This is a genomic window from Paenibacillus sp. sgz302148, assembly GCF_056120465.1.
Window position 1 is genome coordinate 57,672 of sequence record NZ_JBVYOJ010000016.1, and the last position, 115,343, is coordinate 173,014.

At 53.3% G+C, this 115,343-nt stretch carries 104 protein-coding genes, 1 other RNA gene, 2 pseudogenes and 2 riboswitches (1 of these 109 only partly in view); of the genes and pseudogenes, 54 read left to right on the forward strand and 53 right to left on the reverse strand.

Annotated elements, in window-relative coordinates; genetic code table 11:
• Window positions 1-104 precede the first annotated feature (104 nt).
• Complete coding sequence (locus AC0LWM_RS22465; protein WP_474677236.1) at window positions 105-737, reverse strand: DUF2306 domain-containing protein; 633 nt, start codon at window positions 735-737, stop codon at window positions 105-107.
• A gap of 361 nt (window positions 738-1,098) precedes the next feature.
• On the opposite strand from AC0LWM_RS22465, the gene AC0LWM_RS22470 reads away from it, so the two are divergent.
• On the forward strand, window positions 1,099-1,890 hold the full coding sequence (locus AC0LWM_RS22470; RefSeq protein WP_474677342.1) for a VOC family protein: 792 nt from the start codon (window positions 1,099-1,101) through the stop codon (window positions 1,888-1,890).
• Window positions 1,891-1,933: 43 nt separating this feature from the next.
• Window positions 1,934-2,698, forward strand: a complete 765-nt coding sequence (locus AC0LWM_RS22475) for a MerR family transcriptional regulator (RefSeq protein WP_474677343.1) — start codon at window positions 1,934-1,936, stop codon at window positions 2,696-2,698.
• A 4-nt stretch (window positions 2,699-2,702) separates the two neighbouring features.
• On the opposite strand, the gene AC0LWM_RS22480 is transcribed toward AC0LWM_RS22475, so the two are convergent.
• Both AC0LWM_RS22480 and AC0LWM_RS22485 read right to left on the reverse strand, forming a co-directional pair.
• Window positions 2,703-3,335 carry a GNAT family N-acetyltransferase gene (locus tag AC0LWM_RS22480; RefSeq protein WP_474677237.1) on the reverse strand — a complete coding sequence of 211 codons (633 nt, stop codon included), beginning with the start codon at window positions 3,333-3,335 and terminating at the stop codon, window positions 2,703-2,705.
• 5 nt (window positions 3,336-3,340) lie between these two features.
• Window positions 3,341-3,901, reverse strand: a complete 561-nt coding sequence (locus AC0LWM_RS22485) for a hypothetical protein (protein ID WP_474677238.1) — start codon at window positions 3,899-3,901, stop codon at window positions 3,341-3,343.
• Window positions 3,902-4,074: 173 nt separating this feature from the next.
• On the opposite strand from AC0LWM_RS22485, the gene AC0LWM_RS22490 reads away from it, so the two are divergent.
• Together AC0LWM_RS22490 and AC0LWM_RS22495 are read left to right on the forward strand one after the other, a co-directional pair.
• A complete protein-coding gene (locus tag AC0LWM_RS22490; RefSeq protein ID WP_474677344.1) occupies window positions 4,075-4,683 on the forward strand; it encodes a TetR/AcrR family transcriptional regulator in 609 nt (202 codons plus the stop codon).
• Window positions 4,684-4,840: 157 nt separating this feature from the next.
• Window positions 4,841-6,097 (forward strand): LamG-like jellyroll fold domain-containing protein, encoded by a 1,257-nt coding sequence (locus AC0LWM_RS22495; RefSeq protein ID WP_474677239.1) that lies wholly within the window; start codon window positions 4,841-4,843, stop codon window positions 6,095-6,097.
• A 72-nt stretch (window positions 6,098-6,169) separates the two neighbouring features.
• Here the strand turns inward: AC0LWM_RS22495 and AC0LWM_RS22500 are convergent, their stop codons facing one another.
• Window positions 6,170-6,637 carry an SRPBCC family protein gene (locus AC0LWM_RS22500; RefSeq protein ID WP_474677240.1) on the reverse strand — a complete coding sequence of 156 codons (468 nt, stop codon included), beginning with the start codon at window positions 6,635-6,637 and terminating at the stop codon, window positions 6,170-6,172.
• 242 nt (window positions 6,638-6,879) lie between these two features.
• Here AC0LWM_RS22500 and AC0LWM_RS22505 point away from each other — a divergent pair, with 242 nt between their 5' ends.
• The 3 genes from AC0LWM_RS22505 to AC0LWM_RS22515 all read left to right on the forward strand — a co-directional run bounded on the left by AC0LWM_RS22505 (window position 6,880) and on the right by AC0LWM_RS22515 (window position 9,586).
• Window positions 6,880-7,428 carry a VOC family protein gene (locus AC0LWM_RS22505; protein WP_474677241.1) on the forward strand — a complete coding sequence of 183 codons (549 nt, stop codon included), beginning with the start codon at window positions 6,880-6,882 and terminating at the stop codon, window positions 7,426-7,428.
• Between the two features lie 37 nt (window positions 7,429-7,465).
• Entirely contained in the window at window positions 7,466-8,407 is a 942-nt protein-coding gene (locus AC0LWM_RS22510; RefSeq protein ID WP_474677242.1) for a phosphotransferase, read from the forward strand.
• A 210-nt stretch (window positions 8,408-8,617) separates the two neighbouring features.
• The gene (locus tag AC0LWM_RS22515; protein WP_474677345.1) at window positions 8,618-9,586 is read left to right on the forward strand and encodes an MraY family glycosyltransferase; all 969 of its coding nucleotides are present in this window, start codon (window positions 8,618-8,620) and stop codon (window positions 9,584-9,586) included.
• Window positions 9,587-9,636: 50 nt separating this feature from the next.
• Here AC0LWM_RS22515 and AC0LWM_RS22520 read toward each other — a convergent pair whose 3' ends face one another.
• The 3 genes from AC0LWM_RS22520 to AC0LWM_RS22530 all read right to left on the reverse strand — a co-directional run bounded on the left by AC0LWM_RS22520 (window position 9,637) and on the right by AC0LWM_RS22530 (window position 12,597).
• The gene (locus AC0LWM_RS22520) at window positions 9,637-11,427 is read right to left on the reverse strand and encodes an NPCBM/NEW2 domain-containing protein (protein ID WP_474677243.1); all 1,791 of its coding nucleotides are present in this window, start codon (window positions 11,425-11,427) and stop codon (window positions 9,637-9,639) included.
• The gene (locus tag AC0LWM_RS22525; protein WP_474677244.1) at window positions 11,417-11,992 is read right to left on the reverse strand and encodes a hypothetical protein; all 576 of its coding nucleotides are present in this window, start codon (window positions 11,990-11,992) and stop codon (window positions 11,417-11,419) included. Before AC0LWM_RS22525 ends, AC0LWM_RS22520 begins: the two co-directional genes overlap by 11 nt.
• Before the next feature lie 128 nt (window positions 11,993-12,120).
• Window positions 12,121-12,597: a DUF3574 domain-containing protein gene (locus AC0LWM_RS22530; RefSeq protein WP_474677245.1), complete on the reverse strand. Its 477-nt coding sequence runs from the start codon at window positions 12,595-12,597 to the stop codon at window positions 12,121-12,123.
• Between the two features lie 102 nt (window positions 12,598-12,699).
• Here AC0LWM_RS22530 and AC0LWM_RS22535 point away from each other — a divergent pair, with 102 nt between their 5' ends.
• From AC0LWM_RS22535 to AC0LWM_RS22555, 5 genes are all read left to right on the forward strand, one after another.
• A complete protein-coding gene (locus AC0LWM_RS22535) occupies window positions 12,700-13,329 on the forward strand; it encodes a TetR/AcrR family transcriptional regulator (RefSeq protein WP_474677246.1) in 630 nt (209 codons plus the stop codon).
• Between the two features lie 34 nt (window positions 13,330-13,363).
• The gene (locus tag AC0LWM_RS22540; RefSeq protein ID WP_474677247.1) at window positions 13,364-14,038 is read left to right on the forward strand and encodes a TetR/AcrR family transcriptional regulator; all 675 of its coding nucleotides are present in this window, start codon (window positions 13,364-13,366) and stop codon (window positions 14,036-14,038) included.
• Window positions 14,039-14,274: 236 nt separating this feature from the next.
• Window positions 14,275-15,024: a class I SAM-dependent methyltransferase gene (locus AC0LWM_RS22545; RefSeq protein ID WP_474677248.1), complete on the forward strand. Its 750-nt coding sequence runs from the start codon at window positions 14,275-14,277 to the stop codon at window positions 15,022-15,024.
• A gap of 45 nt (window positions 15,025-15,069) precedes the next feature.
• The gene (locus tag AC0LWM_RS22550) at window positions 15,070-15,579 is read left to right on the forward strand and encodes a DUF402 domain-containing protein (RefSeq protein WP_474677249.1); all 510 of its coding nucleotides are present in this window, start codon (window positions 15,070-15,072) and stop codon (window positions 15,577-15,579) included.
• Between the two features lie 87 nt (window positions 15,580-15,666).
• Window positions 15,667-16,005, forward strand: coding sequence for an ArsR/SmtB family transcription factor (locus tag AC0LWM_RS22555; protein WP_474677346.1), 339 nt, complete (start codon window positions 15,667-15,669; stop codon window positions 16,003-16,005).
• A 366-nt stretch (window positions 16,006-16,371) separates the two neighbouring features.
• Here the strand turns inward: AC0LWM_RS22555 and AC0LWM_RS22560 are convergent, their stop codons facing one another.
• Both AC0LWM_RS22560 and AC0LWM_RS22565 read right to left on the reverse strand, forming a co-directional pair.
• Window positions 16,372-17,154 carry a 3'-5' exonuclease gene (locus tag AC0LWM_RS22560; RefSeq protein ID WP_474677250.1) on the reverse strand — a complete coding sequence of 261 codons (783 nt, stop codon included), beginning with the start codon at window positions 17,152-17,154 and terminating at the stop codon, window positions 16,372-16,374.
• Window positions 17,155-17,297: 143 nt separating this feature from the next.
• Window positions 17,298-18,239 carry a DUF5050 domain-containing protein gene (locus AC0LWM_RS22565; RefSeq protein ID WP_474677251.1) on the reverse strand — a complete coding sequence of 314 codons (942 nt, stop codon included), beginning with the start codon at window positions 18,237-18,239 and terminating at the stop codon, window positions 17,298-17,300.
• Window positions 18,240-18,423: 184 nt separating this feature from the next.
• Here AC0LWM_RS22565 and AC0LWM_RS22570 point away from each other — a divergent pair, with 184 nt between their 5' ends.
• Window positions 18,424-19,653 carry a multidrug effflux MFS transporter gene (locus AC0LWM_RS22570; RefSeq protein ID WP_474677252.1) on the forward strand — a complete coding sequence of 410 codons (1,230 nt, stop codon included), beginning with the start codon at window positions 18,424-18,426 and terminating at the stop codon, window positions 19,651-19,653.
• 262 nt (window positions 19,654-19,915) lie between these two features.
• Here the strand turns inward: AC0LWM_RS22570 and AC0LWM_RS22575 are convergent, their stop codons facing one another.
• Complete coding sequence (locus AC0LWM_RS22575) at window positions 19,916-20,683, reverse strand: exodeoxyribonuclease III (RefSeq protein ID WP_474677253.1); 768 nt, start codon at window positions 20,681-20,683, stop codon at window positions 19,916-19,918.
• A gap of 255 nt (window positions 20,684-20,938) precedes the next feature.
• On the opposite strand from AC0LWM_RS22575, the gene AC0LWM_RS22580 reads away from it, so the two are divergent.
• Window positions 20,939-21,388, forward strand: coding sequence for a MarR family winged helix-turn-helix transcriptional regulator (locus AC0LWM_RS22580; protein ID WP_474677254.1), 450 nt, complete (start codon window positions 20,939-20,941; stop codon window positions 21,386-21,388).
• Between the two features lie 327 nt (window positions 21,389-21,715).
• Window positions 21,716-22,525: an NAD(P)H-binding protein gene (locus tag AC0LWM_RS22585; protein WP_474677255.1), complete on the forward strand. Its 810-nt coding sequence runs from the start codon at window positions 21,716-21,718 to the stop codon at window positions 22,523-22,525.
• Between the two features lie 131 nt (window positions 22,526-22,656).
• On the opposite strand, the gene AC0LWM_RS22590 is transcribed toward AC0LWM_RS22585, so the two are convergent.
• The 4 genes from AC0LWM_RS22590 to AC0LWM_RS22605 all read right to left on the reverse strand — a co-directional run bounded on the left by AC0LWM_RS22590 (window position 22,657) and on the right by AC0LWM_RS22605 (window position 25,405).
• Complete coding sequence (locus AC0LWM_RS22590; protein WP_474677256.1) at window positions 22,657-22,980, reverse strand: 2Fe-2S iron-sulfur cluster-binding protein; 324 nt, start codon at window positions 22,978-22,980, stop codon at window positions 22,657-22,659.
• A gap of 286 nt (window positions 22,981-23,266) precedes the next feature.
• Window positions 23,267-23,791 (reverse strand): DUF420 domain-containing protein, encoded by a 525-nt coding sequence (locus AC0LWM_RS22595; RefSeq protein ID WP_474677257.1) that lies wholly within the window; start codon window positions 23,789-23,791, stop codon window positions 23,267-23,269.
• 496 nt (window positions 23,792-24,287) lie between these two features.
• A complete protein-coding gene (locus AC0LWM_RS22600) occupies window positions 24,288-24,953 on the reverse strand; it encodes a Fic family protein (RefSeq protein WP_474677258.1) in 666 nt (221 codons plus the stop codon).
• A 134-nt stretch (window positions 24,954-25,087) separates the two neighbouring features.
• Complete coding sequence (locus AC0LWM_RS22605; protein ID WP_474677259.1) at window positions 25,088-25,405, reverse strand: MFS transporter; 318 nt, start codon at window positions 25,403-25,405, stop codon at window positions 25,088-25,090.
• 173 nt (window positions 25,406-25,578) lie between these two features.
• On the opposite strand from AC0LWM_RS22605, the gene AC0LWM_RS22610 reads away from it, so the two are divergent.
• Complete coding sequence (locus AC0LWM_RS22610) at window positions 25,579-26,337, forward strand: alpha/beta fold hydrolase (RefSeq protein WP_474677260.1); 759 nt, start codon at window positions 25,579-25,581, stop codon at window positions 26,335-26,337.
• Window position 26,338: 1 nt separating this feature from the next.
• On the opposite strand, the gene AC0LWM_RS22615 is transcribed toward AC0LWM_RS22610, so the two are convergent.
• Window positions 26,339-27,118 carry an SDR family oxidoreductase gene (locus AC0LWM_RS22615; RefSeq protein WP_474677261.1) on the reverse strand — a complete coding sequence of 260 codons (780 nt, stop codon included), beginning with the start codon at window positions 27,116-27,118 and terminating at the stop codon, window positions 26,339-26,341.
• 156 nt (window positions 27,119-27,274) lie between these two features.
• Window positions 27,275-27,355: riboswitch (ZMP/ZTP riboswitch) on the forward strand.
• Window positions 27,356-27,423: 68 nt separating this feature from the next.
• Between AC0LWM_RS22615 and AC0LWM_RS22620 the strand changes: the two genes are divergently transcribed.
• Complete coding sequence (locus tag AC0LWM_RS22620) at window positions 27,424-28,284, forward strand: bifunctional 5,10-methylenetetrahydrofolate dehydrogenase/5,10-methenyltetrahydrofolate cyclohydrolase (RefSeq protein ID WP_474677262.1); 861 nt, start codon at window positions 27,424-27,426, stop codon at window positions 28,282-28,284.
• A gap of 132 nt (window positions 28,285-28,416) precedes the next feature.
• On the opposite strand, the gene AC0LWM_RS22625 is transcribed toward AC0LWM_RS22620, so the two are convergent.
• The 3 genes from AC0LWM_RS22625 to AC0LWM_RS22635 form a co-directional block, all read right to left on the reverse strand.
• The gene (locus AC0LWM_RS22625) at window positions 28,417-29,379 is read right to left on the reverse strand and encodes an RNA polymerase sigma factor (RefSeq protein WP_474677263.1); all 963 of its coding nucleotides are present in this window, start codon (window positions 29,377-29,379) and stop codon (window positions 28,417-28,419) included.
• Window positions 29,380-29,481: 102 nt separating this feature from the next.
• Entirely contained in the window at window positions 29,482-30,282 is an 801-nt protein-coding gene (locus AC0LWM_RS22630) for a class I SAM-dependent methyltransferase (RefSeq protein ID WP_474677264.1), read from the reverse strand.
• A 107-nt stretch (window positions 30,283-30,389) separates the two neighbouring features.
• Complete coding sequence (locus AC0LWM_RS22635) at window positions 30,390-31,211, reverse strand: MBL fold metallo-hydrolase (protein WP_474677265.1); 822 nt, start codon at window positions 31,209-31,211, stop codon at window positions 30,390-30,392.
• Window positions 31,212-31,363: 152 nt separating this feature from the next.
• Here AC0LWM_RS22635 and AC0LWM_RS22640 point away from each other — a divergent pair, with 152 nt between their 5' ends.
• Window positions 31,364-33,190 carry an ABC transporter ATP-binding protein gene (locus tag AC0LWM_RS22640; RefSeq protein ID WP_474677266.1) on the forward strand — a complete coding sequence of 609 codons (1,827 nt, stop codon included), beginning with the start codon at window positions 31,364-31,366 and terminating at the stop codon, window positions 33,188-33,190.
• Window positions 33,165-34,916: an ABC transporter ATP-binding protein gene (locus tag AC0LWM_RS22645; protein WP_474677267.1), complete on the forward strand. Its 1,752-nt coding sequence runs from the start codon at window positions 33,165-33,167 to the stop codon at window positions 34,914-34,916. The genes AC0LWM_RS22640 and AC0LWM_RS22645 overlap by 26 nt, the downstream gene beginning before the upstream one ends.
• Before the next feature lie 172 nt (window positions 34,917-35,088).
• Here the strand turns inward: AC0LWM_RS22645 and AC0LWM_RS22650 are convergent, their stop codons facing one another.
• Complete coding sequence (locus AC0LWM_RS22650) at window positions 35,089-35,814, reverse strand: nucleotidyltransferase domain-containing protein (protein WP_474677268.1); 726 nt, start codon at window positions 35,812-35,814, stop codon at window positions 35,089-35,091.
• A gap of 182 nt (window positions 35,815-35,996) precedes the next feature.
• Here AC0LWM_RS22650 and AC0LWM_RS22655 point away from each other — a divergent pair, with 182 nt between their 5' ends.
• The 3 genes from AC0LWM_RS22655 (at window position 35,997) to AC0LWM_RS22665 (ending at window position 37,651) form a co-directional block, all read left to right on the forward strand.
• A complete protein-coding gene (locus AC0LWM_RS22655; protein ID WP_474677269.1) occupies window positions 35,997-36,422 on the forward strand; it encodes a MarR family winged helix-turn-helix transcriptional regulator in 426 nt (141 codons plus the stop codon).
• Between the two features lie 61 nt (window positions 36,423-36,483).
• A complete protein-coding gene (locus tag AC0LWM_RS22660; protein ID WP_474677270.1) occupies window positions 36,484-37,167 on the forward strand; it encodes an NmrA family NAD(P)-binding protein in 684 nt (227 codons plus the stop codon).
• 1 nt (window position 37,168) lies between these two features.
• Entirely contained in the window at window positions 37,169-37,651 is a 483-nt protein-coding gene (locus AC0LWM_RS22665) for an anthrone oxygenase family protein (RefSeq protein ID WP_474677271.1), read from the forward strand.
• Window positions 37,652-37,775: 124 nt separating this feature from the next.
• On the opposite strand, the gene AC0LWM_RS22670 is transcribed toward AC0LWM_RS22665, so the two are convergent.
• The 6 genes from AC0LWM_RS22670 to AC0LWM_RS22695 form a co-directional block, all read right to left on the reverse strand.
• Window positions 37,776-38,534 (reverse strand): hypothetical protein, encoded by a 759-nt coding sequence (locus AC0LWM_RS22670; protein ID WP_474677272.1) that lies wholly within the window; start codon window positions 38,532-38,534, stop codon window positions 37,776-37,778.
• Window positions 38,535-38,601: 67 nt separating this feature from the next.
• Window positions 38,602-40,179 (reverse strand): RNA polymerase sigma factor, encoded by a 1,578-nt coding sequence (locus AC0LWM_RS22675; RefSeq protein ID WP_474677273.1) that lies wholly within the window; start codon window positions 40,177-40,179, stop codon window positions 38,602-38,604.
• Window positions 40,180-40,362: 183 nt separating this feature from the next.
• Window positions 40,363-41,193: a carbohydrate ABC transporter permease gene (locus AC0LWM_RS22680; RefSeq protein ID WP_474677274.1), complete on the reverse strand. Its 831-nt coding sequence runs from the start codon at window positions 41,191-41,193 to the stop codon at window positions 40,363-40,365.
• 13 nt (window positions 41,194-41,206) lie between these two features.
• The gene (locus tag AC0LWM_RS22685) at window positions 41,207-42,106 is read right to left on the reverse strand and encodes a carbohydrate ABC transporter permease (RefSeq protein ID WP_474677275.1); all 900 of its coding nucleotides are present in this window, start codon (window positions 42,104-42,106) and stop codon (window positions 41,207-41,209) included.
• Window positions 42,107-42,165: 59 nt separating this feature from the next.
• Window positions 42,166-43,479 (reverse strand): ABC transporter substrate-binding protein, encoded by a 1,314-nt coding sequence (locus tag AC0LWM_RS22690; protein ID WP_474677276.1) that lies wholly within the window; start codon window positions 43,477-43,479, stop codon window positions 42,166-42,168.
• A 44-nt stretch (window positions 43,480-43,523) separates the two neighbouring features.
• A complete protein-coding gene (locus AC0LWM_RS22695) occupies window positions 43,524-45,629 on the reverse strand; it encodes an amylo-alpha-1,6-glucosidase (protein ID WP_474677277.1) in 2,106 nt (701 codons plus the stop codon).
• A 244-nt stretch (window positions 45,630-45,873) separates the two neighbouring features.
• Between AC0LWM_RS22695 and AC0LWM_RS22700 the strand changes: the two genes are divergently transcribed.
• Entirely contained in the window at window positions 45,874-46,890 is a 1,017-nt protein-coding gene (locus AC0LWM_RS22700) for a LacI family DNA-binding transcriptional regulator (protein WP_474677347.1), read from the forward strand.
• Window positions 46,891-46,987: 97 nt separating this feature from the next.
• On the opposite strand, the gene AC0LWM_RS22705 is transcribed toward AC0LWM_RS22700, so the two are convergent.
• From AC0LWM_RS22705 to AC0LWM_RS22715, 3 genes are all read right to left on the reverse strand, one after another.
• Complete coding sequence (locus tag AC0LWM_RS22705) at window positions 46,988-47,827, reverse strand: SDR family oxidoreductase (protein WP_474677278.1); 840 nt, start codon at window positions 47,825-47,827, stop codon at window positions 46,988-46,990.
• Between the two features lie 180 nt (window positions 47,828-48,007).
• Entirely contained in the window at window positions 48,008-49,495 is a 1,488-nt protein-coding gene (locus AC0LWM_RS22710; RefSeq protein WP_474677279.1) for a DHA2 family efflux MFS transporter permease subunit, read from the reverse strand.
• The gene (locus tag AC0LWM_RS22715; protein ID WP_474677280.1) at window positions 49,492-49,941 is read right to left on the reverse strand and encodes a MarR family winged helix-turn-helix transcriptional regulator; all 450 of its coding nucleotides are present in this window, start codon (window positions 49,939-49,941) and stop codon (window positions 49,492-49,494) included. The genes AC0LWM_RS22710 and AC0LWM_RS22715 overlap by 4 nt, the downstream gene beginning before the upstream one ends.
• Window positions 49,942-50,178: 237 nt before the next feature.
• Here AC0LWM_RS22715 and AC0LWM_RS22720 point away from each other — a divergent pair, with 237 nt between their 5' ends.
• Both AC0LWM_RS22720 and AC0LWM_RS22725 read left to right on the forward strand, forming a co-directional pair.
• A complete protein-coding gene (locus AC0LWM_RS22720; RefSeq protein WP_474677281.1) occupies window positions 50,179-50,787 on the forward strand; it encodes an RNA polymerase sigma factor in 609 nt (202 codons plus the stop codon).
• Window positions 50,732-51,622 carry a hypothetical protein gene (locus AC0LWM_RS22725; protein ID WP_474677282.1) on the forward strand — a complete coding sequence of 297 codons (891 nt, stop codon included), beginning with the start codon at window positions 50,732-50,734 and terminating at the stop codon, window positions 51,620-51,622. The genes AC0LWM_RS22720 and AC0LWM_RS22725 overlap by 56 nt, the downstream gene beginning before the upstream one ends.
• A gap of 80 nt (window positions 51,623-51,702) precedes the next feature.
• On the opposite strand, the gene AC0LWM_RS22730 is transcribed toward AC0LWM_RS22725, so the two are convergent.
• Window positions 51,703-52,722, reverse strand: coding sequence for an AAA family ATPase (locus AC0LWM_RS22730; RefSeq protein ID WP_474677283.1), 1,020 nt, complete (start codon window positions 52,720-52,722; stop codon window positions 51,703-51,705).
• 213 nt (window positions 52,723-52,935) lie between these two features.
• Here AC0LWM_RS22730 and AC0LWM_RS22735 point away from each other — a divergent pair, with 213 nt between their 5' ends.
• The gene (locus AC0LWM_RS22735) at window positions 52,936-54,705 is read left to right on the forward strand and encodes an extracellular solute-binding protein (protein ID WP_474677348.1); all 1,770 of its coding nucleotides are present in this window, start codon (window positions 52,936-52,938) and stop codon (window positions 54,703-54,705) included.
• Between the two features lie 74 nt (window positions 54,706-54,779).
• On the opposite strand, the gene AC0LWM_RS22740 is transcribed toward AC0LWM_RS22735, so the two are convergent.
• From AC0LWM_RS22740 to AC0LWM_RS22750, 3 genes are read right to left on the reverse strand one after another with little or no spacing between them, the layout of a single operon-like run.
• Window positions 54,780-55,412, reverse strand: coding sequence for a GyrI-like domain-containing protein (locus tag AC0LWM_RS22740; protein ID WP_474677284.1), 633 nt, complete (start codon window positions 55,410-55,412; stop codon window positions 54,780-54,782).
• Window positions 55,413-55,463: 51 nt separating this feature from the next.
• Entirely contained in the window at window positions 55,464-56,006 is a 543-nt protein-coding gene (locus AC0LWM_RS22745; protein ID WP_474677285.1) for a VOC family protein, read from the reverse strand.
• 39 nt (window positions 56,007-56,045) lie between these two features.
• Window positions 56,046-57,605 (reverse strand): helix-turn-helix domain-containing protein, encoded by a 1,560-nt coding sequence (locus AC0LWM_RS22750; protein WP_474677286.1) that lies wholly within the window; start codon window positions 57,603-57,605, stop codon window positions 56,046-56,048.
• Window positions 57,606-57,820: 215 nt separating this feature from the next.
• Between AC0LWM_RS22750 and AC0LWM_RS22755 the strand changes: the two genes are divergently transcribed.
• From AC0LWM_RS22755 to mscL, 4 genes are all read left to right on the forward strand, one after another.
• Entirely contained in the window at window positions 57,821-59,869 is a 2,049-nt protein-coding gene (locus tag AC0LWM_RS22755) for an AAA family ATPase (RefSeq protein WP_474677287.1), read from the forward strand.
• 37 nt (window positions 59,870-59,906) lie between these two features.
• Complete coding sequence (locus AC0LWM_RS22760) at window positions 59,907-61,046, forward strand: stalk domain-containing protein (protein ID WP_474677288.1); 1,140 nt, start codon at window positions 59,907-59,909, stop codon at window positions 61,044-61,046.
• A gap of 10 nt (window positions 61,047-61,056) precedes the next feature.
• The gene (locus AC0LWM_RS22765) at window positions 61,057-63,603 is read left to right on the forward strand and encodes a hypothetical protein (protein ID WP_474677289.1); all 2,547 of its coding nucleotides are present in this window, start codon (window positions 61,057-61,059) and stop codon (window positions 63,601-63,603) included.
• Window positions 63,604-63,989: 386 nt separating this feature from the next.
• Window positions 63,990-64,448 carry a large conductance mechanosensitive channel protein MscL gene (gene mscL / locus AC0LWM_RS22770; RefSeq protein ID WP_474677291.1) on the forward strand — a complete coding sequence of 153 codons (459 nt, stop codon included), beginning with the start codon at window positions 63,990-63,992 and terminating at the stop codon, window positions 64,446-64,448.
• Window positions 64,449-64,520: 72 nt separating this feature from the next.
• On the opposite strand, the gene AC0LWM_RS22775 is transcribed toward mscL, so the two are convergent.
• The 7 genes and pseudogenes from AC0LWM_RS22775 to AC0LWM_RS22805 form a co-directional block, all read right to left on the reverse strand.
• Window positions 64,521-65,345, reverse strand: coding sequence for an aldo/keto reductase (locus AC0LWM_RS22775; protein ID WP_474677292.1), 825 nt, complete (start codon window positions 65,343-65,345; stop codon window positions 64,521-64,523).
• 204 nt (window positions 65,346-65,549) lie between these two features.
• Window positions 65,550-66,319, reverse strand: a pseudogene (locus AC0LWM_RS22780) (zinc-binding dehydrogenase); the annotation flags it as partial.
• 63 nt (window positions 66,320-66,382) lie between these two features.
• A pseudogene (locus tag AC0LWM_RS22785) lies at window positions 66,383-66,670 on the reverse strand (alcohol dehydrogenase catalytic domain-containing protein); the annotation flags it as partial.
• Between the two features lie 247 nt (window positions 66,671-66,917).
• Window positions 66,918-67,445 carry a C40 family peptidase gene (locus tag AC0LWM_RS22790; RefSeq protein WP_474677293.1) on the reverse strand — a complete coding sequence of 176 codons (528 nt, stop codon included), beginning with the start codon at window positions 67,443-67,445 and terminating at the stop codon, window positions 66,918-66,920.
• Between the two features lie 3 nt (window positions 67,446-67,448).
• A riboswitch (cyclic di-AMP (ydaO/yuaA leader) is annotated at window positions 67,449-67,590 on the reverse strand.
• 401 nt (window positions 67,591-67,991) lie between these two features.
• Complete coding sequence (locus AC0LWM_RS22795) at window positions 67,992-68,465, reverse strand: MarR family winged helix-turn-helix transcriptional regulator (protein ID WP_474677294.1); 474 nt, start codon at window positions 68,463-68,465, stop codon at window positions 67,992-67,994.
• A 357-nt stretch (window positions 68,466-68,822) separates the two neighbouring features.
• Window positions 68,823-69,662: a hypothetical protein gene (locus AC0LWM_RS22800; RefSeq protein WP_474677295.1), complete on the reverse strand. Its 840-nt coding sequence runs from the start codon at window positions 69,660-69,662 to the stop codon at window positions 68,823-68,825.
• 12 nt (window positions 69,663-69,674) lie between these two features.
• Window positions 69,675-71,663 (reverse strand): M1 family metallopeptidase, encoded by a 1,989-nt coding sequence (locus AC0LWM_RS22805; protein WP_474677296.1) that lies wholly within the window; start codon window positions 71,661-71,663, stop codon window positions 69,675-69,677.
• 174 nt (window positions 71,664-71,837) lie between these two features.
• Here AC0LWM_RS22805 and AC0LWM_RS22810 point away from each other — a divergent pair, with 174 nt between their 5' ends.
• The 4 genes from AC0LWM_RS22810 (at window position 71,838) to AC0LWM_RS22825 (ending at window position 74,109) form a co-directional block, all read left to right on the forward strand.
• The gene (locus tag AC0LWM_RS22810) at window positions 71,838-72,347 is read left to right on the forward strand and encodes a YwhD family protein (RefSeq protein WP_474677297.1); all 510 of its coding nucleotides are present in this window, start codon (window positions 71,838-71,840) and stop codon (window positions 72,345-72,347) included.
• A gap of 740 nt (window positions 72,348-73,087) precedes the next feature.
• A complete protein-coding gene (locus AC0LWM_RS22815) occupies window positions 73,088-73,588 on the forward strand; it encodes a ribonuclease domain-containing protein (protein ID WP_474677298.1) in 501 nt (166 codons plus the stop codon).
• 14 nt (window positions 73,589-73,602) lie between these two features.
• A complete protein-coding gene (locus AC0LWM_RS22820) occupies window positions 73,603-73,881 on the forward strand; it encodes a barstar family protein (RefSeq protein WP_474677300.1) in 279 nt (92 codons plus the stop codon).
• A gap of 114 nt (window positions 73,882-73,995) precedes the next feature.
• Entirely contained in the window at window positions 73,996-74,109 is a 114-nt protein-coding gene (locus AC0LWM_RS22825; RefSeq protein WP_474677301.1) for a putative holin-like toxin, read from the forward strand.
• 175 nt (window positions 74,110-74,284) lie between these two features.
• Here the strand turns inward: AC0LWM_RS22825 and AC0LWM_RS22830 are convergent, their stop codons facing one another.
• The gene (locus tag AC0LWM_RS22830) at window positions 74,285-76,354 is read right to left on the reverse strand and encodes a transglycosylase domain-containing protein (RefSeq protein WP_474677302.1); all 2,070 of its coding nucleotides are present in this window, start codon (window positions 76,352-76,354) and stop codon (window positions 74,285-74,287) included.
• A 313-nt stretch (window positions 76,355-76,667) separates the two neighbouring features.
• Between AC0LWM_RS22830 and speE the strand changes: the two genes are divergently transcribed.
• Together speE and speB are read left to right on the forward strand one after the other, a co-directional pair.
• Window positions 76,668-77,495 (forward strand): polyamine aminopropyltransferase, encoded by an 828-nt coding sequence (speE, locus tag AC0LWM_RS22835; RefSeq protein ID WP_474677303.1) that lies wholly within the window; start codon window positions 76,668-76,670, stop codon window positions 77,493-77,495.
• Window positions 77,496-77,863: 368 nt separating this feature from the next.
• Entirely contained in the window at window positions 77,864-78,733 is an 870-nt protein-coding gene (gene speB / locus AC0LWM_RS22840; RefSeq protein ID WP_474677304.1) for an agmatinase, read from the forward strand.
• A 100-nt stretch (window positions 78,734-78,833) separates the two neighbouring features.
• On the opposite strand, the gene AC0LWM_RS22845 is transcribed toward speB, so the two are convergent.
• The 3 genes from AC0LWM_RS22845 to AC0LWM_RS22855 all read right to left on the reverse strand — a co-directional run bounded on the left by AC0LWM_RS22845 (window position 78,834) and on the right by AC0LWM_RS22855 (window position 81,978).
• Window positions 78,834-80,390, reverse strand: a complete 1,557-nt coding sequence (locus tag AC0LWM_RS22845; protein WP_474677305.1) for an S-layer homology domain-containing protein — start codon at window positions 80,388-80,390, stop codon at window positions 78,834-78,836.
• A gap of 360 nt (window positions 80,391-80,750) precedes the next feature.
• Window positions 80,751-80,960 carry a hypothetical protein gene (locus tag AC0LWM_RS22850; RefSeq protein ID WP_474677306.1) on the reverse strand — a complete coding sequence of 70 codons (210 nt, stop codon included), beginning with the start codon at window positions 80,958-80,960 and terminating at the stop codon, window positions 80,751-80,753.
• Entirely contained in the window at window positions 80,938-81,978 is a 1,041-nt protein-coding gene (locus tag AC0LWM_RS22855) for a DUF4062 domain-containing protein (protein ID WP_474677307.1), read from the reverse strand. Before AC0LWM_RS22855 ends, AC0LWM_RS22850 begins: the two co-directional genes overlap by 23 nt.
• A 164-nt stretch (window positions 81,979-82,142) precedes the next feature.
• Between AC0LWM_RS22855 and AC0LWM_RS22860 the strand changes: the two genes are divergently transcribed.
• On the forward strand, window positions 82,143-84,866 hold the full coding sequence (locus tag AC0LWM_RS22860) for an Ig-like domain-containing protein (RefSeq protein ID WP_474677308.1): 2,724 nt from the start codon (window positions 82,143-82,145) through the stop codon (window positions 84,864-84,866).
• Between the two features lie 106 nt (window positions 84,867-84,972).
• Here the strand turns inward: AC0LWM_RS22860 and AC0LWM_RS22865 are convergent, their stop codons facing one another.
• From AC0LWM_RS22865 to AC0LWM_RS22905, 9 genes are all read right to left on the reverse strand, one after another.
• A complete protein-coding gene (locus AC0LWM_RS22865; RefSeq protein WP_474677309.1) occupies window positions 84,973-85,587 on the reverse strand; it encodes a DedA family protein in 615 nt (204 codons plus the stop codon).
• Between the two features lie 65 nt (window positions 85,588-85,652).
• Complete coding sequence (locus AC0LWM_RS22870) at window positions 85,653-86,729, reverse strand: undecaprenyldiphospho-muramoylpentapeptide beta-N-acetylglucosaminyltransferase (protein ID WP_474677310.1); 1,077 nt, start codon at window positions 86,727-86,729, stop codon at window positions 85,653-85,655.
• A 16-nt stretch (window positions 86,730-86,745) separates the two neighbouring features.
• Window positions 86,746-87,885 (reverse strand): PDZ domain-containing protein, encoded by a 1,140-nt coding sequence (locus AC0LWM_RS22875; RefSeq protein WP_474677311.1) that lies wholly within the window; start codon window positions 87,883-87,885, stop codon window positions 86,746-86,748.
• A 27-nt stretch (window positions 87,886-87,912) separates the two neighbouring features.
• Window positions 87,913-88,920, reverse strand: a complete 1,008-nt coding sequence (locus tag AC0LWM_RS22880) for a GNAT family N-acetyltransferase (RefSeq protein WP_474677312.1) — start codon at window positions 88,918-88,920, stop codon at window positions 87,913-87,915.
• A gap of 44 nt (window positions 88,921-88,964) precedes the next feature.
• The gene (locus tag AC0LWM_RS22885) at window positions 88,965-89,510 is read right to left on the reverse strand and encodes a GrpB family protein (protein ID WP_474677313.1); all 546 of its coding nucleotides are present in this window, start codon (window positions 89,508-89,510) and stop codon (window positions 88,965-88,967) included.
• A 14-nt stretch (window positions 89,511-89,524) separates the two neighbouring features.
• Window positions 89,525-90,211, reverse strand: coding sequence for an HAD family hydrolase (locus AC0LWM_RS22890; RefSeq protein WP_474677314.1), 687 nt, complete (start codon window positions 90,209-90,211; stop codon window positions 89,525-89,527).
• Window positions 90,212-90,318: 107 nt separating this feature from the next.
• The gene (locus tag AC0LWM_RS22895) at window positions 90,319-90,840 is read right to left on the reverse strand and encodes a hypothetical protein (protein WP_474677315.1); all 522 of its coding nucleotides are present in this window, start codon (window positions 90,838-90,840) and stop codon (window positions 90,319-90,321) included.
• Between the two features lie 15 nt (window positions 90,841-90,855).
• Window positions 90,856-91,587, reverse strand: coding sequence for an alpha/beta fold hydrolase (locus AC0LWM_RS22900; RefSeq protein ID WP_474677316.1), 732 nt, complete (start codon window positions 91,585-91,587; stop codon window positions 90,856-90,858).
• 71 nt (window positions 91,588-91,658) lie between these two features.
• Entirely contained in the window at window positions 91,659-92,480 is an 822-nt protein-coding gene (locus AC0LWM_RS22905) for a helix-turn-helix domain-containing protein (RefSeq protein WP_474677317.1), read from the reverse strand.
• Between the two features lie 123 nt (window positions 92,481-92,603).
• On the opposite strand from AC0LWM_RS22905, the gene lacZ reads away from it, so the two are divergent.
• The 4 genes from lacZ (at window position 92,604) to argS (ending at window position 99,366) form a co-directional block, all read left to right on the forward strand.
• On the forward strand, window positions 92,604-95,744 hold the full coding sequence (gene lacZ / locus AC0LWM_RS22910) for a beta-galactosidase, LacZ type (protein WP_474677318.1): 3,141 nt from the start codon (window positions 92,604-92,606) through the stop codon (window positions 95,742-95,744).
• A 327-nt stretch (window positions 95,745-96,071) separates the two neighbouring features.
• Window positions 96,072-97,025 (forward strand): phospho-N-acetylmuramoyl-pentapeptide-transferase, encoded by a 954-nt coding sequence (mraY, locus tag AC0LWM_RS22915; RefSeq protein ID WP_474677319.1) that lies wholly within the window; start codon window positions 96,072-96,074, stop codon window positions 97,023-97,025.
• Between the two features lie 216 nt (window positions 97,026-97,241).
• The gene (locus AC0LWM_RS22920; protein WP_474677320.1) at window positions 97,242-97,697 is read left to right on the forward strand and encodes a YwiB family protein; all 456 of its coding nucleotides are present in this window, start codon (window positions 97,242-97,244) and stop codon (window positions 97,695-97,697) included.
• A complete protein-coding gene (argS, locus tag AC0LWM_RS22925) occupies window positions 97,690-99,366 on the forward strand; it encodes an arginine--tRNA ligase (protein WP_474677321.1) in 1,677 nt (558 codons plus the stop codon). Before AC0LWM_RS22920 ends, argS begins: the two co-directional genes overlap by 8 nt.
• 959 nt (window positions 99,367-100,325) lie before the next feature.
• Here argS and AC0LWM_RS22930 read toward each other — a convergent pair.
• Window positions 100,326-101,495 carry a S8 family peptidase gene (locus tag AC0LWM_RS22930; protein ID WP_474677322.1) on the reverse strand — a complete coding sequence of 390 codons (1,170 nt, stop codon included), beginning with the start codon at window positions 101,493-101,495 and terminating at the stop codon, window positions 100,326-100,328.
• Between the two features lie 420 nt (window positions 101,496-101,915).
• Here AC0LWM_RS22930 and rpoE point away from each other — a divergent pair, with 420 nt between their 5' ends.
• The 13 genes from rpoE to dnaX form a co-directional block, all read left to right on the forward strand.
• A complete protein-coding gene (rpoE, locus tag AC0LWM_RS22935; protein ID WP_474677323.1) occupies window positions 101,916-102,506 on the forward strand; it encodes a DNA-directed RNA polymerase subunit delta in 591 nt (196 codons plus the stop codon).
• Between the two features lie 382 nt (window positions 102,507-102,888).
• Window positions 102,889-104,490, forward strand: coding sequence for a CTP synthase (gene pyrG, locus AC0LWM_RS22940; protein ID WP_474677324.1), 1,602 nt, complete (start codon window positions 102,889-102,891; stop codon window positions 104,488-104,490).
• Between the two features lie 183 nt (window positions 104,491-104,673).
• On the forward strand, window positions 104,674-105,060 hold the full coding sequence (locus AC0LWM_RS22945; RefSeq protein WP_474677325.1) for a response regulator: 387 nt from the start codon (window positions 104,674-104,676) through the stop codon (window positions 105,058-105,060).
• Between the two features lie 141 nt (window positions 105,061-105,201).
• A complete protein-coding gene (gene fba, locus AC0LWM_RS22950; RefSeq protein ID WP_474677326.1) occupies window positions 105,202-106,056 on the forward strand; it encodes a class II fructose-1,6-bisphosphate aldolase in 855 nt (284 codons plus the stop codon).
• Window positions 106,057-106,138: 82 nt separating this feature from the next.
• The gene (gene murA / locus AC0LWM_RS22955; protein ID WP_474677327.1) at window positions 106,139-107,410 is read left to right on the forward strand and encodes a UDP-N-acetylglucosamine 1-carboxyvinyltransferase; all 1,272 of its coding nucleotides are present in this window, start codon (window positions 106,139-106,141) and stop codon (window positions 107,408-107,410) included.
• Between the two features lie 93 nt (window positions 107,411-107,503).
• Window positions 107,504-108,808 carry a transcription termination factor Rho gene (gene rho / locus AC0LWM_RS22960; RefSeq protein ID WP_474677328.1) on the forward strand — a complete coding sequence of 435 codons (1,305 nt, stop codon included), beginning with the start codon at window positions 107,504-107,506 and terminating at the stop codon, window positions 108,806-108,808.
• 27 nt (window positions 108,809-108,835) lie between these two features.
• Complete coding sequence (locus AC0LWM_RS22965; protein ID WP_474677329.1) at window positions 108,836-110,092, forward strand: radical SAM protein; 1,257 nt, start codon at window positions 108,836-108,838, stop codon at window positions 110,090-110,092.
• 216 nt (window positions 110,093-110,308) lie between these two features.
• Window positions 110,309-111,253, forward strand: a complete 945-nt coding sequence (gene glsA, locus AC0LWM_RS22970; protein ID WP_474677330.1) for a glutaminase A — start codon at window positions 110,309-110,311, stop codon at window positions 111,251-111,253.
• A 123-nt stretch (window positions 111,254-111,376) separates the two neighbouring features.
• Window positions 111,377-111,574: a 50S ribosomal protein L31 gene (gene rpmE, locus AC0LWM_RS22975; protein ID WP_474677331.1), complete on the forward strand. Its 198-nt coding sequence runs from the start codon at window positions 111,377-111,379 to the stop codon at window positions 111,572-111,574.
• Window positions 111,575-111,650: 76 nt separating this feature from the next.
• Entirely contained in the window at window positions 111,651-112,076 is a 426-nt protein-coding gene (locus AC0LWM_RS22980) for a hypothetical protein (protein WP_474677332.1), read from the forward strand.
• 62 nt (window positions 112,077-112,138) lie between these two features.
• Window positions 112,139-112,404: signal recognition particle sRNA large type (gene ffs / locus AC0LWM_RS22985), an RNA gene on the forward strand.
• A 203-nt stretch (window positions 112,405-112,607) separates the two neighbouring features.
• Window positions 112,608-114,053, forward strand: a complete 1,446-nt coding sequence (locus AC0LWM_RS22990; RefSeq protein ID WP_474677333.1) for an ATP-binding protein — start codon at window positions 112,608-112,610, stop codon at window positions 114,051-114,053.
• Between the two features lie 229 nt (window positions 114,054-114,282).
• On the forward strand, window positions 114,283-115,343 hold the 5' portion of the coding sequence (dnaX, locus tag AC0LWM_RS22995; protein WP_474677334.1) for a DNA polymerase III subunit gamma/tau. It continues 736 nt past the right edge of the window; only the first 1,061 of its 1,797 coding nucleotides appear in the window; the start codon lies at window positions 114,283-114,285; the stop codon falls past the right edge of the window.

Below are 115,343 nucleotides of genomic sequence, written 5' to 3' on the forward strand. Positions count from 1 at the left end.
GGAAGACAGCGCATGACAGGCTTTTTGGAGCCTGCATGCTTTTTTTTCTTATGGCATGCCTCGATAAATTGATTGGAGTGCGGCATCCTCCGGCACCGCTGAGGTTAACGTACCCGCGGTTTGCTCCTCACTGCAGCTCTGCGGTGGATAAGCATCTCCGCGAACAATAGGTTAGGCAGCCACGCAATCCACGCAATGACCGGAAACGTATCGTTCGTGTCGGAAAGCCCGAAGAGCACCGCAGCCAGCGGAATATACAGCCGCAGCGAAATGGCCGCGCATGAAAGCGCATAGTTCCGTATCATCCATCGGCCGTGCTCGCTCGGATCGCGGTCGACGGCGATGCTTTTGATGCCGAGACACAGCGTGTATAGCCACATCACCGACAAGGCGCCGAAGCCGATTCGCGCAACCCAGCCGCCATTCGCGTAGAAGGCCAAAAACAAGCCGGTGATGCCGCCGATGGCGATCATCGCCGCATAAATGTAGCCGATCAAGCGATGAATGTTCGGCATGCGCTGCCGGAGCCGTTTGACGAACTGCAGCCAGCCGATCGCGAGCCCCAATCCGGAGGATACGGCGTGCGCCCATAGGATGCCGTACCACATGTTCGGCAAGCTGCCCTTGCCCGTGACGAGCGGCTGCTGCCGAATTCCGTCAGGCGCCCCGTACATCGCCCAAGCATACGCTCCGACCGCGATGGCGAGAACAGCCATGATGCCAAAGGTCCAATTCATAGCTTTTCCTCGTTGCACTTTCATTTTCATGTTCACATCCTCATCATTTTCCATTTTGATCCTATTGTAGCAACGAAGGAATGAAGCCATAAGCGACCCGCGACTGAACTTCGGCCCCATCGGAGGTCGGGGTTGCATCATGAGAATGCGCTTGACCTTGAGCTGGAACTTGATGAATATTCGCCAAAGAGGCTTCCTGAAGCATAGGAGGCCTTTTGAAGTGATGTGGATGCGGAATCGTAGGGTACAGAAGGTGATGGGCACTTTATGGGCAATTCGTGATTGACATTACACTAAGTGAAACCTTTATACTGAGCTCGTTGGTAGATTTTGAGCGATAGGGGCTGGAAAAGTGGAACAGATGAAATTTGAGTTCGACGGTGGAGACATGATGCTGCACTGGGAGGAATACGAGGAAGCGATCGCATGGTTCAAACAGCATATGGGATGGCGGTTTCTGCATGAAAACTTGAACGATCGTGCCAAACGGGCTGCTTTTGTCATGCCGGGAGGCGGGCATGCCAACTTTACGACCTGGGAGCAAGAGGACGATGCCGTGCGCCGCTACGACGGGCATTGCAGGGTATGCTTCCGCATCGCGGACTTGGAAAAAAATCTTGAATACTTCGACAAGCATGGGATCGTTTACGGAGACCGCAAGACGCTTCCGGACGGCCGCGAAACATTCGATATCCAGGCTGGTGGCAATCTAAGATTGACGGTAATTGTACATCCGGAATGGGACGGGAAATTTCCGGACTCCAGAATCCTTTCGTTCGATTCGACGGCGATTCGCTTAGGCGTCCGGGAAATCGGCCGTTCGGTGCAATGGTATGGCAAGCATATGGGGATGAGCCTTTCGGAGCTTGAAACCCCTGACGAATATGCGTTGCTGCAAGCCGATCATTCATACGATGGTCGCGTGAATCTGGTGTGGCTCGAGAAAATTTCCGAGAATGAGCCTTACCGGGAAACGAATCCGGCGGCACGTCTATATTTCCTTGTACGCGGGTCGGACAATTTCGTACGGTCGCACGAACATTTTGTGGCCTCTGGAGTCAAGACCTCGGAGATTCATGGCGACCCGTCGAGCTGGGCGTCGTATTACGTCATTGACCCGGACGGGAACCGTATCAATATGTGGGTTTTCTAATGATGACGAACTGAGCTAAGGGGAGAAAAATCAAGCCGTGGATATGACCGTTCAACAATTTTCCGTGCGTACGGGGCTGCCTCCAACGACTTTGCGTTTCTACGATCGGAAAAAATTGCTTAACCCGCGCTGCCGGCTCGACAATGGCTATCGCATGTACGGGGAAGATCAAATTGCTCCTGCCCTGATGATCCATTCCCTTCGGCAGACCGGGGTAAATCTGAAAGAAATCCGTCGGTTTATGGATGCGGATCGGGCGGAACAGTCGGCGCTTCTGGAAGGGTGGCACCGGGAGCTGGAGAACCGGCTTGCTCTTATGCGCTCGGCCTCTCAATACTTGGGAGGGCTTAGGTCCGCAGGGCCGACAGTTTATTTGACCAATTGGGACGAGCCTTCGGTCATGGTCTGGTTCGAGCACACCGTCGAAAGGCGCAACGATCCGTTTGCCGAAAGCATGCTTCAAGATGCGGCTATTGTCGAAGGTTGGGGATGCGGTCCCATGGCGGAGTGTTACGTTCGCGTGAAAGAGGCTCGAGGGACCCGGATGGTCGGCGAGGTGGGCTTCCGAATGACCCGGGCTGCGGCTGCCCGTTTCCCCGCCGGAACCGTTATGGAACAAGCGGGGCCGACCCTGTTCGCCTCCATGGAGTGTACATCCGATGACACGACCGAATGCTTCCGGCTATTGCGCATGCTGGAACGTTACGGGTTTATCCCGCTTGGCCGCGCAATCAACCGATATGTTCCCGGCAATCGGCTTTCCTATCGGCTCATGATTCCGATCGGACCGGGCGGCGTAACAATATAAGCTGCTACTGCTTGGAATACGCCATGCAGTACACGGGTAAATCGCCGATATGCTCTATTTGGCTCAAATGGAATTCGAACTTCCGATACATCGGCAGATTATGAAGATTTTCGGTATCCAACGCAACTCCCCGGGAGAACGGATCCGTGTCGGCCTTATTCAGTAGATGCCCAAGCAGGGCAGCCCCTAATCCTCTGCCCTGAGCCTCGGGGGCGACGCCGATCATGATCAGGTAATAATGCTTCCATGGGGGAGCTGCGGATCGGGTTACCCGCATATAGTTGTTAAGAAAATTCAGCGATCTCCCTGAAATCCTCCACATCAACGGGAGCAGTTTTCCGGCAAGCCGCCATCCTCTCCCGAATCCCAACCTGCCTGAGTGCGGAGTCTCGACGATGTAGGCGCCCGCCAGGCTCCCATTGTCGAATACACCCCATACTTCTTCACCGAGCATTTGGCTCTTATCGAACATAAAGGAGACAAATGCAACCGCACGCCTCCTTGCTTTCTCATCCGCCTCCGAATTCCCGAATGCATGCAAGAACAAAGGATCCCGAGCAAACGCCCGGCTCATGACATTTACGAAGGCAGATTTGTCCGAAGGGACCAGCTTATTGACGCTATACGCTGCGCTCATACGGCTCACCTGTTCCCGTTTTTCGCTTGACCATAATGGTCGACGGCGAAGCTGAACAATACTTTCAGCATGAACAATAAGCTGACCGTCAGCATATAAGGCTGCATATCCGGCAGTAGAGGCATACATCCAAGACCCGCGGATAATAACAAGCCTGCAACAAAACGTTGCGCAGGTTTGCCGATCATTGCGTTCACGATCGATGCGCCGGCAATCGTATAGGCCCATACGACAAGGGAGTGCATGAGGTTCGTATCGAGCAAAAGCGCAACAAGCACGATATGGACGTGAATGGCGATGAATACGATTCGATTAATCCGGCGAGCCGCGTAAAAGTTGCTGGTCGAAGCCGTAAAATTGGCGATGCAGCCGGAAAAAATATCAAAAATCAACAGCAAAGCCAAAGCGCTGCGCCATAGGGGCAACCGGTCGGTTAGTTCAGGGAAGATCAAGCATAATGCGGCGGTTAGCAGCCCGCCAAACAGCAGGATGGCGACAATCGCCCCGATTGATTGTCTTTCTCCGAACACGTCGTGCAAAAATGATGGAATCCGTAATGTTTTCATCGTTGTTCCTCTCCTGTTCATATTATATAGTTATGTAGTAAATTTAGATAATCACTACATAAATAATTATAACGATAACGAAGCCGGTATTTCAATAGTTTTATACTCGAATCGTTGATTCACTCTAAAACATAGGCTAGACTATAGAGGAGGTGGTTACGATGAGTGAGAACGTGAACGGCTTTGAACGACGAAAACAGCAAAAAATCGAGCAAATCTTTCATGCGTCCTTCCAGCTTTTCGCCAAATTCGGCTTCCATAAAGTTAGTGTTCAAGAAATTGCGGAGCAAGCAAAAGTTTCTCCGGCTACGATCTATAATTACTTCGGAACGAAGGAACAGCTGTATGCCGAAACGCTGACCCATTGGATGGACGAGCAGTTGGAGCAATACGAGGCGCTGCTGGAATCGCAGCTGTCCTTTCCCGACAAAACGAAGGAAATCATGCTGCTGGAGGTCCGGAACGTCCAAACTTTGGCGAATGAGTTTTCGGGTGCCCCGTCATCCGAGATTGCACCCTTGTCGCAAATGATGGAAAGCTACGGCGAGCGGAAGATCATGCCTTTCTTCAAGAAGTATGTCGCGCTTGGCAAGCAGGTGGGGTATATAAGCGCGGACCGGACGGAGGAAGAGGCAATGCTGTACTTCACCATGTACAAAAACGAGCTGGCTCGTCTATGGGAGCCTTCGAACCAGGAGCATTTCGCCAAATACATCGATTCGCTTATGAAGATGTTTTTTTACGGGTTGATTGGACAGGGGCCAAGCAAGGATGATTTATGATATGCCCGTAAGCTAAGGGCAGGCGAGCAGGCGCCCTCGCCAAGTCAACCGTTGGTTGGAATACGCCCGCCCGCGGCTCCACCAATGCGTGATACCTTTTGCCGTCGGCTCGTTCTACAATGAAGTCATCCTAAGAAGGCAGGAGGCCTGGATGAACATGAACTATAGCAAGGGGCTGTGCGACCGAATCGGTCAGCTTCGCAAACAAAAAGGATTGACGCAAGAGCAGTTGGCAAGCCGTCTTGGCGTGACGTCGCAGGCGGTGAGCAAGTGGGAGAATGAGCTGTCTTGTCCGGACGTGGCGCTGCTGCCGGTTATATCCGACGTGTTCGGCATTTCGGTGGATGAGTTGTTTGGAAGAACGCCCAAAACGATCGATGTGCGAAGCGGACTGATCGCCGAATACTTGTTTCACGGCAATGCCCGGGACAGCAGCGGAAACGGGCATCACGGCACGGTTGTCGGCGCGGTGCTATGCGAGGACCGCTTTGGACGGTCGGAACGGGCGTATTATTTTGACGGGAAAGACGATTATATCGTGGTGGAACGGGCTCCGGAATTAAATCCGGATGCATTCACGCTGTCGGTCTGGTGTTATTACGATGCGGCAGCGAGGCTGGAGGGCTGGCACGGCGCCATCGTCTCCCAGGACGGGCAGCTTTGGCGGCGCGTGTTCCAACTGTGCACCTGGGACGATACGATCGCTTTTCATCGCTTCCTGGCGGAACCGGATCTTAGCCCAGGCAACCCTTTGCAAAAAGGATACTGGTACCACATCGCCGTTACTTACGAGGAGCATTCGTTCAAGCTTTACCGCAATGGGGTTCTTGTCGACGAGAAGCAAGGAACATTGCGTCCGGATGCGGGAGAGCCTCTTTATATCGGCAGTAGATCGACGGACGAGCCGCGCTTTTATTTTCACGGAAAAATCGACGATCTGAGGATGTATTCCCGCGCCTTGTCCGCGGATGAGGTGTCGGCATTGTTTCTCGAACAGGGCTGGGTGCCGGTGAAGGAACTTGAGGCTTCCGCGGAAGCGAAGGACCTTCCGGTTCTGGAGTGCATCGAGGACGTTCAGATGGTTGTTGCTCGGGAAAACCTTCAGGCCGCGGCGGAATGGTACATTCGTTGCCTTGGCTTTAAACTTGTCATGGAATATAACGGGGAAATAGTTATGCTGAGCTTGTACAACGGCCCGAATTTGATCGTCCACGGCGGGGCGGCGGGGGACGGCGGCGTGAATGGCATGGCTCCGTTTATATTCAAAACAAAACGGAACGTCGAGGCGCTTCGGGATGAACTCGCATCCGCCGGGGCCGACGTACGGGACATTGAGGATAAAGGTTTCGCCTTCTTCTTGCATTTCCACGATCCGTTCGGCCACCCCTGGACGGTTATTCGCGAGAAGAGGTAGCAGTGGCTTCGCTTAGCGATATAAATAAATGAGGTCTTCCGGATGCTCCGGCGACCTCTTGGGATGAAAATTCTACATCTGGTCCAGATGCTCGGCGAGGCGTTCCAGCGTCGATTTCCCGCCTTCGATGGCCCCGAATTCCTTGACGACATAGTCCCTTTCCGCTTCCGATCGGAACAGCGTCCGCATCGTAAGCGCCGTCTTATCGCCTTGCTCTTCGAACGTCACCGTAACCTGGAATTGCCCCTCCTCATCATCGCCGCCATGGGAATAAGTAATACGCTCCGGCTTAACGACCTCATTGTAGACAATTTTGTTCGGAAAGTTGGTGCTGTCGGGGCCGTGCATGTCGAACTGCCATACCCCACCCGGCTTTACGTCGATACTGTGGGTGGTGTTCGTAAATCCGCGAGGCCCCCACCATTTCGCCAAATGCTCGGGCTCGGTCCATGCCTTAAACACAAGCTCCCGCGGCGCATTGAATACGCGGGTGATGACGATTTCCCGGCTTCCGACTAGTGCTGCGTTCGTTTCTGTCATCACGATTCCTCCTTACTATGTTCTTATCAACTGAGTAATATGATCTCGAATTAGGATTTCGATAAAGCTGTCCATTCGCGTTTTGAATATACCCTAAATGGAATATTGGTGTCAATGATTGGCTTGGACGGAGAAAATTTTGAACAAACTCGTTTTTGGAAAAGGGATGAGCTTTCCTTCGAAGAATACAGATATGGTAAACATTTCTTTAAACCATTCCATCAACAAAGCGAGGTATGAACATGAAACCAGTGAAACCGTTGCTACAGCTCGAATTTGTTCAGTTCCCGGTGCCGAATGTAATTGAAGCCGCGAAGTGGTACATCGAACATCTTGGATTTTTGTGCGACCGGCTGCCTGATCCGGGCGTGGACATGTGTTTTATGAATTTGCCGGAGGGCGGACTCATTATTCTCAAAGAAGAACGAGATCTGGAAATTAAAGATTTCGGACGTTTCCGCAACGAATCCGGGTTCTTCTTCAAAACGCGGCAAATCGAGGCGACACGCGACTACCTGCAAAGCATCGGTGTAGAGATTCATATGTACGACGATAACGGCTTTAAGTTCCTGACGTTCAGCGATCCTTACGGCAACGTGCTCGGCCTGATCGAGGACATCAACAAATACGGCGATATGGCCGAACAGTTCAAGCTTGGACTCGGCCGGGATCTGACCGAACAAGAAGATGCGCAGCTGCGCCGTTTCGGCTTGATGAAGGAATGGGAGCTGCAGGATACGATCGTCGCGATGCTGGCGGAAATCAACAACAAAAATCAAAGCGCCGAATAAACGAGTTCGGTAACAGACAGGAATGTACAAAAATTCGATGGAGCAACATGAATTGCACACCCTCCTTAAGGAAACGGTCAAACGCTATATCTCGCCGGAAGGGCGCGTACTGCGTGTCGAGAGCAAGCCGATCGGCATGGGCATGCAGGCGGTCGAACTACTCCGGCATCACATTGTGCTGCAAGAGGAGGAGTGCGAGAGAAGCATATCGCTCGTTTCCAAGCAAGCAACCTTGACGGAAAGGCGCGTCTTGTCGCGCCTATGGACCCAGTCGGCGAACGTCCCTTACAGCGTGACGGACGATTTAAAATCCGAATCCCGCGGTTATCTTTGTATCCAAGACGTAGATGATAAGACCGATTATCATAATCTCGACTTTGACAGTCTGCGGCAAAAAGAGATGCGAGCCCTGGCTTATTTGCACAGCGCCAACCGGGGGCAGGCGGAACAGCTCGCATGGCTGCCGAGGGCGGACATTCGGCACGTTGAAAGGATGCTCAATGAACGCTGGAAGCCGGCTTGGGAAACGGCCAAAGCAAATGAACGGTTCATGGACGAGTTCGGGGAGCATGTCCCAAGGATCGAAGCGGTGTCTAGCCGCATCGTGAAGGAGATGGAGACCGTCATCGCGGATGAAGCCTCGCGTACCTTGATCCATAACGATCTGAATCCGGGCAACGTCCTTGTTCATGATAATCGCGACGTCATGTTCATCGACTGGGAGGAAGCGCGATACGGATCGCTTTATCTGGATGCCCCTCTCCGTTGCGGCAGCTGTACGGAGGCCGAACCCTACCGCGACATGCTGGCTTCTTTCGGCCTTGAAATTCCGAAACCGCGGTTTCAAGAGCTGTATAGCGTAGCTTCGCGTTATCTAGGGCTTCGTTTCATGGCTTGGAATCTGGGGGCTTGGAGCGGCGATGCACGGGCGAAGGAAGGACTGCATCACTATATCGGCATGACGATGCGGGGTTTATAATTGCCTGTAATGATTTTCGACATAGTCGTGCCTAGGCAATACAGTAGGTGGAAAGGAAGTCTATCATTCGTTCTAGTCTCGCGGACGGCCTACGGCCGTCTTTTTTACGTTTCACGTTTCACTGCTGGCTTGATCGCAACCGCACGATTCTCCCGGAATCGACATAATTCCGATGGGCATGTATAATATTGTGGGAGAAAAGAAACGGTGGTGAAGGTTATTCTTTACGGAATTGCATTTGTCGTGTCGTTTTTGATCGTTTATCTATTGATTCCTCCATTCGGAAGACTTGCCTTCCGGCTCGATTTTGTGGACAAGCCCAGACAAGATGTCGAGCGCAAATTACATCGGGAACCGATACCGCTTACAGCGAGCTACGCGATTTTTATCGGTTTTTTCGTTACCTACTTATTGGTCACAAGAGATTTCTCGCTGCAAACCGGTGCTTTATTCGCCGGCGGCGTGTTATTGCTCACGATCGGTACTTTAGATGATTGGTATAAAACCAAAGGCAAAGATTTCCCTGCTCTGCCGAAGCTTATCGTTCAAGTGTCAGCGGCGGTACTGGTCTATGCGTCGGGGATTGCGTTTACCGGATTTTACAATCCGTTCTCCGGTGAATATGTGTATCTGCCGGTTGTGCTGCAGTTCATTCTGACGATCCTCTGGATCTTCGGCGTGACGACCGTCATTAATTTCACGGACGGCTTGGACGGGCTGGCGGGCGGATTAACCGCGATTTCTGCCGTTACGCTTTTCGTTGTGGCATTAGCTAAAGGGCAGTCCGCTTCTGCGATCATGGCGATTATCTTGGTTGGCGTTACGGTGGCGTACTTGCGCTTCAACAAACCTCCGGCCAAAATATTTATGGGAGACGCGGGAGCAACCTTCCTGGGCTTTATTCTAGCCGTCATCGCTTTGGACGGGGCTTTCAAGCAGGCTACCGTATTGTCGCTGTTTATCCCGATTTTGGCGCTTGGCGTCCCGATCTTCGACAACCTGTTCGTCGTGTTCAAGCGATTTCTGCAAGGCAAATCGATTTATCAGGCGGATGCCAGTCAAGCGCATTATAGGCTGCTTCGCGCAGGACTTAACCATAAGCAAACGCTCTTGTTTCTTTGCTTGGTCAGCACTTGTTTCTGTTTATCGTCGATTATTCTGTTATTGGTTCAGATTTGAAAAAGACCGCTCCCCGGCAGATTGCCGGGGAGCGGTTGCTGTTTGGCAGCCTATTGCGCAAGAACTCCGTCGCCAATAATAATCCTCTGCGGATCATGGAAGCGATCTGGAGTTTGGGTCATGACAAACTGCAATGTACGGACGCCGCTTATATCCAAATCCAGATCAATCGTAGCAGGCGCCATTGGACCATAAGCAAAGCTTTTCAGCATTTGCCCGTCACCCATGATTTTGACTGTACTGCTCCCGAATTCATTTCCGACGGTCGTCTTGTCGACTCCGACTTTTGCAGTGAACCGCTTATATATTTGATTCAAGTTTACGGAGAAGGAGGGGGGCTCACTGTTTTCACCCTCAAAGCTGACTCCATTGGCAAAAATATGACCTGAAGCATCCGCAAGCAACTGATTGTCCCATGTATTGTACCTTTCAAATACAACCGTATCTTCTCCCGGAATAACGACTTGCTGAATCAACAACTCTTGGCCCGGTTTATATTCCTCCCCGGAAGCCAAATCGATATTGAACGGGATTCCCGCGATGTGGAACTTCAAATATTTGGCGTCATTCGCAATTCTGCCGCCGCCCAAATCGAATCTTGCCGTAAATTCCTTGGCAATCCCGGCAAACAGATCTTCCCTCATGAAATCTTGCTCAGCTAAATCGTTGGCCGGCACATAGAGAGATGCGTAAGTCTCCAGATTCATATCTTCGCTTGCCGTCAGTTTCCCTTGGATAACAACGGAATTTTGCTGCACGTTTACGCTGCTGATCGCCACGGTCATCTTGCCGTTCGCAGCTTTGAGAGAAGTTTGGAGCTCTTTATCCGGTAAAGCCAATATCTCTTTAAGCGTCTTCGTTTCTGCTGCCGGACCTATGTCAGCTTTCCTATAAGCTTCATCCCGCTGCAGTCCAAAACGGTAATCGAGACGGACGAGAGTCTTACTCGGATCGTCCGATACGTACTGATACCCAATGGCATAATCGGGAAAATGGCGAAACGTGATATGATCACCGGTATTGGAGTTTCCATCGCTGAATACGGCTTGAATCTTGGGAAGGACTTCCTTGGCTGCAAAGCGCAGATCCCCGTCATATTTATAGAAAAGTGCCAGCTGCTTATGATGGACCCCTTCGCCGAGGAACGTAATTTTGCCCGCGGCATTTTGCAGGAGAACGACGTCCCTTTGGTTGTAACTCATCGGAAGTTCGATATATTTGGCTTTCTCCGCATCGATTTTCTTCGTATATTCTTCTGCGGCATTCCCAACAAGCTCGGAGAAGCCGTTTCCGAACTGCTGAAGCGTCGTTACATTGCTTTCGGCCTTGTCGAATTCAAGCTTGCCGATGTTGTCTTCGATATCTTCGATGAGCGGATCGATTTTTCGGGATTTGACGTTAGTTGCGAATTTGCTTCGCAGCTCCTCGATCTCGTTGTACAATGCTGTTGCGGAGAACTCCTGAAGACTCGAATGAATGTCGTTTAATTTCCCGTGCACCTCGGCGACCAGTTCCGCCTCCGCTCTCTCCCAATCCAGATTGCCGACAGTTTGCTTAACGGCGTCCGAACGCGATTTTAAGTCATCCAAATTTTCTTTTAAATCTTCCGCATCCTTCAGGAGCTTGCCCACGATGACGATCCGTCCTTCGCCGTATTTCAGCTTTCCGGGATCCATCTCCGCGATTTGACGGTACTGGGCAATGGCGGAATCGACGTCCAAGTTTTGCATCGCCTTGTCGGCGCCGGCCATAAGCTTGTCGTAATCCTCATCGCTGCCGTTGCAACCGGATAGGAGCAAGGAACTACATAACAAAGCGATCCACACGCCCTTATTGCGCATTGTGTACACGGCCTCCTTTCCCGCCGGACAGCAATCTCTTGAACAATCCAGTCCGATACATGAAATATAGAACGGCTGCGACAACCAACAGTGCGACAATCCAAACTGCGAACGACATATTCGAAGATGGTTCGAAAACGACGACGACCGAATCATCGTTAAGCTTGAGCTTTCGCGAATTGTCCTCGGCAACGGCTCCGCCGGCGGCGTACAATATGTTACCCGGTACCGTAACCGTTATTTCCATCTCGTCGTCTAAATTTAAATAGAGGGCTGGTTTATCCCCGATCTTCTTCATGTCTTCCGGTAAAATCGCGGTCTTCTTTTTGACGTCGGTCAAATTTTGCAACAGTTCGGGGTCGAGCCGCTTCAAATCGTTAACCGTCACGAGCAGCGAGTCGTCCCCGCCGCTCAATGCGGAAATACTGTCGAATGTGACGGTCGCATTTGCTTTTCCGTCTTTCTCCTCGAATGTATCGAGTCGGATGACTTCTTTGCCGGCCTTTTCGTTCGTCTTGGCGATCCCTTTCTCAATCTCCTCTTTTACTTCCTGGGCTGAAAACATGCCCGTAATCTCGACCGCGTACTTTCCTTCTCCCGAACCGTCTTCACCGATGACTAGGTCTAACCGACCGCATCCCGTGAGGACGATGAGAAGGATTGCCGTTAGGAATATAGCGTATTTTTTCATGATTATTCGATAAAGTACATGCTTCCGTCGACTTCAAGCGATATCGCGGATTGCGCAAGATCCTCTTTCATTTGTTTTGCATAAGCGACAACTTGATCGATGGATTCTTTATCCAATTTTTCCGCAAAAGCGTACACGATCGTCACGTTTTCTTTGATCAGTTTTTTCTGGCCATCGACCCAAGCTCCCGTTCCATCGACGACGGTAGCCCCGCCGAACCAGCTTGAAAATTTCGTTAACGCTTCGTCGACGAATTTGTCATGCGCTTCGTCGGTGATCGGAATGCTGCCTTTCACTGTGGAAGGGACATAGATTTTGACAATATGGCTAAGATGAAACTGCCCGTTCAGTTTGCTTCCGGCCAGGCCGTTTACATTCGAGGTTCCTTCGGCTGCGCCGAAAGACTGTTGCACCGGAATAATCATAAAGGTTAATACAAGTACAAAAGACAAAACGATGATCCAACTCTTTTTCTTCATTTTTCAAGCCTCCTGTTTTTTGTCGAATAATTTAAATACCAACTGGTCGGTATTTTACGGGAACAGTATATAATGCAAAATATGTTATAATCAATAGGAAATATGGATTATTTAAAGGGGAAATTGGGTATGGGAAGTCATCAGGAGATGTCGAAACAAACGATCGAAAAGTTGATTCAATCCGGCGTCGAGCTATTCTCTCGCCGCGGTTATTCCAATACAAGCATTGACCAAATCGTCAAACACGCCGGTTATTCGAAAGGAGGATTTTATGCTCATTTCGCCAGCAAAGAAGAGTTCTTGTTAACGATCATCAAAGAAGGCATCGATTTTTACTTTGAAGATTTGCAGAAAGCTCTTGAGCGGAGAGACCGTGACTTATTGAGCGTTTTTCAACAATACTCTTTGCGCCTGCTCGACGAGGCTTACGAAAAAGGATCCTCTTCCATGCTCATTCAAGGATGTATGGCTTCGAGCGAACTGCCACAGGTCAAGGAAAAGCTTATCTCGCAGATGGAAGAGTGGCGGCAATTCCTTGAGCATTATTTTCAAGTCATGAAGGACGAAGGCATTATAGGGAGTCCATTGGATGCAAGAACGTTGGCAACGGCATCAATGGCCCTCTTCAACGGCATTAATTTACAGCATTTTGTCGATGACAGAGTTCGGTTAGAGGAAATGATGGTTGTGCTTAATGAGCTTCTCCAAATCCAAAACGTGAATAAGGATTGAGACTAGATTGCGAAAATCATACTAACCGGTTAGTATGATTTTAAACTGGATATTTTATCGTGTCAATCATGAAAAACTTATCGATAGAAAGAAAGGGGGAATTTCCATGAAGTACACTACAGGTGAAGAAACAAAAAGGAAGATTGTCGATGCCGGATTTCAGCTCCTCGCGGATAAAGGTTTCGATGCGATGAGTATAGATGACATGATGAAAATGGCCGGAAAAACAAAAGGTTCGTTTTATGTTCATTTTAAAAACAAAGAAGAACTGCTGTATGAGGTCGTACGGACTCGATTGAACCGTGATTACGATCATATTGTCGAAGATACGTTAAAAGAGTTGGCGGATGAAGCATGCAATGTTCAATCGGTATTGAAACAATTGATGCACAAAGTGAACATAGGCACGGGAGGAGCGGACAGGGCGACATGGGCATCCGCCTATTATCAAACCGTGGTTTTGTCTCAGAAACATCCAACCATTCGGGAATGGTTGACGGGACAGTACCATGCTTGGGTAGACTTTATGTTGAAAATTATTAGCAGAGGCCAGGAGCTGGGACAAATCCGTACGGATATCGATGGACGGATCGTGGTCAATTTGCTTATTAGTTTATTGGAAGGTTATGAGCTTCGATTGATGGTCGATAAGGAAATCGACGTTTACGAACAAGTAAAACTTGTGGAATTGCTTTGCATCAATCAATAGTTGATTTGGCGGATTCGCCAGATTTTTGGGTTTACTTACCACCCGGATTCGCTTACGATGAAAGCATCTTTCAAGGTGGGGTGAAATGGATGTTGTTCCGATTCGTTCGAGGTAGCTAGCATTCGGGCCGGATAAAAAACGCGTACCGGCTATCAAGGGGGAAGTCTGCCCTTCGATCGACAGCATACCACGAAATCGAACAATCCAAACTCATTGTTGAAAGGTGATATGAAGCGATGAACGAACAACAATATAAAGATTTCTACGACAGGGTCGGGAGGCTGAACGGCTGGGATTTCAGCAAATTGCAATGCCGGGTGGAAGGAACAGCCGCGAATCTATACGGGGAAGTTGCGAAAATATGCAAACGTTCCGATTTGCTGCTGGACATCGGCACGGGCGGCGGCGAAGCGATTCTCGCCATCCATGAAGCCGCTTTGCTACTGGTGGGTATTGACCAGTCTTCGGGAATGATGGAGACGGCTGAGGCAAACTTACAGCGATCCGGGGCGCAAAACGTACGATTTGTGCAAATGAAAGCGGAGCAGCTCGATTTTCCGGCGCGCTTTTTCGATATCGTCTCTTGCCGTCACTCGGAGTTCAACGCAAGGGAAGTGGCCCGTGTATTGGCGGATGGTGGGTCGTTTCTGACCCAGCAGGTGGCTGAACGGGATAAGGAAAATTTGAAGCAAGCGTTCGGAAGAGGGCAAGGCTATGGCCATGACGACGGTGAGCTGATGAGGAAATACGTCCGGGATTTAACCGATGCAGGCTTCAGCAACATTCTCACGGAAGAATTTGACGTTACCGAATATTATGGGTCTGCGGAGGACCTGATCTTCCTGCTGAAGCACACGCCGATCATTCCGGAATTCGGGCAGCATGCGCAAGATTTTGAGATTTTGCGTCGGTTCGTTGCGGAAAATCGATGTGAGCGGGGGATTCGTACCAACGCAAGACGATTTATCATTCGGGCGCGGAAATAAGGCTTGCGAAGAGGGAGCATTAGAAACAGCAGGAGGTTTGCGCTAATGGATACGGTCATAACCGTAAAGGCACTGAAGTACGGCGATCGCCCACATTATGAATGGACCACAAACGTATTGGAGCTTACGGACTCGTACGTGTTCGTATTAAGCGAAAAAGGCAGGAAGCTGCTTCACCATACAAAGCAAAGCGTGTTCACGGTGGACAACTGGACGATCGAGTTTTTTTCGTTCGACTCCTGGTTTACCGTGAGCGCGGATGTTATCGGCGGGGAAATTCGGCAATATTATTGCAATATTAACGAGCCTGCGCGAAAGAGCGGCAATGTGGTGACGTTTGTTGATTTGGATCTGGACCTCGTGTACCGGGATGGTGAATGGAAGGTGGTCGACGAGGATGAATTCGCTAGCAATGCGATCAAGTATGGCTATCCCGAAGAAACGATACGGAGAGCAAGGCAGGAGCTGAAGAATCTACAGGACCGCATCGCGAATAAGCAGTTCCCTTTTGACGGGAAATTGGAAAAGTTCGTTACGCGGGTTCCCGCAAATTAGCCTTGCATACGAGTAGGCCAAGCTGACGCTTTAGGTTTCGAGGCGTGTTCCTTGACAACAATATTCCTTGTTAGATATATTCAAGTTATGAATGCGACAACTTTTAGCGCTCTTGCTGAGCCGAACCGATTGAACATTGTCGAGCTGCTGCGCGACGGCCCATTGCCGGTAGGGGAAATCGCCGATCGGCTGGAGCTTCACCAGCCGCAAGCTTCCAAGCATCTGCGCGTATTAAGCGATGCCGGGCTGGTACAGGTGCAGCCGGTTGCCAACCGGAGGATCTATAAGCTGCAGGCTGAGCCGCTTCAGGAGCTGGATGTGTGGCTGGATTCCTTCCGCCGCTTATGGAACGACCGATTCGACCGTCTGGATGAGTACCTTCTTGAACTGCAAGGGAAAGACAAGAGTTCGGACGACAATAAATAGTCTTCAACGTAGCTGCCTACGGGTCAAACGAGATGAGTAACGGAGGGGTGTTCGGGTTCATCAGACCGTTGACGGGGAGCAGCGTATACGCTGCATCCAACCGTTCGTATAAGCCTTGAAAGCATTCCGTTAGTTTACTAACGAAGCCTTCAAGCTGCGTTGCTCTCTGACCCTTGGCCGCGTCGCGGCACTACGTAAGAAAAGAGAACTTTTATGAGCCTTGCATCGCTTAGAATAGCGGTATAGGGCTCTTTTCGCAGCTTGCCGCGTGGATGGGGAATACTCGCTCCGCCGCTTATGAGCCGGAACGGCAAATAAACGCGTCAGGCGAACCTGCGCGTTTGGAATGCCGAACTTCGGCGGATGCTATACGGTCTTCCCGTCGCCCGGGGCAGTCTGGCGCGGCTTCGAGCGCTCGGTCTGGAAAATTTCCCGCAATTCAGCCGCTTTGCGGGCATCGGTTAAATCGATTTTTCCGGCTAGAAACTGCTCGGCGAACGGCTCCCATTCCAAGCTGAGCTTCTGGCTCGACATCGCACGCACCGCATTTTTGACGAGCCTGCGCTCTCTGCTGTTGGAATACGTATCTTTGAACTGCTGCCGGAACCCCAAATCCAGCTCGGGATAAATCGCCCGGAAAATTTCCGAAGTCAATCGGGCGTCACCCAATGCGCGGTGAGCCGAAATGTCGGTTGCAATCTGCAGATCGAGCAGCGCGCTTTCGACGCTGACGTCGTTCGTTAAATTTTTGAAGCGCAAAAAGCCTTTCAGCAAATCGAAATATTCGAGGCTCATCCAGAACGTATCGTCGAGCTTATGCATGCGGGCATCAAAAATGATCCGCTTTAAATCCTCGCCGCCCCATGTAACAAGCAGGAAAGCTTCACTGTGCTTCAGCCAATCGATGAATTCCGCGATGACCTTCGGATAGCCGTGCGCCTGGTCGATGTCTTCCTGGGGGATGCCTGTTTTTTTCTTGATAAAGCTGTTGAGCTTCGAAAAATATACCGGTTTGATGAGTGACGAAAACTCGTCGACAGGCTGCAAGGACGAGTTCAGCCTAACCGCTCCGATCTCGATCACTTCCATCGGCAGTTCGCTTGCAAATTTGCGGCCGTTAAATTCAATATCCAGAATAATAAAATCCAAATTGTAAACCTCCAAGTAACACCGTTTCTCATTGTATTCTATAGCTGTTCTCCAAACAACGTCAATCCATGCAAGAAGACCGTTCCTTCGCGAAGAGAATGCTTGGGAACGGTCTTTCCTACGTTAACGATCAAACCCGTGAATTATTTAGCGGGTTTAGCGATTTTGCCTTCTGCCGTAACGGTATATATTCTGCTCGCTGCATCCCGGTATACGAAAGAAGAATCGAGCAGACCGATGAACCGGTCCGACTCGCCCAGCGTGGCAAGGGCTTTTCTCGTTTTGCCGTCGCGCTTGATTTTCATAAGCGTCAGCATGGCGGGCTTGCCGTCTTTAGCGAAGGTTTGCTCCTCGTAATAAAACCAGGAATTGATGTAGGCAACCGGGCGGATGGCCGCTTTGGTTGGGATCGCTACTTTGTTTTTGCCGGTCACATCAACAAGATAACCCGTGGAGGTATTTCCGGAAAACTCGGAGTAGTACAGCACGTCGCCGAACAGCTTGTAGCCTTCATAGGGATCAACATCGCCTTTGGAAATGACGGTTTTGCCTGTTCCGTCGAGCTTGGAACGATACAAGGCGCCGTTCTCTACGAAAAACATCGTGCCTTTGGAAATCGTATAAGACCAGTTTTTCATTTGCTTCAAGACGCGCTTGGCTCCTGTGCCGTCCAGCTTCATCGTCCATAGCTCATTTTCATAATTATCGTTATAAGCGCCGTAATAAAGCGTTTGCCCGTCGTAAACGATACGCGAAGCTTTGTTTCCTTTCGTCAGCTCTTGCTTGCCGGAGCCGTCCTTCTTCATGCGAACGATATTGCCCGCGACAACATCGCTGTCCGGATCCTGGGTCAAAAAATAAATCCAATCGCCGATAACGGTCATATTGCTGGCGTCACTTGGATACAATCGTTTCGTCGGGTTCGTTTTGCCGTCGATGGCCGTGACGTTAACCCCTATCCAATCTTTGTCTTCGTAGCTGCCTGACCAGACGACGGACTTGCTCGCCGGGGCGGCCGCCATGGCCGGAATGCTGCCGGCGAGAAGCGCAATCGCCATGACAAACGTAAACATCTTTTTTTTCATCCTAGTTCTCCTTCTGTCGTTAATAGAGTCCATACTATATTAATTAATATAATTTGGTAAATCAATACAATCGGGGAAAATGATTTATTCCGAAATGCAACGGGATCCGGCTTGCCGATGATAGAGTCGTTTGGTAGAATGTACAGCATTGCAAACCAAATAAACGGAAGGATTAACGAAACTTATGCATGAATCACATTCGATTGCCCAGCCGGCTCCTCGAACGAGCCGGTTGTGGATGGTTATCATCTTGGGTTCGCTCGCGGCATTTGGGCCGCTATCCATGGATATGTATTTACCGGCGCTGCCTGCGCTAGCCGACGAACTGCATGCCACGACATCGGTGACGCAGTTGAGTCTCACCGCGTGTTTGCTCGGGTTGGCATTAGGCCAATTGCTTGCCGGGCCGATTAGCGACGTGCGCGGGCGGCGGGTGCCGCTAATCGTTGGTGTCGCTTTATACGCCGTCGTCTCGTTATTATGCGTATTTTCCCCGAGTATCTGGGTATTTATCGTCTTGCGGTTTGTTCAAGGGCTGGCCGGCGCGGCCGGTATCGTCATTTCGCGGGCGAGCGTGCGCGATATGTATTCGGGTGTCGAGCTGACGAAATTTTTTGCGCTGCTTATGCTGGTGAACGGAGCGGCTCCGATCCTGGCGCCGATTGTCGGTGCCGAGGTGCTGGAATTTACGTCTTGGCGGGGCGTGTTCACCTTACTGAGCGTAATTGGGGCGATCATGCTGATTGGCGTCGTATTCGGAATGAAAGAAACGCTGCCCGTACAGCGCCGTTCCCGCGGCGGCATTCGCAACACGGTCGCGACGTTCGGAAGGCTCGTCAAGGATTCGATGTTCATGGGCTACGCGCTAACTCAAGGCTTCATCATGGCGGCCATGTTCGCCTACATCTCCGGCTCGCCGTTCGTACTGCAGGGGTTGTTCGGCGTTTCGCCGCGCATGTACAGCTTGATCTTCGGCCTCAACGGCGCGGGCATTATTATTGCCGGACAGATTGCCGGACGGCTGGCTGGACGGGTCAACGACCGCAAGCTGCTGGGTTCGGGCCTTGCGATGTCCTGCAGCGGGGGAGCGCTGCTGCTGCTCGCCGGCTTGTTCCAGTGGGGGCTGGTCGCGGTCATTCCAGCGTTCTTCCTCGTCGTTTCGAGTGTAGGGATCATCTCCACGACAACAACGTCGCTGGCGCTGCAAAGCCAAGGGCAAAACGCAGGCACCGCCTCGGCCATGCTCGGCATGCTGTCGTTTGTCATTGGCAGCGCGGCTGCTCCCCTCGTCGGCATCGGCGGCGAGCAAACGATGATCCCGCTTGCGATCGTGATGGCGGCGTTAGTGCTCGTGGCTGTGGCGTGTTTTGTCGTCATCGCCAGGCCGAAGGCGGCATCGAAGGCTTCGTCATGAAACAGCGGATCGAACGTATCACATGGAAATAAAAAAGGACAGCCGCGAAGCTGTCCTTTTTTCGTTATAGGGCTGATAGATCCGTACACAGTACGGTGACATCTATGTTGATAAACCGGATAGATCCGTGCAAGTACGACGGTATATATGTCGGTAAACCGGATAGATCCGTATACGGCACGATGCTTATTTGTTGAAAAGCTCGCTTCACAGTAGAAGTTAAAACAACTGCAGTTTCATAAGCTCAAAAATGGACTCGCAGCTATTCCGACTTTTCGTCCGCAAGGGTTAACACGACAGGGCAATGGTCGCTCCCCAAGATATGACTGTCGATTTCGGCGCCGGCCAACCGGTCGCTTAGTCTGGAAGAGGCGAGGAAATAGTCGATACGCCAGCCGACGTTCCGCTCCCGCACCTTCGGCATGTTCGACCACCAGCTGAACGCATCGGTGCGATCCGGGTAGAAATGGCGGAACGTATCGATAAAGCCGGATTCCAGCAGCACCGTCATTTTCTCGCGTTCCTCGTCCGTAAACCCGGAGTTGCCGCGGTTGGACTTCGCGTTCTTGATATCGATCTCCTGGTGGGCGACGTTCAAGTCGCCGCAAACGACGACCGGCTTCTTCGCGTCCAGTTCCAGCAAATATTTGCGAAACCGATCCTCCCATTCCATTCTGTACTCCAGTCTCGACAAATCGCGCTTGGCGTTCGGCGTATATACCGTGACGAGGTAGAAGGAGTCGAATTCCAGCGTAATGATCCGGCCTTCGGGTTCGGAATCTTCCTCCATGCCGTAACGTACCGACAGCGGCTTTACTTTGGTGAAGACGGCGGTTCCGGAATATCCTTTTTTCTCGGCATAATTCCAGTATTGCTCGTACTCTTCGCCCAAATCGAGCTCGATTTGCCCCTCCTGCAGCTTCGTCTCTTGCAGGCAGAACATATCGGCGCCCTTTTCCTTGAAATAGTCGAGAAATCCTTTGTTGACGCATGCTCTCAGGCCGTTCACGTTCCAGGATACAAGCTTCATGTTGTAACTCTCCTCGCACTCTTTTATCGTGCCTACTATTGTATCATAGATTGCGTGCTGTTCGTTCGGGATTATGGAGGTCATGGCTCATGCTTCTTGCAGCTCATGCTAGATTGAGGGGGACGTAAGTTAAGTGGCAGAAAAAACGGCAGGGGCCTGGAGGAGAAGATGGAATAGTTCCGAGTTGACAGGAACAAGAGCGTGCGTTACATTGATAGTAGTTAAGTATTTAACTAAATGGAGCGGAAGCGGAAGATGAACGATATTCAAACGTATGTAACCCGGCAGCCGCTTGAGGTGCAGGCTTTTTTCGCCTTGGTAGACACCACCGCGGCGTTGATTGGCGTTTCGGAGAAGTATTGGCATACCCAGGGGCTGAACGGGGCGCGGATTCGGCTGCTTGTCGAAATCGCCAAAGCCGGCGGCTCGATGCTGCCATCCGCATTGGCTGGCGTGATCGGTGTGACGAAAGCCAATATTAGCGTGCTGCTAGGTCCGTTAGAGCAGCTTGGATACATTCGGACCCAAGGCGATCCCGAAGATGGGCGGAGGCGAAGGATCGTGCTGCTGCCGGAAGGGGAGAAGCTGCTGCATGACGTATTGCCGGGCAATAGGGCGGTCGTCGCCGAGCAGATGAACAAGCTGAGCGAAGAGGAAATAAAGCAGTTGATGACATTGGTCGGAAAGCTGCGTGAAGGAATTTGAGGCCGAGACGGTCCTTGTTGGGAGCTGACGAGCGATGGATGAGCTTCTAGCGTGCCATAAGCGTTCGATCAAGGCATGAGTGATGCGGAGCAGCACGGGAAGAGGGCCGTATCTTCGGCCTTGATGCAAGAAGGCTGGGGTGACCGGTTTGGCAGCGGTTGTTATTTTTGCATGCAAGTAACGCAATAGTAGATACGACATAGGTTCGGCGACGAGGCGCGAGTAAAAACTGCTAATAAATTTAGACTTAACACGGCGCAAGCCGCTATTTTTTTAACGTATATAGTTAAATATTTAACTAGTTTTCATGAGGAGAGGGAGTGTAACATGAAAATCGTCATAACGGGTGCTACAGGAAATTTGGGGAGATTGGTTATACGGCAGCTTCTGTATCGAATGCCTGCGGAGCAAATCATTTTGAGTGTTCGTAGGCCGGAGGCTGCTGAAGCATGGGAAAGAGAGGGAATGGAGGTCCGATACGGCGACTACGATGCCCCTGAATCGTTGGCGTCTGCGTTCTGCGGAGCGGCAAAGCTGCTGCTCATCTCTTCCCCGCATGCCGACGATGCCGTTCGGCTTCGGCAGCATGCCGCGGCGATAGATGCTGCGCAGCGAGTGGGAATACGACATCTCGTTTACACGAGCATTGCGTACGCGGAGAAAGGGCGGCTGCCGCTGCATCGCCTTCATCTGGAGACGGAACAATTGATTCGCGGATCGAAGCTGCAGTATACGATTTTGCGAAATGCGTATTACAACGATATCGTCAAGTTCCTCGGCGTTCGAGAGGCGGTCGCGAGCGGCGTGCTGCTTAGTCCTCCCGGAGAGTGGCTATTCAATACGGCTTCCCGGGAAGACCTGGCGGCGGCGGCAGCCGTTGTCCTGCCGGAAGAAGGGCACGCCGGTCGTGTATATGAATTGACGGCCTTAAGGGCCTGGAAGCTAGAGGAGCTTGCACGCGCACTGACGGACGTTACCGGACGGCGCGTTGTTCACCGTACCGATCCGGCGCTGGTGAGCGATATTTACCGCTTGCTGCCTTTATCGGATATGGCGAGCGTCTCGCCGGATCTGGCGCGGCTAGCCGGGAGACCGCTGCACTCGTTGCACGACGAGATACGTGGCATGTTCTTCTAAGCCGTGCTGGAATGGAATGGATCGACTGACGGCAGATGGCTCCGTGACATATGCCCATAAAAAAAGCCACGCCGTGCAGCTCTTGCGAGGTGCGACAGCGTGGCTGAGCCTGAAGGCCGGTCCGCGATTGATTAGTCCTGCGGCCGATTGCCCGGCTCCAAGCCGGATGACGATACCGTCATTACCGGTTTCACCGTAAGATCGTTATGTACTCGAATTTGGCACGATAAGCGGATGTTCGGTTCAGTTATGCCTTTGGCTTGCAGAAGAGCGGCTTCCGTTTCGCCTACAGGACCGGCGTCCCCGTCCAGCACTTCAACCCGGCATGTGGTGCATTTGGCGTTGCCGCCGCAGCGGTGCAAAATGTCCACCCCGTTGTCCTCCAAGGCGAGCACAAGTTTTTTTCCCTCTTCAACGGCATATGAGCCTTTTCCTTCAACTTGGATCGTCGGCATAATGAACATCTCCCATTCCTATTTAGTAGCTGCATGAACCAGTCGTTTGGCATGCGCAATCTCACTAATCATACTATCCAAAATCCCGATCTGTAAACCGGGCGTCATGGGCCAGCGCTAGCTTGTTCGCTAGACTCAACCGTTTGCCGGAAGGTTTTGAAGCTGAATTTCGAGTAGAATAAAAAACCACGACCGGACGGTCGTGGGCAGCATGCAAGCAAGCAAGCAACATGCATCAAGCAGGCTACAGGCACATGCAGCATGCATTAGGCATAAAGCAACAGATTCAATAATATGGCGAGATCAGCACGTACACGAGAACACCGGTGAAGCTGACGTACAGCCAAATCGGCATCGTCCAGCGGGCAATTTTGCGATGACGCTCAATCTTCATGCTAAGGCCGCGGGCCATCGTAATGAGTGCAAGCGGAACGTTCACGATCGCAAGCAGCACATGCGTGATCAGGACGAAGAAATAAATATATTTAAGCACCGTGCTGCCGCCGAATTTTGTAGGCTCGGTCAGGAAATGGTAGGTGACGTAAGAGACGAGGAACAGCGCCGTTGTCGTGAAGGCGGCATAAATCCATTTGCGGTGCAACGGGATATTTCGCTTTTTGACGGCAAACAAAGCCAGAAGCAAAAAAATAAAAGTAAAGCAATTGAAAATGGCGTTCAACAGCGGAAGAATGGTCACGTCGAAACCGACGGATCCCTCGTATTTGGGCATGAAGAATAACAGGGCGATTACCCCGATCAGAACGATCGAGAAAATCGTGATGACCGTTGTGAAGCTGCGTGGCTGGCTCATGAGTTGCCTCCTTGTCGTATCGTATGAGTAGGTGGATGACGCTACTCTTAGAATAGACACTCCGGATGTGCGAAACAACCTGTAATGCGGTCGATCTGTTACAGTTCGATGACATGTGGCCTTTGGGCAACGACTTCACAAAGAACAACGACACGAACTGGCAGTAAAAGTTCGAGTGACTGGGACGTGCAAAAGGCATCGGACTGTACTGGTCGTCGATGCCTGCCCAGCGACGATAGCCTACATGTTCTCATGTTGCTGGGTTCGTAAACGGACAAAATTGCACCCAGTACAACAATTCGCAATTTTAGCAGTCGGTTTCGCCGTATTGTTGTACCGAACGCAACATTTTAAGCTTTAAAGGTGCTCAATAGTTCAAAATCCTGTACGTAGTACAACATTTGCTAAGAAATAGGTCATTCAATTTAAAGAAGTTGTAGCACGTGCAATATTTTCGGTTGATCGCGAATCGGCTAACAATGCACGAGATCCGAGCTTAGATCCAGTGTTCCGCAGATCCTTCGACCGGCTCGTAGTAGCAGGCATATTTTTGTTTGATAAGCGAGCGCATGAGGCCTTTCTCGACTAAATCTTGGAGCCACTTGCGAGCAGTTCGGAAATTAACGCCGTAACGATCAATGATGTCTTTGGGCCGAATTGGCTTCCCAAGACTCCAAGCGAGTCGGAGCACGTCTTTTTCGAATAGCGAGAGGTGCAGAGTAGACGCACCGCGTATTAGATAAGGACTTAGAACCAGTTGCAGCAGCATCTGGCATACATCGGGACGTTTATGTACATCGTCGAAGGAGAAATGGATCATTTTCCACCCAGTCCCCGTAAGAAAAGTATCGCGATTCAACGCATAGCTGAATTTTTCACGGTCCATGTCTTTAATATGGCTCTGAAATCCATCGCATTCTAACCCAAATCGTCCATATGGGGGAAGGAACGCGAAATCCAGAAACTGTGATTTTCGGTTCCAATCATAAACCTCATATTCCGGATGAAGATAATCAAGGTTTCCGAAGATGGGCCACCAAACGTTCTGCAGCAGCAGTTTTTCGGCGAATTGATGTCCCCGCAGTAGCCGCCCTTTACGCTCACCGGTGCGAAGGGCAAGGTGGCGCTCGAGAAATTGTTGATGCGCTTGTTCAAAATCCATCGGCAGTCCTCCTTCAAATACAAAAAGAACGTCCATATGCCAATGCGGCAACTAAGGACGTTCTTCGTCTGAAACGAGTATATCATGTAGTTAAGATATTTTCATATAAGAACTGAAAAATGAAGCCTTCATGACTATACCGTTTCCCGGCGAAGAAGCGCGCCGCTGATCGTCCAGATCGTGCGTGGGACGTTTAGACAATCGGTTAAGGCGCCGCCGATCAGCGGGCCCATGATCATGCCGACCGCATGGAACATGTTGAACAAGGCGAACACGCCGTCATAAGCGCCAACTTGGGAGCCGTCGTCAACGACTGCGCTGAGCGACGGCAAAGTAGGCGACAGAGCGAAGCCGATGCTGGTGCCGGCCCCGATCATGGCGCAAGTCTGCTGCCAAGCCGTTGACGACAAGGCGATTAAAGGTAGTGAGAAGAGACAGCCGATGCTGATCACGCTCCTAGCTGTTTATGTTCGTATAATTCCCCGCGGTAGAGGAGAAGTCGGTATAACCGTGGAACTGATATATCTATATCTTGCACTTACTAAACAATGCACAAAGATCAATGTGAGACGTCAAGGCAAGAACGCATAATCACCGCGAAACCAGGCTAAGAGAGGGGAATCACATGCCATACGTGCGATTTAACGATCTGGAGATGTTTTATGAAAAAATGGGTGTCGGCGAGCCGGTACTGTTTCTGCACAGCGGATATTCGAGGGGGATACTGGCTTTTGCATCGCAACTGCTTGATTTTCAGCGCCAGTATACCTGTTACTTTCCTGACTTCCGGGGACATGGGCGAACGCGCTGCGAGAGCTTGGAGTGGAGTACGCCGCAGTTGGCCAAGGACATGAAGCTGTTCATGGATGAGCTCGGCATCGCCAGAGCGCATGTGATTGGGTACAGCCTTGGAGCGAGCGTGGGGATGTATTTGGCGGTGAACGATCCGGACAAAGTCGCGTCGCTGACCACGATCGGGCATAGCGGTTTTGCCGACCCGACGGGAGTGGAGGAATTCGAGCCGGAATGGCTGATCCGCCATGAGAAGCACGCCGTGATCGAATCGATGCTGGAGCGGCACGAGGAAGCGCACCGCGGCGATTGGCAGGAATTTATGCGGCAAAGCGCGCTGGATTGGCGATTGTATCCGCAGCTCACGGCCGAGCAGATCAGCGAAATCCGCTGTCCGGCTTTGTTTATGGCGGGCCAGCACGATCCCTTCGCAAGCGAGGGGAAGCTGCGGTATTTAAGCTCGCTCGTTCCGGGCTCTCGTTACGTGGTCGTGCCGAACGGCAGCCACAGGCCGCATATGCAGCGCGAAAGCCCTGTCTATGTAAACGATACGATTCTCGAGTTTTTGGCTTCGCGGCCGCGACTGCAGTGAACTACCTTCCGGTGAAGCCGCCCTCCGAATGAAGGACCTGCCCCGTAATCCATTGGGACTCGTCGCTTGCCAGGAAAGTGATCAGCTTGGCCGCGTCTTCCGGCAAGCCGATTCGCCCCATCGGGAACTGCGGAAGCAGAAACGCCTTGATGTCTTCATTCATCCAACCCGTATCTGTTGGTCCGGGATCGATGGAATTCACCGTAATGCCAAGCGGGGCCAGCCCGACGGATATCGGCTCGGTCCAGGCGATAACGGCCCCTTTGGTTGCAATATAGGCTAGATTGTTAGAATCAGGACCTTTCGAAACCAAGTTGATGATTCTTCCCACTGCCCGACCTGCAAGCTCTTCCTCGAATCTTCGGGCAAACTCCGTGCTCAACAGAATCGTTCCGCGCACATTGACGGCATAATGCTTGTCAAGCAATGCGCTATCCAGTTCACGAAAACCGCCCGGTGCGCAATAGGTCGCGTTGTTGATTAGAATTGAAGCGGGTCCGAGCGTTTGTTCGACCCGGTTCAATATGGCGGCTGGCGTATGCGGGTCCGACAAATCGGCTTCCATGCAATCCGCACGAACGCCGTAGGCTCGCAGTTCTTCTTCTAGCAGTTCGGGCCATTCGGGGTCTGCGCCGTTGCCTTCAAGCTCATCAAACATACCCCAGTGGGTAAAAAAGATATCCGCCCCGTTTCTAGCCAATGCGCGGCAAATCGCTGTACCGATTCCACCCCGGCGGCTTGCGCCGGTGACGATTGCTATTTTGCCTCGTAAATTTGTCATGGGTTCCTCCTTAGCCGAAGAGCGCGATGTCGTAAATATATACATTTTTTCAATAAACGAAGCTTATTTCAAAGTAAATATTGAATATATTGGATCTTTCATCGTCTCCCGTCATATTGAGAATTTCCACGCGATTCCGTATAATTAAACTAAATAACGACGGTGTGTGACTGGCGGAACATGGGGTAACCATGAGGGAGCACATCCAATATCGAGCCGTACGCCTGGGCAGAGGTAGGGGGAAAATCACCCCTGCCTCTTTATGTTTTTACGACCGATTCTCGATGAAGAAGGAGATGGATGACATGAAAACAGAACAGCTAATTTTGGACGGCACCCGGGTAGCGCAGCAGATCAAGGATGAATTGGCGGTGAGAGTGGGGAAGCTGGCGGAGCAAGGGGTAACGCCGTGTCTGGCGACGATTCTCGTCGGTGAAGATCCTGCTTCCGAAACTTATGTGCGGATGAAAGGAAATGCGTGCAGGCGGCTCGGCATCGACTCCAGGCGGATTCACCTCGAGCAGGGCACCACGACGGAGCAGCTTATCGCGGTCATTCGCGAGCTGAATGAAGATCCGCAGGTTCACGGCATCCTGCTGCAACACCCGGTTCCCGAGCATATCGATGAACGGGCAGCATTCGAAGCGATAGCCATCGATAAAGACGTCGACGGCGTAACGATGCTGGGTTTTGCTCAAAATACTTTTGGTGTCGCCGCTTATCCTTCCTGCACACCTGCCGCGATTATCGCGATTCTGGATTATTACAACATCCCGATTGCGGGCAAACATGCCGTCGTCGTCGGACGGAGCCCGATTCTCGGCAAACCCGTATCGATGATGCTGCTGAACCGCAATGCAACCGTCACGATTTGCCACTCCCGAACGGCCAATCTGGATCAAGTTGTCGACACCGGCGATATTGTCGTGGCAGCTGTCGGCAAGCCGAAGCTCATACAAGGGAGCTGGCTCCGTGAAGGTGCCGTCGTCATGGACGCGGGCTACAACGAGGGCAACATCGGCGATGTCGATTACGAAGCATGCCTTGCGCGGGCGAGTGCGATTACTCCGGTGCCTGCGGGCGTAGGGCCGGTGACGATTGCCACCCTGCTAAAGCATACGGTGGACGCGGCGGAGAAATCGGTCATCAGTCGAACGAAACAATAACGTTAATGAACAAAAGCCGGCTCGAAAAAGAGCCGGTTTTTTGTTGGCAATATAGACACCTTCCGGCAGCGTGTATTTGGGCCTTATACAGTATAAATAATTTAGGATGTTAAAAAAGTCCGCACGCGATACTTAATAGAGCCACGGTTGTTCGAAGCATGCCCGAGTTTCCGAATCAATAGGGATCCGCAGTTGTTTAGAAATCTCCGTCATGACTTCCCGGCAGAAAAAGTAGCTTGTATCCAGCACCACTTCGTCATTTTCGAACTCAACGATTTGCGCGCTCCACAGTGTTTCTTGGTTGTCTCGCTCAGCGATAAGGATGACTGCGGGTTTTTCCCATAAAAGAAATAATTGCGCGCGGAAAGATTCAGGATATTCCGACCAAATCATCGAGTGCTTAATGTGATCCCAGCCCCGACCCATTCCTGTATTGAGAATGCGGATTTCGGCATGCTCCGCGTATAGATTCTTCAATGTCTTCGTATCTCTCTGATGAAATGCTTCCACATAGCGGGTCAGAATTGGTGATACAATATTTATTGCAGTTGTATTTTGGGGGACCTCTTTCGGTTCATTAACGTAACGCAATGCTCTGAGCTTGGCTCTGCCTCTCGCCAATAATGCATGTACGGCGCCTTCCGTAGTCATTAACATTTCCGCGACTTCGCTTCCGGAAAAATCAAAAACTTCTATCAGCAACATAACAACAACTTGCCGCGAGGGAAGGTATTTTATAAGTATCTCCATGGCTTCAAGTACTTGCAGACGATAATCCTGGTTTTCCTCAATCGGTGTACTTGCATCCACCAGAGAGTCGCCAAAAATCAATCGATTTTTCCTTTGCCGGTCAATCCAAGTATTCGTTGCGATTCGGAACAGATACGATTTTGGCATGACTTGCTGTCGAATCTGGCCCAATGCGGCAAACGCCTTCAACAACGTATCTTGCAGCAGATCTTCCGCATCCCATGGGTTACCGGTTAAGTGCAAGCAATATCTCCATAAGGCCGGTCGATATTCCTCGGCAGATTGACTGAATGCCGCGTACAGTTTCCTAGCTTCTAATCCGATTTCATCAAAGTTCGGATGCATTCACTTCTTCCTTCCATGAAATTTATCTTGATACGATATAGACGGATAAACTTACCGCTTCTATACGCTCAATGAAAAATTTCTTTCGATCGCGCCTCCAAATCATTTTACGGCATGAATCGATAACCACTGCGGCAGTGCCGCCAAAGGATTCAGCTGCCAATTGCACAAATCGTCTAGCTCTTGCTGGGACAGCGGAGCCGCATCGTCCTTGGACTCATCGACCCAAAAAGAACCGTCCGCGGCATACATTTCTTCCATATGCGCAACGCTTAGATTCGATGAGATCATAGCGTTCATAATATCCTGAATACGCCACTTGAAAGTAGGGATGTCCCCAAAAGGCCCCGTTGCGTCATACGGCTTCACGATATTGATTTGGCCGGTGGCCTGCGTACCGAATGGACGCATAAAAGGGTGAATGTCGAACATGATGCAGGAACCGTCATTTTTAAGAATTCGATGGATGTTGCTATACATGGATTGCAAATCGTAGATCCAAACATGAACACCGTTTGAAGTATATACAAAATCATATTCGTTGCTTCTGACGCTGCTTAACTTCATTGTATCTTCGCAAAGGAACTCGATATCCCATCCGTGTTTGCGGGCGATGACGGAGCTGTTTTCCAACTGTTTTTCCGAAATGTCGCAAGACGTAACTCGCGCCCCCATTAAATGAAAGGCGAATACGGCATGATTGTCTCCGCTTGAAGGAACACAAATGCGTTTCCCGCGAAAATCCGGCAACGCCTTCTTGATCATGGAATACGTCACAGGATGAAAAGCCGATTCAGGCTGATCGATGATTTTGGAAATCGCTTCTTCCGTTCGGTACCGTAGGTACCACGTTTCGGACCATTGGTTCCAATTTTGCTTCATGATGGACAAATGATTATCCATTTGATTCCCGCCTCCTAAAACCCACATTGCAGTGCATTACTTTTCCATTGTCCTGGACATAGCCGCATCATAGAAAGGGGGAAATCGATTTAAATTGAACCTTATACTCAATCCGGTATACCAAGCTCTTTTTTTACCAAAGATATGTTCAATTCATGATAGCTTTTAACATTCCGCAAAAACGGCTGATCGCGAATGAGTTGCTGCGCTTGGTCTTCATCGTTACGCAAAAGCGCATCTCTCAGATCGCGAATATATTGAAAAGATCTATTGCAACGATTCCTCATCTCTTGCAAATCGTCGGTTGCTTGTCCATGGCCGGGGATCAACAGTTCCACCCGGTAACGGTCGAGCAAATCCTTCGCTTTATGCAGCGTTTGTTCGTATTCGGTGCTGCTGTGGAATATATAAGGGAACTCCACATTCGAAAGATAGTCTCCGGCGATAAATGCCCCGATAGGTTCGACAATGGTAAATAAACCTTCGTAAATATGTCCCGGGGATTTATAAAAGGTTAAGCAGGTCCCCCCGACGACCAGTTTTTGTCCATCCTCATGAACCGCGATATCGATATCGGGATACGCAATGTCGTAATCCCTTTGAATATAATACTTGTCGTCAAAAGCACGAATTTGCTCGAGAACGGCTTCTTTCTCGGGATTTTCGGCAAATTCCCGGCTAGCGATCGTGGTTACGTTATGGAACGCTTTATATCCAATGATGTGGTCCCAATCCGAGTGGGTGAATAAGAGATAGACGGGCAGTTCCTTTTTTATCTGATCCACATAGTTCCGAATGTTGATGACTTCATGGGGCAACCAAGTCGGATCGACGACTAACACCAAATCCGGTGTCTCGATAACAGTGGACGTAGTTTGATAAAGCGCACTTTGAAAAACGGTAATTTGATTGTTCTTGTATTGAATCATCGGGATCCCCTTCATCTGCTATTATAGTTACTTCTGAACTCAGTATAACGCTTTTAAGCAGGTCACTCACAAGCTTATATAAACAGCTATACAGGAATATAACGTGACGGTAAAATATAACAATATCGAATCGAACCAAGAGGAGGAATGGAATGCAGACCGATGTACCGATAAAAAATAAAACAAAAGCAGCATCCCCCGAAAAAGAGAGAAAAAGGTTGTTTCGCGTTTACCTTTGGACCCTCTCGTACTTGAAGCCGTACCGATCGACGCTTACGCTGCTCGTCGCTGCCATGGCGGCCGTGTCCGCCGCCGAGCTGCTCATTCCGAAGTTCATTCAATATTTCATCGATACGATCGTTCCTGACGGTGATATGGCGGCTTTCTACGGCATGTTCGGCGCGATTACGGCTCTGCTCGTCCTGCTTATTGTCGCGCAAGCCGGGGACAACGTGTTCCGGCGTCAGCTTTCGGAGCGTACGGCAAGGGATTTACAGTACGATATTTTCCGCCACCTTCGGAAGCTCGGGTTTGCTTATGCGGAGCGACATCCCGTCGGGGAGACGCTATCGTTCCTCAATACGGAGGTTACGGCCGTTCAGAACATGTACCGCCATAGCTTTCCGTGGCTTTTGAATGGAATCGTATTTTCCGTCTTATCGGTCGGGCTCATGATCTCGACAAGCCCTTCGCTGTCGCTGCTTGTGCTGCCGAGTTTTTTGCTGTATTACGTGTTCGGGCCTAAGTTGGAACGGAAAGCGACTTTGTCCGGCAAACAAATGGCGGACGATCGGATCGGCGAAAACCGCAAAGTGTATGAAAGCGTCTCCGCGCAATCCGAGCTGCGCGCTTACGGAGCGGGGAAGTGGGACTCGGACCGGTACGCGGAAATGGTCGATAAGCACAACCGAAGCATGATTCGAACGTATTGGTACGCTTACTGGCGCGGAACGAACCGGCGGCTGACGTACAACCTTGGCGGTGTTTTCATTTTCATCTACGGGTTTTACCTGATCGGTCAGGCCAGCTTGACCGTGGGCGAGTTCGTTTCGTTCCTGCTATATTATTTCACCGCGATGCACCGGCTGACGGCCGTGGTCACCAATATTACGGAGCAGCGGGTGTTGATGCATCAGGCGGAACGGCTGTACGATTTTATGCGGCAGAAGCCGGATGTCGTCGAGCCGGAGCATCCGGAGGAGCTGAAGCAGGTTCGGGGCGAGCTGCGATTTCTCAACGTTTCGTTTGCTTATTCACCGGAGCAGCCGGTATTGCAAGATTTTGATTTGATCGTTCCTGCAGGGAAACGCGTTGCGCTCGTCGGTACAAGCGGGAGCGGCAAATCGACGGCGCTCAAGCTGGCGGGCCGTTTCTATGACCCGGCTCAGGGAGAGGTTCTGCTCGACGGAGTGCCGGTTCATCGGTTAACGTTCGATGCGCTGCGCCATTCCTTCGGTTATGTTTTTCAGGAAACGTACTTGTTTGGCGCTTCGGTACGGGAAAATATCCGGTTCGGGAAGCCGGACGCAACGGATGAAGAAGTCGAGCACGCGGCCAAAGCGGCTTGCATACACGACTTTATTATGGAGCTGCCGGATGGGTATGACACGGCCGTGGGCGAGCGTGGCGTCAAACTGTCGGGAGGCCAGAAGCAGCGCGTGGCGATTGCCCGGATGTTCATTAAGAATCCGACAGTCATCCTGCTCGATGAAGCGACCTCGGCGCTTGACAACGTAAGCGAATCCGGAGTCCAGCAGGCGCTGGAACAGTTGATGGAAGGAAGGACGATTTTGGCTGTCGCCCATCGGTTATCGACGATACAGGATTTTGATCTGATTGTCGTCATGGATCAAGGATCCGTCGCGGAATCCGGAACTTATGAAGAGCTCATGGCGCGGCAGGGGCTTTTTTACCGGTTGTCGGCGGGGGCGCATGCGGGGAAGGAGGACGGTCATGTCCAATATGTCGAACAGGTCTAACTTGCGCTGGGTTATCGGCTGCCTGTTACGGGTCAAAGGATGGGTCGCTCTCGCGGTCGTGCTGATGACGGCGGAAATGCTGCTCAATACGGCGGCCATATGGCTGAATCAGCAGATGATCGATGATGTGCTGCTTGGCGGAAAGCGGGATCGTTTTATGGACGTGCTGATCCCGATTATGATCGCTTATGCGCTCTACTCGGTTCTGTTTACGCTTGGGCCGCATACGATTCACCATACGGTCGCGCGGCTGCGCAAATGGCTGTCGGGGCAGCTGATGAGCCGGATGTACCGGATTCCGGTCGGAGAACTTCAGAAGGAGCGGACGGCCAGTTATGTGTACCATTTTACGAATGATTTGTACCAAACGGCCGATTTGGTCGGCAGCGACATTCCGCGCCTAGCGCAGCAGCTCGCCGGAGCGGTCGCCATCATTTGGGTTATGGGAACGGCCAGCCCCGTGCTGCTTGCCATCGTAGCGGCGCTTGGCGTGATGTACATCGCCCTCGGGAAACGTTTCGCCGCCGCCCGGAAGCAGGCAGCCGGTGCCGTGAGCCGAAGCAGGTCGAATTTGCTGGTCCATCTGGAAGAAGGCGTTTCCTCGACGCGCGAGGTTCTCGCCTTCCGCCGTCAGGCTTGGGAAGAGAAGCGCTACAGGTCGCTCTTCCAAAGCTACTACGACAGCGTGATGGCCGAATCGAATTTGATCATCAAACAGCTGTTCTTGAGCGATCCGCTCAAGTGGCTCGCGACGCTAGCCGTTCTTTTCTACGGCGGCCTGCTTGTGTTGAAGGGAGACATGTCGCTCGGCTATTTTGTCGTCACGTTCCAATTTGTTTCCCGGCTTATGGATTCTTTGAATTATTTGTACAACAGCTTTATGGGGCTCGCGGGCAGGATGGCGGCGGTTGAACGGCTTCGCGGCGTTCTGGATGGCCCGTCTGCGGAGGAAGGAACGGTGCGGTTAACCGATCCGGTGCACGACCTGCGTCTCGAAGATGTGACGTTCCGTTACGGAAAGAGCGGGGAGCAAGTGCTTTCGGGGATTACGATGGACTTGCCGGTCGGCCGCAAGCTGGCCATTGTCGGGACGAGCGGAGGCGGGAAATCGACCATTGCCAGCCTGCTGGTACGGTTTTTCGAGCCGGATGAAGGTGAAATTTATATAAACGGCGGGCCGCTTCGCGGCATTGTGCGGAACGATTGGGCGCAAAAAGTGACCGTCGTGTTCCAGGATCCTTATTTGTTCCCGGAATCGATCCGTACGAACTTGCTTCTCGGATTAGAAGACGTTACCGAGGAACGGATGATCGACGTCTGCCAAGCGATGCGCATTCACGACTTTATCGCCAGCCTGCCGGACGGCTATGGAACGATCATCGGCGAGCGAGGCATTACCCTTTCGGGTGGCCAGCGGCAGCGGCTTGCGCTTGCGCGGGCGATGCTTCGCGATCCGGAAATCCTCATTCTCGACGAAGCGACGTCATCGCTCGATATGCAGACGGAGCGCGAGATTCAGCGGGAGCTGGACGAGCGGCGGCGCGGCAGGACGACGATCATCATCGCCCACCGGCTGTCGACGATCCGCAACGCGGATGTCATCTATGTGCTCGACCGGGGACATGTCGCTGAGCAGGGGACTCATGAGGCGCTGATGTCCCAGCCCTCGGTGTACAGCAGTCTCGTGCTGAAGCAGAGCGCGGAGGAAGCGGGAATCGGGGCGTAGCGTGAACGAACGATCGGAAGACTAGGATAACGGGGCGAGCCACATAGGCCGCCCTGTTATCAAAATATAAGAAAGTATAAGTTTCACTCTATACTTGGCTTATATTTCTCGGTAAACGATGCGCCGATTAGGACGGCGCTAGCCGTTTATCCTTGTACTGTGAGCATTATTTTCATCTCACGAAATCTGAGACTTCTTCCAGCCACTTGCTTGCGTATAGACTTAACATTCTGGCTGCTTCGGAATATTTTATGCGGTAGTCTTCATCCGTGAAATGTTTACTCCAAGAATAGAGCTCTTGCTCGGGCTCATTCTTCAGAAGCTCAAGTAACTGTTCTTCATTGGCGGGGAATGTCCCGGTCCGAAAGGCGATCAAGTTTTTAAGCAGCCATTTCAGGTTGTATTTGCTAGTCATCACGTACTTTAGATCGGATATTTTATCATCTATCGTTTTCCAGTGGTAATATTCAATGGTTCTCGCATATAAACCAATGTTACTCGCTGCATCGGAGACGTTATTGGCATAATCTTGTTTGCTGGGCTTGAACGGATTCGTACCGTACAACACTTTGCACGTATCGGACAACATGGCGATCAATTCTTTGGGCTTTGCTCGAAGTTCCGCCAAGTCGACGACATTGACGCACCCCATATTGACCTCGATCCAAACCGCACGCAGCGCATTTGAAGTATCGTCGGTGATCTTGTCGACGACGAGCGTCATATCTACGTCGCTAATCGGAGGATTAGCCTCGCCTCTTGCCCAGCTTCCGTTTAAGAGAACACATATAAGATGGTGCTCAAGGTGTCGTTTTAATGCCAAAATAAACTTGCCGCAGTATTCCATCAGCTCTGCCTCAGAGTGAGGGTAAAGCGGTTCGCCTGACTGTCTTCCCATGCTTCATCATCTCCTTATTGATAAGTTTAACTGGTGGCAAACTCCCCGTTAAAGGTACGGTTTCATTAAAACAAAAGTGCCTTTCCGGATATAAAAGAAAACCGTTTGACAAAAAACGGAATTTCCATTAAAGTTGTTTGTGCAAACAATTTTAAGCATCAAGTGAAATTGAGGTCTTGGATATGTTGAACGTATATCTTAAGGAATGTCTATACTTTACGGCGAATCGTCTAGGCAGGGTAATCACCAAGATGGCGGAAGATGAATTCGCATCGAGCGGATTATCGCCGACGGCCGCTTTTTTGCTGATGGCGGTGTATGAGAATGATGGCATTTCGCAAAAAGAATTGGGGCAAATTTTGCATCACCAACCGTCCACGGTAACTCGCCTGATCGAGAAGCTCGCTGCCAAGGGCTTGCTGTACAACCGGGTGGAAGGCCGATTATCGCTTATCCACGCAACGGAGAAAGGCAAAGCGCTGGAAGAAACCATTAACGCATGCTGGATCAACCTTCGGAGCCGCTATACAGCGATTCTTGGAGAAGAAAGTGATGCTCTCTCGTTTCAATTGGACGACGTGAGCGATCGTTTGGAAAAAATCGAATGAGCTGCATTTGATTTTTTCGATGAATATTTGCTTGTGCAAACAAATTTGGGGAGGAGATTAGATGAATGTGAACAAACAGGAAGAGGAAATTGTTCGGGATGTTCACTTCCCCGATCTCGCTATCCCGGGGGCTGCCGATGCAATCGAAGGATTTGCCAGGCTGGCGGTGGATCACAGTGTGAAGCGGCTCGTGCTGTCATCAGGCAGGGGAGAGGAGGAAGCGGAACGCAGCGAGCAAGCCTTAAAAAATTCCGGAGCGGACTGGACGATCCTGCGGGCAAGCTGGTTTTGCCAAAACTTCAGCGAAAGCTTCCTGCTCGACATGGTACACAGCGGAGAGGTCGCGCTGCCAGCCGTTGATGTGAAGGAGCCGTTCATCGATGCGGAAGACATCGCGGACGTCGCAGTCGTGGCATTAACGGACACCAAGCACATCGGTGAACTCTACGAGCTTACGGGTCCTCGGGCGATTACATTCGCGGAAGCAGCTGAAATCATTGCCGGAGCGAGCGGCAGAGAGGTTCGGTATATCCCTCTTACCCATGCGCAGTTCCTGTCCATGCTGGAGCAACAAGATGTGCCGGGTGAATATGTGGCGTTATTGTCCTACTTGTTCGCCCAAGTGCTGGATGGCCGCAACTCTCATCTGACAGACGGGGTACAAAGTGCTTTAGGACGGGAGCCGCGGGATTTCGCGGACTATGCCGAAACAGCCGCGGCAACCGGTGTTTGGGAGGTGCGATAGGGTGGGTAACCTGCTATCTGGTCTGACTTATTTTTCAGCACTGGGCTCCGGCTTGATCGCCGGATTGTTTTTCGCCTTTTCGACATTCGTGATGAAGGCACTCTCCCGTCTCCCGGCGGAGCAAGGCATTTCCGCCATGCAGTCCATTAATGTCACTGTGCTTAATCCTTTGTTTAGCTTCGTATTTATGGGGACGGCGTTAACTTGCGTCATTCTGGCGATTGCTTCCTTCAATAAATGGGGTACGCCCAGCGCGGGCTACCTGCTTGCCGGCTGCGTGCTCTACTTCGTCGGATCTTTTCTCGTGACAATCATCTTCAACGTTCCGCTGAATGACGCTTTGGCTGCCGTCGTTCCTGCAAGTGCCGAAGGAGCCCGGTTATGGAACCATTATCTTTCCAGTTGGGTCGCTTGGAATCATGTGCGGACGGTTGCTTCCCTTGCGGCCTTGGCTTCTTTCATTATTGCGATCCGAAAATGGTAGGGGCGAGGCTAGTGCATGCAGCTCGGCAGGAATAGGAACGGGGCTAGCCAAGTTAGGCTGCCCCGTATTTGCTCGATTCGGTCGATGTAACTCAAGCGATGGATTCCTCGCAGCGTAACCGGGTTTATTTCTTCTCGCACACCATCATGCCGTTCCCGTCCGGATCATAGAAGACGAAAAACCGCACGCCAAGCCGCTCTTGAATGCCGTCCTCCGCGGCCGCGCCGTTGGAGCGAACGTAATCCAGCGCGGCATTCACGTCCGGCGATTCGATGATGAACATCGGATTGACGCGAAAATCGAGCTGCAGCCGGTCGTAGAAGACTCGAGGCGACTGGCATAACCGGTTGTCGTCGAACAGCAGATGCGCTCCGCAGTCCATGCGTATGCACGGCAGCCCGTCGATCCAAGGGTCGGCTTCCGCCGTCCGGTTCACGAACCGCTCATACCACGCGATGCGCTCCTTCATGTCATCGGCATGAACGATGACGCGGCTGCTGCGCTGGAGCAGCGGATGGACCGGCTCCGAGCGCCCCGGCTCCGACCGGTGATGCGCCTGACAGAGCATGTTGGCATCGATGTTGAAGAACGAGACGTCCGGGAACCGGAACAGCTCGGACATGAATTGATGAGGAAGCGTCTCGCAGAATGCGCGCGATGCGTCGATATCGGGCGAGTCGAACATAATGGTGGGCGGGAACCCCCAGATGTTGCTGTCGAGAATAATGTCCGTTCCGTTAAAGCCAAAATAATAAATACCGCCGCCGTCCTGTTTCGGTACGATGGATTGCTCCAGCAGGTTCGCGTACCATTCGATCGAACGCTTCAAGTTGCTGACAGGGATAAACACGGTAGGCATAAAAGGCAGAACAGGGTGAGTCATTTCAAATTCCTCCTTGGATTTGGTCTTCAACCTGTAGACACGGGCGGGACGTTATTTCTATCACGCGTTAGAAAAATATTTGTTCCAAGCACCGAACGGCTTCCGTTTCAGCTTCCATCGCCTGAGTCAGGCCGTCCCGGATAACAGTGATCCGATTTGCATGACTTCCTCCGAATCCATACGGAAATGAAGGGTACAGCCTGACAAAAGCTTCGCTCACGCGCCCGTAACATGCGGCGGCTTCAGCCAAAGCGGCTTTGCGTTCCGGGCTGCGTGTCCGCTCCTCCAAGCGTTCAAGATACAGAGCCGCATGCTGCCGGGCTTCGGCGAGTATCGCGACTTGGTACGCATGCCCGTGGGCGTCGAGCTGTCCGCTGCCGGCGGCATCCAGCCACAGCCGGTAACCGTGCAGGCCATATGCGAAGCCGGCCACGGGGGGCTCTTTGCCGCGAACATGGTCCAGGATGGAGGCGAGAGCAGCCTCTTCGGAGATCGGGGCTGCCACCCGCTTGCGAATGGCTAAAACGAACATCGGGGGTTCTTGCCCCGTCCGTCCCAACGCGTCGTAGGAGACCGTGCGGTTGGCATTGCGCTGCATCCCCTGGTAGGCTAGCGTACGCTCCGAATCGTCATAGCCGTACACGAAGCCAAATTCGTTCCGGTCCAAATTCCATACGATTGCAGGCAGTCCCTGATCGACCGTCATCTGAATCATGGACAGCAGGCGAATCTGCTGCTCAGGCGAAACCGCGGTCCGGGAAGGCCTGCCGAAGCAGTCGCCGCTCAACCCGAGTCGCTCCATCGTCCAGTAGGCGGCATAGCTCCAGTCGAACGTCGATATCCCGCGCCAGTCGCAGTTCTCCGGCACGGATAATCGGAAGGCGTCGCCCGACAGCGCCATCAGCTCGCTAAGGCTCCAATCCGGCTCCCCGGCTAGACGCAGTACTTCCAGGATCGGGATAGAGATGAGCGCGTAAGGTCGCGAGAAGGCCGGGGCCGGTAATTGTTGCGTCGAGGGCAACCCTTGGCGCCGCCGCTGTGCAATGTGCCGGCCGACCTCGCGGCGGAAGCGTTCGTCGTTCGCCTTCGCTCGCGAGCGGGACAGAACATTGTACACGTTGCTTTTATTCATCGCGAAACGGGAGGCTAATTCCTCCGGCGTCGCCTCCTCGAAGGCGTAGGAGGTGATCAGCGCGCGGGCCTGCTCCGTGAGCGGAGCAAGCGTGTCCTGCTGCAGCTCTTGCTCCAGCTCGCGCCGCTCCCATTGCCGCAGCGGATCGTCCGCGGAACCGGATGCGGTGCCATCATGTTCCATGGGGCCCGCGCCGCCGGAATCCGGGATTTCGCCGATTGGCACAACGCTTCGAGCGTAGCCGCGAATCTGGTTGATGGCGAGCCGGCGTACCATTTGCCGGAACCACGCGCCGAACTTGGACGGCTCCTGCAGGCCGCCGATTTTGCCGGGCAGCCGCAGAAACGCTTCCTGTACGACGTCTTCGGCCAGATGCCGATCGCGCACGATCCGCATCGCCCAGCCCTGCGCTTTGTCACGATATAGCGCGACGATAGGGGAAAGGGCGTCATGGTCGCCATTTTGCAATCGGGAAATCAAGTCCTGTTCTTCTATGTTTATGACCTTGTCCAAAGTCATCCTCCTGCTGGAAATCGATGTATCAAATCAACTCCCATGAATTCGCCACAAACATCCAATCCCCTTTTTCCGAGAGCCGGGTTTTGTTGAAAAACGCCGCAATATGCAAACAAGCCGGATTCCCCCTTTCGGAGAACCCAACCTGTTGTTGTTCGCTAAGTTATAAGCACCTAAGACTTATTTGCCGCCCGTAAACGAAATGCCTTTGATGAAAAACCGGTTGAAAATCGCGTAGATAAGCAGCGCCGGCAGCGTAAACACCATAGAAGCCGCCATAATGTAGTTCCAGTAGCTGATATATTGTCCCTTGAACGTATTCAGCCCAAGTGTGAGCGTGAACATCGACTTGTCGGAGACGAACATGAGCGGCTTCAGGAACTCGTTCCAGGCGCCCATGAACACGAAGATCGTCTGCGCGGCCAATGCCGGCACGGCCAGCGGCAGCGCGATCTTGAAGAAGATGCCGAACCGGGTCAAGCCGTCGATTTGCGAAGCTTCCTCGAGCTCCTTCGGGAAGTTGACGAAAAACTGCCGCATCATAAACGTAAACGTGGCGTTCGCCATCATCGGCAGTGTCAGCGCCGCGTATGTGTTGAGCAGGTCGAGCTGCTTCATGATCAAGTAAGCGGGGACGATCGTCAGTTGCCCCGGGATCATCTGCACCGCGAGAATAAGGACGAACATGACCTTGTTGCCGACAAAATCGATCCGTGCGAGCGCATAACCGGCCATCGAGTTGAACAAAATGTTGGCTACGGTCGCCACGATCGCGATGATCGCGCTGTTCATCATCCAGCGGGTAAACAGCGGCTCGCGGACGAAGATATCGTAATAATTTTGCAGCGTAAAATGATGCGGAATAAAGTTAATGCCGCCGGATACGATTTCGTCGAGCGATTTGAACGACGAGGAGAGCGCCCACAGGAAGGGAGCGACCGTCACGCATCCGTAGATGAACAACACGAGGTACAGTATGGGTTTGACCCATTTTTTATGCTGGATCGTCATCGGTTCTCCCTCCTTAGTTCAGCTTCTCTTCGGCGAACAGCTTGCGCTGCAGCAGCGTGATGATCAGAATGACCGCCGCCAGCATGACGGCAAGCGCGGAAGCGTAGCCGAAGTCGAGATTTTTAAACGCATATTGATAAATTAACAGCGCCACGGTCAAGGTCGAGTTGTTCGGACCGCCCGAGCCCGCGGAAAAAATGTACGACTGGTCGAAAAGCTGGAAGGTGCCGATAATGCCCATGACGACCGTAAAGAAGGTAGCGGGCTTAATCATCGGCAGCGTAATCGAGACGAAGCGTCTCCATGCTCCTGCCCCGTCCAGCATCGCCGATTCGTACAGCGCGTCGGGAATGTCCTGTAACGCCGCCAGGAATACGACCATAAAGAAGGGCGCCGTCGACCAAATGTTCATCATCATAATCGCCTTCAAGGCGACGCCTGGATCACCGAGCCAGTTATACCCTTGGAAGCCGAGCATCTCCAGCACGCGGTTCAATAAGCCGTTGGAATTGTAAATCCACATGAAAATCAAGGTCAATACGGCCGATGACGTGACGGTCGGCATAAAAAAGACGATGCGGAAAAAGTTTTTGAATTTCAGCTTCGCGTTGAGCACAACCGCGAGCAGTATCGCAAAAGCCGTTTGCAGCGGCACCACGATGAGGGCGAAGGAGGCGGTATTTTTGAGCGCGATCCAGGCTCTTTCGTCATCGGCCATGCGCACGAAATTTTTGAAGCCGATCCATTTGTAGCTCACTTCGCCAAGTAGGTTGACTTTATGAACGGACAGGTACAGCGAATAAAAAACCGGCAAAAACAAAAAGGTGCCCAAAACGATTAAGGTAGGCAGCAGAAACAAATAACCGGTCACCGAGTTTTTTAGTTTGCGTTTCCAAGCCGAGCGATCGGCCATGCCGAATCCTCCTTTGACGGAAAGGAGGGAGGAGTGATCTCCTCCCGCCGGCTCCGTTGTTATTCTGCCGCGGCAATTTCCTTATTGGCGGTCTCCTGCGCTTTTTTCATCGCGTCGGCAAGCGTTGATTTGCCCAAGAATGCATCAAGGAATTGGTTGTTGAAGTTGTTCATGATCGTAGGCAGCGTTTTGCCTGCTTGCCAAGGCGTTGCATACGATGCTCCGGCTACGATTGCCGCGCGCAGAGGATCTTTGTCATAGCCAAGCTCTTGGGCGACCGATTTGCGGGACGGCAGCGCGAAGCCTTTGCTGGTCCACGTTTTCATGCCTTCCTTGCCGGTCAAATACGACAGAAGCTCCCATGCCGCTTCTTTTTGCTTCGATGCTTTGTTCATGACGTAAGCGACGGTAAAAGCCATCGTTCCTTTTTTGCCGTTGACGGTCGGCAGCTCGGCGGTTCCGTATTGCAGATCCTTGAAGTTGCTGTTCAGGTAAGGGATCGCCCAGTTGCCCTCGAACACGATGGACGCTTTGCCTTGGCCGAACATTTCGCCGCCCCAGCCTGCGCCGACTTCTTTCGGCTCGCCGGAGGATTTGTCCTTGTTGTGCAGGTCAACGACAAGCTGAAGTCCTTTCAGCGCCTCGTCGGAGGCGAATGCGGCATTGCCTTGGTCGTCGGCCACTTTGCCGCCGAACGCTTGCGTCATGTACATTTGACGCGCCAGCTCGGGTGCGACGCCGAAGCCGAAGCGGACTGTTTTGTCGCCTTCTTTTTTCGTCAGCTTCGCAGCAGCGGCTTGCAGCTCTTCCCATGTCGCCGGCGGAGCCGTAATGCCCGCTTCTTCGAAATCCTTCTTATTGTAGAACATGGCTAGCGTCGAAAAGTCTTTCGGGAAGCCGTACGTCACGCCGTCGACTTTAAAAGCGTTCAGCAGCGGCTCTTCAAAATCGGCAACGTCGAATTCCGGAGTGACATAGCCGTCGAGCGGTTCGACAACGCCTTTATCGATTAGTGCAGGTGCTTCGAAAGCGTCCAGGTAGAACACGTCCGGGCCTTCGCCGCCGATTAGGCGCGTTTTGATAACGTCCATGTATTGGTCGGCGATGACTTCATATTTCACTTTGACATTCGGGTGTTTGTCTTCGAATTCTTTGAGCGTTTGGTTCAGCAGGTCTTGCTCTTCCGGGCTGGCGCCCCAACCCGCCAATGTGACGGTAACCGGATCGTCCGGCTTATCCCCGGTTTGCTCGGTTTGCTTCGTGCCGGTGTCACCACTGGACGACTGCGGCGTTTCTTCTTTTTTGGAGCAAGCTGCAAGGACCAGTACGGCGACAAGCATAAACACGAGAACCATCGATAAAGACTTTTTCATTGCTTAAAACCTCCCTAATGTTTTTAGTTTTTCTGTATATAAAACTATTGCGTAAAACCTACAAGCTCGTACCCGGTGTCGTTCGCCAGCACGTCGACTGATGCGCCACTTCCGTCCGTATTCCGTCGGATGCGGAGGCTCAGGCTTCCCGCGCCGATGCGCAGCTGCGTAACCTCCAGCTCGTTCATGCCATCGAGCAGGATCGGCCTGATCGCGATGCTCCGGGCCAAGGCGTCCGGCCGGATGCCAAGCAGCGTTTGCAAGAACACGATAGGCGTCCCTGCGGCCCAGGCTTGCGGCGAACAGGCAACCGGGTAGGGAACAGGGTGGCCGATGCTTGCGTCATATCCGCAGAACAGCTCCGGCAATCGGTAATATTCGAACCGCTCAGCCGCTTTCATGAGGCCGCCGATCACCTGCAGCGCTTCCCGCTTGAAACCGGACTGGCTCAAGCCAATCAGGCACAAGGAGTTGTCGTGCGGCCAAATGCTGCCGTTGTGGTAGCTCATCGGATTGAACCCGGTCGACTTCGAGCTCATCGTCCGGATGCCGTAGCCGCTGAACATATCGTCCGCCACGAGCCGTTCAGCGACGGCTTGGGCCCGCTCCGGGGAGGCGATGCCCGACATCAGAATTTGCCCGCCGTTCGACGTCACCGACTGCACCTGCCGCTTCTCATGGTCGAGAGCGATTGCGTAGAAGCGCTCTTCCTCCATCCAGAAATCGGCTTCGAACCGTTCCTTCAGGGAGGCGGCTTCCCGTTCGAGACGATCCGCTGCTTCGGATCGGCCCAAGGCTCGGAATATCGGGGCTAGCCGTGTTTTGGCCTGATAGACGTAGGCCTGAACCTCGACTAGCGCGATCGGCGCTTTGGCATATTCGCCGTTGGCATGAACAATGGAGTCGCCGGAGTCTTTCCATCCTTGGTTGCCTAAGCCCTTGGACGACTTCTGGTAATATTCGACGAAGGTGTCGTCGTCCATATCGCCATAGCGATCGATCCATTCCAGGGCCGCGTCCAGGTTCGGCATCAACTGCTCGATCAAGGAGCTGTCGCCCGTCCAGTGGAAATATTCCGCGGCGAGGATCAGGAACAGCGGGGTCGCGTCGATCGTGCCGTAATAAGGCGTAAACGGAATCATGCCGGCTCCGGCCAACTCGCCGTAGCGAATCTCGTGCATAATTTTACCCGGCGTTTCGTCCCGCCACTCGTCTTCGCGTTTGCCTTGGTACACGGCCATCGTCAGCAGCGTTCCCTTGGCGATTCGCGGATTCAGCACTAGCGTCTGCAGCGCAGCGATGAGGCTGTCGCGGCCGAACGGTACGGCGAACCACGGCAGTCCGGCTACCGGAAACGGTCCGTGGCCCAGGTTGGTGAGCAGCACGCGTAAATCTTGAACTCCGCGGTTGTACAGATGGTCGAACAGGGAAACGTCGCTGCGCACCGAGGTGGAGTCGCTGTTCCACGCTTCGTAAGAAGCGCGGAGCCCCGCCATCGCTACCGCCGGATCGTGTCTGACCGGTCCTTCGCCGCCTATGAACGGGGCGATGAACAAGGTGATTTCCTGATGCTCGGCATGCCCGAGGCGGAGCTCAAAATGCAGCGTTCCGTCCTCATCGATACGGCTATGCGGCAAGTCCCAGTCCATCCGCGTTTCCCGTGCAACGTGGTCGACGCCCATATATGAGATCACGCGCTGCTGGCCGTCCGTACGGCGACCGGTAATTTTGCCGGTTTCGCCTTCCTGATAACCCCGAACGGCGAACATGTCGGCGAAGTCCGCATCGACAAGCACGGAGAAGTCGAATTCGACCGGCTTCGGAAAATAATTGGTCAGCTTAATCGTTTCGTACAGCCCACCTTCGAATATGAAGCGTTTCCGCTCGATTTCGACGGATTCTCTCCACAAAATCAATTGCCCGCCCGATTCCATGTGAGGATTCGTCAGCCGGATGACGGATATGTAGTTTTCGTCTGCCGCCGAGCTAAGCAGTACGGGTTGTTTGCCGTTGATCGCGACTTCCAGTCTGCTAACGAAGCGGGTGTCCTGCGTGTAAAGGCCAAACCCGGACGGGTCGTTCTGTGGAATATCGCCGCTTCGGTTCGTCAGCATAAAGGAAGCGTTTTCTTTGATGACTAAGTAATTCAAGGTTTCGCCTCGTTTCCGCGATAATGTCATGCTTTGTTTGGTTGCGATTTTAAGTTGAGCTTATCCGAAACGTTTCGGATAAAAGGTAAAAAAAATTAAAAGACAAGAAAAACAGCATAATATCTCTTTCCAAAACGTTTCGGATGCTGTATAATTCAGATTATATTGCATGTTGTAAGCATTTGCAACCGTTTTATTAAAAATGATTTTTGGAAACGTTCGAAACGTTTCGGAGGTGAACACCCTGGTCACAATCAAAGATATAGCCAAAGCAGCGAACATATCCGTCACCACCGTTTCACGAGCGTTGAACGGGTATGACGACGTCAACGAGGAGACCCGCAGGCGAATCAAAGCGATCGCCGACGAACTCGGGTACATTCCGAACATGGCGGCGCGCTCGCTCATCGTGAAAAAATCGAAAACGCTTGGGCTGCTCCTGTCCAATGTTACGCGGGCCAGCTCCAAGGACAATATCGCCTTCGAAGCGTTATGCGGCATGAACGATCGGGCGGGGGAGCTGAACTACGACCTCATCTTGTTCAGCACGACAACGCAGAAGCAGAAGATGAAATCATACAAGACGTTATGCCAGGAACGCGGCGTGGACGGCGTGATCATTATGGGGATGCGGCTGGACGACGCCTATTTGAAGGAGATCGTATCGTCGGAAATTCCGTGCGTGCTGATCGATTTGCCGCTACATGGAACGAATGTCGGATACGTCACTTCCGACAACGTGAACGGCGCATATTCGGCGGTCCGCCACCTGTTGGAGTCGGGGCATCGGTCGATCGGCCTCATTAACGGCCATTCTCAAGCCGACGTCAGCATCCAACGTCTTGAAGGTTACCGCCAGGCGCTGGACAGCTACGGCGTCGCATTCGATCCGTCGCTCGTGATGGACGGCTCGTTCTCCGAGGAAGGCGGCAAAGAAGCGGCGTACAAGCTGCTGTCGCTCCGGCCGGACGCGACCGCGTTGTTCTGCACAAGCGATCTGATGGCGCTAGGCGCCATGCAAGCCGTTCGCGGCTTGGGGCTTCAGATCCCGGGCGATATCTCGATCGTCGGCTTTGACAACATCGGCATTACCGGTTATTGCACGCCGGCGCTGACGACGATTCATCAGCATCGATACGACATGGGCTACCAAGCCGCGCAGATGCTGATCGACTTGCTGGAGGGACGCAACGTCAACCATCATCTCGTGCTCAATACGGAGCTTGTACGCCGGGAAAGCGTTCGTACTTTGACGGAGTAATTTGCAAAGGCAGTAGTGCCTAAACAACCGAAGGGCCGTCCATTAGCCATAGATTTGGCTTTGGGACGGCCCTTTCATTGCTTATGCAAGCGAGGAATCACATATCCAATTGCAGTTTGCGGGTTTTCAATACGCCTTCCAGCCCGGTAGGATCGTTGCTCACCTTATGGCTAACGAACGATTCGGCTGCATCCGATGTGCGTATGCGAAGAGGCTTTGTTTCCATGTTCACCAGCTTGAGCACAACTTCGGCTACGGATTCGGGTGTTTGCGGAACGGAGTTGCGCTTGGAGAACGTTTCGATGTAGGTGTCGATAACCGGCTTGTATTCGTCGTCCCGCACGCCGCCCGTTTTTTCGATATGCGCGAGAACCGTGCCGTTGAAATTTGTCGCGATCGCTCCAGGTTCTAGCAAGGTAACGTCAATATTAAAGGTTGGCTTGTAGTAGGTGGCCAGGCTTTCCAATAAGCCTTCCACGGCAAATTTGCTGGCGCAATATATTTCGTTGAGCGGCTGTCCGACCAGTCCGCCTACGCTTGTCGTTGCGATCAAATGTCCCGCTGCTGCTTGGCGAAGAAGCGGCAGGCCCGCACGGATCGTATGCATGACCCCGTAAACGTTTGTATCGAAGACAGATTGAATTTCCTCAAAAGTAGCTTGACCTAACGCACGCAAAAATCCGAATCCCGCATTGCAGAAAAGGACATCCAAATGACCGTGCCGTTGTTGAATCAGCTGAAACGCCTGCGTGAGCGATTCCGGCTGCGTGACTTCCATTTCGGTGAAATGAAGATTGGACAGATGGGCATACTGGTTTTCATCACGTTGCAAATGGCGAGTTCCCGCATAAACAATCCATCCGGCTTCGGCAAATTTCAACGCTGCTGCTAACCCAATTCCCGACGAGGCGCCCGTTATCGCAATAATTTTTTGCATTTCCGATCTCCTTTTGTTTAGATACTATACATTATAATCGGATTGCTGCCCCGCTTGCCAATGCCAACCCCTCAGACCTCAATCTGACAAAAAAAGTCGGAGTTATGTCGAAAAGCGGTTGAATAGAATGCAGCGCCCTGTCCAACCACTATGAATCAAAACAACGGTTCCTATTATGTTTTAAGAAGCGACGACTTTTTCCTTCCCTTTCGGCACCGACACTTCCTCATGCGGCTTCACTTTCCGGATGAAGATGGCGAGCGCGAGCGCTCCGACCGTCATCCACATCGAAATAACGAAGGCATAGTTGATGCCGTTCACAGTAGCATGCTGCATAATTTCGCCCATTTTGACTTTGTCGGTTGGGTCGATTCCGCCGGCCACGATCAATTCCTTCGCACTGGACGCCGTTTTGTTCGTAAAGAACGTCACGAGCAGCGCGGTGCCAAGCGCGCCCGCCACGTTCCGGAGCGTCTGGGACATGGCCGAGCCGTGCGCATTGAGCCGCTGCGGCAGTTGGTTAAGCCCCGCCGTCTGAATCGGCATCATCAGCATGGACATCCCGAACATGCGGAGTGTGTACAAGAGAATGAGCTGCGTGTATGTCGTCTCGACGGTCAGCTTGCTGAATTCGAACGTCGTAATCGCGGTGATCAACAAACCAATGACGGCAAGCCAGCGCGCGCCGATTTTATCGAAGATCATACCCGTAATCGGCGACATAATCCCCATAAGGATAGCGCCCGGCAGAAGCAGCAGGCCGGATTCGACCGGCGTAAAGCCGCGAATGTTCTGCAAATAGATTGGAAGAAGAATCATTGCGGAGAACATAGCCATCGTAATAATGACGTTGATAACCGTCGTGAGCGAAAACATGCCGTATTTGAACACGCGGAATTCGAGCAGCGGCTTCTCCGCCGTGAGCTCGCGCCATACGAACAGCAGCAAGGACACCACGCCGACGACAAGACACGTAACTACCGTCGTGCTGCCCCAGCCGTCCGTTCCAGCGTCACTGAAGCCGTAAAGAAGGCCGCCGAAGCCGATCGTCGAAAAAATAACGCCAAACGTATCGAGCTTCGGATTGGACGTTTTGATGACATTTTTCATCGAGACGGCGCCGAAGACAAGAGCAATAATCGATAAGGGCAGGACGATGTAAAACAGGACGCGCCAGTTATAGTGCTCCACGATCCAACCGGATAAGGTCGGGCCGACCGCAGGGGCAAAAATCATCGCGATTCCCATGAGCCCCATCGCTTTGCCGCGTTCCTCCACCCGGAATATCGTCAGCGTTACGATCGACATCAGCGGCATCAGAATACCGGCTCCCGCCGCTTGGACCAAACGTCCGGCGAGCAAAAAGCCGAAGTTCACGGAGATCGCGCAAAGCAGCGTGCCGACCGTAAACAATCCGACGGCGGCGATAAACAACCGGCGTGTCGTAAATTTCGAGATCAAATAGGCGCTGATCGGAACGAGCACGCCGTTCACGAGCATGTAGCCGTTCGACAGCCATTGAATCGTACTTTCGTTGACGTTCAGGTCGGCCATCATTTTCGGCAGTGCGACGTTTAACAAGGTTTGGCTTAACAAAGCCACGAATGCCCCAATCAGCAGAGAAGCCATAATCGGGCCTCTGCGCAGGGCGGCTACTGCTTGACTCATCTATCATCTTCCTCTCTCACTCTGTGCAGAATCTGCGCGACTTGTTCATGGATACGGTGCAAATTCCGCTGATCTTCTTCGGAAATTTCCAATAGCGGGTGCAGCAGTCTCATGCGTGTCCCGTCAGTTTCCTTCCAAATTTGTTCCCCTTTGGCCGTCAGCTTTAATGTAACCGACCGCCGATCTTCGTCGGATCGCTCGCGGGTCACCAGATCCGCTTTCACCATTCGGTCGATAATGCCGCTAGTCGTGCTGTTGCCCAGCAATATTTTTTCGGCAAGCGCGGTAAGTCCGATTTCGGGATTGTCCGACAAAACCCGCAGGACCATAAATTGAATGGGCGTGATGCGATGATGCTGGGCGGCTTTCATCATGACCTGGAAAAAGGCTTGGTTCACTTCGCGGAACGATTGAAAAATATCGATGACGCGCTGCTTGTCGTCCATTGTTATCTCCTTTCTTTTTTAATTCCTATACAAATATTTCGCATGCGAATTATTATATGACCGAAATAACTTGTCTGTCAAATGGCCTGAAACGGAAAAAAAGGCCAAAAAACCGATATAATGAAAGTATTTCATCGTTCCATTAGAAAATATTACAAGTTTCATCCATATCGGATGTCACATCGGCAGGACCGCATGTGTTATATAGACAAATCCATTAAGAAGGAGGGAAAAAGAATGAACGTAAGCCCGATCGAAGAAATGATCCGAGCCGTACGGCAAGGTGACATCGATCGCTATGCGGAGATCGTCCGGCGGTATCAGCAGGAAATTTTCATCTATTGCTGCCACCTGCTCATGCATCGCGAGGAGGCGGAGGATGCCGCGCAGGATGTATTTTTGAAGGCGTTCGAAAAAATCCATCTATACACGTACGATCGGTCATTCTCGGCATGGCTATACAAAATCGCATACAACCATTGCTTGAACCTGTTGCGACAAAGAAAACGGAATCGGCTGCTGCAATGGTTCGCACGGCGCGAAGCAGAAGAATCGCGGGAAGACGACCGCTTGTCGGCTGTCGAGGGCATTAACGAGCCTTTACTGTCCCGAAGTCTCATGCGGATGACTCCGGCGGAGCGCTCGCTGATCGTTTTGCGTATTCTGCACGAGAAATCGTATGAGGAAATCGGGATGGTGCTGAACGGCAGTCCGGCGGCACTGCGCAAGAAATTCGAAAGAGCGAAAAATAAGCTAAGAACGATATGGAACCAATTGGAGGGTGAATCTTATGAAAACACAAGAGGCGTTCGAACGGCAGCTGAACCAACAATTATCGAGCGATAGCTTTCCTTTGATCGATATAACCGATCGCGTCATGGACCGCATACGTCAGCAAAGCAATGTACGTCGCCAAACAACGAAGAAAATGGTGTGGATGACGGGGGCAGCCGCGGTTTTCCTTGTCCTATGCGGGTTCGGTTATGCCGCGGTAACATGGCAGCTTCACCGAGGAGACGGCAGTGTCAGTATGGAATATTCCAGTTACAAGCCGGGCGACGGGCCGTTAGACGTTGATTTAACGTCATGGGTGAAGCGATTGGAGCCGGGAGAGGCTGCGCTGTTCTATATTCGGCATGAGGGCAAAGACAGATTCGTTGCTCAAGAAAATCCTGTGGAATATACTTCCTTGGCGCGGCTTGAAGCTGAAGCCGGTTTGAATTTGCACTTTCCTTCGGGTTTGGAGGGAGGGTATTCGTATAAGAAAGGGAACCTCGCGCACAATCTCGATGTCGAGCCTTCGCTTATGGAAAGTCTGCGTACGGAAGCGCAGCAATCAGGAAGCGATATGGCCATGCGAAAAATGCAAAAAGCTGCGGTGAAGGAAGTAGAAGGGATGTTTCTCTTCTATAACAATGCAGAGGGCGGGGAAATTGTGGTGTTTTCTTCAGTAGGTGAAATATGGAGGCAGATATACGGGAATCTACGCCAGAGTCAGGTAGAGAAGGTCAATTTGCGTGGTCAAGAAGCGTTTTCTGTCGTCGATCATACCACGGGAATGAAAAAAGTATTGTGGCTGGACGATTCGTCCGGCACGCCGATTTATTATCATGTTAGCACGCAAACGCCGGCGCTTGTTTCGTCAGAGGCGCTGCTGAAAGCAGCGGAGAGCTTGCGATAAGCGAGAGGAATCGGAAGCGAGAATTAAGGAGGCCAGGTCTAGCTTCTCCATCAAGAGAAGCCGGCCTGGCTGCTGCATTTTTAGAACATTCCCAGTGTAGGGACCTTCGACATTCGAACGTCGACCGTGCCGTCCAGCAGAGCCGGTCCGGTCAAATGCATGACATCGATTTCGCCTTCCGCATTAGTAAGGAATGCAACACGGAACGGCAGGGAAGAGACCTCGAATTCATGGCTGGATACCGGAATGAGCTGCGACTTCCTCCACACTTGCGGCAAGCCGTCCGCGATCAGTGATCCCTCTTCCACCGCAATGGTACACGACGGGATGTTCTTGATTCCTGCCGAATAGGTACCCACATAAAGCTGCAAGCTTTCATCCGGCAAAGCGAGATATTCGGTATCCAAGGCACCGCCGATATTCAAAAAATCGAGCATTTGACGATAATACAGCGGCCACTGCCCGGTGCTATTGTCAATCGAGATTTTGGGGAAGCTAATATGCTCGAATAAGGAGTCGGTTAATGCCCGGTAATCGCGCCAATAGGCTGCGAGGCCGTTGAAGCCTGATAATCCCCGGGCCTTCCCATATGGAGAATCCGCTGCTGTATGGATGAAATGACGCTCCGTTTCGGCGCCGCGCCGATCGCAAATGTTCCGCAACGCGGCGGCAACGTCCTGTTGATACAAATAGATGAGTCGAGGAGAGCAGCCGCTGACGATCCGTTCGACTTCTCGGACATATTGACGGATTTCTTCGTGGGGTACATTTTGCGGAAATAGACTCCAGGTCAAGTAGCCGAACAAACAGCTGTCGATAAAGATAACCTCGTTCGAGGATTGAACCGCCGCACTAAAAGACTCCCAGCGCTGCAGCGCCTGCTCCACGACGCGGCGATAATTCCCGTTGGATAGATCGTCGACGACCTGCTGCATCGACTCCGCATCGTCAAAAACATATACCGGGTGGCCGTTCTCCTCTTCATACCACCATTTATGCAGAATGCCCATCCGCCCAAGCCGGCGCGCCAGAAACTGCGCCGTGGTGGATTTCCCCGAACCCGGGATGCCCTCGATCAAAATCAGTTTCGTTTCGTTCATCTACTGCGTCTCCCCTTCCGACATTGGGTAATAACAAGCCCAATCCAGTACTAGCTTACAGTATATAACAAAATGTGATGCGGGGATATGAAGGCTATGGATAGCAAAAGTGTCAGGTTACCATTTTGCACGAACATTTAAAGGAAAAGACGATCTTCAGGGAGAAGTTCCGTCTTATATATTGAAGCGAACACGGAAGGGGGGATGAAGTTGATGCATTCGGCAGAAGAAGTTGAAGCGGCGCGAAACGGCGATATGGAGGCCTTTCGGCGACTGGTCGACAGGTACTCGAATGCGGTTTATGCAGTCATATACAGTAAGCTTGGGGACTTTCACCTGGCTCAAGATCTGGCCCAGGAAACGTTTCTCAAAGCGTTCTTGCACCTCCCGCAGTTGAAAGAGGCCGGAAAATTCGGCGGTTGGCTGTTGACGACCGCAGTACGATTAACGGCAGACTGGCACCGCAGTTTTAAAAATAAACAGCCGATCTATAGCGATAGCGAGCTTGTGGACGATAGCTTCGACGATACGATTGAGCGCAGGCATCATCGGATGCTTGTTTGGGATGCATTATCGATTTTGGACGATGACAGCCGATCCGCCGTATTGATGCAGATGTACGGGTATAGTTTGGAGGAAATCGGCGTTTTTTTGCAATCTACCTCTTCGGCGGTGGACAGCCGTCTGCGTAGAGCGAAGAGCAAGCTTAAGGAGGAGTTGATCATGCACATGGAGAACGATGTGAGAAGCAATCGGCTGGGCAATGCGTTCGCTGACAAAGTGGTAAGTTCGGTGATGATGCCGAGCGATATATTTTTCCCGAACGATAACTTATCCGTTTCCATCTTAGACAAGCTGAAAAAGAAGTTTGCGAAAAAGTTTCCGCATGTGAAGTTGAACACGGCCGCGGTCACGAACTATGCGGATAAACTGTACAAGTTCATGGCGGAGGGGACCGCGCCGGACATTATCGTACTTGGAAACGAGAATTATGCCGAATACGCCCGCAGAGGGTGGATGCTCGATTTGCGCCCTTATTTGGAGGCGGACGGCTACGATCCGGCTCAATTTGTCGGTCCGTCGCTAGAGCTTGCCACTGTTGAAGGTCGGATCGTAGGCATTCCGATGACGGTTGCGACGACTGCCGTTTTTTACAATAAGAAATGGTTTGCGGAGGCGGGGCTGACTGTTCCGGCAGAAGATTGGACTTGGGAAGCATTCGCCGATGCTGCGGCCAAGCTGCAGGCTCTTCACGGAGACCCAGGTCAATGGAAATATGGAGCTGCTTTGCTGTATCACACCAACATTTTGGAGATGCTGGCGCTCAGCAAAGGCGGTGGCTTCATTTCCCCGGACGGGACTGCGATTCGCGGATACCTCGATCACGAAGGCACGCAGTCGGCGCTCCAGTGGGTAGCGGCACAAATTCACGACCGCCAAGTATTCGCGCCGATGGTGGACTACGGTTTCCGAAGATTGTTTTGGGAAGGCCGGCTCGGCATGATTGTGGATTACGTCGATGCATATCCGGTGCTGGAGGAAAAGATGGGGGACACGTTCGGCGTTGCGCCGCTTCCTTATTTCCAGGATGGCGTTCGAATCAATGTGGCGGCTTCCGGCGGCTTAGGGATATCGGCCTCGGCCCAAAACCCCGACATGGCATGGGCTTTCATTCGAGAGGCGCTACTGCAGCGGAGTCCGTTGACCGAAGCCTATGCGCAAACGGAGATCGGCAACACATACCCCTTGCTTCAGGAGCTCGGGCATTTGAAGGACGAGAGGCGAAGCATATTCGTCAAGGAACTTCAACATGCCGTCGCAGGTGCCGGGTGCAGCGGGTCGTTGTGGAACGGATACTTTAAAGAGCAAATCAATGCCCGGTTACGCTCGATCATATCCGATAAGAACGACGTGCGGGAGACACTTCGCTGGGCGGTGGAAGGGATCGAGAGTAATCTGGAACAGCTTCGGAAGCAAAGATAGCTGCGGGTGAAGATATCCGATAGTGGAGAGGCAGTCCATGCATGAATGATCATGCGCCGGACTGCCTCTTTTCGCTATAATAACGGATTGTAAATATGGATCGTTTGCTTCGCCAGATCGTCGCTCCAGTCGTAAGCATCGTCGGGATACCGTTCGAAGGTGATCGCTTGTTTATTGAACGTATATCCAAGTTTGTTCAGATTGCCTTCCATATTGCGGTAGAAGTCGTCGCATGCGCTCAAATAATCGTTGAATACGGCGCGTACGTAAGTCTGCTCGGGAATATCCATGTACGACCAACCTTCGGGTGCGGGAACCGCGGTTGAAACGGTCTTGAGGCCGACGAACAGCTTGAAGCCCGATTCGCTTGCCATGATCGTCTGTGGTGGCACGATACAATGAATGTCCGGGGACTCCCAGCCTCCCGCGGCATCTATTCGCTCCCGAATCCAGCGTACGGATTCACGCACTTTGCGTCCCAAGTCAGGCGTTTCGATTTCCAGCCCGATCACGCGGAACGCCTCGAGCTTGATTCGCTGCGCTTGCATGTTGTCCTGCTTTGTTTCCTCCATTGAATGATCCCCCATTGATTCGAGTTTATGGCCGGCAATGACTTTGAGCGTTTCCGGAACGGTTCGCGGCCGATAGCCGTCGGAATTCGTTCGGGACGGTGTGCCCGGGCGCGTCAGCTTTCGGGCGTGATCCATGAGCTTCAACCCTTCCTATGTAATGGAGCATGCGCCGAACTGCTGCGGCGGCTACTCTCTGCACACCATTAGCTTGTTCCCGTCCGGGTCTTGGACGACGAACCAATGATCATGTTCGATCTCCGTGACGAGCGTGACGCCGATTTGCCGGCAATAAGCATAAGAAGCTTGCAGGTCGTTGGTCAAGAACATGAAGGCAGGCGTTGTGATGTGCGGCGCGCCGCCAGGCTCTTGACCGCCCCACCCCGGCATTGTATCAAGGATGATGCCCGTTCCTTCCATCGGCAGCGGACAGAGATGGCCGGACATAATGTGGCAGTCCTCGGCTGAAAGACCGAGCAGATTGCAATACCAGTCTCTTGCGCGTTCGATGTCACGAACCGGAATAAAGACACTGCCGATTTTATTTTTGACCGGGCTTTTGACGGTTGTTTGCTCTTGCGCATTTTCGTTCATCTGAATCCCTCCGAATAATTGTTTCGCTGCAAGAGGGATCACATTGGGCCGGTAGCCCTCCGCGCCCTCTCTGCGGTTTGAAGCATAGAGCCGCCCCGGCGGCGCCTGATGTTTCAGTGATTGGGCTTTTTGTTCCATGCCATGGTGCCTCCCTCGGCGGTTGGTGGGTGAAGAAATCTACTTTTTACGGCGAACCGGCACGTGGCAGGTGACGAGCGTGGACCGCTCCATGTCGGTCTCGCTGCAGTCGCCGGGCGTATACTTGGCGAACCAATGGCGTTCGTTGTCCGGTTCGAATTCATCGCTGCGGAAGAGCCAGCCGTACAACTGGTCGAGAACGCCCGTCATGGCTCCGTATGCGGACGTTGTCAGGCAGGCATACAAACCTCCGTCCGCCATCCGCCATCGTTTCCCGTCGCAGCTGTCTTCTGGCGAAGATAGCGCAACCTTATCGTCCGGCAAGGAGATGGCAAGCTCATACCAATAGTCGTCCCCCGGACGCAGGCCGTAGCTGTACGCCATGTACAGCTGAGCTCGGGAATCGTAAGCCGGCTTGTTCTGCCGCAGCCACGAGACAAGCGAAGCATCGGCTTGAGCCGCGCTGTCGGGTCCGTGGCAGCGGAAGCCGAACAACCGGACCGGCTGGAGCTCCCGGATTTCGATCGGGTCTTGTTCCTTCCGGCGGGCAACGGGCAGATACAGCTTGAGACGCGTCACATTGCCCTGGAAGTGAATGAACTCCTCGATGTATCCATGCTCCCCTAACGTAAACGTGCTGCGGGGCAGCCACTCGGAGAGCAGCCGGTTCCATGAGGCGACGATCGAGGACGCGCTGCCGGCCGGCGTGGAGCTGACGGCGTAAAGACCTTCCGGCAGCGACGTTCGGGTAAGCCCCAGCGGTACACCCGCCATGGGGGAACATGATGCCTGCTTCGGCGATGCGGGTAGGCTGCCAGCGATCACGGGATCCGGTTGTCTCGGCAATTCCGCATTGTCGTGATCCTCTGTACCGTCCACATCCTCGGCCAGCCTGAACCTCTGTTGCTCCAGCGCCTGCGCAATGAGACCATCATGCGCCTGCCGCACGTCTTGATCATGAGGCTCCGATGTTTGCGGCGGGCATGTCGCCAACATTTCATAGACGAACGTCTCGTCGCCGGTACCGTCTTCGTCGATGTTTCGCCCGAACAAGCGCGACTGCGCGAGCGGAAAACCGCTCTCCTCCAGAGCGCGATAAAACACGCGAAAAGCTTCTTCCTCCAGGCCGTCCGCGGTTTCGGAGATATGCCGGTAGGCGATCATGTCATGCGGCCCCAGGCGGATAACCTTAACGTCGGGGTAATGCTCGGTGAGCGCTTTATCCTCGACATAAGAAACGTTCTCCAGCAGGTTCACCCGCTCGAAGCTGTAATATAGGGCGGACTGCCGATACGTGCCGGGCGTAAGGCCGGTCAGCTTCTTGAACGACTTCGTAAACGTCTGGTACGAATCGAAGCCGCAGGCAAAAGCGATATCGACGACGGGCATGTCCGTCTGCCGCAGCAGCACCGCCGCTTGGCTGGTCCTGCGCTTGCGGACGTATTCTTTTAACGGATGGCCGGTCAAGGCGTAAAACGCCCGATACATGCTGGGCACCGACATGTATGCCGCGGCGGCGATGTCTTCCAGCTCCAGCCGATCGTATAAATGTTCCTCCATCCAATCGATCGCGCGTTGTACGGCGGTTACGGCCTCCATATCCACCCTCTCTTGTCGGTAAAATCAATCTGTTTGTTCTCATCATAGCAAAAATAGGAAGCGGGCATGTGTATTTTTTTATCAAATCGAGCATATCTCAGCTTAAAAACAATAACTCTCAAAAACATCTCAATTCGCTCTCGTTTATATAATGTAGTATCAAATGGCGTAGCGTATAATGGATGCAAATGGTACTTTAAAGGAGTCGGTAACCGATGAATATCGAAAGGGTGTTGAGCGGGGGACTGTACTGTTTTGTAGGGCGAGCCCAGGAGCTGGACATATTGCGCGGGCACGCCTCCGGAGAGCGCGTATGGGATTGGCTTCATCTCTACGGGCCAAGCGGCATCGGAAAGTCCGCCCTTCTTCGGCATTTCGCCCAGGAGCGGGAGAGCCATTGCTATTATGTAGACGGCAGTAGAGGAATCCGGCATAAGGAAGACATGCTGGATCAACTGGCCGAACAGCTTCGGATCGCCGGAGAAACCGGCCTCGTGGATGCGCGTGAGGAAGATATCGCCGCATGCTTGAATCGGCGCCACCCATTATCGGGCAATCCGCCCGTGCTCTTGATCGATGCCTTCGATCAACTGCGTTCGGTGGAGCATTGGCTGCCGGAATGGCTGGATGCCGTGGAGTCCGTACGTCTCGTTACCGCAGGCCGGAACCCGCTTACGGGCGGCTGGCTTCGCTCCAGGCAGGCGGATCTCCTGCATTCGGTCGAGCTGCAGCCGTTAACGCCCGTTGCGGTGGAACAGTACGCCCGGGAACGGGGAATCGGGGATAAAAGCGGGTCTTCGCAGCTTTACCGGTTTTCCAGAGGCGTTCCGCTTGCCATGGCATTGACCGCGGAGACGATGCTGGCGAGAGGAGACTCCCGGCGGCTTGAGCGCGAAATGCAGTATCATCTCATTTCCGAATTCATGCACGAACTGCTTCAGGAAGCCCCGACGTCGGTGCATCGGCTGCTCGAGGCCGCTTCCGTCTTTTGGCGATTTAACGAAGAAAGGCTTGCCGCCACGTTGGAAGCGGAGGTCGATGCGGACTCGTTCCGCAGGCTGACCGGCATGCCTTTCGTCACGCTTACGGATGACGGCTGGATGCTGCATGACGCCGTAAGGGCGTGGGCGCTCGAGGATTTTATTCTGCGCAAGCCGAATACGTATGAGCTCATGCGGCGCAAAGCGCTGGACCATCTTCGCATGGAAGAGCGGCTGCAGCCGCGGCTTCGCCAGAAGCTTCAGCTGCATAAGATGAACCTGCACGAGCACCCGCTCGTCCGGACGATATGCTTCTCGGGGCATCTTGACGACGTCGAGCTGCGGCCATGCAAGCAAAGCGACTTGGCGGCGATGGAGGAGCTGTACCTCCGGTTTCACCGGTTTTCCTCGCCATCCGCCGTCGAAGAACCGCATATGGCCAAATTGCTGCCGCGCATATGGGAGCTGGATCCATCGGCCTTCATTACGGTGTGGAAGCAGGATCGAATCGTCGCCTTCTACGGCAAAGTCCCTTTGCACGAAAAGATGCTGCAGGCGCTTGGGCACGAGCCGTTGCTGCAGCCGTTTATCCGCGGGTGGACGTTCATTCCTAACGCATATTTGCTTTCGTTTATCGGCATCGATCCGGAGCTGGAAGGCAAAATCCGAGCTTACATTATCAATGCGCTGATCAATCATTTTTCCCGTTCGGAATGGATTTTGGACTTTACTTGCCTGCAGGAGTGGTTCCCCGTGTTCGAGCTGTGCGGTTTCGAGCGCGCGCCGTGGGCCGATGCCGTCACGGAAGCGGGGACGGAATACCGGGCGTTTGTTCTTGATTTGCGGCAAGAAGATTTTCTTGCCAAGCTGGACCGTGCGGTGAGCCGCCGTCCTGCGGAAGAAGCTTCGGAGCCGCCGGAATTCGGCAATGGCGTCCAGGAGTTAAAAAGGGTGCTGAAGCATTGGCCGCATCTGCCGAGAAAGCAGGCGTTGTCTCACGATTACGCCCGCTTGTTCCCTCATCGGATCAAAGACGCGGGTGCTGACGGCAGCAAGACCGGGTTTGCAGCTCAAAAGGATTTGGCGGATGTGATCCAAGAACTGATGGAAGGGTACGAATGGGAAGAAATGTTTGGAAAGCTGCTGCACTATACCTACATCGAACGGATTCGGCCGTTGGAGCGGGTGGCCAAAAAGCTGAACGTCTCGATGGCGACGTATTACCGTTATTTGAACCAGTCTTTAGAGCTTCTATATCAGACATTGACGCGCGGGAACCAGTGATGGTCCCCGATTTTTCAGGCTAAAGGAGCGATCCGAAATGAAAAGCTTAATTTGGAGACGGGCACGATCCTTGATGTTGATCGCAAGCCTTCTCGTTTTTGCGGAAATGCTTCCGCAAACGGCGAACGCGGAAGAAAGCGTCGTCGAAGTATACTTTCGGGGGGAACCTGTCCAATTTGCCGATGCCCGCCCTGTCATTCAGGATGGGCGTACGCTCGTTCCGTTCCGCAAAATTTTTGAAACGCTAGGTTTTGCCGTGAAATGGGTGGACGGGGAAAATGTTCAAAAGGCGATCGGCACGAAGGACGGTCTCGTCATCGAACTTACGATCGGCAGCACCGTCGCCAAAGTAAACGGAAAGGCGACCGCCTTGGACGTGCCTGCGCAAACCGTGGAGGGGCGTACGCTCGTGCCTTTGCGTTTTGTGTCGGAAAACAGCGGTTATCGCGTGGCCTTTGCCAGCGATCGCGGCGTATCGAAAATTCGGATCGAACCGGCAGGCGAGGCAGACGGCAAATCAACCCAATCTCCAGGCAACGATAAAGCCGAGCCGTATGTCGTCAAAGGGCGGGTCACCGATGCGGAAGGCCGCCCGGTCAAAGGCGCCGAAGTTTTTGCCGATAATCAGCTTTTGTATAACAGCAACTTAACCGCGGTGACCGATCAGGACGGTTATTATCGGATCGAACTGCCGCTTCTGGCGACGACCTGGAAGATGGGAGGCTCCCACAACGTCGTTGTTGACGGAAAGCCGTATACAACGGACTTGACTCCGGAGGTCGATGGGCCTTTTGCGGGAAATACGGGGGCGATTCGAAATTTCACCTTGAAAGCGGCGAAGCAAATTACCGGGGAGCTCTACCTTTACATGGACATCAACAGTTTCGTGAACGGCTATATCGAAAATAACGTCGAGCTGACGCTCACTCCCGTCGGCGGAAGCGGTGGCAAAGCGAAAACCGGGTACGGCTATAACTTCCCCGGCGGCTTCGGCATGAACGATATCCCGGTCGGCAGGTACAAGGCGACGGCTGTTTATGCCGCTCCTGGCGAGGAGCCGGTCAAGATGCTTGTGCGCGTAAGAAACAAAGGCCAATACGCGGAATCTGTCGAATTCGGATTCAGCACGCTTGTTCCGGGAATCGAGCAAGCCGAAATCGAAGTCATGATGCCGTAGGAGAATGTCAATGAACAACGACAAGCCAAACGATAATCCTAATGATGAAACGCAAACCTCGGAAGCCCAAGGAAAGTTTTGGAGGGTGCTTCATGTTATTTGGCAGGCGATACGGGTCTATGTATGGCCAATCCTGTTCTTGATTGTCAAAACCGTTCTGATCCTGCTGTGGCGGCTAGCGAAGCAGCTATGGAAATTCATCCGGGTGGTGGCGGTTCCGGCCGTTAAGGCCGGTTATTTCCGCATTCCCCCGAAACGGCGCTTGCCTGTCCTATCGGTCTTCTTGCTTGTCGTTCTATTGATCGGGTTCGCATGCACGATGCTCATGACGAGCGGCATTCCTTACCTGTCGCGCGATTCGGCAAGCCTGGAAACGGCGCAATCCGAGCATATCGCCGACATGTTGCTGCTGAGCGGCACTTGGGAGGAGCAGAAGCAAGCGGCGAAAGAGGCATTGCTTGCGGCGGGCTTTGAGGTGCCGGAAGGCTCCGATGAGCCAAGCGGAGACAGGCCGTTCGTCATCCCGCCGGAGCTTACGATGATCGCGCATGACGCGGGCCGGAAAGCGGAGGGCGGGGGAAGGCTGACGCTTACGCAGTTCGCGGACATGATGCGCGATTTCGGATTCCCGTTCGAAGAGGGAAAGGATCATGTTAAGCTGCTGCAGTCCGGAATCCGGCACTGGGTCAGGTTTGCCGAATCCGATCCGTCCTTGCCCGGCGCCGCGGCGCCTTTGTTTCTGAACGATATGGCGAAGGCTCAAGTGCCGCAGGTCGATTTGGCTTCCGATAATTGGTTGCCTGACGACTACCGGATGACGTATATCGAAATGCAAGTATTCCTGGGTGCATTCTTCCAGGCTCTCCCCGACGAGCCTGAAGCGGAAATCGGCTTACTCGACCGGCTGTTCGGAACGCAGACGGCTTATGCGGCGGACGAACTGACAGCCTGCTCCTATGCCAAGAAATGGTTTACCGATTGGGGCAAGAAAAATGATGCCGAGGAAGTCGTCAATTTCGACGTAGACCTCGTCACGCTGCTGACGGCCGAATTGACCGGCAAAGGGATGGAGTACATCGGGGAGCTTCTGGATCAAGGCATTGCTGCGGTCATGTCCAAAATAACGGGAGTCTCCAAGCAGGTGGCGGCAATCGCGGGCAAAGCGCTTCAAGTCATCAGTTTGCTGACCAAATTGCAGAAACTCGCCTTTTTGTATCATTCCGTGGAGGTCACCGTTACGCCTACGCCGAGCATCCCGCACATGCCGGGACCCGAGGATCAGGCCGAGGAGGTTCAATTCAAGGCGGTAGCCGGCGTTAACGATAAGGTGTATGCAGAATTTTTGAAGCAGTGGAATGCGTCCTCGGTTGCCAAAAACATCAAGGATTGCATGAGTCTCGCAGGTCTTCCGACACTGACCGATTCGGCTGATCTTGCCGCCGACGTGGAAAATTGGAGTATCGAGTGGAAGCTGCTCCAAGGCGAAAATCAGCTGGTTACGTGGGGACCCGAAAAAAACAAGTTCGAATATGCCGGCCAACAGCAAATGAAATTAACGAAAACGGGGCCGAATAAGGGCGAAGCCGTCTTTACGGTAGATTTAGTACGGGAGAAAGTGAACAAGCATAAGGGCACGGATAAAATCGGTACCGTCGTGATGAAAGCAAGCGTGGAAACGACGGGCATGCCGCCGATCTTGTCGCAGCTCGTGAACGCAGGCAAAGTTGCCGGCAGCGGAGACTCCATCGTGGAGTCTGCCTTGTGGGGTTTGCTTGGCATCGTTGATACGTTAGCGGATATTGTCATGGGTTGGTATCAATCGCTAGTGAAACCGGAGGGGTTCGGTTACCTGCATGTGACCTACCATGTGCCAAGCGAAGCGGTATATTCGTATGACGGTTGGATTCGTGCGGAGAAAACCGAAAACTACACCATCCGTGAAGGGGGCACGTCCGAGCAGAGGAATAAGTCATTCAAAGCAGAGTGGCAGGTCATCAGCGATTACATGAAATATAATTCAGCCCCCCGGATAAAGGGTACGGGTACAGGACATGGGATGTATCAGTACAACTACTTATCCGAAGGATCTAATGAATGTGCCGGATTTGGGGCAGGTCCCAATGGAATTGTCCGCGGCAGAAGTACGGGGGAAGCTTCAGCCCAAGCTATAGAGGATATCGAATCCGACGGAGTGTTGAAAAGGGAAGGGAACGATCAGGACGGATACATCTTCTCCATTACGGCTTTCGGAGGAGGTGTTCGACTCGATTATACGGAGGAGCGAACAAAGACACAATCTCCCAGTGGATGTCAGTTCGTCCAACCAGTCTCGAGGGCTTGGTCAGTTGAGGGATCAACGAGCGTGGAAGTGACGATGACGCAAGGACTGATCACCCATTCGAAAGAAGCGTACCCCGAAGTTTTGAGCGGCCGACAAGTCGACATTGACGAATTGGGCGGAAGAACCGTTTGGACGTGGGAGTTAAAACGGATCGAGCATGAATCGCAGTCCAGTATACGGCCCGAATTCGAATTTAAGGGGCCTGTGGGCGGTTAGCAGGTTGTACTCGGTACAACCATTTTCCAAAGGATGTTCTGATTTTGAGTTATTGTTGCATTCCACGCAACAATATAAGCCTCAAAGGCGCTTTGGAAGCCATATTATTGTATGCAGTACAACAATGCGGCCGAACAGATCGGTTCAAACGAAAGAAGTTGTATTCCGGGCAACATATTTGTCCAGCAAGATAGCATGTTTGATGAAGTTACTTATAGATCAAGCGAAGAACCGTTGGAGAGGGCTCCGATGGTTTTTTTTGCACGTCGTCTGATGGGATCCCGGATTGAAAGCTATGCATGTTGTCAAAAATGATAGTATCGTAGTAGCATAGATAGAGTGAAAGATTCAGAGAGTCGACCTGAACATGGAAGGAGTCTTATCGAATGTGGAAAGAATTTAAGCAGTTCGCGTTTAAAGGCAACATGATCGATTTGGCCGTTGGTGTCATTATCGGCGGAGCGTTCGGCAAAGTGATTACGTCGATCGTTAACGACTTGATTATGGGGCCGATCGGGGGATTATTAGGGAAGCTGGATTTTAAAAACTGGTTTTTCGCATTCAGTACTGAGCATTATTCGACTATAGAAGCCGCCAAAAAAGATGGAGTCCCCACCCTTAATTACGGGCAATTCATATCAACGATGATCGATTTCCTTATTGTAGCGGGAGTCATTTTTCTCGTTGTAAAACAACTTTCGCGATTTAAAAAAGGGGAAGCTCCTGCCGATCCGACGACCAAGGAATGCCCGCATTGCCTATCCGAGGTGCCGATCAAGGCGACGCGCTGCAAGTTCTGTACGTCGCACTTGGAAGATGCCAAAGAGCAGCCAAGCGCTGTATAAGAACCGGACGAGCATCAGCCGTGAAAAAACAAAGACCGCCGAACCGATGTGGCTCGAGCGGTCTTTTGCTATTTAAAAATCGATATTGTCCGGGTCCGGGCCAATCCGGCCGTTCACGTTCAGCGCATCGATCGCAGCCATGTCCTCGGCGCTCAGCACGAAATCGAAAATATTCGCGTTTTCGCGAATGCGCTCCTCGCGAATCGATTTCGGGATCGTTACGATGCCGCTTTGGATATCCCAGCGGAGCACGACTTGCGCCGCCGTTTTGCCGTATTTGGCGCCGATGCCGACCAAGGTCGGGTTGTCGAGGTTGCCCTGCATGAGCGGGCTCCACGCCTCGATCTGAATGTTCCGCGATTTGCAGAACGCGCGCAGTTCCGGCTGGCTATGTAGCGGATGCAGCTCCACTTGGTTGACCATCGGAGCAACCTCGCACACGGCGAGAATTTCCTCAAGGTGATGCTGCTTGAAGTTGCTGACGCCGATGGCGCGTACTTTGCCGTCCTTGTACAGCTTCTCCAGTGCACGCCACGTTTCCACGTTTTTGTCCTTCGGCCAGTGGATCAAGTATAAATCGATATATTCGAGCTGCAGCTTCCGGCGGCTTTCCTCGAAAGCGGCAAGCGTCGGCTCGTAGCCCCGATCGCTGTTCCACACTTTGGTCGTCACGAACAGGTCCTCGCGCTTTACGCCGGACGCTTTAATCGCGTTGCCGACGCCTTCTTCGTTGCCGTAAACGGCTGCCGTATCGATGCTGCCGTAGCCGTTGCGTAGCGCCGCCTCAACCGATGCTTCGACCTCCTGGCCTTCCTGAACCCGCCATACGCCCAGGCCAAACCAAGGCATTTTCACGCCGTTGGCAAGAACCGTCGTATCCGTAATGCTGTTAGCCATTGTTATTCCTCCTTTAGATAACATGAGCAATGCCACATTCTATTCTACCAAACTGCCGCTTACATTTAAAATGGCTTCATCACGAGGCTGGGCATGACCGCCTCAACGTCGTGGGGAAGGAGGCAGGCTGCGGGCTCCGCAACCGCCGCAACCGCCGCAACCGCCGCAACCGCCGCTTAACTTTACTGATTGCCGCCGTCGTCTTTAGAAATTACCATTCAGCAGCGTCACTTTGCCCACCGCTCGTCCCGACTCCAAATAGGCGTGGGCCTCGCCAACCTGCTCGAACGTAAAAGGCGTCGGATCGAGCAGGGGACGGAGCTTGCCCGCGTCGACCAGCTCCGCGATGCGCGTTAGCGCTTCGCCGAGGCCGCTGCGGCCGCTGCCATGCACGAGCGGAATCGCCATGAACACGACGTGCAGCGACAGCCCTTTGCCGTGCAGCGGGCTCAGGTCGTGCGTCGAGCGCGCGGCGATGGCCGCCACGGTGCCGTTCAGCGCGGCCGCTTCGAACGAGCGGTCGAGATTGGCGCCGCCGACCGTGTCGAACACGACGTCGAAGCCGCGACCGCCCGTGTGCGCCGCGACGTATTGCGCCACCGGCTCGGCGGTGTAGTCGATCGCCACGTCGGCGCCGAGCTCGCGGGCCAGCGCCAGCTTCGCCGGCGAGGCCGTCGCGTACACCTCGGCGCCGGCCCACTTGGCCAGCTGCACGCCGAGGTGGCCGACGCCGCCCGCGGCCGCGTGGACGAGCACGCGCTGCCCGGGGCGCACCGCCGCGCGCTCGATGAGCGCCTGCCACGCGGTGATCGCCGCGATCGGCAGCGCTGCCGCCTCGCGCATCGACAGCGTGCGCGGCTTATGCGCGAGCAGCGCGGCGTCGGCGGCCATGTAGTCGGCGAGCGCGCCGCCTGCCGTGCCGCGCATGCCGCCCGCGCAGCCGTACACCTCGTCGCCGGGGCGGAACGCGGTGACGCCTTCGNATGCGCGAGCAGCGCGGCGTCGGCGGCCATGTAGTCGGCGAGCGCGCCGCCTGCCGTGCCGCGCATGCCGCCCGCGCAGCCGTACACCTCGTCGCCGGGGCGGAACGCGGTGACGCCTTCGCCGACGGCTTCGACAACGCCGGCTACGTCGCCATGCAGCACGGCCGGCAGCTCCGGCAGAAGCGCGGGTACGACGCCTGCGCGTATTTTGCAATCGATCGGATTGACGCTTGTCGCCGCAACGCGAATGAGGACATGCCCTGCCGGAAGCTGCGGCTTCGGCAGCTCGGCGCTTCGGAAAACGTCCGTTCCGCCGAACGATTCTATAATTTGCCCGTTCATTTTCATATTCGTTCGCTCCTTCGTTTCATGAAAATCGTCGGATCGAGACTTTTCATGAAGGTTTTCTTATGGTTTTATCGTTCTTTCAGTTTGTTGTTATCGGTCTGACATTCTGTCATTCTGACATTCTAACGCTTACTGAATTGTACCATTCCCGATTCATGTAACAAAGCCGAACAGGCATCCCATGACAGGAGCGCCGTTCGGCTTCGCAGGCTAAAGCATACATTCAATTGTTCGGCGCTTATTATTTAGCGGCCGCATCCGATTCTGCACCCGTATCCACCGCATCGGAATCCGAATCGTCGGAAGGTTCCGTCGCGACTTTCTCGTACGTGTCGGCATTCATGACACGGCGTGCTTTCACATATCGCTTCGCGTAATACGTATCGCTGAGCTTGTCGATCGTTACGCCGTCGCTAGAAGAAGAATGGGCGAATTTGCCGTCCCCGACGTAAATGCCAACATGCGAAATGCCACTTCCATCCGTGTTGAAAAATACGAGGTCTCCCGCTTTCAGGTCTTCCTTGGCTACTTTGGCGCCAAGCTTCGCTTGAGCTTTGGAGGAGTGCGGCAACTCGATACCGAGCTGCTTGAAGACATACATTGTAAATCCGGAGCAATCGAAGCCCTTGGTTGTCGTGCCGGAGTACTTGTACGGCGTACCGACGACTTTGTCGATGGCTTCGTCCATTTTGGAAGCTGCGAAAGCGCTACCAGTATGGAATGCTAACGTGCAGGCCAAACCTAGTGCGATGATAAAAGCCTTTTTCAAAACATGTTCCCCTTCCGGAGCCTACGAGGTTAGCTTAAGGGTTCGGTTGAAGGTTCCCTATGATCCCTTTGATGCGAGATCAATTCACCCAAAAATGGTTCCCCCGTTTCCCGTGCGCGACACGGAAACTCGGCAGCATATTTTTCCACCTTGTTTAGGATTCGACTCCCTCTCCCAAAATCCTTCTTTTAAAAATAAAATATTCTCAAAAAAGCTTAAAAGTTATCATATTCCGAAAAAAGAGGCGAATACTGCTCGTCAATCGCGCCTCCGCTAGCCGCGGCTCTGCGTCTTGCGGCCGCGCGCAGCAAGACGTTATGACGCCAAGCGCCTTGGCGCGCCGGCGAGCGGCCTTTCGCTCAAAGCGATTTCTGCCGAAAATTAGCCGATTGCGAGCTTTTTGTCTTACGGATATATATTCGGCGACAACCTGTACCCTGTACACTTTTTCGAAAAAAAGAAGAGAGAACCGAGCAAAGACCGGCGAGCGGGAGAGACGGAAGCCGGGGGGAGCGGGCGAGGCATAATAAAAAAGGGCTGCTCCAGTCATTTTGCTGGAGACGCCCCGGACGAACAATCCTTCGCTGGATTCGCTTGATTTTCGACATTGCGTAAGATTTGTTTATAAATTCGGATCAACTGCCTTGCATCTTCCTCAGGCAAGCCGTTGAACAACATCTGGATCATTTCGCGGCGGTACTCGCGGCTAACTTGGAGAGCCTCTTTGCCTTGCTCGGTAATGTCGAGAAAAACGACCCTCCGGTCATCCTCATCCCGATAACGCCGGATGTAATTCCATGCGATCAGCTTGTCGGAGAAGCCTGTCATCGCGCCGGGCGTAATGCCGATCATGTCCGCCATCACCGTTGTTTTCTGGGGTCCGTCGGCGCTGAGCTTCTCCAGAATGATCGCTTGCACGCCGGTGAGCTTGTCCTTGTCGCTTTTGAATTGCGAGGTGATCTTGCGGGACAGCTGCCGGAAAATTTCTTCAAGCTCCAGCATTTCTTCGAACGGAATCATCGGGCAACTCCTTTCCATGCTTAAACATTTGCCATATATCTATTTCATATCCTTAACTACTCGCTAATATACTGTTTAAATGTACGAATGTAAATAGAGGCGGCGGAGGGAGGGGCGAACCTTAGGTCCCTGCCGGCACCAACCAGCTCCAGCCAGCCCCAGTCAATGAGCATACGAAAAAACCGCGATGCACCTCCATCGGCGCGATCCGCGGTTTTGAAGAGATAAGAAAGTATAAACTTCAGAGTCCCGGCTTCCTTATCTCGCAAGAAAGCTTCATCTTACGCAGGGTCATTCATCGTGGAGAAGTCTTCGAACAGGAGCTTTTCTTAAAGCTGCTTATTTCGATTTTTGGGCCTACTTCATGGCCGGATGCCCGCCGCTGCCGGATTTGGAGCTCCACAAATGGTACTGCGCTGCGATCTGCCACACCTTAAACAACGAGCGGAACAAATGGTATACCTGATGCAGCACCAAGGCGATCAGTCCGGCCCATATAAGCGATACGGAGGCGGTCACCAGGGCCGCGATCCCGGAGATGAGCAGCAGCAGCAAGGAAAGGCCGATCATCGGGAGGAGGTGGCGAAGCGACAGCCCGATTGCGCGGAATAGCGACAATTCGGCCACCTTCCCGAATTGAACGTACAGCAGAATGAGCTGAAGCATAAATCCGTACAGGAGCCAAGCTGCCGCAATCGGCAGGAGTGCGATCAGAAGCGACGTTTGCGATTCGGCGCCCATGTAAAGCTTGAAGGCATAGGGGACAGCCCAATAGGCCGGCGCAATGACAGCCGCCATCTGGATCATATAGAACAGGAAGGTGGTCTTCCATTTCCGCTGAATGCCTTTCAGGAACAAGGTGCCGCTCTTCGGTTCGGCATGATGAATCGAATAGTATAGCCCGGCGTTAATGAACGGGGTCAATACCATGCGCAGAACGAACAATCCGAGCAGCATCCATGCATAGAAGTCGATCAGGTCCGTTTTCATCAGCTGGAACTGGCTTTCGGCATAAAACATCGACACCGCCGATTTCGAAGGATGCACGTTCGGATAACGGCGAAGGATCGGGAATACGACCGAATCGACGAAACGATACAAGAAGAAGCCCCACAGCAATTGATATAAGAACAAGAAGATGACGATGTAAAAATGGTGCTTCGTCGTTTTCCAGCCGGTTTTAACGTATTGCATCATCCTGCGTTCACCTCACCATGCGACCGAGCCCAGCACAGTCTCGATAATTTTGACGATGCCCAAATTCCAGCGCACCTTGACCGGCTCCTCGACATTCGCTTTCATATAATTGTTGATTTTGTGGTTCTCCAGCACGATCGTGTTGCTCGGGTCAAGCGCTACCCATTCCAGCGGCGCCGTATGCTGCAGCGTATATTGCACGTGATTTTCCTCGCCGCTCCAAATTTTCTTCTCGGTCGTGCCGTCGGCAAAATGGAATACGATCGGGACTTCATTGTAATCGCCGCCCCGTTTCGTAATGAGCACGATGTTCTCATAGACCGGCCGGCCGCCTTCCTCGCCTTGCGTAATGTGGATGGAGTCCACGGAGAAATCCGCCATCTGGCCGCCGTATACGTATTGCTGGAAGTAGGTTTTCCAGCTTTTTTTCGTCACTTGCTCGACGCTGCGCTGCAAGTCCGCCGTGCTGGGATGCTTGAATTTCCAGCGTTGGTAGTAGGTTCTCATGATCTTGTTCATCGTTTTGGTGCCGACCTGCTTTTCGATGCCGAGCAGGACGAGTTTGGCCCGCATGTACACATTTTCCGCATAACGCTCTTGTCCCCGGTAGCTCCACGAATATTGCTTGAGCGGCTCCGGGCCGGTAATGTAGCTGGATTGAATCGGTAGGTTGGGCATAACGCCGTATTCGGTTTCCATCACTTTGTCTTCGGCATACGAGGTCAGGCCTTCATCGAGCCATGCTTCCTCGAATTCGTTCGTGGCGACGATGCCGTACCAATATTGATGGCCGATTTCATGCACGAGCGTCCGTTCCAGGTCAAGACCGGGATTTTCGTCCTTGGCGGCCATTCCCGTCACGAGGGTCGGATATTCCATGCCGCTTGTACCGTCGCCGCCTGCTGGAGGAACGACAATCGACAACGTTGAATACGGATACTCGCCGTACCATTTGCTATAGTTCTCCAGCGAGGACTTTGCGGCTTGGAAGTAGCGCTCCTTCAGTTTCTCGTGTTTCGGATCGAGGTACAGCTTGATGCGAACGCCGGGAATGGTCGGCGTGGAATAAGGCTCCTCGGCGTAGATGAAGTTCGGGGAAGCGGCCCAGGCGAAATCGTGCACATCGTCGGCGTAGAACTGGTAAATTTTCGATCCGTCCCGTTCGAAGGCGGGCTTCGCCGGAAATCCGGTTGCGGCTACGATGTAATTGGAAGGAACCTGAATGCGTACGTTATAAATGCCGAAATCCGAATAAAACTCCGAGTTGCCGTGATACTGGTGCAAATTCCAACCGTTTTCGGATGCGCCCCGCGTGCCTTTCGTTTCATAGGCGCTTACTTTCGGGAACCATTGCCCGGCCATCACAAAATCGTCGACGTAACCCATGCGGGCGAAAGCGCGCGGCAGCTGCACCTCGAAGTTCATGGACAGCGTAATTTCGCCTTGCGGGGGGATCGGATCAGGCAGCCGCAGCTTCATTAGCGTATGATCGTTTGCGTTGCCGTCGTCGGGTTGGATGAATGAAGTGCGGGTGAGCAGGCTTTCGCCTTTGTTCGATTTCAAGGCGAGCAGCTTCATGGAGCCGAAGCTTTCATCGGTCAAAGGCTCATTGCGGAATCGGCCGCCCGATTCGCGCATGAAGGTTGTTTTTTTCGATTCGAAGGCGTTCGGATAGAGATGGAAGTACATGTCCGATACCGGCGTATTACCGGGGTTTTTCCAGGTGATCGTTTGCTCCCCTAGCAGCTTTTTCTGTTCGTTGTCGAGCTGTACCGAGATGTGATATTCGACCAAGCGCCGGCTGAGCGGTATGTTTTCGACCGGGACGGGGTCGGGTGCCGGTTGTCCGATTTTTGGCGCTGGCGAAAAATTGCCGTTCGCTCCGGGGTCGGCCGCGTAAAGCGCAGGAAGAATGGATTCGGCTTGCTGAAGCGCGGCGATGCAAATCGCGCAGCTGATGATTGCGATCGTTATGAGCCGTAGGGCGTAGCGAAAGTTCATATACGAATTCCTCCCGTTGACAAGCATCTACAGCATGTATATGTTTGCAAACGGAAGATTATTAGCTAAAATGTAATTAATGTTGGCAAGCTGTTTTTGGAGCTTTTTTTTGCGCCGATTAGGACGGCGCCAGATGTTTATCGTTGACCGAAATCAATCAGGAGGGTTCTATTCATGGATATACAAGACGGCAATAAAGAGAAGAAGAAACTGTCGCTGAACGTTGTCAGCAACAAGGAGCATAAAGGCTTCGGGGCAGGCAGCATCAACCTGAGCGATGTATCTAGCGTTATTATCGACGAAGGCACGGCGTATATCGATATCGGTGCCATGCATGCGAAGAGCAAGGTGGAGAAAGGCATCAAGTTTTCCCCGAACAAGGAAGACGTGCCGAACGGCCGCAAATGCTGGATCGTCTGGGTTGCGGTGGACCGCAACGAGGAAGGCAACACGTATTATGCGGGAGCGACGGCATGCGAAATGCTGGTGGATACCGAGGCGAGACGAGGGTGGAAAATTCTTGCCGACCACGTCAACAAGCTCGATTATGCGCTGAAGCGCCGCTACATCCTGGACGGCTTGAGCGACGAAGAGCAGGCCGCCCTGCGCAAGCTGCTCATCGAGCACAATGCGGACATGTGGGAGCGTTCGCCGGAAGCGCTCAAGCAAGGTCTCGGCGCGTAGAGGCTGGCTGCGGGCTGCGATTTGCGGATTGCATGTGGAGGCTGCATGGGCTGCGTGCTGCATGGTGAGGCTACGTGGTGCAGGCTGCGTGCTGGTGCGGGTTGATTGGCATGAAATTAAGGTGGATATGGCGAGGCGGTCCGGCTTGATGCCGGGCTTTTTGCGTTATAGGGCGGGCGATTGTGGATGATGATCGATTTTGTATCCGTGAATGGCGACAACGAAATATCGTTACATTGTATTTTGTGCAATGGGCAAAACGTTTATTGTAGGTTTGGATTCATGCTATTGCATTTCGTGCAATGAAATCCCCTCATACGGGACCTGTATGGAGATATTGTCGGATTTGATTGCACATTTTGCAATGAAGCGGCTTTACTTAGGAGGATTTCTAGAGTTCCATTGCACATATTGCAATGGACAGTCGCAGTTGACACATGGGCGAGGAATACGAAAGCGGGAGTTACCTCAAAGGTTATGCCGTAATCAATAGCAGCTTCTGAAATGTTTGCACAATAAAGGGGCTCTGTTGTAGTGTGCACTGTTGTACGGAGTGCAACATTTTCAGGGAATATGGGCAATTATGGTCGAAATTGTTGTATGCAGTACAGCAATTGGTCCGAGGGACGACGTTTCCTTAAAAAAATGTTGTTGGTCGTGCAACAATAACGGGGAGCATTGTCCGAAAGGTGTTTCGACTGGGCATTATCCGGCAATAACAAGAAATGGGTGATGAATACATGATAACGAATGCGATAAAATGGCTCCGGTTCGGCGTCCTGCTGATGTGTATTGCGCTGTTGGCGGGATGTTCGCTCTCAACGGGCGCGCAATCCGGCGCGCAATCCGGCACGCAATCCAGTGCCCAATCCGGCGCACACGAGCACAACGCGCAAAATGTGCAAAACGGGCACGCGTTGATCGACTTCGAGGAAGTGGCGCAATACATACGCAAGCATGGCGAGCTACCGGACAATTACATTACGAAGAAGGAAGCGCGCAAGTTAGGCTGGGACGCACAAAAGGGCAATTTGAACGAGGTGGCGCCGGGTAAAAGCATCGGCGGCGACGTGTTCGGCAACCGGGAGAAGAAGCTGCCCGGCAAAAAAGGACGCATCTGGTACGAGGCGGACATCAACTATACGTCCGGGTTCCGCGGCGACGACCGGATCCTGTTCTCGAACGACGGGCTTATTTTCAAATCGGATGATCATTACAAGACGTTTCAAGAGATGAAGTGAGAGGAGGGGGCGGCTTGAAAAAAGCGATCATTGACGGCAACGCGGTGTCAAGCATGGACGAGCTTCACGAAGCCTTACAGCTTCAGCTCGACTTCCCGGACTATTACGGGCGCAACCTCGACGCTCTTTGGGATATGCTGACCGGCGGAATGGAGCTGCCCGTGACGATCGAGTGGCGCGGTCATGCGGTAAGCGGCGAACGTCTAGGCGAAGACGGACAGCGGCTGCTTGAATTGCTGCGGGAGGCGGAGCAGGAGCTGGACGGGGAGTTTACGGTGGTTGTCAGCGAGTGAAAAACGGGAACATCAGTACTGTTTCGACTCATGAAGTCATGATATAATAAGTCCAAGTACATAGTATGGCTTGCAAGGGCGGTCGGCTAGTCTCCCGGAAGGGAGGTGATGCCTGTGGAGGTTAAGGATGTCTTGACGCTCATGATTGATTTCGGTGCGCTTATTATTGCGCTGCTGACGTTGGTCGTAACTGTCGTCGTGGCACTCAGCCAAAACAAAAAGAAATAGACCGCCCTGGGATAAGGTCGCGGTCTATTTCGCTGCGTTACCGATCTACAAGCCACCGCCCTTAAAAGCGGCTATTGTACCAAGGAGTCGTGTTAGCCGCACGGCTCCTTTTATATTTTCATTATAACGTTGCCTCAACATACATGCAATCTGCTTTTGCTGCGCGCATATCCCTTCACTGCCCGGTCCACCAGCGCTTCAAATCGTTCCACCAGGACCGTTTGCCTTCGTCCGCCCCGTTCTTCAAATCAGCCTTGCCTCCGTGCTCGTTGCACGTTTCGGTCGGCTCGGTGCCTTTGACGAACACCTCCAGGCGCGGGTTCGGGCATTCTGCGGTGGCAAGCTTGCGGGAGACCGGATCGATGTAGACACTGGCGACGCCTTCCGGGATCGGGAACATTTTGGGCGGCACAGCCGCGAGCGCCTGCTCGACGAACGAGGCGAAGATCGGCGCCGCCTTGTGCGCCTCCGCGGCTGAAATCGTCTTGTTCTTGTCGTAGCCGACCCATACGGCCGTCGACAGCTCCGGCGTGAAGCCGACCATCCAGGCGTCGGTGTTCGTCGTACCGGTTTTGCCGGCAACGGGCCGTTTGATAAACCGGGATACTCGGCTTCCCGTGCCGCCGCTGTCGAACACGCTCTCCATCAGATTGGTCATCACGTAGGTATAGGCCGGGTCGATGACCTGCCGACGCTCCGGCTCGGCTTTGTACAGCACTTCGCCCTTGGCGTCTTCAATCCGCAATATGGCGGTCGGCTCTACGCGCATGCCTTGATTGCTGATGATGCCGAAAGCGGAAGCCATATCGAACGGGCTGACCGGGAACGTGCCGAGCGCGAGCGAAGGCAGCGGCTTCATCGAGCCATGGATGCCCATGCTGCGGGCCATGTCGATGACCTTATCGGGACCGATCTCCATGATTGTATGGACGGCATAAACATTGTCCGAACGCGCAAGCGCTTGGCGCATATCCATGTAATCGCCGGTATAATCGTTGCCGTAATTGCTCGGCATGTAGATTTTGCGCCCCTCGTCGTAGGTGAACGTCGTCGGCTCGCTCTTGTACTGGGTAAGCGGCGTAAAGCCGGGGTGCTGCAGCGCGGTCAAATAGACGATCGGCTTGAACGACGAACCGGGCTGGCGCGTATCGGCGAAGACGCGGTTGAATTGGTTTTCCTTGTAGTTTTTGCCGCCGACCATCGCTTTAATATATCCGGTGCGCGGATCGATGGCGATCAGCGCCGCCTGCAGCTCGCCTTTTCCGGGAATCGCGTCCTCGACCGCGGCCTCGGCGATTTTTTGCGCGCGGGTATCCAGCGTCGTATAGATTTTGATGCCGCCGCTGTTGATCAGCCCCTCGTCGATGCCAAGCTTGTCGACCGCGAGCAACCGCACGTAATCGCGAAAATATGGCGCAATGGACTCTTGTTTGCCGCTGAGTGGCTGAAACTTCAGGATCGCATCGTAAGCGCGGTCGGCATCGTCCTGGCTGACATAGCCGTATTGAACCATCGCCTGGAGCACTGTTTTTTGCCGGTCCTTGGCGTTCTTCATATCCATATAAGGCGAATAATATTTGGGGCCTTTCGGCACCCCGGCAAGCAAGGCGCTCTCGGCAAGCGTCAAATCTTTGGCGTGCTTCCCGTAATACATTTGCGCGGCGGCTTCGATGCCGTAGGCGGAGTGTCCGTAATAGATCTGATTCAAATACATTTCCATAATTTCGTCTTTGGAATAGTTCATTTCGAGCTGGACGGCATACATCGCTTCCTTCCATTTGCGCAGCCAGGTGCGCTCATGGCTCAAATACAGGTTGCGGGCAAGCTGCTGCGTAATGGTGCTGGCGCCTTGAACTTTGGCCATATGCTGCAGATCGACGACGGCCGCGCGCGTCATGCCGATGAGATCGAGGCCGGGGTGCTCGTAGAATCGCCGGTCTTCGACGGCGAGCGTCGCTTTGACCAGGTACGGCGATATTTGGTTCAGCTTGACGGGCTGCCGGTTCTGGCCGGAGTGAAACGTATCGATGACGTTGCCCTGTGCATCCAGAATCATCGACGTTTGACCGACCGAAGCGACGGGCAAAGCCTGGGATTTCAAATATAAAAGCAGGCCGATAACGGTGATGAGGACAATTGCGCAAGAAGCCATGGACAACGCAAAAAGCCGCTTCGTCCATTTCCACCAGCGGTTTTGAGAGGGTGTCGTTTTGCGCCCGGATGATTTGCCGTTTTTGTCGCTCATCGGATGTCAGGCTCCTTCTGATCTTCGAGTAAATGATTCCTTATGCTTTATTATGGAAAATGTTAGAATCGGATATTCAACAAAATGCGAGGGGATTGAATTTTTTTGTCCATTTGATCCATCCTCTTGTTTACTTTATTTTTAGAAAACATTTTTGCCGAAAGCCGATCTCAATAGTTGCTTACACCGGAGCTTTTCTTTATAATCAATTTGTTTGCATAATGAGGGTTATTGGTCCGAAATCATGCTTGAATCGACATGAGAAATAAAGGCCGGATTTTCGGCGAATACGATAGGAAAGAAGGTAACCCAGATGGAATTGTGGTACACGGAGAAACAAACGGAAAATTTCGGCATCACGGCGAAGATCAAGGAGACGCTGGTGACGGAAAAAACCGATTTTCAAGATTTGGCGATGATCGATACGGCGGAGTTCGGACGTATGCTCGTTCTGGACGGCATGGTGATGACAACGGTGAAGGACGAGTTCGTTTACCATGAAATGGTCGCTCATCCTGCGCTGATGACGCATCCGAATCCGAAGCATGTCCTGGTCGTTGGCGGCGGCGACGGCGGCGTCATCCGCGAAGTGCTGAAGCACCCGAAAGTGGAAAAAGCGGTGCTTGTCGAAATCGACGGCAAAGTTATCGAATATTCGAAAAAATATTTGCCTGAAATCGCAGGCGAGCTCGACAACCCGCGCGTGGAAGTAATCGTGAACGACGGCTACATGCACATTCACGACCACAAAAATACGTACGACGTGATCATGGTCGACTCCACGGAGCCGGTAGGACCGGCGGTTGAGCTGTTCAGCCGCGGATTTTACCAAGGCATTTACGAATCGCTCAAGGAAGACGGCATTTTCGTTGCGCAAACGGACAATCCTTGGTTCAAGGCCGATCTGATCCAAAGCGTCAATCGCGACGTTAAAGAGATTTTCCCGATCGTACGCGTGTATGTAGCGAATATTCCGACTTACCCAAGCGGCCTTTGGACGTTCACGATGGGCAGCAAAAAGTACGATCCGCTGCAAGTCGACGAAACGAGCCTGCCGGAGCTGGCGACGAAATATTATTCGCCGCGCTTGCATAAAGCGGCGTTCGCTCTGCCGAAGTTCGTAGAAGACCTGTGCAAATAAGCTATGCTTACAAAGAGAGCCGCTGTTATATACGGCAGCGGCCTGCTCTATAGAAATACCTCTGCCGAGCGGCTTCGCTCTGGCAGAGGTTCTTATTTTGTCGGCGGTGTGCAGGCCGTTGGCGTGTAGGCCGTTTTCGTGGTCGCCGACGTCCGAAGTGGACGTCTGATGCGAACGTCTGATGCGAACGCCTGCTGCGAACGTCTGAGTGTCGAGATGTCCGCCGCGCTAGCATCTGGTTGGGATCCATACGACTGCCTCGTCGAATAACTGTTATTCTACATCAAACAGGCAATCTGCAATTAAGCATCGCGTTTCGTGCGATGGAACGCTGCATACTACTTATAAATTTGAAAGGGTGTTGTTTTGTGCGTTTGGATCAAGCATATTCCGGCAATGTGTTTATTTGCAGCTCCGATGATTACGCCGCTTCCCGTGCCGTCATCTACGGCATGCCGATGGATTATACGGTCAGCTTCCGTCCCGGCTCGCGTTTCGGCCCGGCGCGGATTCGCGAAGTATCGATCGGGCTGGAGGAGTACAGCCCGTATTTGGACAAGAGCCTCACCGAAATGAGCTACTTTGATGCGGGCGATCTGCTGCTGCCGTTCGGCAACGCGGGACGCAGCTTGGACATCATCGGCGAATACGTGCGCGGCCTGCTGGCTGACGGCAAGTTCCCGTTCGGCCTTGGCGGCGAGCATCTCGTATCGTGGCCGGTCATTCGCGAAATGTACGCGAAATATCCCGATCTTGCGATCATCCACATTGACGCGCACGCCGACCTTCGCGAGCAATACGAAGGCGAGCCGCTGTCGCACTCGACGCCGATCCGCAAGGCGGCCGAGCTGATGGGGCCAAGCAACATTTATCAATTCGGCATTCGCTCGGGCTCCCGCGAGGAATTCGAATACGCGAGAAAGAACATCAACTTCTTCCCGTTTGATGTCGCCGAACCGATGCGCAAAGTGCTGCCTGAGCTGGCAGGACGTCCGGTTTACGTCACGATCGACATCGACGTGCTTGATCCTTCGGCCGCGCCGGGAACGGGTACGGCGGAAGCGGGCGGCATTACGTCGAAGGAGCTGCTCGAGGCGGTGCATCTGATCGCCCGATCCGAGGCCAACGTCGTTGGCGCCGACGTCGTGGAAGTTGCGCCGATTTACGATCACTCGGAGCAAACGCAAATCGTCGCCTCCAAGCTGATCCGCGAGATGCTGCTCGGATTCGTGAAATAAGGATTGCGTAAGGAGCTGCGCGGGAACTTAAAGCGCGCGTGCCATAAGAAGAAGCAGGCTGCAGCGAATATCGCTGTTGCCTGCTTCTTTGCATTTCGATTCATTTATTCCCGCTGAGCTCGTACATCCGCTCGGCGTTGCGGAGGGCCGGCCAAACATCCGTCGTCTCGGCGCCGACGTACCAGAAAGCGGAGCCGGCAACGCCCCGGCGAAGTCCCTCCATCGCTTTCAGCGTCAGCGAGCGGCTGTCTTCCATCCAGATATAGTGATTGATTCCATACTGGGCGTAGGCCGCAACGTACTGGCCCGAATCGGTGTCCCAGCGGTAGACGGGAAGCTGCGGCAGCAGCGCGGCTTGCTCCTTCAGCTCAAGATCGTTCGAATAAACGCCGCCGGCTTCGATACGCCAGTCGCGGGTATATAGCGGCATTCCGGCAATCACCTTTGCGCTTGGAACTTCGCCCAAGATGTTCTGCAGCTGTGCGGCGTACCAGCCGAGAGAAGCGACGGAGCCCATGACCGGGTCGCCGGTCCAATGTTCCTCATAGTTCATGAGCACTACGAAGTCTGCTTTCGCGCCTAACGCGGCATAGTCGAACGGATCGCTCCAATCGCTGTGCACATCCGGAGGCACGTCGACGGACAGTGTCTTCCCGAGCGCGTGGAGCTCCACGGCGAGCTCGCCGACGAACGCCGTATACAGGTCGCGATCCATCGGGTCGATATTCTCGAAGTCAAGATTTATGCCGTCGACCTGTAGCTGCGTAACGGCATTTATCATTTGCCGCAGAGCGGCGTCCTTGCCGATTGTCAGCATCTGATGCGTCGCCGCCGGATCGAAACGATTGCCGGCAAGCGCCCATACCTGCTTCTGACGAGCATGAGCCCATTGAACGAGACTGACGTCGCCTTCATACGTTACGGTGCCGTCATTTTGTACGGTCAGCCAATGCGGCGACAGGACGTTAATGCCGCTATTCGCGGCGTATCGCTCAAATTCGGCCGTTGTCCCCGTATAAAACCAGCCAAGTTGGATCGAGGCGGCCGATGGCTTCAGTGAGATCCGGTCGCTTGTCCGCTTGAGCAAAGCGGCCGCTTCCTCGCGCGTCAACTTGCTTTTCGGGAAGAAGGACCCGCCGTAACCTTCCATCAAGCCGGCATTCGTTGCCGCGCCGACATAAGCTTTGGCCCATGCAGCAATATTTCCTTCATCCGCGTAAGTTTTGCCGTTCGATTGTAGGCTTAACTTCAAGGCGCGGGCCAGCACGGCAGCCGCCTCCTCGCGCGTGATCGCGTCGTTTGGCGCAAACGTACGGTCGCTCTTGCCGTTAACGAGGCGGATCTGAAAAGCGGCGTTCACCCACCCATATGGCCAATCCGTCCGCTTGACATCGTCGAACGCGGGGATCGAAGCGGCAACGGTCTCCATCCCCAGCACGCCTGCGAGCATTTTCACAAATTCGGCCCGGCTCACCGCCCGTTTGGGCTCGAACAAGCCCGGTCCGCTTCCGTCGATCACATGTTTTTCGTACAGCCAAGTAATTTCGTTCTTTGCAAAGCTGTGGTCAATATCGGTAAAAACGGCGGCCGCCAAAGCGGACGATTCCCCGCCAATAAACAACAAAACGGCCATCAGGCCGATCGCAATCCGGTTCATAGCTACTCCTCCACAAGCCATCATAGCACTTGCCGGTAGCCGGATCATGTCAAAAAAGTTGGAAATAAAGACAGGATTGCCCCAGTGATGGGGGGGAGGTGGTTTCAAAGTTTCAAAAGGGGAGCCGCTTATTTCGCATTCAGAAAATAATTTCTGAAATTCAGAAACAATTTTCTTTTTATCCCTGGCAAATAGGGGGACGAAGCGAAATTCAGAAAAAATTTTCTGTTATTAGCCAAAAGTTTCTGAATGCCCCGCCAAAACCCGCGCAAACCGGCCGAACGCGGCTGAATGACAAACAGCCGGAAAGCATAAGCTTCCTGGCTGTCGAATGACGGAATGGCATGATGACGGGACTGGTTAAAACACGATTTCTTTGTTAAACGAGGTTTTTGCGCTGAACACTTCGACGAACGTCCCCTCCGTCTGGAAGATGGAAGGCCCGCGGCTAAATGTGGAGCCGATCGAGCTTTTCCCCGAGCGTTTGGCGCGGGAACGTTTGCTTTTGGCGGTACCGTAGGCCGGCGTTGTTATACCGCTTTGGTTGTCACGCCTCGATAGTTGTCTCATGGTCAACGCTCCTCTCTAGATACAAATGCATGACATCGAACAGCAGCTTGTTGCGTCCCAGCATCATTTGCCGGTACAAGTCTTCTTGAACGGCTTCATCCTCGTCGTCCACGATAAAATGAAGCGTCATCACGTACCGTCCCGCCATCGGAATGCACAGGATGCATTCGCGTCCCCCGATTTCGTCTTTCATGAAAATTTTGACCGCTTGCGTCTTGTACGTCATCGATACGTAGCTTTCCGGATCATCCACCTGAAAGGGCGGATGCGAGCCGACATTGCCGTATCCCGCGACATGGATCATCTGCCGTCCCTCGACATCGATCCGATGCAGCGTCGCTCCGGAAACCGATGATATTAAAGTATGCCGGCCGGTCAGAAAATGACTCGGCTGCAGCTCGGATGCAAAGACGGATAGCACGCGCCGCAGTTCGTTGTGATGGTATTCGCCGTATTTGATCATGGCGTGGAATAGCCGGTTCGCCCGGGCATATATATCTTTTGTCATAATTGTATCACGAAGTTCATCCGGCTGATAGCCGACCCGCAAATACGACCGAAGCAGCAGGGCAAGCTGTTCCTTGATATACGTGTAGGCATCCTCCGAGGTAAGGAATTTCCGGACATTGTTGCGGAATTCGCCGCTAATTTCCCGGATAAACTCGGCTAACCCCGGCTCCAGCGTAAGGGGCGCCCTTTCGTAGAGAGCCCATGTATCTTGATGGATGAGTATGTAGATCGGCTTGCGCTGGACGACGGCTTCCCGGTATTCGTCATGCGTAATGCTGCGCTTCGATTTCGGATTCAATGTGCCGTAACGGTCGCCGACCATTAGGACATAGACGTCGCAATCGCGCACCGCCTTCAGGCAGCTTTCCACGATGCCTTTGCTCCATTCGAACCGAACCGACTCGGTCACGACCGCGCGGTGTCCGAGAAGGCTTTCGATTTTATCGGCCAAAGTGGCCCGGACATAGGCGAGATCGCGGATGGTGGAGCTAATAAAAATATCGGTCATACGTAGTCCTCCGCAAGCGTTACTGAACCGAAGCTCTGTCGCAAGTATACCACAATTTGGATATTCGTTGAATCAAAATAATTATTTTATGGCGCAACATTTTGGAAGAAAAATCAGTATATAAAAGCAAGCGTGATACTCTACGTATCTTAGGAGGGATATTAATGAGACGGCTTGTATCATTTTTGCTTGTTGTGATGCTGTTATTGACGACCCTGTCTAGCGTATTGTACGCAGAGGAACTGACGGTAGAACAGAAGTTTAACGTTTTGAAGGATAAGGGCATTTTTACGGGATTTCAGGATGGCAGCGCCCGTTTGGACGAAAAAATGTCCCGGGAACAATTTGCCACCGTGCTTTACCGGCTGCTCGATTTGAAGAGCGAGCCGAAGGCTTCGGCTACGTATGCGGACGTACTCAAGACACGATGGTCTTTTCCTTATGTGGAGGCGGCTTCAAAAGCCGGTTTGATGAGAGGCGTGGGCGCGAACAAATTCGCCCCGGCGGATGACGTCACGATCGAGCAGCTGGCCGCCATTCTGGTCCGTGCCTTTGGATTAACCGGACCGTCGACCGTGTTCGTCGGAGGCAAAGTATCCTCTTGGGCCAAAGAGCCAGTCGCCCTGGCGGTGGAGAACAAGTTCATCCCTCCGCAGTCCGACTATACGGCGAAAGCATTGCGCAGAGCGCTTGTTGCCGCCGTGTACGAAGTTTATGTGAAGATGAACCCGGCGCTTCGGCCAATGAACATCGAATCGGTGAATCCAACTTCGAATACGGGATTGTCCGTACGCTTGTCGGAGCCGATTTCATCGCTTACGCTAAGCCGGCTGTCGCTCCGAACGGATTTCGGCGCCTCGGTTGATATCAAGCAAGGGGCGCTTAGCTCCGACGGCCGGACGATTTCGCTTGTGACCGGCTGGCAGGAGTCGAACCGGAAGTATGTGCTGAAGGCCGATTCGTCGGAATACGCTTATGTCGTGCCATCCTTCGACAACGTCAAGCCAACGATTTCGTCGTGGCGGGCAACCGGATATACGGTGGAGATTACATTCTCGGAACCGATGGATGCGGGATCGGCGACGAATCTCGCCAACTATTCCGCCGACAACGGACTTGCGATCGGGCAGGCCTCTCTGTCGAATGACGGGCGGAACGTGACGCTGACGACGAGCGAACAGCGCTCCGGCGCGACTTACACGCTGTACGTGTACAATGTCGCGGATGCTGCAGGGAATGCGATGGATCCGCGCAATTTGCGCATCGACGGTTCGGTCGATCGCACGCCGCCGGCGGTTCGCAGCGTAACGGCGGATGCGTCCAATGTAGTCATAACGTTCAACGAACGATTGGATAAATCGTCCGCCGAATACGTTGCGAATTATTGGATCGACGGCGATATCGGCTATCCGTCGAAGTTGACATACAACGACAGTCAGATGTCGGTCACGCTGCGCGTGCAGGATCAAGTGCCGAGCCGCGCATACCGGTTGACGCTGAATCATGTGAAGGATTTGGCGGGCAATGAGATCGCCGCCAATACGGTCGTCACGTTCTACGGTACCGGCACGGCGCCAAATAACGGATCGATTAACGTTGTGGAAGTGAAGGCCGTCGACGTCAACACGATCGACATCCGCTTCAATAAGGAGATTCCGGCTGCGCAAGTGCAAAATCTCCGCGCGGCGATTACGGCCGATAACGGCAACCCGATATCGAGGTCGGGCTGGAGCGATGACGTCCGTCAAATGTCGGACCGTAAAGTCATCCGCGTCCAATACCGCATAAAAGATAACCAGAATCCGGGATTGTTCATGGAGGGGCGCGTGTACGACGTAGTCATCACGGGCGTGAAGGATTTGAATACAAGCGGCGGCGCGAACAAGAAGCAGTTCGCTGGCACGCCGGTCCAAAATCCGATTCCGTTCGTGACGAAGGTCGAAGCGGTCAACAGCACATCGGTCAAGGTGTATTTCAGCGAACCGGTGAAAAATATTCAGACGAAATCGTTCAAAATCAAATCGGCGGACGGTTCCGCAATGACGGTAACCGGAGAAGCGCTTAACAATCGCAACGCGATCGTCACCGATGTTGTCTTGTATTTGAAGCAGCAGCTGCAAGCAGGCGTCGTATACACGATGACGTTCGATTATGGCGTAACGGACGCCGCCGGCTTCAACCCATTGCGTGGCGCAAGTCAATCAAGCCCGTATTCGGTCGATTTTATCGGCGTTAATAACGATAACAATGCCGCTCCCAAGATGATTGCCGCCGGGCCGCTGGATCGGTACAATTTCGATATTACGTTCAGCGAGCCGGTTAAAAATGCCGACGAGTTCGTGTACCAGCTCTGGAACATGACCGATAACGTCCAGCTCCCATTGACAAAGGAAACGGCGACGCTGACGATGACCTCCGACAAAAAGAAGCTGATCGTCATGTTGAATGCGGATTACAACACGCTGGAAACGAACAAGTGGTATAGATTCACCTATATGTCGGACAACGGCCGGATTACCGACATGCAGAATAAGCCGTATGATACGACGCCTGCCGCGGCTTCGCAGCAATTCGCCGGCTGGGATAAAGAGAACCCGCGCCCCGATATCGACGAAGTGAAGGCGGACGGCAAGCAAATCTACGTTACGTTCACCGAAGATATTAAAGGCTACACGAACCAGACGAATTACTTTGAAATTTACGTGGACGGCGACTGGGTCAAGCCGGGCTCGGGTTCGATTTCCGGCAAAACCGTAACGCTGAAGGTAAGTAAGATACACTCTGACGATGACGTCAAACTGCGCATTTCCGACCGCGGTGTCGACGGCATTCGCGATTGGAACAACCAGAAGCCGATCCAGCGCTGGATCACCGTGGAAGCCGAATAATCGCCGCCAGTCGGATTCGACCATGCCAAAAAGCCGTTGGAGCGTTGCGCTCCAGCGGCTTTTAAACGTTAAGAAAGTATGAATGATTTCGATGGAGGTTTTTTTGCTAGCCTGTCATTCTTTTTAATAACTGGATGAGCTGCTTGCGGAAGCGGAATATGAGATATGCGGCCAGAAGGATGACGCCGGCGATAATCGTTTTTTTGGCGTAGCTTTCGAATAAATCGAACAACTTGTGCCACTGGGGGCCGAAGATTTTGCCGAGGAAAATAAAGATAATGACCCAAAACAGCGCCCCGGAATACGCATAAATCGCAAATGTGCGGAACGGTAGGCGTACGACGCCGGAAAAATAACCGGTCACATGGCGGACGCCGGGGATGAAATAAGCGATGAACAGCACCCAGTTGCCGTAACGCTCGAACCAGCGCTTGGCTTTCATCAGCTTGGCCGGCGTCAGCAGCACCCACCTGCCGTAACGCTCGAAGAAGGGCATGCCGACCTTGTAGCCGATCCAATACGTAATCGAAATGCCGATCGTCGTGCCAAGAAAGGCTAATATGACGAGGATCGCCCAATTCAGCCGTCCTTCGTAAGACAAATACCCGGAATACGCCATCGAGGTTTCGCCCGGGAAAGGCAATGCGATAAATTCCAATAGCAAGCCGATGAATATGACCAAATAACCGTAATCATGAAACAGTTGTTCGATGAAGTTCAAGCGGACCCTCCTTAACGTGCAATACCTTGTCTATTAGGTAGCTTATCGAATATGAAGGAGGGATGTCAAATGCCCGCCCCGCGTACGGTTTGCTTGATCACGTCGATGATTTTGCCCAGGGCGTCGCCTTGTTCGGAAGCCTCCATCGCTTGGATGTAACGGGACCTGTTGCTATGAATCCGGTTAATAGATTCAAGAAACGATTCGTCGGTCAGCGATTCTTCCTCCAGCATCTCGCCGAACCCCGCTTGACTGAACGAACGGGCATTGACGATCTGATCGCCGCGGCTCTGCAGCCGGGACAGCGGAATCATGAGCATCGGCTTGCGCAGCGCCAAAAACTCGAAGATGGAGTTGGCCCCGGCCCGGGTGACGACGAGATTGGTCATGGCCAGGACATCGGGCAGCTCCTGCTGCAAATATTCGTACTGCTTATATTCGCGCCGGTTGATGGTCGGATCGAGGTTGCCTTTGCCGCACAGGTGAACGATTTGGAACTGCTGCGCGAGCGCATCCAGATTGTCGCGGACAGCACGGTTGATCCGATGTGCGCCGAGACTGCCGCCCATAATGAGCAGCACCGGCTTCGTACGGGTGAAGCTGCAGAAGGCGAGCCCGCGCGAGACGTTGCCGGCCAGCAGCTCTTCGCGCACGACGGCGCCGACGTGAACGGCTTTGTCCGTCCGCAGGTGGCGGCTCGTCTGGGGGAACGTCAGGCATACTTTCCGCGCCATCGGCAGCGACAGCCGGTTGGCGAGTCCCGGCGTCATGTCCGACTCGTGGATCACGACCGGCACGCGGTTGAGCCACGCTCCGACGATGACGGGAACCGAGACGAAACCGCCTTTGGAGAAGATCACTTGAGGCCGCTCCCGCCGGATAATCCGGTAAGCTTGAATCGCACCTTTGACGACCTTGAACGGGTCCTTGACGTTGTTCCAGTCCAGGTACCGGCGCAGCTTGCCCGTCGCGATGCCGTAATACGGCAAGCCGTTCACGGAGGCGGTCAGCTGCTTCTCGATGCCCTGCTCCGAGCCGATATAGCCGACCGACCAGCCCTCCTCGTGGAATTTGGGGATGAGGGCCAGATTGACGGTCACATGGCCGGCCGACCCGCCTCCGGTAAACAAAATTTTAGGCATGCCGAAATACCTCCGTTCAAGGTTTGGCCTTTGCAGGCAATTCGTTTAAGTATCGAATGGCTTCGTCCAGCGTGGACACGGGCACAACGCGCATCGATGTATTTAATTCCTTGAGGGCGGCCGTCGCCTCGGATTCGTTCTTCTCCTCCGGGGCATCCGATTTCGGGACGAAGAAGATGTCCACGCCGAAGGAATCGGCGGTTTTGACCTTATGCGCGGCGGCGCCGATTTCGCCGACCGTGCCGTCCTGCTCGAGCGTGCCGGTACCGGCGATTTTGTAACCCTTGGTCATGTCTTTGCCCGTCAGCTCCTCGGTTAGCTGCAGCGCGAGCATCAGCCCTGCCGAATTCCCCTCGATGCCGTTGTCGAACTTCAGCAGCTTCATCGGGTCGATGCCATCAAAACGAAATACGTCGTTCACGCGGATGCCGATGATCGGTTTGCCGGAGTTCGACGTTTCGCGGTAAGTGACCGGCACATCGACTTCTTTGTTATCGCGGATAACTTTGATTTGAAGCGATGTGCCGAGAACCGGAGCTTTCGCTTGGATGGCGACGACAAAGTCGGCCGACGAATGAACCGGCCGGCCGTCGACCTCGATCACCCGATCGCCGCTTCGGAACGCTTTGCCGGTCTCGAACGCGTCGTAAATCGCGGTCACCGTCGGTTCGACGGTATGCGGCACATCCCGGCCTGCGCTTTGCAGCGCGTACAACGTCAGGTTCTGCGCGCTTGACAACGTCGAATAGCGGAGCATCTGATCCATGTCGTTGAACGTATAATCGATTTCAGGCTTGCTGCCAGAAGGGACGATCGGCTTGATCTCAGGCTCCCCGTAATAGAGCAGCGCACAGGCGTAATCGTTTAACGTGGAAATATCCATCGTATCGACCGTCGTAAAATAAAACGGAGGCAAATCCGTATTCGCTTTCTCGCCTACGGCCGCCAAGTCGAGATATTGGTCGGCTTGCCAAATGTCCCCCGTACCGGTAACCTTCAGCTTCAGCGGCTCCAGTATGGGGACATACAGAAAGAAAGCAAGAGCAGCGAGTACAAGAAGGGAGGCCACAAGGATACGTTTGGATTTGGACCTTCCGGCCGGCTTAACCGAAGCAGTTGATAGCGTGGCGGCCTGTTGAGTTGGAGTTTCGTTCATTGTATGATTCGCCTTTCCTTCATTAGATTAGAGCTTCAAATGCGGCGGCAGCTTCATGGTCGTGCAATAAGGCTCAAACCCTACGCTTTCCCAAAACTTTCTCCCTCGCGGATTCGATTCCAGCACGTCGATGGTGAGCGAAGCGTCGCCGAATCTTTGCTCCTGTAGCAGCTTGATCCCTTGACGGCCGAAGCCTTGGCTGCGCACCTCGCGCTCGATGTAATAATGGCGCACGTAAACCTCCGTCCGATCGGGGAAATACGGATTGAGCCGGAAGCTGTATAAGGCGTAGCCGACGACCTGAGACTCGTTGCAAATCAGATCGATATTCCATTCGTTCTTAAGCAGCATATGCATCCGCTGCTCAAGCTCCGGCATCGACATCGGGTTCACGTTATTTTCGTCCTCGATCAGCCGTTTGTTCATGCGGGCAAGAAGCGGGACATCCTCGGTGGTTGCTTTGCGCAGCGTCAGCGCAATCGGCTGAGCGGCCGATGCAGGGCGGTATTCCATAAGCCAGCAGTCGCGGTATTCGCCTTCGTGCAGCTCACGCTTCGGCAGCAGCTTTTTCCGCTTGAAGCCGCATTTCTCGTAACAACGCAGCGCCCGAGCGTTCCATGTTTGCGGATCCATGACGACGGCGTTCGCGCCAAGCCGTTCGGTCAAATAACCGACGGTCGACCGGACGAGCAGGCTGCCGATCCCGCGGTCCCAATAAGCGGTTTCGCCGATAAATTGATCCATGCCATACACGATTTCGCCAGGGTCGGAATATCCGTATTCGGCCCGCTCTTCGTTACCCACAGGGTAGTATTGAAGGTAACCGATATTTACGCCTTCGTACTGAATGATGCATGGCGTTAGCTCTTCCGTCCGAGTATAAAAAATCTCCTTTACCATATCCGGCGTATGAGGCCGGTCGCGGCCAGCGTAATATTGCAGCACCTGCGGGTCCGACAGCCAACGAACCAGCAGCGGCGCGTCACCCTCTTCCAGCAATCGTACGGTTAATGCTTCATTACGGAAAATCGTCATCGTTCGCACATCCTTCGGTGTCATGTTATCGTGCGGGTGGCCAGCTATGCATCCGAAGCTCCCGGAGTCCAGCCCACGGCCTGGCTCCAATCGCTCGCTTGCTGCATGACGGTCCATATAAACGGACCTTTGGCATCGACATATCCCTGACGATCCGTACCATATCGCGTCGCCAGACGGTGCTTCAGCTCGGCATATTGCTCGCGGGCGTCGGGATGGATGCGCAAGTAGTCGCGGAAAAGCAGAGCGAGCTGCTGCGACCAGCTGCCCTCGCGGCGTACATGGATATGGGTCCGCGGCTGTCCCGGCCGTTCGCGAAAATACCGCTTCGTCAAATCCGGGTTGTCCGCACGGTATAAAAAGCCGATCGCTTCAAGCGGTTCCCGTATGGAGCCGAATGGCTCGAACGAAGACACGCTGATCTGAACATCGAGAATCGGCTTTGCATCAAGCCCCGGCACGGAGGTCGAGCCGATATGATCGATCCGCACGGCGGTTCCGCCAAGCCCGCTTCGCATCATAAGGCCAAGTTCGGCGAACATCGCGGGCCAATTCTCGTTATAAGGTTCAATCACGATGACTTCGCTCATCGGGTCAATTCCTCCTACCTGATCGCTTGGATAAGTTCATTCAATGATTTGACCGTAAGCAGCGGCTTCGCGGCAATCGTATCGTCCCAAGCCTGATTCCGCTGCATCCACACCGTATGCATGCCGACGTCGGCTGCGCCTCGGATATCGTTGACAGGATGGTCGCCGACAAAAAGCGCTCGCTTCGCGGCAACGTCTAACGTGTCCAGCGCCATCCGGAAAATGCGCGCATCCGGCTTTTTGACCCCGGCTTTTTCCGATACAACAATGGTGTCGAAGGCGTCCCGGATACGCAAAGCATCGATTTTGCCATATTGAATATCATTTCTTCCGTTCGTAATGAGCCCTATCTTCCAGCCGCGCCTGCGGCATTGTTCCAGCAATTCCAAAGCCGAGTCCATCAATGCCGCGCATAACGAGTAATGCTGCCGATAATATTCGAGCAGCTCCGCGACGTCCGGCTTGATCGTCCATGGCAGAAGGCCGAGCAGTTCCTCGAACATGCGCGGCTTCGGATTGTAGCCGTCCTGATCGACTTCGAGGATTTGCCGTACGATCCGCTCCTGCTCCTCCGCGGCAATGCCGGGAAAATACGTGTTCGTCAGCCGGCCCACAAAGGCGAGAAACGTGCGATCGCGATCCAGCAGCGTATTGTCCAAGTCAAAAATAACGGCATCAATATCCAGTGTATTTAGCTTCACATTCCCCACCTCCCCTTATATCGTAACTCAATTTTCCGTAGAAGAGTAGGCAAAATGGAAAAGGAACAGTCCGGGCAATCCCCCTGAGCCTGTTCCTCAAATTTGGATCACTGGCTTCCTTCCACAACGACGACGCCGGTATCGGGACCGTCGCTTTCAACATAGTCGAACGAAAGCCATTCAAAGTGCGTAAGCCCTAGCTTCTCCGCGAACCGCCCGGCGGGGGAGTGTGCCAGTACCTGCTCGATATCCGCCGGGTAAAAAATCGGCTCGAATTGTTCGGCAGGCCGGCCGGTTAACGACGATAGGACGTCCAAATTCAAGTACTCGTCGTCAACAGGAAGATCGTCGTCGTTCCAGCCGCAGCTATAGGAGCAAACCTCCTCTTGAGCATGGAATATATGAAATTCCCACTGGTGGTCCTCCGCGTAGACATAATGCAGCAATGTCCCGGGATTCGCTTCCACGATCGGGTCCAGCGGAGCAAATTCGCTTCCCTCGACAACGAAAGTAACCCAGCCATTCGCAGCGGGATATACATATCCTTTCCGTTTGGACCTGCGCAGCAGGTCGATCGCATCCTCCGGATTCGTTGTTTGCAAATGATAACTTTCGCTGAATTCGCTCATTGACATTCTCCTTATCTAAATGGAAGTAGAATCGCTAGCTTCAAGAAATTTGACGATTCGATCGTGGACCTCTAGCTGATCATCACCCCGAATGTTATGCGCGGCTTGCGGGGAAGAGTACACCGTAAGCTGTGAACAACAGCGCCGGTATACGCTTAATTCCGCATCGCCTAACAAGGAGCCTTCCAGCAGCCCCCTCATGACGAGCACAGGACAACTCCAAGCCGCATCCAAGGCGACATCGGCCGAATCTGCTTCGATTGCGCGGGCCGCTTCCGGCCTAATATGCGTCGTTCTGCCGAAAGGGATGAGGTAGTCGTTGATATACTCGTCGGCCCAACCCGGCGGCATGAGCTTATGTACGGCGGGATAATCCAGCATGATGAGACTCGCGATCCGCCCGGGATGCTTCGCGGCGTATGCCAGAGCATAGGATACGCCCCGCGAATAGCCGAATAGATGGATCCGTTCCAAGCCGAGTTCTTCGACGACGCATTCGACGTCCGAAATATGGTGTTCCAATGTATATCCTTCGGTCGGCGTGTCGCTGCGCCCTCTTCCGCGGAAGGAAAGGACAACGCATCTGCGCGGCGACAAATCGGCGATCAGCTCCTCGTATTCTTCCGCCGTCTCCGAAAGTCCCGGACAGATGACCAAAGGAATCAAGATGAGGTCGGCCGAATCCCGGGAATCAAGATAATGAATGCGAACGCCCTTATTGCTTGCAAAGCCGGAATGCAATGACATACGGCAGCCTCCCTTAAATCGGATCGTTATGCTTCATATATAATGACGGGTCTTTTATTGCGGCCACGTTCCTACCCATGAATCCTGCGGAACATTTGCGGCGTGAAGCCCTCCTGCTGCTTGAACAGCTTGATGAAATAACTCGGATGCCCATAGCCGACCCGGCGGGCGACTTCCTTCACGTCGAGGCTCGTTTCTTGCAGCAGCAGCTCTTTCGCTTTGCGCAGCCGGAACTTCGTGATGTACTCGAAGGGGCGAATGCCGAGCGTCTGCTGAAAGAGCAAGCAGGTGTATTGCGGGGAAACGTCAAGCTGCCCCGCCAATTCGGAAAGCGACAGGTCGCGGTTGTAATGCTGCTCGATGAAAGCCAGCACCGGGGCGAGCTGGTCGATATGCTGCTTCTTGGAGCGGATTTCGGCCCCGGAAGCGTATTTGTACAGGTCTAGCAGTAATTGGTAAGTGACGGCGGAGGCTTCGAAGTTCCGGATCGGGTCGGTGGATTGCAGGATCGACAAAACTTCGAATATTCTTTTCCGCGTCAGATCGGGATTCGAAACGTAATAAACCTCCGAGCGTACAAAATTCATTTCGTACATCATCTCGACGAGTTGTTTTCCATTAAAGCAAATCCATTGCGTTCCCCATGGCTCCGCGGTTGAGCGGTATTGATGAGGAACGTGGGGAAATAGAAGCATGCCTTGGCCGGGCCCGATCAAGTAGCGACGTCCTTCGACGATCAGCTCGCCTTGTCCGCTGACACATTGAATCCATTGAAAGTCGGGGAAGCCATACTCCCGCATCGTAGGCTCTTGTTGGTCCCAGTACCCCACTGACGTGACATATAAGGGCATCCGGGCCTCCACTTCGGTTACGACCGTAAACACGTTAATCATGATGTCGCTCCTAATTAGATGAATATTATTATATTAACAAGAAAATGATTGGATTGATAGGCTTGTTTGGTCGTAATAAGATATTCATATACTCGTATCACAAAAATTTTAGGAGGGTTTACCGTGACCATCAATCAATCCATCACGTTCGGCAAGAACGATTGGGAGAACGAGCAGGTGCAGGAGCGCAACCGCGAAGCGGCGCGCGCCTACTTTATTCCATATGCGGACGCAGCTTCCGCACTGACTTACGAACGCGGCCGGTCCGACAGCTTCAAGCTGCTGAACGGCGTTTGGAAGTTCGAATATGCGAATTCGCCGATGGAGGCTTCGGCCGATTTTTACGAGGAAGCATACGATGTTTCAGGCTGGGATGACATTCGCGTGCCGTCGAGCTGGCAATTCGAAGGCTACGGCCGGAATCACTACACGAACATCATGTACCCGATCCCGGTTGACCCGCCGCGCGTACCGACGGACAATCCGACAGGCTCGTACAAAAGAGATTTCGACATTCCGGCGGACTGGGCGGAGCGCCAGCTATATCTTCGTTTTGAAGGCGTAGACAGCGCATTCTACGTTTGGGTGAACGGCGTGCAGGTCGGCTATAGCCAAGGCAGCCGCATCCCGTCCGAATTCGACATTACGAAATACGTTCGGGCCGGTCGCAACACAGTGGCGGTCCGCGTATTCCAATGGTCGGACGGCACGTATCTTGAAGATCAGGACATGTGGTGGCTGAGCGGGATTTTCCGCGACGTTTATTTGCTGTCCGTGCCGAAGGCGCATGTCCGGGATTTCTTCGTACGGACGGAGCTCGATTCCGATTACCGCGACGCGGTATTGAAGGTTGAGGCGGAGCTGAACAACAAAGCTGCAAAAGCCGCGGACAAGCTGCAGGTCGAACTCAGCTTGCTCGACGATACGATGCAGCCTGTTCAGGCACCGGTCGTTCAGTCCGGCATCAAGCTGGGCGCGAACGGCGAATCGAAGCTGGAGCTCAGCATGAATGTTGCGGCACCGCGCAAGTGGACGGCGGAAACGCCATATTTGTACCATGCCGTCATTACGCTCAAGGACGACAAAGGCAACGTGCTGCAAGTGATCTCTAGCCGCGTCGGCTTCCGGAAGGTGGAGCTTGCGGGAAGCAACTTCCTCGTAAACGGCGTTGCGATCAAGCTGAAAGGCGTCAACCGACACGAGCACGATACCGACCTCGGCAAAGCGATTACGCTCGAATCGATGGTGAAGGACGTCCTGCTGATCAAGAGCCACAATATGAATGCCGTTCGTACGTCGCATTACCCGGATGACCCGCGGTTCTACGATTTGTGCGACCAGTACGGGCTGTACGTCATCGACGAAGCGGACCTGGAGACGCACGGCTTCGGTTCAGTCGGCGAATGGGCGCGGCTGAGCGACCATCCGGACTGGAAGGCGGCTTATGTGGACCGCATGCAGCGGATGGTGCATCGCGACAAAAACCATGCGTCGATCATCATGTGGTCGCTCGGCAACGAATCCGGGCACGGACGCAATCACGAGGCGATGGCCGACTGGGCGCGCGAGTACGATCCGACACGGCTCATTCATCACGAGAGCGAAATCCATTACGGGCAAAAATACGGCGACGTTCACAGCCGGATGTATTCCAGCGTTAAGGAACTTATCGAAATCGCCAAAACGAACAAAGATACGAGGCCGTTCATCCTGTGCGAATACGCGCACGCCATGGGGAACGGACCGGGCGGATTCAAGGAATATTGGGATGCGATTTACTCGCACAAGAAGCTTCAAGGCGCATTTGTATGGGATTGGGTTGACCAAGGCATTCGTCAGCGCAAGCCGGACGGTCGCGAATATTTCGCGTATGGCGGCGATTTCGGCGAAGATCCGCATGACGGCAACTTCATTCTGAACGGTCTTGTCGATTCCGACCGCAAGCCGTGGCCTGCGCTCATCGAATACAAGAAGGTCATCGAGCCGGTTATTACGGATGCCGTGGACCTGGCGACAGGCAAAATCCGCATAACGAACCGGTACGACTTCAGCGGCCTTGACCATTTGCAGCTGTCGTGGAGCGTTGTTGCCGACGGACGCGTGCTGCAAAGCGGCAGCATGGCGGCGCCTGCGGTTGCCGCGGGACGCGGCCGTACGATCAGCCTGCCTTATACGATTCCAGCCTACGCAGTTGCCGGAACGGACTATTGGCTGAACGTCACCTACACCTTGGCCGCCGATACACTGTGGGCGAAACAAGGCCATGAGATCGCATGGGGGCAATTCCTGCTGCCGGTTGCAGCTCCGAAGGCTGCATCGCTGCCGGTTGCATCGATGCCTGCGCTGCAATATGAAGATCGCGGCAATACGCTGCGCGTTAAGGGTACAAACTTCGTACTTGTCTTCGACAAAGTTCGCGGCGCCATCAGCGACTGGACGCATGAAGGCGTAGCCGTCGTGACGAAAGGGCCGAAGCTGAATTTCTGGCGCGCCAAAATCGACAACGACATGTACACGGTGAACGATTGGCGTAAAGCCGGCCTGCACCACCTGCAAGAACGCGTGCAAGCGATCGACATTACGGAGCTGTCGGCCAGTTCGCTGCGCATCGCCGTACAAGTGCGCATCGCGCCGCCGGTATACGACTGGTCGCTGATTTGCACGTATACGTATACGATTTACGGCAGCGGAGACGTGACGGTTAACGTGGAAGGCGCGCCGCAGGGCAATGCGCCGCAAACGCTGCCGCGCGTCGGGCTGACGCTGACGCTGCCGAAGGCGCTGGATCGCGTCCGCTGGTACGGCCGTGGGCCGGGCGAGTCGTACGCGGACAGCAAGCAAGCGGGCCGCTTCGGCATTTACGCGAGCCATGTCGCCGGCTTGATGACGCCGTACGAGAAGCCGCAGGAGAACGGCAACCGCACCGACGTGCGCTGGGTGTCGCTCGCCGACATTCGCGGCACGGGCTTGTTCGCCGCGGCAGCCGGTGAAGCGGCCGGTACGCCGGCGCTGAACTTCAGCGCTCACCATTACACGGTGGAAGACTTGGAGCAAGCGAAGCATCACTGCGATCTTGTGCCGCGCGACGAAGTAATTCTCCACCTCGACTACGCGCAGAACGGCCTTGGCAGCAACAGCTGCGGACCTGCCGCACTGCCGCAGTATGAGCTGAAATGCGAGCCGTTCCGATTCGGTTTCCGCTTGACTCCGTATGCGGCGCACGGCATCTCCACGGAGGAGCTCGGCAAGCGAACGCTCGAATAGTTTTAACGATGTAAATGAGCAATTGAGTTAATAGTTAATGAATTAATGGGTAACGGATAGAACCTTGATAACGAAAGGCGGCCCTGACAGGCCGCCTTTTGGAAAATAAAAGAAAGTATAAGTTTCATTCTATACTTCGCTTATATTTCTCGGTAAACGATGCGCCGATCAGGACGGCACCAGCCGTTTATCCTTGATGTTCTTCCTTGAAAGGGCTTCGATTCGAAGCTTTTCTGACGCAAAATGCGCTTTGACCCGAATAAAAGGAATATTCGTCCAACTGGTCGAAGTATACTAATACAAAAGACATTACATAGGGTGAGTATTATGTTGAATTCGTTGTTAGGCGTATCCGGCTTGTCGTTTCTGCTTGTCGTCGGCTTGATGCCGCTGCTCATCTGGGGTTTGCGCACGCTGAAGCTGACCCAACCGATTCGCGCGGAGCTGCCGCCGGACCATCAGGCGAAGCGAGGCACGCCTTTGATGGCCGGTATCGTGTTGATGATCGGCGTCATGACGTCGGCCTTTTCGCATCCGTCGCCGCTCGTCCTGTTTCTGGGCGCTACATTTATCCTGTTCGCCGCGGTCGGCTTTCTTGACGACTTCAAGAAAGCGGCCTTCCAAGACCCATCGGGCATTTCCGGGAAGATGAAGCTCGTTTTTCAGTTTTCTTTTACCGGCATCTTGCTGTTCGTTCTGTTCAGCGCTTTTTCGCAAAGCCCGGATATTACGATCGTGCGCCAGCTTGTCATTGAACTGCCAGTTGTCGTGTACGTGCTGATCATGATGTTTTTTATCGTCGGTTCGGCGAACGCGATCAATTTTACCGACGGTCTGGACGGCTTGCTCATCAACGTCTCGATCCCGACCTACTTTTTCTTCTTCGTCATTTCGGACAAACCGGAAGTGCAAATATTTTCGATCGTGATGATCGCTTGTTTGCTCGGGCTGTTCATCTATAACATCTACCCGGCGCGGGCGTTTATGGGCGATACCGGCTCGCTTGCGATCGGCGGATCGCTGTCGTTTCTGGCGGTCATCGAAAAGGTCGAAATTTTGATACCGATACTGTTCTCCGTCTATTTGGCGGAGCAGCTTTCGGTCATCCTGCAAGTATGGTATTACAAAAAAACGAAAAACCGCATTTTCCGCATGGCGCCGATTCATTTTCATTTCAGTCTGAAATACGGCTGGAGCGAAAATAAAATCGTGATCGTCTTCGGCTTCGTATCCTGGATGTCGGCGCTGATCTCGTGGCTTTTGTGGAAGTTTGTCCTGTAGCGGACTGGAAGGCAGCCGCGGAGAAGACTTGCGTTTCCCAGTAAGTCCTTCGCCCGGTTTCTCCTCTCCCATGTAAAGGTCGGCCCGAAGCCGGCCTTTTTTTGTCTTTTCATTTGAATTGAAGGGCTTTACTGTATATAGTAATAGGATAGAACTCAAGGATAAACGTCTGAAACTTATAAAGCCTTAGATTTTGAACAGACAGGAGCGTGGCCCATGTCGGACAAGCGACAAGTGCGAATCCGGCTCGAGAGCGTCCAGAGCATCGGCGATTCGGGCGATGATACGACCGTACACGAGGCGAAGGGCGATTTGTATTTCAAAAGCGGAACCTGTTATCTTCGTTACAACGATCCCGGCGACGAGTCGGGGCAAACGATGGTGACGATTCGAATTGACCCGGGCGAGCTGAAGGTGATCCGGCGGGGCACCGTGGAGTCGGAGCAGGCTTTCGTTCCGAACCGGGAAGTGATCGGGCATTACCGGTCGCCGCTCGCCAAATTTCGGATGACCTCGCTGACCAAAACGATGGAGGTATGGCTGTCGGGGCCTGCGGATTCGGATCGCGCAGGCGGGGCGGTTTCGTGGATTTATGATCTTTATGTCGGGGACGAACTCGTCGGCCGATTTCATAACAAGCTCGAATTCAAGGAGGATAACGGAAATGAATAAGTTGGAACAAATCAAGACGGTGCTGAAGGAGGCGATTGCGGAGGCGATTGCCGCAAGCGGGCTGGTCGAAGCGGGAACAGAGCTGCCGGCGGTGACGTTGGAAGTGCCTCGCGAGAAAGTGCACGGCGATTTTTCGACGAATGCCGCAATGCAGCTGACGCGTATAGCGAAGAAGAACCCGCGGGAGATTGCCGAGGCGATCCTCGCCCATCTGGACCGGACGAAAGCGGCGGTACGCCATGCGGAAATCGCCGGACCGGGATTTATCAATTTTACGATGAACAAAAGCTATCTGTACGACGTCATCGGCGAGGTGGCGGCGAAGGGTGACCGGTACGGAAGCATCAACGTGGGCGCGGGCCGGCGCGTACAGGTGGAATTCGTCAGCGCGAATCCGACGGGCAGCCTCCATCTTGGACATGCCCGCGGAGCGGCGGTCGGCGATTCGCTGTGCAATCTGCTCGATTTCGCAGGATATGACATGTCCCGCGAATATTATATCAATGACGCGGGGAACCAGGTGGCGAACCTGACGCGGTCCATCGAAGCTCGCTATAAGCAAGAGCTGGGGCTTGATGCGGAAATGCCGGAGGACGGCTACCACGGCGAGGATATCAAAGGCTTCGCGCGCGAACTGGCGGCTGAGAAGGGCGATAGCCTGCTGCAGCTGCCGGAAGCGGAGCGGGAGAAGTTCTTCCGCGAATACGGCTTGTCCCGCGAGCTGGACAAGATCAAGCGCGATCTCGGACGCTTCGGCGTCAGCTTCGACGTCTGGTACAGCGAAACTTCGCTGTATGAGACGGGCAAAGTCGTCGAGGCGCTGGACGAGCTGCGCGCCAAAGGCCAAGTGTACGAGCAGGAAGGCGCGACGTGGCTGTCCACGATGCCGTACGGCGACGACAAGGACCGCGTTCTTGTGAAGAACGACGGCTCCTACACGTATCTTACGCCGGACATTGCGTACCACCGGGACAAATACGGCCGCGGCTTCGACCGAATGATCAACATCTGGGGAGCCGATCATCACGGCTATATCCCGCGGGTGAAAGCGGCGATGGCCGCCCTCGGCAACGATCCGGAGAAGCTGACGGTGCTGATCGCGCAGATGGTCAGCCTGTACCAGAACGGCGAAAAGGTCAAAATGTCCAAACGGACCGGCAAAGCCGTCACGATGGAGGATTTGATGGACGAAGTCGGCGTCGACGCGATCCGTTATTTCTTCACGATGCGCAGCATGGATTCGCATCTGGACTTCGATATGGACCTTGCTATTTCGACATCGAACGAGAACCCGGTATTCTACGTGCAATACGCGCATGCGCGCATTTGCAGCATTTACCGTCAGGCGGAAGAGCAAGGCGTTGCGCTGCTGCCGCTCGATCAAATCGACTTCAGCAAGCTGGATACGGAAGCCGAGTTCGATTTGCTGAACAAAATCGGCCAACTGCCGGCCGAGGTGGAGGTTGCCGCGGAGCAATACGCGCCGCATCGTCTAATCCGCTACGTCTATGAACTGGCCTCCCAATTCCACAGCTACTACAAAGCCGAGCGCGTCATCACGGAAGATGCGGCGCAAACCCAGGCGCGGCTTGCGCTGTTGGGCGCGCTGCGCACCGTCATCGCGAACGTGCTTCGTCTTGTCGGCGTCTCTGCGCCGGAGCGCATGTAGCTTTAAGCCGATGCAGTGAGCAAAAATGCCATCAATCGACCCTCAAGCGCGCGAAAACGGCGAAGGCCGCTTTCGCTAGGCGCGTAAAGGTTGTTGATGGCATTTTTTACGTTTTGCTGCGGTTGGTTGCGTGCTGCGCTGAGGCGTTTGCTACGCTTGGTTGCGTACTGCGACTGAGGTGTTTTGCTGCGCTTGGTTGCGTACTGCGGCTGAGGTGTATAGCTGCGTTGGGAGCGTACTGTGCGTAGGCGTCTTATTTCGTTGGGAGCGGATGGCACAGGGAAGAACTGCTGAATCCGCGATTCGCTCGCTGCGGTTTGAAGAATAACTGCAAATGTACATTTATCAGCGTTCGAAAAATTTGCGATAAAGCCCATACCTGCAAATGTGCAGTTACTTGGATGCCTTATTGAGGTTCGGGCGGTTATAGGCGGGAAAGACTGCACTTTTGCAGCTATTCCCTCGATAGGCGCAAAAAGTGCAAAAATAACTGTACATTTGCATCTACTTGCCTTTTACACAGCATGTTCACATTCGCATCGCATGCACAATTGCACCGCATGTCACATTCGCATCGCATGCTGCACATTCGCATCGCATGCTGCACAATCGCATCACATGCACACATGCAAAATCGCATCACATGCACACATGCAAAATCACATCACATACATATCACAATCGCACCACATGCCACATTCACATTCGCATCGCATGCACAATCGCCCCCCTGCATTACAACTCCTGGCGCGGAATTGTGGCGCGGCACGGAGGTAATTAATCACATAAAGCAATCACGCACACAAGCAAGCGGCAGCAGCATGCACTCAGAATGTACGCACACTGCAAGCGACACAGCGTACATACAAAAAAAAGAGCGTAAGCAAGGCCTCACCGATTGTTCGCGTCATACGCGCTTCGCGAACAATCCGAATGAAGCTCATCTCCCGCCCTGCCTGTTACTTCTCCGCCAGCTTCAGCAGCCGCATGACGTCCAGCTCGCCTGTGCTTGTTTTCGACGTCGAAGCCGAAGCTGAGGTCGTGGAGCGCGATGACTTCGAGCCTCGGATCGGGGACGCCGACCGCTTGATATAATTCCGAATTTCGGCGGGCGTCAGCTCCGGCCGCATCGCCAGCAAGAGCGCAATCGCTCCGCTGACGTGGGATGTGGCCATGGAGGTGCCGGACAGCTCGTTATATTTGCCGCGCAGCCAAGAGGACAATATTTTTTCGCCCGGCGCGTAAATATCGATATATTTGCCCCGGTTGCTGAACGGTGCAATACGGCGGTTGCGGTCCGTCGCCCCGACCGAAATCGTGTAAGGGAAACGCGCCGGATAATCGATCGACATCCGCTTGGCGTCATTGCCCGAGGATGCGACAATAATCGACCCCGCATTATACGCGTTAACGACGGCGTTCAGCAGCGATTTGCTGCGATTTTTCATGCCGAAGCTCATGTTGATCACTTTGATTTGGTTGCGAACGCACCAATCGATGCCGAGAATGATGTCGGATATGAATGCCGTCCCGTTGCTGTCGAATGCCTTAACCGGATGGACGATCGCCCGGGGCGCCACGCCGACGATGCCGTAATGCTGGTTGGCCGCGGCGATCGTGCCGGAGATATGCGTGCCATGTCCGTTGTCGTCGTGCGGCAGCATGTGCCGGTTGATCACGTTGAACCCGCGGCCGAGCGAATTGCGCAAATCGGGGTGCGAATAGTCGACCCCCGTGTCGATGACCCCAACCTTGACCTGGTGTCCGGTCGTATGCTGCCAGGCTTGAGGGGCTTTGACCTGCCTTACGCCCCAAGGAATGGAGCGGTCTCGGGTCGACGACGTGTTCTGCATGCTGTGCATTTTGATTTTGGCATCTTCTTCGATCATTACTTTGCCGCTGAATTTCTCCAGCTTGGCGGAGGATGGCAGCGGACAGGAGACGGCGTGAATGATTTTCATTTGCTGCACGTGATTGAGCTTGGCGAGAGAGGGTTGCAGCCGTTTTAATTCAGCCAGGCACTGCTGATAATCCTTCGGGTGGAGGAAGCGGATGATTTGCTTCTTCGCGGAGCTTTGTTGTTCCGGCATTTCATCATGTAGGAGCTGCCAAAAACCGAGGTAGTCCAAATCGAGTTCCTCCCCGCGCAGTCGAATATGAAGTATTGTATGAGGGTCGCTCGCAGGGGGCGTGGGGAACTTGCCTTTTTTCGCACAATTAGGCTTGAAACCGTGTCATTCGCGGTGTTGGTTCATAGAATGGAGTGAGAGAACTAAGGGCTCTCATCATCAGCGCGGTGGTGGCTTTCGCCTTCATCGAAGCGGATACAGTCGTCAGCGGAGGCATCCCCTCCGCTTTTTCCGTTTTGCTCCTTGCTTTTTTACCTGAAATAGGTTTTACTATAGAGTGAATTTCATATATTGTACCGATACCTAAGGGCACGCAGGGTATGAATTGCACTCGCGTGGTCGATAATGGGTATGTTGAACCGGCGGCTTCATTGCTTGGGAACAAGCGTGAATGGACATGTAACAGGGGAGGATATCAGGATGAGCAATCCGATAACACTGAAAATCGATGCCGAGAAGGCCCGTGAAATGCCGATGGTCGATCTGGCCTTCGAAATATTGAAATCGCTGAACACACCTTTGTACTATCGCGACCTCATGATGGAAATTGCGAAGATTCGCGGACTTTCCGAAGAAGACGTGAACCGGGTGATCGCTCAAGTATATACGGAAATTAACATTGACGGCCGTTTCGCTTGCGTAGGCAGCAATCTGTGGGGACTGAAACGCTGGTACCCTGTCGAGAAAGCCGACGACGCCATGGGCGGAACGACGAAACGTCCGCGGATCATCAACGACGAGGACGACGATCTGGACGACGAGGATCTGTACGGCGAAGAGGAAGAAGAAGTATACGACGGCGATACGGAAGATTACGATTCCTTGGACGAAGACCGCGAAGATATGTATGCGGACGACGATACGATCGAGGAAGAGGTTGCGATCGACGACGACGAACTCGGCAGCGATGAAAGCGAAGAGCTGTTGGACGAAGAACTGGACGACGCCGAGGAAGAAGAGGAAGAGTCCGACGAAGAGTTCGAGGACGATGAAGACGAAGACGACAAATAGTGTCGGTTTGGTCGGCGAAGGGCTTATGAGCGCGAAATGAACGGTATCTTTTTGCAGTTCAAGTTTACTTGACACAGGCCTTTCGACCGAGTAAACTATTCTTCGGGCTAAAGATTTACAAATCATTTAGAAGGAAAACTTCTGTTCGAAGCCATATCGGCGAGGAGGCATTCTCCTCTTAGAGGAAGTTTTTCCTGAAATATCGGAAAGGTTCGGCTTACGCTGAGAACTTTCTGGTATTATAGGTAATTTACCAATAAAAGTGCCCCCGTAACCGGGTGTCACTTTTTATTTTTTTGGGGATCGATTTTTGGCGAAATTGGCAATTCTATAATCAGACGTCGATCGAATTAGGAACGGAAAAGTTTAGGAGGTTCAGACAGTGGCAAAATACATTTTCGTGACAGGCGGCGTCGTTTCTTCGCTCGGCAAAGGGATCACGGCGGCTTCGCTCGGGAGACTGCTCAAAAACCGCGGGCTTAAGGTCACCATTCAAAAGTTCGACCCGTACATCAACGTGGACCCGGGCACGATGAGCCCTTACCAGCACGGTGAAGTGTTCGTCACGGACGACGGGGCGGAGACGGACCTCGATTTAGGTCATTATGAGCGGTTTATCGATATCAACCTGTCCAAGAACAGCAATGTAACGACCGGTAAAGTGTATTCCAGCGTCATTACGAAAGAACGCCGCGGCGAATATTTGGGCGGCACCGTGCAAGTCATTCCTCACATTACGAATGAAATCAAAGACCGCGTATTCCGCGCAGGGCGCGAAGCGCAATCCGACGTCGTCATTACCGAGATTGGCGGAACGGTCGGCGATATCGAGAGCCTGCCTTTCCTCGAAGCCATTCGTCAAATCAAAAGCGATATCGGCCGTGACAATGTCATGTACATTCACGTTACGCTCATTCCATACTTAAAAGCGGCTGGCGAAGTGAAAACGAAGCCGACCCAGCACAGCGTCAAGGAACTCCGCAGCATCGGCATTCAGCCGCATGTCATCGTATGCCGCACCGAGCATGCGCTGGCGGAAGACATGAAGCGTAAAATCGCGCAATTCTGCGATGTGGACGCCAATGCGGTCGTCGAGTGCCGCGACGTGGACACGCTGTACGAAGTACCGCTCATGCTGCGCGAGCAAGGGCTGGACGACATCGTCGTCAACCATCTGAAGCTGACGACTACGCCGCCGGACATGACCGAATGGGAAAGTCTCGTGCAGCGCGTCAAACAATTGAAGCATAAAACCGAAATTGCGATTGTCGGCAAATACGTCGCATTGCACGATGCTTATTTGAGCATTGTCGAATCGCTAGGCCATGCCGGATTCGATGCCAATACCGAAGTGGACATCCGCTGGGTCAATGCCGAAGAGCTTACCGACGAGAACGTCGCCGAGAAGCTTGGCGGCGTGAACGGAATTCTTGTTCCGGGCGGCTTCGGCGATCGAGGCATCGAAGGCAAAATTTCCGCGATCCGCTATGCGCGCGAGAAACACATTCCGTTCTTCGGCATTTGTCTCGGCATGCAGGTTGCCGTGATCGAATATGCGCGTGCGATTGTCGGCTTGAACGGCGCGAACAGCTCGGAGATCAATCCGACGACCGAATATCCGGTCATCGACTTGCTTCCGGAGCAAAAAGACATCGAAAATTTAGGCGGCACGATGCGCCTTGGACTATATCCTTGCAAGCTGACGCCGGGTTCGCTTGCGCTGCAAGCGTACGGCGATGAGCTCGTATACGAGCGTCACCGTCACCGGTATGAATTCAATAACGAATATCGCGAGCAAATCGAAGCGGCAGGCCTCAAAATTTCCGGTACTTCGCCGGACGGCCGTCTCGTGGAAATTGTCGAACTGCCGGGTCATCCTTGGTTCCTCGCCGTGCAATTCCATCCGGAATTCACGTCGCGCCCGAATCGCCCGCAGCCGCTCTTCCGCGATTTTGTCCGTGCTTCGCTCGCGGCTACCCGATAATAATCCATGTCCGGCAAATGTTGCCGGACATTTTTTTCCATTGCGAGCAGGAATCTTCTCAACAACCGCGAATGATGTATATAACAAAACTGCGTGAACTTTAGCAACAGTTATTGTAAAGAAATCGGCAGATGTTGCCCGACCGTCATGTTGCGGAGATGAACTATTTGGGAGGCTCGGAAGGTGGATAAGAAAAAAATTCTCATTGTTGATGACCAAAACGGAATTCGCGTCCTGCTAGTGGAAGTATTTAACAGTGAAGGGTACACCGCGTTTCAAGCTTCAAACGGCAAGCTGGCGCTGGAGATCGTGCGCAAGGATCCGCCCGATTTGGTGCTGCTGGATATGAAAATTCCCGGCATGGATGGTCTGGAAATTCTCAAGCATATCAAACAAATCGACCCCGAAATTAAAGTCATCATGATGACGGCTTACGGCGAGCTCGACATGATCAAGGAAGCGACGGATTTGGGAGCGCTCATGCACTTCACGAAGCCGTTCGACATTGACGAATTGCGCGTGGCGGTACACCAACAGCTCAAAGGAGCAAAACTATCAGTAAGATCCTAGATCCTGAATAAGGGTCTTTTTTTTATGCATTGAAATGCCTTGAAAGCTTGGTTACCAAATAGTTTGCGCTTGTGGTATAATAGCACAGTATGATTTCCGGATGAGAAGGTCATATCCAACACGAAAGAGGAGGAATCCATCATGCCATTGGTATCGATGAATGAATTTTTGCCAAAAGCAAAAGCGAACAAATTTGCAGTAGGTCAGTTCAACATGAACAACCTCGAATTCGCGCAAGCGATCGTTGAGGCTGCAATCGAAGAAAAATCCCCGCTTATTTTCGGTGTCAGCGAAGGCGCTTTGAAATATATGGGCATTGAATATACGGTTGCGATCGCGGAAGCGGCTGCTAAACATTCCGGTCTTCCGATTGCGCTTCACCTCGATCACGGTTCCACTTTCGAAGTCGCGATGAAATGTATCCGCGCAGGCTTCTCGTCCGTTATGTTCGACGGTTCCCACCACTCCTTCGAAGACAATATCCGCCTGACCAAAGAAGTCGTTAAAGCAGCGCGCGCGATGGGCGTTTCCGTAGAGGGCGAGCTTGGCACGATCGGCGGCGTCGAGGACGACATCAGCGTTGACGAAGCTGACGCAAACCTGGCTAAACCGGAAGAAGCGATCCGCTTCTACGAAGAAACCGGCGTTGACTGCCTTGCCATCGCGGTAGGTACTGCACACGGCATGTACGCGGGCGAACCGAACATCCGTTTCGACATCATTGAGAAAGTAGCATCGGCAATCCCGGTTCCAATCGTTCTGCATGGCGGTTCCGGCGTACCGGACGAAGCGATCCGCAGCTCGATCCTGGCCGGCGTTGGCAAAATCAACGTCAACACGGAAAACCAAGTGGCTTGCACGCAAGCGATCCGCGACGTATTGAACAAGGACGGCAAGGTTTACGATCCTCGTAAATATTTGACTCCTGCCCGCAATGCGATGAAAGCTGTCGTACAAGAAAAAATCCGTTTGTTCGGAAGCAGCAACCAAGCATAAGAAGGGAACGGTACAATGGGAAAAGACGCCGTATGCACGGCGCTTTTTTCCTATTTGGCTGCATAGGGGGAACATGTTGCCGATGGAAAAGTTGATCATATCCGGCGGGCGGCCGCTTGTCGGAACGGTACAAATCAGCGGCGCTAAGAACAGCGCGGTCGCGTTGATACCCGCCGCCATTCTGGCGGAATCGACGGTCGTGCTCGACAATTTGCCGGAGCTTAGCGATGTCGGCGTTTACGCGGACATTCTCGGCGATCTGGGCGCGGTCGTATCGCGGAGCGGCGATACGATGTCGATCGATCCGGCCGCATTGCGATCGGTTCCGATGCCGAACGGCAGAGTGAAGAAACTTCGCGCATCATATTATTTAATGGGAGCTTTGCTGGGACGTTTCGGCGAAGCGACGATCGGGCTTCCGGGCGGATGCAATTTCGAACCGCGGCCGATCGATCAGCATATCAAAGGTTTTGAAGCGCTCGGCGCCCAAGTGACGAACGAGCACGGTTCGATACGGATTCACGCAAAAGAGCTTCGCGGAGCAAAAATATATTTAGACGTCGCAAGCGTTGGAGCGACGATTAACATCATGTTGGCGGCATCGCGCGCCAAAGGATTGACCATTATCGAAAACGCGGCCAAAGAGCCTGAAATCATAGATGTAGCAACGTTACTGAACTCCATGGGGGCGCGCATCAAAGGCGCAGGTACGGAGACGATCCGTATCGACGGCGTAGACAGCCTGCACGGCTGCCGCCACTCCATCATTCCCGACCGCATTCAAGCAGGTACTTATATGATCGCTGCAGCGGCAACGCGAGGCGACGTTGTTATCGATAACGTCATTCCGAAGCATCTCGAGGCTCTGACGGCCAAGCTGCAGGAAATGGGCGTGCACGTGTATGAAATGGACGAATCGATTCGTGTCGTCGGTCAAGCGGAATATGCCAGCATCGACGTCAAGGCGCTTGTTTATCCCGGCTTCGCAACGGACCTGCAGTCGCCGATGACGAGTCTGCTTACGCTCGCCAAAGGAACTAGCATTTTGACCGACCATGTCTATCATAGTAGATTCAAGCACGTGCCGGAGCTGATCCGCATGGGAGCGAAAATTAAAGTCGAGGGTCGTTCGGCCATAATCGAATACAGCGAGTTGAACGGGGCGAAGGTAAAGGCGACCGACCTGCGGGCGGGCGCTGCGCTGATCGTTGCCGCTCTGTCGGTACCTTCCGGCCAAACGGAAATTTCCGGCGTCGAATATATCGATCGGGGCTACGACAGACTCGTCGACAATCTTCGGAATCTTGGCGCGGAAGTATGGCGGGAGCCTGCTTCGGCAGCCGTTCAGGAATAGTTTCGTGTCGGATTGGCAATGCTAGAACAAATGCAATGTGATTCATAGTCATGATGATAGTTATGAAAATTTCATAGTGTGGTGTTGAAAACGATGGATATGCAATTATCCGAATTGGAACAGTTGAAGCTAACGGAATTATACAAGTTAGCGAAGAAGTACCAGATCGCCTCTTACGGCAATCTGAAGAAGAAAGAATTGATTTTTGCGATTCTGCGGGCGCAGGCCGAACAGGGCGGTCTCATGTTCATGCAGGGTGTACTCGACATTCTGCCTGAAGGTTACGGCTTCTTGCGTCCGATCAACTACTTGCCGAGCGCCGAAGATATTTATATCTCGGCCTCGCAAATTCGCAAGTTCGATCTAAGGTCGGGAGACGTCGTATCCGGTAAATGCCGGGCGCCTAAAGAAAACGAACGGTATTTCGGATTGCTGCAGGTCAACGCCGTCAACGGCGAAAATCCGGAAAGCGCAGCAGAACGGTTACACTTTCCCGCTCTCACTCCTCTTTATCCGCAAAAGAAACTTGTTCTTGAAACATCCCCAAGCAATCTTTCGACGCGAATCTTGGATTTATTGGCTCCGGTCGGCCTCGGGCAGCGCGGATTGATCGTTGCGCCGCCGAAAGCGGGCAAAACGCTCCTGCTGAAGGAAATCGCCAATAGCATAGCGACGAATCATCCGGATATCGAGCTGTTCGTATTACTCATCGACGAACGCCCGGAGGAAGTGACCGATATGTCGCGTTCCGTTAAAGGGGAAGTCGTCGCTTCGACGTTCGACGAACTGCCGGAGAACCATATTAAAGTGGCGGAGCTTGTACTCGAGAGAGCGCTGCGTCTGGTAGAACATAAGAAAGACGTCGTCATATTGCTCGATAGCATTACTCGCCTGGCACGGGCGTACAATCTTGTCGTGCCTCCATCCGGGCGTACGTTGTCCGGGGGCATCGACCCTGCTGCGTTCCATCGTCCGAAACGGTTTTTCGGTTCGGCGCGGAATATCGAGGAGGGCGGCAGCTTGACGATCCTGGCGACGGCGCTTGTGGAGACCGGATCGCGGATGGACGATATCATCTATGAAGAATTTAAGGGAACGGGCAACATGGAGCTTCATCTGGACCGGAAGCTGGCGGACCGCCGCATTTTCCCTGCGATCGATATTCGCCGTTCGGGAACGCGGCGCGAGGAAATGCTGCTGTCGAAGGAAGAGCTGGAGAAGCTGTGGGCGATTCGCAAAAATATGAACGAAACGCCGGAGTTTGTCGACGGCTTCCTGAAGAAGCTGAAAGATTCCAAAACGAACGAAGAGTTCTTGATGTCGCTGGATACGAGCCCGGGCGGAACGCCAAGCACGCCGGCCAAACGCCAGACGCGCTCGGTTTCGCAGCACGCTTAGAGAGCTTAGAGATAGGAGCAATACATTATGTACTTGGTTTATGCCGATGAACATGGCAACGTATTCGATCATCCGGACATGATCGGTTTAGGCCGCAGCGGCGACATGATCGTCGAGCTGCTCGAGGATGAATTGATTCCGCTGCCGGACGGCGCGACCTTGGTCAGCTTGCCGGATACGCGCCCGATCGCGATTGATGCGGAAACCGACCAAATGACGCCGCTGCCCGGCAATTATAACGCCGTCGGCGCGCTTTTGCCGCAAGGGTATACCCGGCTCGTGCTGCCGGGGTATGTGAAGACCGACAAGACGAAGAAGCTGCCTTTATTCGGCTACTCCGCCGTTGTGTGGAAGGACGGGGGTTTTTACGTTGCCGCCCGCATGAGCGACAATCCGGAGCCTTGGAATCCGATGAATTGCGACCGTGACGAGCTTAAGTTTCGCGTGGACGGCTTGCTTGCGAAATATCCCGAAAACCGGCTTTACAAGCATTTGTCGAATTGTGCATTAGGCTACGAATGTCTAACGGCGTCGAACACGTTCTTGAACCGTCTGGAGGGGGCCGTGCCGGTATCGTATTCGTGCAATGCGGGATGCTTCGGCTGCATTTCCGAGCAGCCGGACGACAGCGGGTTCCCCGCGCCGCAAACCCGGATGAACTTCAAGCCGACCGTCGATGAAATCGTCGACATCATGCTCGAGCATCTGCAGGAACCGGACCGGATCATCAGCTTCGGCCAAGGCTGTGAAGGCGAACCTTCGACTCAGGCCAAAATCATCATTGATGCGATGCGCATCGTGCGGCAAAAAACGAAGCTCGGCTACATCAACATCAATACGAACGCCGGCTTGACGGACCATATCCGCGGCATCGTCGACGCCGGGTTGGACTTGATGCGGGTCAGCACGATCAGCGCCATTGACGAGCATTACAACGCGTATTACAAACCTAGAGCCTACACGCTTGCCAATGTGGAGAAATCGCTGCGATACGCCTATGACAAGGGTGTGTACACGTCGATCAACTATTTGATCTTCCCGGGGGTTACCGACCGCGAGGAGGAAATCGAAGCGATGATCGAGTTCGCCCGGCGGACGAAGCTTCGGCTTATTCAGCTCCGCAATTTGAACATCGATCCGGAGAGCTATCTCGAGCTCATTCCGAAAGCGAAGGGCGATATTCTCGGCATGAAGCAAGCGATTGAAATTTTCCAGGAAGAATTGCCGGATGTCGTTATCGGATCGTATACGCACGTTCCGCCAACCCCGCGAGTTGAGCGATGATAACGGATGGAAATCGCCTGGCCGGGCATCGGAAAGGTTAATTGGTTTATATTCGGAGGTCGCGATAACAACCAGTTTGGCGGGTTTGTATGTGTGCAAACCCGCCTTTCGCATGCATGCATCCTGGACGGCCGCCATGCAGCCTCATAGGATACAATGGGCTCAACAATTTCTAGGTTTGGAGCGTGCAGTATGGAAGGGAACCGGGGAGCAGGTATGAATAACGAAACGGAATGGGACAGACTGGGCGCTCGGCTGGCCGAATGGGTTGAAGCAAGCCGCGAGAAAACCGCGGAGGGAAAGCCGGCTTCTTATATCCCGGAGCTTGCCCATGCGCCCGGCAACGCGCTCGGCATTACCTTGCTGGATGCCGGCGGGCTAGAGGTAACGGCAGGCGATTCCACCTTGCCTTTTACGATGCAAAGCATCTCGAAGGTGTTTACGCTGCTGCTCGCTTTGATCGATCAAGGCGAAGAAGGCGTGTTCCGCAAGGTGGGGATGGAGCCGACCGGTGACGATTTCAACTCCATGCTCAAGCTGGAGCTGGTCGAACCCGGCATTCCGTTTAATCCGCTGATCAACGCCGGAGCGATCGCCATATCGTCGATGATCGGCGGAACGACGCCGGCGGAAAAAACGGAACGCATTCTCGCGTTTTTCCGCAAGCTGGCCGGCGATCCGACGATAACGTACAACGATGCAGTGTATCGTTCCGAGTCGGGGACGGCTCATCGCAACCGCTCGCTCGCTTATTTTTTGAAGGACAACCGGGTGCTGACTGATGATGTGGAAGAGGTGCTGGACGTTTACTTCAAGCATTGTTCGGTTGAAGTGACATGCCGCCATGTGGCCCGGATGGCGCTTGTGCTGGCGCTGAACGGACAAGATCCGTCGACAGGGGAACAGCTTGTCCCGCGGCGGTTCGTACAAATCGCCAAGACGTTCATGATCACTTGCGGCATGTATAACGCCTCCGGGGAATTTGCCATCCGCGTCGGCCTGCCCGCCAAAAGCGGAGTTTCCGGCGGCATCATGACGCTTGTCCCGGGCCGCTACGGTATCGGGATCATCAGCCCGGCCTTGAATGAGAAGGGCAACAGCATCGCCGGCGTTCATTTGCTGCAGACGCTGTCGGAGGAATTTGACTGGAGCATGTTTTAAGGCGGCCATAGCTGAAGAAGCAATTGGCGGTTGCATGCTTTGGCGGGCCGTGATATAATGCGGTCATGTGTCTATTACTCTGGGTCCGCACAGTGACTCAGGGCGGAAAGAGGTGAATCGATCATGAAAGAAGCAATCCATCCGAAGTACAACATTACGTCGGTAACTTGCGCATGCGGCAACACGTTTGAATCGGGCTCGATCAAAACGAACCTGCGCGTAGAGATTTGCTCTGCTTGCCACCCGTTCTTCACGGGCAAACAGAAATTTATCGATGCAGGCGGTCGTGTTGACAAATTCAAGAAGAAATACGGCATCTAATCAATATTCGGGTTCCGAATATTGGCAGAATATAAAAACCTTCCTCGGCAATGCTAACGGCGAGGGAGGTTTTTTTATGCATATTTCGAGAGTGACGAAGCTGTTCCTCTGCGCGGCTGCCGGCTTGATGGCGCTTTCGGCCGTCACGGCCTGCAACAAGTCGTCAAGCGGTGCCCGCCAGGTTCAGCCGTATACGAATGACGGATACCTCGGATTGTCCAGCTCCAACCCGAACTTGCCGAATGGAGGTTCTTATCATAACTATACCCGGGATACGAAAATGATGGAGGACATCTTGAGGCAAGTCCCGGAAGTGCTTCGGAACCGGATCGTGCTGAACGGTTCGAATGCGTATGTGAAGCTGACGCTCAGGGGGAATCCGGATGCCGCCGAGACGCGTCGCATCGAGAGTCATGCGAGGAAGCTGCTAATGGATAACATGCCTCGCTATACCGTTTACTTGACGTCGAACGGACCTGCTCAGCCAAATGGATCATATTGACGCTCTTGCCTAATTGTACGAGCGGTTGCGCTTTGCCCGAGAATCGGCTATACTTAGTTTTGCCGTGCTAGATGGGGAGGTAGCGGTGCCCTGTAACCCGCAATCCGCTATAGCGGGGTTGAATTCCTGTTTTAGGTTGTACGATGTAAGGTCTGGCCTTTACACGAGGTGTTGACGGCTGGGTCCACCGCAATGCGTGCCTATGAACCCGGTCAGGTTCGGAAGAAAGCAGCCGTAAGTAGGATTTCGTATGTGCCGGTGGGTTGCCTGGCCTGAGCCTACGGTAAAGTTGCCGCTTGGATCGCACATATCGACGACAGGTGCACGGTATTTCATACAACACAAGTGAACGCTTCAGATGAACCGGCTTACGGATCGTCTGGGCGTTTTTTGTTTACCTAACATTTTTTTATAAATCAAATATGCATTGGGTAGAAGGAAAAAGCTGGTTTAAGGAGAATGTATACTTATGTTTACTTGTTTTCATCATAGATTGGCTCCTGATCGACCGATGCGAAGAGGTGGTTATAGATGCTGTTTGATTCGAACATACAATCGATCCGGCTGTCAAAGCAAGCATTGTACCCTTACATACGCCGTATTTCCAACGTCCTGATTTTTGTGATGGATTGTAACGATACCATCGTCGAGTGCAATGCGTATGCCCTAAAGACATTGCGCTTCAACCGCGATGAGCTCGTCGGCAGTTCGATTCATTCCATCGTAGCGTTCACGAAGCCGCTAAATGAGCTGAAGGCCGCTTTTTACCTGGACGGAGGCGCCGATGAGGACGTGCGGCTGACGATTGTCGCCAAGGATAATCAACGGATCTCGGCGAGCTTGAATATGATGAGGGTTGAGTTGGAGGATGGGGACGGGCATGTATTGCTTCTTCAGGACACGCGGCAATTTCGTGAGTTAAGCTTGCTGCAGCAATTTGCCGGCACGTTCATGCGCGATGTCAATCTCGGCGTGCTTCTGATCGATACGGACTTTTCTTTGGTCGACATCAGCGATATGGCGTGCAGACTTCTGGGACTTAACCGGGAACTTAGCTTGAACAAGCCGCTGGAAGAAGTGTTCGCTTTTGTGCCGGTGGAACATCAGCTTGTCCAACGGACGTTGCTGGACGGGGCTGTCGTGCGCAATCACGCTGTGTCATGGATGAACAACCAGGACCGGTATGAGCTGCTGATGGATTCGAATTTGTTGAAGGATCAGGACGGAGTAACGGTAGGCGCCTGCGTTATATTCAAGGACGTAACGAATCTTCGATCACTCGAAGAGCAGGTACAGCGAAGCGACAGATTGGCCATGATCGGTCAGATCGCTGCAGGGACGGCGCACGAAATCCGGAACCCGCTCACCTCCATCAAGGGCTTTTTGCAAATGTTTAAGAAAACGCTTCAAGACAAAGGAATGGAGAAGGAACAAGGCTATGCGGATATCATGCTGACGGAGATCAACCGGATTAACGAACTGGTCAGCGAGTTCCTGCTGCTTAGCAAGCCGAAGAACGTTACGTTCGACCTTGTCGACGTATCGAGCGTCCTTCAGGATATTATGCCGATCATCAACAATGAGGCTCTGCTGCACGGCGTAATGATTTATAACCATTCGGGTCGGGAAATGCCGCTAGTGGTAGCCGACCGTGAACTGCTCAAGCAAGTCTTTTTAAACATTTGCAAAAACGGGATCGAAGCGATGGTCGACGGCGGGACGCTTACGATTAGCGAGAAGGTCGATACCGAATACGGCAACAAAGTGAATATCGAAATTCACGACACGGGACCGGGGATTCCATCCTTTCTGATCGATAAAATATTCGATCCGTTCTTCACGACGAAGCAGAACGGAACGGGTCTTGGTTTGTCGGTCTGCCAAAGAATCATACACGATATCGGAGGAAGTATACGCGTTTCCTCCAAAGGCTTCGGGACAACGTTTACGGTGAGCATTCCGTTTTCCGACAACTAAGTGACGGCTATCTGCGGCAAGGCGGCGGGATAGCTGTTTTTTTGTAAATTTACGGCTTTATCAAGTCCGCCTGTAAAGGGCATAATTTCATCGGCAAACGAATTCGCCTATTCGGGCGGCGCTAGCCGTTTAACTTGATGCGATGTTATAGTATAATGGATGGAATCACGGCGATTGTGCGCCGGCCTGGAAGAACGCGGCCGCGTATCGCCCGAAAGAGGGAGAAGTTATGGCCCACATTGCATTATACCGCTCCTATCGACCGCAATCGTTTGGCGATGTTGTCGGACAGAAGCATATTATTCGGACGCTGCAAAACTCACTGAAGGAGCAGCGGCTTTCCCACGCGTATTTGTTCTGCGGCCCAAGGGGAACGGGCAAGACCAGCGCGGCGAAAATATTGGCCAAAGCGGTCAATTGCGAGAACGGCCCGAGCCTTGAGCCTTGCAATACCTGTGCTGCCTGCGAGCGAATCACGGCCGGCGCGGTGATGGACGTGCTCGAAATCGATGCCGCCTCCAATCGCGGCGTCGAAGAAATTCGCGACATCCGGGACAAAGTGAAATATGCGCCGACCGAAGTTCGGCATAAAGTGTACATTATTGACGAAGTACACATGCTGACGACGGAAGCGTTTAACGCGCTCCTGAAGACGCTGGAGGAACCTCCGGCCCACGTTATGTTCATTCTGGCCACGACGGAGCCGCACAAGCTGCCGGCAACGATCATCTCGCGTTGTCAGCGGTTCGACTTCCGGCGTGTTTCACTGGAAGAACAGATCGAGCGGATTCGTCATATTTGCCAGCAGGAAGGCGTCACGGCCGACGAAGACGCAATCGATTACATCGCGAGGCTTTCCGATGGAGGCATGCGCGATGCGCTTAGTCTGCTGGATCAGATCGTATCGTTTACCGGCAACCATGTGACGTATCGCCAAGTACTCGACATGACCGGCGGCATTGCGTCCGAGCAGTTCGGGCGGCTGGCCGAAGCGATCCGTACCGGCGATATCGGCGCGCTGCTCTCGCAAATCGACGGCATGATGCAGGAAGGCAAAAGCGCGGACAAATGCATCGAGAATCTGATCTATTACTACCGCGACTTGCTTATGATCAAGATGATTCCGAACGCCCAAGGCATGACGGACAGGCTGACGAACGTAGATGCTTTCCGGGAAATGGCCGACAAGTATAGCCGGGAGCAGATTTTTCAAATTATAGATATATTGAATCACTATCAGACGGAAATGAAATATGCTTCCCAGCCGCAAACCTTATTCGAAGTCGCCAT

Bases quoted from the DNA above. Each gene is read 5' to 3' on its own strand.
- AC0LWM_RS22510 (WP_474677242.1), top strand. From the start codon at position 7,466: ATGGAGCAACATGAATTGCACACCCTCCTTAAGGAAACGGTCAAACGC.
- AC0LWM_RS22485 (WP_474677238.1), bottom strand. From the start codon at position 3,901: ATGAAAACATTACGGATTCCATCATTTTTGCACGACGTGTTCGGAGAA.
- AC0LWM_RS22720 (WP_474677281.1), top strand. From the start codon at position 50,179: ATGAACGTAAGCCCGATCGAAGAAATGATCCGAGCCGTACGGCAAGGT.
- AC0LWM_RS22815 (WP_474677298.1), top strand. From the start codon at position 73,088: ATGATAACGAATGCGATAAAATGGCTCCGGTTCGGCGTCCTGCTGATG.
- AC0LWM_RS22495 (WP_474677239.1), top strand. From the start codon at position 4,841: ATGAACTATAGCAAGGGGCTGTGCGACCGAATCGGTCAGCTTCGCAAA.
- AC0LWM_RS22760 (WP_474677288.1), top strand. From the start codon at position 59,907: ATGAAAAGCTTAATTTGGAGACGGGCACGATCCTTGATGTTGATCGCA.
- AC0LWM_RS22530 (WP_474677245.1), bottom strand. From the start codon at position 12,597: ATGAAGAAAAAGAGTTGGATCATCGTTTTGTCTTTTGTACTTGTATTA.
- AC0LWM_RS22535 (WP_474677246.1), top strand. From the start codon at position 12,700: ATGGATTATTTAAAGGGGAAATTGGGTATGGGAAGTCATCAGGAGATG.
- AC0LWM_RS22880 (WP_474677312.1), bottom strand. From the start codon at position 88,920: ATGACGATTTTCCGTAATGAAGCATTAACCGTACGATTGCTGGAAGAG.
- AC0LWM_RS22765 (WP_474677289.1), top strand. From the start codon at position 61,057: ATGAACAACGACAAGCCAAACGATAATCCTAATGATGAAACGCAAACC.
- AC0LWM_RS22980 (WP_474677332.1), top strand. From the start codon at position 111,651: ATGCATATTTCGAGAGTGACGAAGCTGTTCCTCTGCGCGGCTGCCGGC.
- AC0LWM_RS22555 (WP_474677346.1), top strand. From the start codon at position 15,667: ATGAATGCGACAACTTTTAGCGCTCTTGCTGAGCCGAACCGATTGAAC.
- AC0LWM_RS22795 (WP_474677294.1), bottom strand. From the start codon at position 68,465: ATGATTCCGTTCGAAGAAATGCTGGAGCTTGAAGAAATTTTCCGGCAG.
- AC0LWM_RS22660 (WP_474677270.1), top strand. From the start codon at position 36,484: ATGAATGTGAACAAACAGGAAGAGGAAATTGTTCGGGATGTTCACTTC.
- AC0LWM_RS22690 (WP_474677276.1), bottom strand. From the start codon at position 43,479: ATGAAAAAGTCTTTATCGATGGTTCTCGTGTTTATGCTTGTCGCCGTA.
- AC0LWM_RS22685 (WP_474677275.1), bottom strand. From the start codon at position 42,106: ATGGCCGATCGCTCGGCTTGGAAACGCAAACTAAAAAACTCGGTGACC.
- rpoE (WP_474677323.1), top strand. From the start codon at position 101,916: ATGAGCAATCCGATAACACTGAAAATCGATGCCGAGAAGGCCCGTGAA.
- AC0LWM_RS22740 (WP_474677284.1), bottom strand. From the start codon at position 55,412: ATGGATCACGCCCGAAAGCTGACGCGCCCGGGCACACCGTCCCGAACG.
- AC0LWM_RS22755 (WP_474677287.1), top strand. From the start codon at position 57,821: ATGAATATCGAAAGGGTGTTGAGCGGGGGACTGTACTGTTTTGTAGGG.
- AC0LWM_RS22480 (WP_474677237.1), bottom strand. From the start codon at position 3,335: ATGAGCGCAGCGTATAGCGTCAATAAGCTGGTCCCTTCGGACAAATCT.
- fba (WP_474677326.1), top strand. From the start codon at position 105,202: ATGCCATTGGTATCGATGAATGAATTTTTGCCAAAAGCAAAAGCGAAC.
- AC0LWM_RS22635 (WP_474677265.1), bottom strand. From the start codon at position 31,211: ATGATTCAATACAAGAACAATCAAATTACCGTTTTTCAAAGTGCGCTT.
- AC0LWM_RS22900 (WP_474677316.1), bottom strand. From the start codon at position 91,587: ATGTCATTGCATTCCGGCTTTGCAAGCAATAAGGGCGTTCGCATTCAT.
- AC0LWM_RS22610 (WP_474677260.1), top strand. From the start codon at position 25,579: ATGCCATACGTGCGATTTAACGATCTGGAGATGTTTTATGAAAAAATG.
- argS (WP_474677321.1), top strand. From the start codon at position 97,690: ATGAATAAGTTGGAACAAATCAAGACGGTGCTGAAGGAGGCGATTGCG.
- AC0LWM_RS22860 (WP_474677308.1), top strand. From the start codon at position 82,143: ATGAGACGGCTTGTATCATTTTTGCTTGTTGTGATGCTGTTATTGACG.
- AC0LWM_RS22525 (WP_474677244.1), bottom strand. From the start codon at position 11,992: ATGTTTTCAGCCCAGGAAGTAAAAGAGGAGATTGAGAAAGGGATCGCC.
- AC0LWM_RS22905 (WP_474677317.1), bottom strand. From the start codon at position 92,480: ATGATTAACGTGTTTACGGTCGTAACCGAAGTGGAGGCCCGGATGCCC.
- AC0LWM_RS22895 (WP_474677315.1), bottom strand. From the start codon at position 90,840: ATGAGCGAATTCAGCGAAAGTTATCATTTGCAAACAACGAATCCGGAG.
- AC0LWM_RS22745 (WP_474677285.1), bottom strand. From the start codon at position 56,006: ATGGAACAAAAAGCCCAATCACTGAAACATCAGGCGCCGCCGGGGCGG.
- AC0LWM_RS22615 (WP_474677261.1), bottom strand. From the start codon at position 27,118: ATGACAAATTTACGAGGCAAAATAGCAATCGTCACCGGCGCAAGCCGC.
- AC0LWM_RS22680 (WP_474677274.1), bottom strand. From the start codon at position 41,193: ATGACGATCCAGCATAAAAAATGGGTCAAACCCATACTGTACCTCGTG.
- AC0LWM_RS22805 (WP_474677296.1), bottom strand. From the start codon at position 71,663: ATGAACTTTCGCTACGCCCTACGGCTCATAACGATCGCAATCATCAGC.
- AC0LWM_RS22830 (WP_474677302.1), bottom strand. From the start codon at position 76,354: ATGAGCGACAAAAACGGCAAATCATCCGGGCGCAAAACGACACCCTCT.
- AC0LWM_RS22855 (WP_474677307.1), bottom strand. From the start codon at position 81,978: ATGACCGATATTTTTATTAGCTCCACCATCCGCGATCTCGCCTATGTC.
- AC0LWM_RS22590 (WP_474677256.1), bottom strand. From the start codon at position 22,980: ATGCCGACGATCCAAGTTGAAGGAAAAGGCTCATATGCCGTTGAAGAG.
- AC0LWM_RS22640 (WP_474677266.1), top strand. From the start codon at position 31,364: ATGCAGACCGATGTACCGATAAAAAATAAAACAAAAGCAGCATCCCCC.
- AC0LWM_RS22505 (WP_474677241.1), top strand. From the start codon at position 6,880: ATGAAACCAGTGAAACCGTTGCTACAGCTCGAATTTGTTCAGTTCCCG.
- AC0LWM_RS22725 (WP_474677282.1), top strand. From the start codon at position 50,732: ATGAAAACACAAGAGGCGTTCGAACGGCAGCTGAACCAACAATTATCG.
- AC0LWM_RS22965 (WP_474677329.1), top strand. From the start codon at position 108,836: ATGTACTTGGTTTATGCCGATGAACATGGCAACGTATTCGATCATCCG.
- AC0LWM_RS22630 (WP_474677264.1), bottom strand. From the start codon at position 30,282: ATGGATAATCATTTGTCCATCATGAAGCAAAATTGGAACCAATGGTCC.
- AC0LWM_RS22540 (WP_474677247.1), top strand. From the start codon at position 13,364: ATGATTTTAAACTGGATATTTTATCGTGTCAATCATGAAAAACTTATC.
- AC0LWM_RS22585 (WP_474677255.1), top strand. From the start codon at position 21,716: ATGAAAATCGTCATAACGGGTGCTACAGGAAATTTGGGGAGATTGGTT.
- AC0LWM_RS22520 (WP_474677243.1), bottom strand. From the start codon at position 11,427: ATGCGCAATAAGGGCGTGTGGATCGCTTTGTTATGTAGTTCCTTGCTC.
- AC0LWM_RS22730 (WP_474677283.1), bottom strand. From the start codon at position 52,722: ATGAACGAAACGAAACTGATTTTGATCGAGGGCATCCCGGGTTCGGGG.
- AC0LWM_RS22990 (WP_474677333.1), top strand. From the start codon at position 112,608: ATGCTGTTTGATTCGAACATACAATCGATCCGGCTGTCAAAGCAAGCA.
- AC0LWM_RS22875 (WP_474677311.1), bottom strand. From the start codon at position 87,885: ATGAACGAAACTCCAACTCAACAGGCCGCCACGCTATCAACTGCTTCG.
- rho (WP_474677328.1), top strand. From the start codon at position 107,504: ATGGATATGCAATTATCCGAATTGGAACAGTTGAAGCTAACGGAATTA.
- AC0LWM_RS22570 (WP_474677252.1), top strand. From the start codon at position 18,424: ATGCATGAATCACATTCGATTGCCCAGCCGGCTCCTCGAACGAGCCGG.
- AC0LWM_RS22885 (WP_474677313.1), bottom strand. From the start codon at position 89,510: ATGAGCGAAGTCATCGTGATTGAACCTTATAACGAGAATTGGCCCGCG.
- AC0LWM_RS22600 (WP_474677258.1), bottom strand. From the start codon at position 24,953: ATGGATTTTGAACAAGCGCATCAACAATTTCTCGAGCGCCACCTTGCC.
- AC0LWM_RS22845 (WP_474677305.1), bottom strand. From the start codon at position 80,390: ATGAACCGGATTGCGATCGGCCTGATGGCCGTTTTGTTGTTTATTGGC.
- rpmE (WP_474677331.1), top strand. From the start codon at position 111,377: ATGAAAGAAGCAATCCATCCGAAGTACAACATTACGTCGGTAACTTGC.
- AC0LWM_RS22500 (WP_474677240.1), bottom strand. From the start codon at position 6,637: ATGACAGAAACGAACGCAGCACTAGTCGGAAGCCGGGAAATCGTCATC.
- AC0LWM_RS22575 (WP_474677253.1), bottom strand. From the start codon at position 20,683: ATGAAGCTTGTATCCTGGAACGTGAACGGCCTGAGAGCATGCGTCAAC.
- AC0LWM_RS22800 (WP_474677295.1), bottom strand. From the start codon at position 69,662: ATGATGCAATACGTTAAAACCGGCTGGAAAACGACGAAGCACCATTTT.
- AC0LWM_RS22580 (WP_474677254.1), top strand. From the start codon at position 20,939: ATGAACGATATTCAAACGTATGTAACCCGGCAGCCGCTTGAGGTGCAG.
- speE (WP_474677303.1), top strand. From the start codon at position 76,668: ATGGAATTGTGGTACACGGAGAAACAAACGGAAAATTTCGGCATCACG.
- AC0LWM_RS22465 (WP_474677236.1), bottom strand. From the start codon at position 737: ATGAATTGGACCTTTGGCATCATGGCTGTTCTCGCCATCGCGGTCGGA.
- mscL (WP_474677291.1), top strand. From the start codon at position 63,990: ATGTGGAAAGAATTTAAGCAGTTCGCGTTTAAAGGCAACATGATCGAT.
- AC0LWM_RS22710 (WP_474677279.1), bottom strand. From the start codon at position 49,495: ATGAGTCAAGCAGTAGCCGCCCTGCGCAGAGGCCCGATTATGGCTTCT.
- AC0LWM_RS22645 (WP_474677267.1), top strand. From the start codon at position 33,165: ATGTCCAATATGTCGAACAGGTCTAACTTGCGCTGGGTTATCGGCTGC.
- murA (WP_474677327.1), top strand. From the start codon at position 106,139: ATGGAAAAGTTGATCATATCCGGCGGGCGGCCGCTTGTCGGAACGGTA.
- AC0LWM_RS22470 (WP_474677342.1), top strand. From the start codon at position 1,099: ATGAAATTTGAGTTCGACGGTGGAGACATGATGCTGCACTGGGAGGAA.
- mraY (WP_474677319.1), top strand. From the start codon at position 96,072: ATGTTGAATTCGTTGTTAGGCGTATCCGGCTTGTCGTTTCTGCTTGTC.
- AC0LWM_RS22705 (WP_474677278.1), bottom strand. From the start codon at position 47,827: ATGCAAAAAATTATTGCGATAACGGGCGCCTCGTCGGGAATTGGGTTA.
- AC0LWM_RS22775 (WP_474677292.1), bottom strand. From the start codon at position 65,345: ATGGCTAACAGCATTACGGATACGACGGTTCTTGCCAACGGCGTGAAA.
- AC0LWM_RS22620 (WP_474677262.1), top strand. From the start codon at position 27,424: ATGAAAACAGAACAGCTAATTTTGGACGGCACCCGGGTAGCGCAGCAG.
- AC0LWM_RS22850 (WP_474677306.1), bottom strand. From the start codon at position 80,960: ATGAGACAACTATCGAGGCGTGACAACCAAAGCGGTATAACAACGCCG.
- AC0LWM_RS22870 (WP_474677310.1), bottom strand. From the start codon at position 86,729: ATGCCTAAAATTTTGTTTACCGGAGGCGGGTCGGCCGGCCATGTGACC.
- AC0LWM_RS22670 (WP_474677272.1), bottom strand. From the start codon at position 38,534: ATGACTCACCCTGTTCTGCCTTTTATGCCTACCGTGTTTATCCCTGTC.
- AC0LWM_RS22715 (WP_474677280.1), bottom strand. From the start codon at position 49,941: ATGGACGACAAGCAGCGCGTCATCGATATTTTTCAATCGTTCCGCGAA.
- AC0LWM_RS22595 (WP_474677257.1), bottom strand. From the start codon at position 23,791: ATGAGCCAGCCACGCAGCTTCACAACGGTCATCACGATTTTCTCGATC.
- AC0LWM_RS22655 (WP_474677269.1), top strand. From the start codon at position 35,997: ATGTTGAACGTATATCTTAAGGAATGTCTATACTTTACGGCGAATCGT.
- AC0LWM_RS22750 (WP_474677286.1), bottom strand. From the start codon at position 57,605: ATGGAGGCCGTAACCGCCGTACAACGCGCGATCGATTGGATGGAGGAA.
- AC0LWM_RS22625 (WP_474677263.1), bottom strand. From the start codon at position 29,379: ATGCATCCGAACTTTGATGAAATCGGATTAGAAGCTAGGAAACTGTAC.
- AC0LWM_RS22735 (WP_474677348.1), top strand. From the start codon at position 52,936: ATGCATTCGGCAGAAGAAGTTGAAGCGGCGCGAAACGGCGATATGGAG.
- AC0LWM_RS22545 (WP_474677248.1), top strand. From the start codon at position 14,275: ATGAACGAACAACAATATAAAGATTTCTACGACAGGGTCGGGAGGCTG.
- AC0LWM_RS22810 (WP_474677297.1), top strand. From the start codon at position 71,838: ATGGATATACAAGACGGCAATAAAGAGAAGAAGAAACTGTCGCTGAAC.
- glsA (WP_474677330.1), top strand. From the start codon at position 110,309: ATGAATAACGAAACGGAATGGGACAGACTGGGCGCTCGGCTGGCCGAA.
- AC0LWM_RS22550 (WP_474677249.1), top strand. From the start codon at position 15,070: ATGGATACGGTCATAACCGTAAAGGCACTGAAGTACGGCGATCGCCCA.
- AC0LWM_RS22920 (WP_474677320.1), top strand. From the start codon at position 97,242: ATGTCGGACAAGCGACAAGTGCGAATCCGGCTCGAGAGCGTCCAGAGC.
- AC0LWM_RS22565 (WP_474677251.1), bottom strand. From the start codon at position 18,239: ATGAAAAAAAAGATGTTTACGTTTGTCATGGCGATTGCGCTTCTCGCC.
- AC0LWM_RS22475 (WP_474677343.1), top strand. From the start codon at position 1,934: ATGACCGTTCAACAATTTTCCGTGCGTACGGGGCTGCCTCCAACGACT.
- AC0LWM_RS22650 (WP_474677268.1), bottom strand. From the start codon at position 35,814: ATGGGAAGACAGTCAGGCGAACCGCTTTACCCTCACTCTGAGGCAGAG.